Origin of the sequence: Methyloligella sp. GL2, assembly GCF_013341275.1 — a bacterium.
Lineage (GTDB): Bacteria > Pseudomonadota > Alphaproteobacteria > Rhizobiales > Methyloligellaceae > Methyloligella.
Window position 1 is genome coordinate 338,779 of record NZ_CP054476.1, and the last position, 110,738, is coordinate 449,516.

Below are 110,738 nucleotides of genomic sequence, written 5' to 3' on the forward strand. Positions count from 1 at the left end.
ATGGGCGGGTGGCTATCGGGTATTAGTCATGGCGTCACACACAGCACCCAACGATTACGATCAGCAGACCGCGTTTCCCGAGGCGTTCGATCAGGAGACCTTGGAACTGCTGCAAGAGGCCTTCGATTCCGCATGGTCCGAGCTGGTGCAATCCGGCTATGGCAGCGAAACCGGGATCGAAAGCGAGTTCCGCACCGCGCTCGGCGAAAAGATCATGGCACTGGCCAGTGCCGGCGAACGCGACCGGCAGGCCTTGATCGCCCGCGCGCTGCAGAGCTTTTCACCCCACGCCGACTGATCGCCGAAAACGATTGGGGGTTTTCTGTGTGCGGGCGGTGCGCGAGGCTGGCCTTGGGCACCGGTTCTAAGCTAGAGACAGGGCTCTTTTATCGGGCCGTCTCATGAAATTCCGTCTCGCCACCTGGAACATCAATTCGGTGCGTTTGCGCCTGCCGCTGATCGAGCGGTTCGTCGCCGCGGCGCAGCCGGACATTCTTTGCCTGCAAGAAATCAAATGCGCCGAGGATCTGTTTCCGCTGGCCGCGGTGCAGCAGCTCGGCTTTCCCCACGTCGCGGTCTCCGGCCAGAAGGGCTATAACGGCGTCGCCATCCTCTCCAAGCTGCCGCTGGGGACAAGCGAGAAGCGCGATATCTGCGGCCGGGGCCATGCGCGGCATGTCTCGGTGACGCTGGAGGCTTCCGGCGGGCCGGTCTCGCTGCACAATCTCTATATCCCGGCCGGCGGCGATATTCCCGACCCGGCGGTGAACGAGAAGTTCCAGCACAAGCTCGACTTCCTGGATGCGATGGAAGCCTGGTTCAAGGAGATCCCCGACCGGGACCAAAATCGGATGATCATCGTCGGCGATCTCAATATCGCGCCGCTTGAAACCGATGTTTGGTCGCATAAGCAGCTTCTGAAAGTGGTGAGCCATACGCCGATCGAGGTGGAGCGGCTGAACCGGGTGATCGCCGCGCATGATTTCATCGACGTGATGCGCGAGCACGTACCGGCGGAAGAGGCGCTGTTCACCTGGTGGAGCTACCGCAATCGCGACTGGCGGGTGTCCAACCGCGGGCGGCGGCTGGATCACATCTGGACCACCCCGGCGCTGGCCGGCACCTCGCGCTCCATGTCAGTGCTGGAAGATGCGCGGGATTGGGAGAAGCCGTCCGACCATGTTCCGGTGATCGCCGAGTTCGAGATCGACTGACCCTATCGGGAAGCGGTCTCTAGTCCTCCCGCTTCGCAGCGTAGGCTGCCGCCAAACGCTCGCGCGCTTCTCTCACCTTGCCCGTGCGCCGAAGCACGGAGGCCACGGTTTCCGCTGATGCGGTATCCGGCGAGCCGGCATCGAAAGGCGGGGCTGGTGCATATTCGAGGCCGAGCTGGATGGCTTCGGCGACCTCCTGCCCGGCAAGCTCCGCTGCCAGAGCGAGGCCGAAATCGATCCCCGCGGTGACACCGCCGCCGGTGATCAGATTGCCGTCCTGCACGGCCCGGGCTTTGACGGGGGTCGCGCCGTAAGCACTGAGAAGATCGAGAGCGGTCCAATGGGTGGTGGCGCGCTTGCCGTGCAGCAGCCCGGCGGCCCCCAGCACCAGAGCGCCGGTGCAGACCGAGGTGACATAGCGGGCACCGGCGGCTTGGCCGGCAACAAAGGCCAGCGTCTCCTCGTCCTGCAGCAGCGGATTGACGCCGCGTCCGCCGGGAATACAGAGGATATCGAATTGCGGGGCGGCCACGCAGCTCACCGTCGGCGTGAGCGTCAGCCCGCTGCTGCTTGCCACCGGCTGCTCGGTCTTGGCCGCAAGATGCAGCCGCGTCTCCGGCACTGCAGCGAGCACGTCGAACGGCCCGGCAAGGTCGAGCTGCTGGATGTCGGGAAAGAGCAGAAAGCCGATCTCAAGCGCCATTTTCTATGGCCTCACGGAACCAGCTTATAGCCGCCGGTCTCGGTGATCAGGATCTCGGCCTGGGACGGGTCGGTCTCGATCTTCTGGCGCAGCCGGTAGATATGGGTCTCCAGCGTATGGGTGGTGACGCCGGCATTGTAGCCCCAGACCTCGTGCAGCAGCACCTCGCGGGTGACCACCCGCTCGCCGGCACGGTAGAGATATTTCAGGATCGAGGTCTCTTTCTCGGTGAGCCGGATCTTCTTGCCCGCTTCGGTGACCAGCACCTTGGAGGCCGGACGGAAGGTGTAGGGCCCGATGGTGAAGACGGCATCCTCGCTCTGGTCGTGCTGGCGAAGCTGGGCGCGGATGCGGGCGAGCAGCACGGCGAGTTTGAACGGCTTAGTGACGTAATCGTTGGCGCCGGAATCCAGCCCGAGAATGGTGTCGGCGTCGGAGGTCTGGCCGGTGAGCATGATGATCGGCCCCTTGAAGCCGCCGCGGCGCAGCAGCTTGCAGGTCTCACGGCCGTCGAGATCGGGCAGGTTGACGTCGAGCAGGACCAGATCGACATGGCCTTCGCGGGCCTGCTTCAGACCTTCGGTGGCGTTCTCGGCGAGAGCGGTCTCGAATTCCTCGTGCAGGGCGAATTGCTCGCTCAAGGAATCGCGCAGCTCGTCGTCGTCGTCGATGATCAGGATTTTCCGCGCATTGCTCATGGGCCGGCCCGATTCCTCGCTTTCGCCAATGTCGCTCCCGGTTGTAAGCGGGCGGTCCCTTTGCGACAAGCTTTCGGTGCGAGGATTAAGGAGTCCGGGCAAGGATGGACGAGCGAAGGCGGCCCCGTATCGTGGTGACCCGGGCGCCGGGAAAACCGGCGCAAGGCTTGCTGCATCTGAAAAGCGGCGTGCGGCGGACGGCGCTAGGACCTGCCGGGATGAGCGCGCGCAAGCGCGAAGGCGATGGGGCGACGCCGGTCGGGATCTATCCGCTGCGGCGGCTGCTTTACCGGCCGGACCGGGGAAAGCGGCCACATGTGGCGCTCCCCATTCATGCCATCCGCCCTGGCGAGGGCTGGAGCGACGATCCGAAGGATCCGAACTACAATCGCATGATCCGGCTGCCCTCGGCTTACAGCGCCGAGACGCTCTGCCGGGGCGACCATCTCTACGATCTGGTTCTGGTGATCGGCCATAACGACCGGCCGCGGGTGCGCGGAAGAGGCAGTGCCGTCTTTATCCATCTCGCCAAGCCGGGCTACACGCCAACGGAAGGCTGTATCGCGCTGTCGCGGCCCGACTTCCTGGCGCTGTTGCGGGAAGTGACGCCCGACACGCTGATCGAGATCAGGGGGTAGGATAGTCCCGCGCGCCGAAGATGGCGGTGCCGACGCGGATGAAGGTGGCGCCGAACTGGATCGCCGTCTCGTAGTCGCCGCTCATGCCCATGCTGAGCTCGTTCAGCCCATGCTCTTCGGCCAGCTTGGCGAGCAGCGCGAAATGCAGCGACGGCTCCTCGTCCACCGGCGGGATACACATCAGCCCTTCGATCTTTAGCCCGAGCTCGCCGCGGCACATCTCCAGGAACGCGCCGAGCTCGCCGGGAACGACGCCGGCCTTTTGCGGCTCCTCGCCGGTATTGACCTGGATCAGCAGCTTCGGTGTGCGCTCCTGCTCCTTCATCTCCGCGGCGATGGCGCGGGCGATCTTCGGCCGGTCGACGCTGTGGATCCAATCGGCGATGGCGACGGCCTCCTTCACCTTGTTTGATTGCAGCGGGCCGATGATATGCAGCACGACATCGGGGTGAGATTCGCGCACCTCCTCGAACTTGGCCTTGGCCTCCTGCACCCGGTTTTCGCCGAACACGCGCTGACCGGCAGTGATGGCCTCTTCCACCGCTTCGGCCGGATGGGTCTTGGAGACCGCGATGAGATGGACGTTTGCCGGATCGCGGCCGGCTTGGCGCGCGGCGGTCTCGATCTCGGCGCGGACGGCTTCGAGACGCCCGGTGACGGTGTCTGTGTCGGTGTTGATCGTGGCTGTCATGGCTCGGAACATAAGGCGCGGGACGAATGGCGCAAGCGGCGTGGGGCCTCATGGTTCAAGACGCGCTTCGCGAAAGGCGAAGCGCCTTCACCATGAGGATCGAGAACCCCGGGCATGGCGTGCCATATCTGCTCTCGACCGCCTCATCCTGAGGGCGAGCGAAGCTCGCGTCTCGAAGGAGAGGCGCTCGACGTGCCCCGGGTCAAGCCCGGGGGTGACGATGTATTTGGATCGAGGTACGGCAAAACAGAAGCGTCAAAGCCTCTCAGACCCATCCCATCGCTTGACCGGCAGGCGCATTTGGGGTCGATTGCGCGGCAAATTCGGATTGCAAAGAAACGAGCGAAATTCATGGCAGCGGAGCGTTACGACGCGGCGGCGCGGGAAGGCTTTTGGCAGAAGAAATGGGACGAGGCCCGGGTGTTCGAGGCCGACGCCGATTCCGACCGGCCGAAATACTACGTGCTGGAGATGTTCCCCTACCCGTCGGGGCGCATCCATATGGGCCATGTGCGCAACTACACCATGGGCGACGTGGTGGCGCGGTTCATGCGGGCGCGCGGCCATAACGTGCTGCATCCGATGGGCTGGGACGCGTTTGGCATGCCGGCAGAGAACGCCGCCATCGAGCGCGGCATCCATCCGGGCAAATGGACCTACGACAATATCGCCACCATGCGCGGCCAGCTGAAATCCATGGGGCTGTCGCTGGATTGGGCGCGGGAATTCGCGACCTGTGACGTGGAGTATTACACCCAGCAGCAACATCTGTTCCTGGACTTCCTGAAGGCCGGGCTGGTGGAGCGGAAATCCCGCAAGGTGAACTGGGACCCGGTGGACAATACCGTGCTGGCCAACGAGCAAGTGATCGACGGCAAGGGCTGGCGCTCCGGCGCGCCCGTGGAACAGCGCGAGCTGGCGCAGTGGTTCTTCAAGATCACCGATTTCGCCGACGAGCTGCTCGAGGCGCTGAACGGTCTGGAGCGCTGGCCGGAGAAGGTGCGGCTGATGCAGGCGAACTGGATCGGCAAGTCGGAAGGTTTGCTGGTCTTGTTCGAGACGGAGCCGGAGACGGCGCCCGCCGATATGCCGACCATCCAGGTTTTCACCACGCGGCCCGATACGCTGTTCGGGGCGAGCTTCATCGGCATCGCGCCGGACCATCCGCTGGCCACCGCCATCGCTAAGAACAACGCCGAGGCGCAAGCCTTCATCGCCGAGTGCCAGCGCCACGGCACCTCCGCTGCCGAGCTGGAGACGCTGGAGAAGCAGGGCTTCGATACGGGCGTGCGGGTGAAGCATCCGGCCGTGGAGGAGGCGAGCCTGCCGGTCTATATCGCCAACTTCATCTTAAGCGAATACGGCACCGGCGCGATCTTCGGCTGCCCGGCGCACGATCAGCGCGATCTGGAATTCGCCCGCAAATACGATCTGCCGGTAACGCCGGTGGTTCTGCCGCCGGAGGCCGATCCGGCCGCTTTCGAAATCGGCGAGGAGGCCTATACCGGCGATGGCACGCTGTTCAATTCCGGCTTCCTGGACGGGATGGGCGTAGCGGCCGCCAAGGACGCGATGAGCAATTTTCTCGCCGAGAAATCGGTCGGCAATACGAGCCAGGGGGAACGGAAGATCCAGTTCCGCCTGCGCGATTGGGGCGTCTCGCGGCAGCGCTATTGGGGCTGCCCGATCCCGATGATCCATTGCGAAAAATGCGGCATCGTGCCGGTGCCGAAGGAGGATCTGCCGGTGAAGCTGCCGGAGGATGTCAGCTTCGACAAGCCGGGCAATCCGCTGGACCATCATCCGAGCTGGAAGAACGTCACCTGCCCTAGTTGCGGCGGAGAAGCGCGGCGCGAGACCGACACGATGGATACGTTCGTCGATTCGTCGTGGTATTTCGCCCGCTTCTGCTCGCCGCGCGCGGATGTCCCGACCGAACCGCAAGCGGTGAATCATTGGCTGCCGGTCGATCAGTATATCGGCGGCGTGGAGCATGCGATCCTGCATCTCCTCTATGCCCGTTTCTTCACCCGGGCGATGCACCGCACCGGCCATGTCGATCTCGACGAGCCGTTCGCGGGGCTGTTCACCCAGGGCATGGTGACCCACGAGACCTATAAGGACGAGGCGGGGAAATGGGTGATGCCGAAGGAGATCGTGTTCTCCGAAGGCACCGCACGGCACAAGGAGACGAACGAGCCGATCACCGTCGGCCCGGTCGAATCCATGTCGAAGTCGAAGAAGAACGTGGTCGATCCGGACGACATCATCGCCCATTACGGCGCCGATACGGCGCGCTTCTTCATGCTGTCGGACACGCCGCCGGAGCGCGATATCCAGTGGACCGAATCGGGCATCGAGGGCTCGCACCGCTTCCTGCAGCGGATGTGGCGCCTGACCGGCGATGTCGCCGCGCTGGGCCGGCCTTCGGCGGCGGTCGCGAATTACGGCGATGCGGCGATGGCCTTGCGCAAGGCCACCCACAAGACCATCGCATCGGTGACCGAGGCGATCGAGACCTTGCATTTCAACTCGGCGGTCGCCCAGCTCTACGAGCTGGCCAATACGCTGTCCTCGGCCCTGAATAAGGCGGGCGATGCGCCCGGCGACGACCTGCGCGCGGCGCTTTTCGAGTCGGCTGAGACCCTGGCGCGCCTCGCCGCCCCCATGGTGCCGCATTTGGCGGAAGAATGCTGGGCTACGCTGGGCCATGAAGATTTGCTGGCCGAGCAGCCCTGGCCGGAATTCGATCAATCTCTGGTTGTGGACGACACCATTACAATTGCGGTTCAGGTCAACGGCAAGCGGCGGGACGAATTGACGATTGCGCGCGGCGCCGCAAAAGAAGATATTGAGGCTGCCGCGCTAGAACTCGAGAATGTCGCGCGCGCCATTGGGGGACGGGAAATCAAGAAGATCGTTGTCGTACCGGAGAGGATCGTCAATGTCGTGGCGTAATCGCCAGACCATGCCGCGCCTTCACGGGCCGGAGCGCGCCGGATTTGCGCCCATGCGCCGGACGCTGATGGCGTTCGCGCTGCTCGCCGGCGCCGGGCTGATGCTTGCCGGCTGCGGCGGCGTGCGGCCGCTCTACGGCACCAGCACCGGCGGTCAGGACGTGAAGAACGCCATGGCCGCGGTCGACGTGCAGCCGATCCCTGGCCGCGTCGGCCAGCAGGTGCGCAACGAGTTGATCTTCACCAATACCGGCGGCGGCCAGGCGCCGCAGCCGCGCTACCGGCTGAATATCGTGCTGAAAGAATCGCTGCTGAAATCCCTGGTCCGGCGTTCGGGCGAGGCGACCAGCGAGACGGTGCAGCTGCAGGCTCAGTTCAAGCTGGTCGATATGTCCAACAACAAGGTGCTGAAAGAGGGCAACGCTCTGTCGCGCGCCGTGTATGACCGCTACGAGAAGACCTTCTCCAATGTGCGGGCCAAGGACAATGCGGAGAATCGCGCCGCCAAGCAGATCGCCGAGATGATCCGCACCCAGGTCGCCGCTTATCTTGCCACGCAGACGTAACTTAGCGTTCGCATCTGCGCTATGCTGACCGCATGGTTGCCTATAAATCCAACGACGTTCCGCGCTTTCTGAAGCAGCCCGATTCCGCCTGCCGTGCAGTGCTGGTCTATGGCCCCGATACCGGCCTGGTCAGCGAGCGGGCGGGCGCGATGCAGCGCTATTTTCTGAAAGGCGCGCCCGATGGCGAGACGGTGCGGCTGGACGAGCGCGACTTCGCCGAGAATAGCGGCGTGCTGGAAATCGAGCTCCGTACCAAATCCATGTTCGCCTCGGCCAATGTGGTACGGGTCACCGCCAATCCGCGGCTCGATGCCGTGGCGCTGAAGACCACCCTGGCCGAGCCGCCAGAAAATCCGCTGATTGTCGAGGCCGGCAATCTCAAACCGGATTCTGCCTTACGCAAGCTGTTCGAGAAGCTGCCTTTCGCGGCGGCGCTGCCTTGCTATGCCGATGAGCGCAATCTTGCCAGTCTGATCGACGAGGAGCTGTCGGCGGCGGGGCTCGGCATCGACCGGGAGACGCGGGATTATCTCACCGCGCGGCTTGGGGCCGATCAGGCCCTGTCCCGCGCCGAGCTCTCGAAGCTCACCCTCTATGCCGCCGGCAAGGAGACGGTCACGGTCGAGGACGTCGATGCGGTGGTCGGCGACAGCGCCGAAGTGGCGGTGGAGAATTTCGTCTTTCTGGTCAGCGGCGGACAAACGCAGGAAGCGATCCGCCAGCTCGGCCGGCTGGATGCGGCGGGCATCTCGGCGCAGGCAGTGCTGTCTTCGCTCACTCGCCACTTCATGCGCATGCATATGATCGCCTCGGCCGCAGCGAAAAACGATTCGGCGGAGACCGCCTTGCGGCGTCTGCGGCCGCCGCTTCATTTCAAGCGGCGCGGTCCGTTCTTGAAGGATTGCCAGCGCTGGGGGGCGGGGCGCCTGCTTGCCGCCTTGCCGCGCATTCAGGAAGCGACCTTACGGGCGCGGCTTGCGCCGGATCTGGCGCAAGCCCATGCCGAGCGGCTGGTTCTGGCCTTGCGCAGCCGCGCGTAAGACGTGTTTTCTCTTTTAAATCAGTAGCTTAGCCGCGCAGCAGCCGGGTGCGTAGCTCTTCGAGCTGATCGAAGTTGGTATACTGGATGCGCAGCTCGCCCTTCTCGCCCTTGCCGGGACGAAGATCGACCTTAAGGCCCAGAGCCTCTTTCAGCTCCACCTCGGCGGCACGGGTATCGACATCCTTGATCTTGGGCTGCTTGGCGGCTTTCGGCGCGACGGCACCCTTCTGCACCAGTGCCTCGACCTGGCGCACCGACAGCCCGTCCTTGACGATGCGGGCGGCGAGCAGCTCGGCATCCTGGCGGCCGATCAGCGCGCGGGCATGGCCGGCGGAGAGCTGGCCTTCCTGCACATAGCGGCGCACCGCGTCGGGCAGCTTCAACAGGCGCAGCGTGTTGGCGAGATGGCTGCGGCTCTTGCCGATCACCCGGGAGAGATCTTCCTGAGTGTAGCTATGGCCTTCCATGAGGAGCTGATAGCCCTCGGCCTCCTCGATAGCGTTGAGGTCCTCGCGCTGCACGTTCTCGATGATGGCGATCTCGGCGGCTTCCTTGTCGGAAAGGCTGCGGATCACCACCGGCGCTTCGTGCAGGCCGGCCCGCTGGGCGGCGCGCCAACGGCGCTCGCCGGCGACGATCTCGTAAGTGTCGCGCTTGTCGGCCACCGGGCGGACCACCAGAGGCTGGACCAGGCCGCGCTCGCGGATCGAGGCGGAAAGCTCTTCCAGCTGCTCCTCGGCGAATTGGCGGCGCGGGTTATAGCGGCTCGCCTGCAGCGCGCTCAAGGGCAGCATGCGCTGATCTTCCGGCGGCGCGAAGCTGGCATCGACCCCTTCGCCAAGAAGGGAGGTCAGTCCCCGGCCCAGACGCTTCTTTTGGGTGCTCGCTGTCATTTCGTTTCCGCCTTGCAGGCGCCTCCTCGATCCGCCCTTATTGGGCACCGCTTCTGTTTACGCAGCACAGATTATTTACGCCGCCCGCATCCGCTTTTCGCGTTCGATCACCTCGGAGGCGAGCTTGATATAGGCCTGGCTTCCGGCGCAGCGATAGTCGTAGAGCAGCACCGGCTTGCCGTGAGAGGGAGATTCGGCGACGCGCACATTGCGCGGAATGACGGTCGAATAGACCTTGTCGCCGAGCACGCGCCGCACATCGTCGACCACCTGGTCGGAAAGGGCGGTGCGCTGGTCGTACATGGTGAGCACCACGCCGTGGATATGCAGCTTCGGGTTCAGCCGGCCGCGGATCTCTTCCACCGTGCTGAGCAGCTGGGCGAGACCTTCCAGGGCGAAGAACTCGCATTGCAGCGGCACCAGCACGGCATCCGCCGCGGCAAGCGCGTTGACGGTGAGAAGATTGAGCGAGGGCGGACAATCGATCAGCACATAGTCGGTGCGGTCATCCGGATCCTCGGCGGCGATCATGGCAGAGATGGCGTCGCGCAGACGGTAATGGCGGCCGCTCTCCATGCCGGATTCGCGCTCGAACGCCATCAGGTCGATGGTGGCCGGCGCGATGGAAAGCCGCGGCACGTTGGTGACGAAGCGCGCATCGGCCAGAGAGGTGGTGCCGCTCATCACGTCGAAGGTGGAGGCGCTGCGGTCGTCGGCGCCGAGCCCGGTGGAGGCGTTGCCTTGCGGATCGAGATCGATGATCAACACCTTCTCGCCGACGGCGGCCAGCGCCGTGCCGAGATTGATGGCGGTGGTGGTCTTGCCGACGCCGCCTTTCTGATTGGCCAAGGCGATGACGCGGGTCTTGCCTTTTTGCGATGAGCCGAAGCGGGGAAAACTAATCATTTGCGCTTGGCCTTTCGCTGCCGCTTGGCGAGATGCGCAATCTCGACGATGGCGGAGTCGGCGGATGTGAGGCTTCGATGGCAGCGCGCGGTGAAATCCCAGTCGCGGCGTGCCGTCTCGATCTCGTGATTTGCGTCCCGGCCTTTCAGGAACAGCCCCCGTGTTTCCCGCCCGAAGAGCGGGGCGGCGAGCCCCAGAAGGCGGGGCAGCGGTGCGAGCGCGCGGGCGCTGATCACCTGTGGAGAAAGAGGTAGTTCGTTTGGCTTCATGTTTTCAATGCGAAGGTTATGGATCTCCACAGGCGCGTTGGTCGCCTCGGCCACTTCGGCCATGAAGCGGCACTTGCGCTGATTGCTCTCCACGACATGCATCCGAAAATCCGGCTCCGCCGCTTTCAGGATCGCAACGACCAGGCCGGGAAATCCGGCGCCCGAGCCCAAATCCAGCCAGAGTCGGGCCTCCGGCGCAAGCAAAGTTAACTGCGCAGAGTCGGCGAAATGCCGCGACCAGAGATCGGGGAGGGTCGAAGCGGCGACCAAATTGGTCCAGCTTTGCCACTCGGAAAGCAGCTCGGAATATATGCACAGGCTGTGGATAGTTTCACGTGAAACATCAAAGGCTTTGGAGAAGTCCTCCGGACCTTCGATCGCAAGGGGTGTTTTCGCGCCGTTTGCACCCTCTCCGGCGGCGGTTTCGCTCACGCCGATTTCCGCCGCGACGCGTCTTTCGCATCCCGTTTTGCGTCTCGCTTCACGTGGGCGAGAACCAGCATCAACGCCGCCGGCGTCATGCCTTCGAGGCGGGCGGCCTGGCCGAGATTGGCGGGATTGGCCCGGGTCAGCTTCTCGCGCAGCTCGTTGGAGAGACCGGAAATGGCGGCATAAGAGAACGCCGCCGGAATGGCGATAGCCTCGTCCTTGCGGAAGGCGGCGATGTCGTCGGCCTGGCGGGCGAGGTAGACGGCATAACGGGCATCGGTGGCGAGCTGATCGGCGATTCCCGGCTCGAGCTGTGCCAATTCCGGCCACAGCTTTTCCAGATCGGCATAAGCGATATCGGGATAGGAGAGAAGGTCGAAGGCGGAGCGCTTCTTGCCGTCGCGGTTCAGCCGAAGCCCCGATTTGGCGGCGGCATCCGGGCTGACCTGCAACGACTTCAGCAAGCGCTCGCCTTGGGCGAGGGATTTCGACTTTTCGGCGAAGGCCTTCGCGCGGGTCGCTCCCACACAGCCGATCTCAATGCCGATGGGGGTGAGGCGCTGATCGGCGTTATCGGCGCGGAGCGCCAGGCGATACTCGGCGCGGCTGGTGAACATGCGGTAGGGCTCGGCAACGCCGCGGGTGACGAGGTCGTCGATCATCACGCCGACATAGCCGTCGGCGCGGGTGACGATGAAGGGCGCCGTCTCGCCAGCGGCAAGACGGGCTGCATTGATGCCGGCGATCAGCCCTTGCGCGCCGGCCTCCTCATAGCCGGTGGTGCCGTTGATCTGGCCGGCCAGGAAGAGACCGGGAACCGCCTTCACCTCCAGCGTCGACCTGAGCTCGCGGGGATCGACATAATCGTATTCGATGGCATAGCCCGGCCGCTTCACCGCCACTTCCTCAAGCCCTGGAATGGTCTTCAGGAAGGCGTGCTGCACCTCCTCAGGCAACGAGGTCGAAATGCCATTAGGATAGATGGTGTCGTCGTCAAGGCCTTCCGGCTCCAGGAAGATCTGGTGGCTCGCCCGGTCCTTGAAGCGCACCACCTTGTCCTCGATGGAGGGGCAGTAGCGCGGACCGGCGCTTTCGATATTGCCGGAATAGACGGCTGAGCGGTCAAGATTGGCGGCGATGATACGGTGGGTCTCTTCCGTCGTATTCGTGATGTGGCAGACGGTCTGGGGCGTCACGATCTCCTGTGTCAGGAAGGAGAAGGGGACCGGCGGTTCATCGCCGGCCTGCGCGGCGAGGCGGTCCCAATCGATGCTGGTCTTATCGAGCCGGGCCGGGGTGCCGGTCTTCAGACGGCCCATGTTAAGCCCGAGCCCATAGAGCCGGTCGGCGAGACCGATCGCGGGGGCTTCGCCCATGCGCCCGGCAGGGGTGCGGCTCTCGCCGATATGAATCACGCCACGAAGGAAGGTGCCGGTGGTCAGCACCACGGCACCCGCTGCGATCTCGCGCCCATCGCCGGTGACGACACCGCAGATGCGCCCGCCTTCGACGATCACGTCCTCCACTGCCGCCTCGATCACGCTGAGATTCTCGGTAGCCTCGATGGCCGCCTGCATGGCGGCGCGGTAGAGCTTGCGGTCGGCCTGGGCGCGGGGGCCCTGAACGGCGGCACCTTTGCTGCGATTGAGCAAGCGGAACTGGATGCCGGCCTGGTCGGCGACACGGCCCATCAGCCCGTCCAGCGCATCGATCTCGCGCACCAGATGACCCTTGCCCAGACCGCCAATAGCGGGGTTGCAGGACATCTCGCCGATGGTTGCCTTCTTATGGGTGATCAGCGCGGTTTGCGCGCCCATGCGGGCGGCACTCGCAGCGGCTTCACAGCCGGCATGGCCGCCGCCGATCACGATCACGTCGAAGCTGTTTCGGGCATCCGTATTCATGCCCGTTAGGTACTCAGTTTCACGTGAAGCGTCAAAAGGAACAGCGCTGATCACATCATGGTTCGAGACGCATTCGCTTTGCGAATGCCCTCACCATGAGGTCCACTTGCAGGCACCGCTTCTCGCCTCACCCCGAGGAGGGCCGAAGGCCTATGTCGAAGGCATACGCGGTGAGCCATCGACAAACACAAAAAATGTTTGAAGCTTCCGACATGTGCTGCAGGGCAACGGCATGGACCCCCGGGTCAAGCCCGGGGGTGACGAAATCCAGTTTGGTCCGCGATCATCGGCCAATTGTTTCACGTGAATCAATCGGGTCCGGCGTTAACCCTTCATTGACCATGTTTCACGTGAATCATTCCGGCGTCGCCGACGCGTGGGTCCCGGAACGGACTGACGCTCGGACTGGTGCTATTTGCCGATGCAGAATTCGCCGAAAATAGCGCCGAGCACTTCCTCGACATCGATATGGCCGGTGAGGCGCCCGAGATGCCGGGCAGCAACACGCAGCTCCTCGGCCTTCAGCTCGGGCCGGTCGGACGGCGCCTCGGTGAAACGGCGCAACGCCGCTTCGGCGGCTTCGATCTCGATGCGGTGACGGGCGCGGGTGATCACCGGCGCGGCGGAGCCGGGGGACAGACGGTTCAGCGCCCGCTCGGAGAGCTGCTTCAGAAGCGCGTCGATACCCTCGCCGCTGACGGCGGAAATCCCCAGCCAGCCATCGGGAGCACGGAGCAGATCCACCTTGGTGGCGACGGGCAGGAATTCCTTGCCGGCAAGATCGTCCGGCGGCGCCTGCAAGGTGACGGTCGCGTCGTTCAGCCAGAGGATCAGATCGGCGTCGCGAACCCGCTCCAGCGCCCGGCGAATGCCTTCCGATTCCACCGCACCTTCGGCCTCGCGAAGCCCCGCCGTGTCGATCAGGATCACCGGCAAACCGCTAAGATCCAGATGCACTTCCAGCACGTCGCGAGTGGTGCCGGCTTCCTCCGAAACGATAGCGACATCGCGCCGGCTGAGCGCATTCAGCAGGCTCGACTTGCCGGCATTGGGCGGACCGGCGATGACGATGCGGAAGCCGCCGCGTAGCGCTTCGCCGCTGCGCCTGGAAAGTTCCGTCTTCAGCTCGCGGCGGAGGCGCACGGAAATTTCCGCTGCCTCATCCATGGCACCAGCGGCCACGTCGCTTTCGTCGGAGAAATCGATACTCGCCTCGGCCAGAGCCTGGGCCCGGAGCAGGGCGGTGCGCCAGCTCTCCGCCGTCTCGCGCAAGCGGCCTTCGGCCTGGTTCAACGCCTGACGTGCCTGCGCCGCGGTCTCGGCATTGATCAGATCGGCGAGGCCTTCCACCTCGCTGATATCCAGCTTGCCAGTCTCGAACGCCCGCCAGGCGAACTCGCCCGGATCGGCCAAGCGCACGCCCTCGATCTTGAGGATCGCGCCCAGCACCGCCTCGGTGACGGCACGGCCGCCATGGCATTGGATCTCGGCCATGTCCTCGCCGGTGAAGCTCGCCGGTCCCGGAAACCACAGCACGATGCCGCGGTCGATCAGGGAACCTGTCTTGGGGTCGATCACTTTCCGAAACGAGGCGTGGCGCGGCGGCGGGACCTCGCCGCAAAGCGCACGCAGCACAGCGGCCGTCTTGTCGCCGGAGATGCGGAAGACAGCGATGGCGGCGCGGCCCTGGCCGCTGGCAAGAGCGGCAATGGTGTCGGCGGTTTTCATCTGGAGACGATCAATCGGTGGCAACGCTATCGGCCGTCAAGGATCGAGGCTACCTTGAGGTGCAAATGAATAGGAGCGGCATGACAGACCTCGCAAGCCAAAACCGCCTGGGTTCGGAAACAAGCCCTTATCTGCTTCAACATCGTGACAATCCCGTCGATTGGTGGGCCTGGGGGCCGGACGCCTTGGCCCACGCACGCGAGACCGGAAAGCCAATCCTGCTCTCGGTCGGATACGCCGCCTGTCACTGGTGCCACGTCATGGCGCATGAAAGCTTCGAAGACGAGCAGGTCGCGGCGGTGATGAACGATCTCTTCGTCAACATCAAGGTCGATCGCGAAGAGCGGCCCGACGTCGACAGCGTCTATATGAGTGCGCTGCAGGAACTCGGCGAGCAGGGCGGCTGGCCGCTCACCATGTTCCTCACCTCCGATGGCGAGCCGTTCTGGGGCGGCACGTATTTTCCCAAGGAGCCGCGATACGGCCGGCCGGGCTTCGTCACCGTGCTGCAGGAGGTGGCGCGCATCTACGCCGGCGAACCCGCCCGCGTCCGCCAGAATGCCGATGCGATCAAGGGCCGGCTACAGCCGGCGCCGCCACGGCTCGGGGCCGAGCCGCCCAACGATGCCATCCTCGCCGAGCTCGCCCGACGCTTCGCCGAGGTGATCGATCCCGTCAATGGCGGCCTTCGCGGCGCACCGAAATTTCCGCAGACCAATCTGTTCGGATTCTTATGGCGGGCTGGGCTGCGCTACGGGGTCGACGAAGCGAAACAGCGCGTGATCCTGACCCTGACGCGAATCGCGCAAGGCGGCATCTACGATCATCTCGGCGGCGGCTTCGCCCGCTACGCTGTGGACGAGCGCTGGCTGGTGCCGCATTTCGAGAAGATGCTCTACGACAATGCGCTGCTGCTCGGGCTGATGAGTGAGGTGTGGCGCGAGACCAAGCTGCCGCTCTTCGCCCAGCGCGCCGAGGAGACGGTCGGCTGGCTCTTACGCGAGATGACCGTGGAGGGCGGCGGCTTCGCCTCTTCGCTCGACGCCGATAGCGAGGGCGAGGAGGGCAAGTTCTATGTCTGGAGCAAGGCCGAGATCGAGGCGGCGCTCGGAGCGGAGGATGCGGCGATCTTCGCGGCGGTCTACGACGTCAGCGAGGAAGGAAATTTCGAGGGCAAATGCATCCTCAACCGGCTCGATGCGCCGGAGCTCGGCGACGAGGCTTCCGAAGCCAAGCTCGCCGAAATGCGCGCCAAGCTCCTCGCCATTCGCGACGAGCGGGTGCGGCCGGGCTTCGACGACAAGGTGCTGGCCGATTGGAACGGGCTGATGATCGCAAGCCTCACCCGGGCCGGCGATGCATTCGCCAAACCCGAATGGACCGACGCTTCAAAGCGCGCCTTCGATTTCGTCTGTACACGGATGGAAATCGCGGGACGGCTAAACCATGCCTTCCGCGAGGGCGAGACCAAGGCGCCGGCCAGCGCGGCGGATTACGCGCATATGATCGGTGCGGCGCTGGCGCTGGCCGACGTCACCGGCGAGGCCGCCTACGTCGCCAAGGCGAAAGCCTGGGTCGATGTGCTGGATGCGCATTATTGGGCCGACGAGCTCGGCGGCTATTACTTCGCCGCCGACGATACCGACGATCTGATCGTGCGTCCGCTCAGCGCCCATGACGACGCCACACCGAACGCCAATCCGCGCATGACCTCGCATCTGATGGCGCTCTATATGCGGACCGGCGAGACGCGCTACCTGGAGCGGGCGGAGAAGATCCTCGCCTTCTTCTCCGGCGCGGCGGCAGAAAATCCGCTGGCCCATTCCGGGCTGCTCGATGCGTCGATCGATGTTCTGGCGCCCTCGCAAGTGGTGTTCATCGCGCCGGAGGGCAAAGACGCCGATTCGCTGCGTGGAGCCTTGCGCGACGTCTCGCTACCAGGCGCGGTGATCGAGCGCTTCACCGACGGCGAAGTTTTGCCCGAAGGCTCGCCCGCCGCCGGCAAGACCGCGCTTGACGGCAAGCCCACCGCCTATGTCTGCATCGGCCCGCAATGCGCTGCCCCGGTTACCGAGGGCACCGATCTCATCAAGACGATCAAGTCAGCCCGCAAGGTGGAGGCCTAGCCTGCCAGACGCAGCCGCTCTTCCTCGTGCAGAGAGAGCCACGGGCTCCACGGCATCGGATCGATCAGGGTCTCGCTGCGCCAGACCGGGGTGATGCGGGCATCGGCGGTGATGCGGCCGATGAAGGCCGGCTTGTGCAGGTGATGGTTCTCCCGATCCATCACGACATCGAACCCGCTCGGCGCGCGCACCGCCATGCCGGAGAGCGCATCGCGCACCGCGTCGGTCCCGGTCATGCCGGCCTTCTCCACGGCGGCCTTCCAAAGATGGAAGCCGATCCAGGTCGCCTCCATAGGATCGTCGGTGACGGCGTTCGGCGTGCCGGAGAATTGCCGCCAGTCGGCGACGAAGCGTTTATTCTCGGGCGCGTCGATCTCGTTCAGATAGTTCCAGGCGGCGAGATGGCCGGCGAGGCTCGGATCGGCGAGTGCCGGCAATTCCGCCTCGCCAATCGACAGCGTCATGGCCGGGATCGCGGCGGCGGTCACGCCTTGGGCGGCGAGCTCGCGGAACAGATAGATATTCGCATCGCCATTCACCGTGCTCACGATCGCCGTGTTGCCACCCGCGCCGAAGCGCTTGATCCAGTCGACGATGTCTTGCCAATCGCGATGGTCGAACGGCGTGTAGTATTCGGCGATGGCATCACCCTTGATGCCTTTCGAATAGAGATAGTGGGTCAGGATCGCATTGGTGGTGCGCGGATAGACCGTGTCCGTGCCGATCAAGAAGAAGCGCTTCTTGCCCTGCGCCAGTAGATAGTCGACCGCCGGGATCGCCTGCTGCTGCGGCGTGGCGCCGGTATAGAAGATATTTGAGGATTGCTCCTCGCCCTCATACTGGCTGGGATAGAATAGAAGGTTGTTCCGACTCTCCACCACCGGCAGCACCTCTTTGCGCGAGGCGCTGGTCCAGCAGCCGAAGATCGCCGCTACGCCGTCGTCCTCGATCAGCTCGCGGGCCTGCGCGGCATAGCGCTTCGGATCGGAGCCCGGATCCGTGATCACCGCTTCGACCGGCCGGCCGAGCACGCCGCCGGCCGCATTGCACTGCTCGATCATCATCACCAGCAACTCCTGCAGGGGCCGTTCGCTGGCGGTCATGGTGCCGGAGAGGGAATGCAGGATGCCGATCTTGATGGCACCGCTATCGAGGTCGGCGAAGTAGCGCCCCACCGTCGAGACCAGACCTTCGGAATGGCCGATCAGCTCGCGCGCCGTGCCGATCACCTGCTCGCCCGCGTGATCGACATGACCGACCGCCGCGCCGATACCGGGCAGGGCGCCGGCAATGCGCTCAGCAACGCCGCTGGCATGGCCGGCGATCTCGTCGAGCTCCTTGGTCTGCTCCTCGAGCACATGGCGCAGCGTGGTGTTGGCATCGTTGATGCGGCCGACGCTGGAGGTGACCTGCTGCAGCGCGGAGGCAGTCTGATCGACGGCGTCCTGAATGCCGCGCACCTGCGAGGAGATATCATCGGTGGCTTGCGCGGTCTGCTTGGCGAGGCGCTTCACGTCATTGGCGACGACCGCGAAGCCCTTGCCGGCTTCGCCCGAGCGCACCGCCTCGATGCTGGCATTCAGCGCCAGCAGCGATGTCTGCCGGGCAATGGTGTGGATTAGATCGACCACCTCGCCGATGCGGGTGGCGGCAAAGGCCAGGCTTCGCACGCTCTCGTCGGCGCGGGTGATATCGACCACCGCGTTTTCGCTGACGGCTTTCGATTCGGCGATGTCGCCGGCCGAGCGGCGGATATTGTTCAGGATCTCGCGGGCCGAAACGCCGAGCGCATTCACGTCGGCGCCGGCCGTCGCCGCATCCTGCGATGCGCGCTGCACCTGCTCGTGCATATAGCGGTTCCGCTCGGCAAGATCGCTCGCCGTATGGCCGATCTCCTTGCTGCCGGCAGTGAAGGCGCGGGTGACCTGATCGACCGTGTCGCGGAATTGGCTGGTGAAGAAGCTGCGGCCGGCATAGTGCAGCCGCGCCTCGGCCTCGCGGCGCCGCTGATCCACCACGCGGGTATCGGCATCGATGGCGGCTCGCTGCAGCGCCATGGCGGCGGTCGCAAGCTCGGCCAGCGGGCCGGCCGGCTGTTCCGGTATCGTGGCGTAGCGGTCGCCGCCCGACACTTTGGCGACGGCGCCTGCCAGCATCCGCAAGCGGCGATTGATTGCCCAGGCGGCGAGAGGCCCCACAAGGAGCGCGGCGCCCAGCCCGGCGAAATAGCCAACGAAATGCGCGGCCAGAATCGCGACCAGACACGCACCGAGAACCGGAAGCAGAATCCACCACCCCGGCAGCTCGGATTTCAAACTGCTCTTCATTACGTCTCCCCATAGCTTTAAGGAGACGTTAGCCATAATTTATTGAGAAGGTCTTGATGCGGGCGCGGGCCGCCCGCTCAAAACTTGAGCATTTTTCCGATTTTTCCGGACGACAGCCGCGCCGCGGCGCGAGTCTTCAAATCCTAGGTGTTCATGGATTCGAAGAATTCGTCGTTGCCCTTGGTCTGTTTCAGCTTGTCGAGCAAGAATTCGATCGCATCCTGCGTGCCCATCGGGTTCAGGATACGGCGCAGCACATACATCTTCTTGAGCTGTTGCGGCGGAACCAGAAGCTCTTCTTTACGCGTACCCGAACGGGCAATGTCGATCGCCGGGAAGACACGTTTGTCGGCCACCTTGCGGTCGAGCACGATTTCGGAGTTACCCGTGCCCTTGAACTCTTCGAAGATCACCTCATCCATGCGGCTGCCGGTATCGATCAGGGCGGTGGCAATGATGGTCAGCGAGCCGCCTTCCTCGATATTGCGGGCGGCACCGAAGAACCGCTTCGGGCGCTGCAGGGCATTGGCGTCGACACCGCCGGTCAGCACCTTGCCGGAGGACGGCACCACGGTGTTGTAGGCGCGGCCCAAGCGGGTGATGGAGTCCAGCAGGATCACCACGTCGCGCTTATGCTCCACCAGGCGCTTGGCCTTCTCGATCACCATCTCGGCGACCTGCACATGGCGCGATGCCGGCTCATCGAAGGTGGAGGAGACAACCTCGCCGTTCACCGAGCGCTGCATGTCGGTCACTTCCTCGGGCCGCTCGTCGATGAGCAGCACGATCATGTAGCATTCCGGATGGTTTGAGGTGATCGAATGGGCGATGTTCTGCAGGATCACCGTCTTACCGGTGCGCGGCTGAGCCACGATCAGGCCGCGCTGGCCCTTGCCCAGCGGCGCCACGATATCGATCACCCGGCCGGTCATGTCTTTCTTGGTCGGATCGTCCACCTCCATCTGCAGCCACTCATCGGGATAGAGCGGCGTCAGATTGTCGAAGTGGATCTTGTGGCGCTGCTTGTCCGGCTCCTCGAAATTGATCGTATTGACCTTGAGCAGGGCGAAATAGCGCTCGCCTTCCTTGGGGCTGCGAATCTGGCCTTCCACCGTATCGCCGGTGCGCAGGCCGAAGCGGCGGATTTGCGAGGGCGAGACATAGATGTCGTCGGGACCGGCCAGATAGTTCACATCCGGCGAGCGCAGGAAGCCAAAACCGTCCTGCAGGACCTCGACCACACCGGTACCGGTGATGTCGATATCGCGCGAGGCGAGCTGCTTCAGGATCGCGAACATCAACTCCTGCTTGCGCATGGAGCTAGCGTTTTCGACCTCGACCTCTTCGGCGAAGCTCAAGAGCTCCGTCGGCGATTTACTCTTCAAATCTTGCAGCTTCATTTCCTGCATGCGCTGCTTAACTCCAATGGAAAGCGAATAGTTGGGGGGATACTTCGAACGTCAGATGTGGAACCGGGCTGAACCGGATCTATCGGAAGGAATTTAGAAAAAATACCTCAACGGGTGAGGCAGGTCTTACGCCTGCTACGCACCGGGTGACCCGATTATTGAGGAAAAGACCGGGCCGAAGATGCGTTCCCGGATCGGATTCGAGTCGTCTTATAACAGAGTTTCTAAGCTTCGGGAACAGCTTTAGCGGCGCAAAGAGCAGGTGCATGCTGCTGAAAGGCGTTTTTCGCCTCTTCGGCTCAGAACGGCCGGACCTCCACCAGGATCACGATCAGGATCATCAGCACGGTCGGCACTTCATTGGCGATCCGGTAAAATTTCGCCGAATGGGTGTTGGCGTCGCGGGCGAAGCCTTTCATCCATTTGGCCAGGATGCCGGTATAGCCGGACAGCACGATCACTAGCAGCAGCTTGGCGTGAAACCAGAAATCGCTCGACCAGTCGATCAAGTAATGGATCAGCAGTAGGCCGAACAGCCATGAGGCCAGCATGGCCGGGGTGATGATGTAGCGGTAAAGCCGCTTTTCCATCACCTTGAAGGTCTCCGACTGCTCCGATCCCGGCTTCGATTCGGCGTGATAGACGAAGAGCCGCGGCAGATAGAGCAGTCCCGCCATCCAGGCGATGATCGCGATGATGTGGAACGCCTTGATATAGGCAATCAGCATGTGAATTTCCCAGCTCGCTTTTCGCTGCGGGGACCGTGCAGCCCTTGGCTAAGCGATCTCTAGCCTTACCGGCTTCGGAGCAGGCTCACAAGATGGGCGACATGCTCCGGTGGGGTTTGCGGCAAAATGCCGTGACCGAGATTGAACACGAACGGCCCGCCGGCCAGCGCATCCAAAATCGCATTCACCCGCCGGTCCAGCCGTTCGCCGCCTGCCATCAGCAGCACCGGATCGAGATTGCCCTGCACCGGCAGATGCGGCTGCAGTTCCTCGCGGATGAAGCTCAGCGGCATGGTGGTATCGCAGCCGACGGCGTCGATGCCGGTTTGCTTGGCGTAGCTCGGCGCGAGCATTCCGGCGCCGCGGGGAAAGCCGATGATCGGGATATCCGGCGCTTCCTGCCGGATGCGGGCAACCAGCGCGCGCGTCGGCTCAACGCACCAGCGGGCGAATTCGTCCTCCGGCAGGCTGCCGGCCCAGCTATCGAAAATCTGCAAGGCCTCGGCCCCGGCCTTTACCTGACCGAGGAGATATTTCGCCGACGTCTCCACCAGAAGATCGATCAGCGCGGCAAATCCTTCGCGATCCTCATAGGCGAAGGCGCGCGTCTTGGCGTGATCCTTACTGCCGCCGCCCTCGATCATGTAGGTCGCCACGGTCCAGGGCGCGCCGCAAAAGCCGATTAGCGCCGCCTTCTCCGGCAGCTCCGGCTTCACCCGCTGCAGCGCTTCGTAGACGGGTGCGAAATCGTCCGAGGGATCGGTGCGCTCCAGCTTGGCGATGGCCTGCGCATCTTCCAGCGCATCGAGCTTCGGACCTTCGCCTTCGACAAAGACCAGCCCCTGACCGAGCGCGAAGGGCACGATCAGGATGTCGGAGAAGATGATTGCCGCATCGAGATCGAACCGGCGAAGCGGCTGCAGCGTTACCTCTGCGGCGAGAGCCGGGTTCTGGCAGAGCTCGAGAAAGGATCCGACGCTTTGGCGGGTCTCCCGGTACTCCGGCAGATAGCGGCCGGCTTGGCGCATCAGCCAGACCGGGATGTGGCTTTGGGCTTCACCCTGAAGTGCCGCCAGGAGCGGTTTGTTCGACGGTTTTCCCACCGGTCCGGTTCTCCCCAAATAAGAAAGAAAGAAGATTCTCTTAAGATTTCTGTTTTTATTTATAGGGCTGGGGGAAGCGGCAATTCCGTTTCGTCCCAAGTCCGTCCACGGGTTTTGAGTCCGGGCCCTCGCGCTTCTGCGACACGCTTATGGCGCTTGTGGATAGGCTGCCTCGATCTGGAACTCAACGCTAGACTGTCAAACGAAGTTCGAACGCCTTCGGCATTGTTGATGAGCTGTGGTCCTACCTGTGCGGGATCGCTTGAAGGCATTGGGGGTGAGAATCCGTTTGGCGGCGTCCGGGACAAACGTCACATTCTCTCTACACAAGCGAATCTGTGAACAAGGCTGAGGGCAAAATTCGAAGAGATGGGGACGGATTGGCCGACCCGCTCATTGTCCGGAAAGCATTAGACAGTTATCCAGAGCCATGCCCACGGATATCCCGCGTAGTTTCCACCTGCATATGGTCTCCGATGCGACCGGGGAGACGCTGACCGCCATGGCCAAGGCTGCGCGGGTGCAATACGCCCAGTTCCGGGCGATGGAACATGTGCATCCGCTAGTGCGGACGCGGCGCGATCTCGACCGGGCGCTCGCCGAGATCGAGGCGGTGCCGGGCATCGTTCTCTATACGCTGGTGAATGCCGATCTGGTGGCGCAGCTTGAGGAGACCTGCCGGCGGCTGAACCTTCCTTGCGTGCCGGCACTGCAGCCGGTGCTGCAGGCGATGGAATCTTATCTCGGTTCGCCCTCGACACCGTCGGTTGGAGCGCAGCATGCGCTCGATGCGGATTACTTCCGGCGGATCGAAGCGCTGAATTTCTCGATGATGCACGATGATGGCCATCTGCCGCCGCATATCGAGGATGCCGACATTATCTTAGTGGGGATCAGCCGGACCTCGAAAACGCCGACCTCGATCTATCTGGCCAATCGCGGCTTCAAGACCGCCAATGTGCCGCTGGTTTCCGGCATCCCGATTCCGGTGCAGTTGGAATCGGCCAAGCATGTTCTGGTGGTGGGGCTGATCGCTAGCGCCGACCGTATTGCCCAGGTACGTCACAACCGCGTGCTTGAGCACTTCCAATCTCATGTCGACGACTATGTCGACCGCGACGCGATCGCAGCGGAGATCGCCGAGACGAAACAGCTTTGCGCCCGCCATGGCTGGCCGGTGATCGACGTGACGCGGCGCTCGATCGAAGAAACCGCAGCCGCCATCATCCGTCTTTATCACGACCGCGATTTTCCGGTGGAAAGCCAATGACCAATATTTTTCAGCATAACAAGCCGCCTTTGATCCTCGCTTCTTCCAGTCCGACCCGGGCCAAACTGCTCAACGAGGTGGGGCTGACCTTCATCACCGAATCGCCAGGGCTCGACGAGGGCGCGATGCGCCAGGCGGTCAGCGGCGAGAAGATGCTGTCGCCGCACGATATCGCCGAGGTGCTGGCACGGGCCAAGGCTGAGGCGGTCAGCGACGTGGCGCAGAACGCTTATGTGATCGGCGCCGATCAGGTGCTGGCGCTGGACGATCAGATCATCACCAAGAGCGCCAATATGGAAGAGGCGCGCAAAGTGCTGCTGGATCTTCGCGGCCGTGCCCATCAGCTCCATACCGCGGTGGCTCTGGCCAAGGACGGCGAGACCATCTGGTCGCATACCGATATCTCGACCCTAACCATGCGGCAGATGAGCCCCGAATATATTGGGCATTACCTGGCGGCGGCGGGCGATCAGGTGCTCGGTTCGGTCGGCGCCTACCAGGTGGAAGGTTTGGGTGCGCAGCTCTTCGACAAGATCGAAGGCAGCCATTTTTCCGTGCTCGGCTTGCCGCTTCTGCATCTGCTTGCGGCGCTGCGCGAGAACGGCGTGATCGAGAGCTAGCCGCGATTATTATGAAACACGCATCCGTCATCGGCTGGCCCATCGAACATTCGCGCTCTCCGATGATTCACGGCTATTGGCTGAAGCGATACGGGATCGACGGTGCCTACGACAAACGCGCCGTGCCGCCGGAGGAGATCGAGACCTTCCTCGGTGCGCTTGGCAAGCACGGGCTCGCCGGCGCCAATGTCACCATCCCGCATAAAGAAGCGGCGCTACGCGTCGCCGACGAGGCGGACGAAGCGGCAAAAGCCATCGGCGCGGCCAATACGCTTTGGCTCGACGCGGCCGGGAAGCTGCAGGCGGCGAATACCGACGCTTACGGCTTTATGACCGCGCTCGAAACCGCAGCGCCCGGTTTTTCCGTCAAAGGCAAGACGGCGGTGCTGCTCGGTGCGGGCGGTGCGGCGCGGGCGATTCTCTATGGGCTTTTGGAGGCCGGCGCTGGGAAGGCGATTATCGCCAATCGCAGCCGGGACCGGGCGGAGGCGCTGGCGCAAAGCTTCGGTCCGCGTGTTGCGGTGGTCGATTGGGATGCGCGGGAAGATGCGCTTTCCGGCGCGGCGCTTCTGGTCAACACCACTAGTCTCGGTATGACCGGCCAGCCGCCCTTGTCGATTTCGCTGGAGAAGCTGCCGGAAGATGCGGTGGTTGCCGACATTGTCTATAGCCCGCTGCAAACCGAGCTTCTGAAGACGGCTTCGGCGCGTGGGCTTCGCACTGTCGATGGGCTCGGCATGCTGATGCACCAGGCGGTGCCGGGTTTCGCGCGCTGGTTCGGCGTGCGGCCGGAGGTGACGGACGAGCTCCGCGCGCTGCTCGAGGCGGATCTCAAAAAAGAGGCGGCCTGATGCTGATCATCGGTCTCACCGGCTCCATCGGCATGGGCAAGACCACCACGGCCGCCTGCTTTGCAAAACGCGGCGTGCCGGTTCTCGATGCCGATGCCGAAGTGCACCGGCTTTATGAAGGGGCGGCGGTGCCGCTGATCGAGGCGGCGTTTCCCGGCACCACCGAAGAGGGCAAGGTCGATCGGGCGCGGCTGGCAGAAGCCATCTCGGGCGCGCCGGAGAAGCTGAAGGCGCTGGAAGAGATCGTGCATCCTCTGGTGCTAAGGGCCGAGTTCGCCTTCCTGGAAAAACAAGAGAAGGCGGGGACGGAAATCGCGCTTCTTGAAATTCCGCTGCTGTTCGAAGCCGGCGCCCAGACCCGCGTCGACGTTACCGTTGTGGTCAGCGCGCCGGCGGACGCCCAGCGTGAGCGGGTGCTGTCGCGGCCGGGCATGAGCGAGGAAAAATTCAACGCGCTGCTCGCCCGCCAGCTTCTCGATGCGGCGAAGCGGGAGCGCGCCGACTTCGTCATCGATACGGGCGGCAGCCTGGAGGCGGTGCAGGAGCAAGTCGATGCGATTCTTGAACAGGTAAAATCGCGCCAGGGCCTGGCCATGGAGTCCTTGCGCGCTATGCTTGCTTCACCCGACTAGACGATTCGCGGGAGCGGGCTTTGCGCGAAATTATCCTCGATACCGAAACCACAGGCTTCGATGCCAAGAACGGCGACCGCCTGGTCGAGATCGGCTGCATCGAGCTTCTCAACTGCATCCCCACCGGGCGGGAGTGGCACCGCTATATCAATCCGGAGCGGGACGTACCGCCGGGCGCTTTCGAGGTGCACGGGCTCTCCACGGAATTTCTGGCCGACAAGCCGCTCTTCGCCGAAGTCGCCGACGATTTTCTCGACTTCATCGAGGGCGGCCAGCTGGTGATCCACAACGCGCCGTTCGATGTCGGCTTCCTCAACGCAGAGCTGGAAAATATCGAACGGCGGCTGATCGCTTGGGAACAGGTGATCGATACGCTGGCTCTGGCGCGGCGGCGCCATCCCGGGTCACCTTGCAGCCTGGATGCGCTGTGCAAGCGCTACAGCATCGACCTTTCGGCGCGCGACAAGCATGGCGCCCTGCTCGATTGCCGGCTATTGGCTTCCGTCTATGTGGAGCTGACCGGCGGGCATCAGGCGCGGCTGGAGCTCGGCGCCCGGTCCGGCCAGGTGATTGCGTTCGATAGTGCCGGCGGCGGCGGTGCGATGGCGCGGCCTGCTCCGCTCGCTCCCCGCATCACCGAGGAGGAGCTCGCCGCCCATGAGCGCTTTCTGGAAGGGCTCGGCGCGCCGGCGCTGTGGTCCGGCGGCCCCGCCAAGGGCGAGGCCTAGCGCTTCTTCGATTTCTCGACGGGTTAGTTGGCCTGCGACGCGCTTGCCTGCGCCTGGGCGTTGGCCATGTTGCGCGCATAGAGCGAGCGGAAATCGATCGGATCCAGCATCAGCGGCGGGAAGCCGCCATCGCGGCTGACATCGGCGATCACCCGGCGGGCGAAGGGAAACAGGATCGCCGGGCAGTCGATCAGCAGAATTTGCTGCAGGATCTGCTGCGGGGCGTTCTCGATGCGGAACATGCCGCCATAGACCAGCTCGACATTATAGACGACGTCCTCGCCGCGTTTGGCGTGGGCGTGCACCGTCAGCACGGTCTCGTAGAGGCTCTCGCCATTGCCGCTGGCCTGCACGTTGACCGAAACTTCCAGCTTCGGCGCAGGCCCGTCGGATTGCAGGGAGTTGGGCGCGCCGGGGCTCTCGAAGGAGAGATCCTTGATATATTGCCCAATCACGTTGAGGCTGATCTGCGCGGCGCCTTCGGCTTCGCCGCCGGCATTGGTCTCTTTTTCGGTTTCGTCGGCCATTGATCTTCCGTTCCGTGCGGCTTTGTCGCCTGCCCTATTGCTGCCTGGCCGGCCCGTGCCGGCGTTTCGCTTGTCGCTAGCATGGCTGCATCGCCGCTGCAATTGACGTTCCGTGACGGCCCGAAGCCCGTTTCGCCCGTTTAGGGTTGGCGTGCGGGGCGCGAATGCCTTAGTCTGCAAGAAGCCTGTCAGCAGGGGCCGTCTGACTTTTCGATCCGGCCCGGCTGGCAAAACGATGGGCGAGCACCAATATCATTCTCTATATGTGTTTAGCTCAAAGCGGGCGGTATTCCGAATACCTACAGGTGACGACGACCGATGAGTGAAGTTTTCGATATCTATACGCTGCTCTTCCTCGTGTTGGCGGTCGTTATCTTCATCCGCCTGCGCAATGTTCTGGGCCGCCGCACCGGCAATGAGCGGCCGCCTTACGATCCCTATTCGGCCGGCGAGAACAGCGTGCCGCAGGGCAAGTCGAGCGACACGGTGGTGGATCTGCCGCGCCGGCGCGAGGGCGGTTCGCCTTCGGCCGAGCCGTCCGGTCCGTCGGCTGCCGATATCGAGGCGCGGATCGAGGATTTCGCGCCGAAAGGCAGCCCGCTGGCTAAATCGCTGACCAAGCTTTTGCGCACCGATCCGAATTTCGACCCCGCCACTTTCTTGGAAGGTGCCAAGGTCGCTTACGAGATGGTGATCGCCGGCTATGCCGAGGGCGACGAAACCGTGCTGAAACAGCTGCTGGACGAGGATGTGTTCGACAGCTTCAAGCGCAATATCGACGAGCGGCGCGAGCGCGGCGAGAAAGCCGAGACCACATTGGTCGGCATCCAGAAGGCCGACATCATCGAGGCCGAGGTGAAGGGTAGCGTTGCGCAGGTGACGGTGCGGTTCGGTTCCGAGCTGGTGACCGTGGTGCGCAATTCTAATGAGGAGGTGATCGAAGGCGATCCGGAGACGGTGCGCGACGTCACCGATATCTGGACCTTTGCCCGCGATACCGGCTCCAGCGATCCGAACTGGAAATTGGTTTCCACCCAGACCGCCAACTAATTTTCGTTTGACCGCGCCGGCCGGAAGCTTTGAGTTGCGCCGATGGCAAAAGGCGGAAACAGCGGCGGCGAAGACGATGACGATCTGTCTCTGTGGCAGCGCATCGCCGGCAGCGCCACGCCTCTAAAAAAACGCGACCGGGTGCGGCTGCCCGAGATCAAGCCGGCGAAGGCCGCGCCGAAGCCTTTGGTGCCGGCGAAACCGCCCGTTGCGCTGCCGCCGCGCAAATCCCCCTCCCCTTCTGCGAAACAGCTGCCGCAGCGGCGCCCCGAAGCGGTCTCCTTGGAGCGGCGCGAGATGCGTGCGCTGGAAAAGGGCCGCGTCGCCGTCGAAGCGCGGCTCGATCTGCACGGCATGCGCCAGCGCCAGGCCCACGCTGCTTTACGCCGTTTCTTGCGCGAGGCGCAGGCGCGCGGGCTTCGCCATGTGCTTGTGATCACCGGCAAGGGCACGCCGAAAACGTCATCGGAAAATTTCTATACGGAAGAGCCGCGGGGTGTTCTGAAGCAGTCGGTGCCGGGCTGGCTGGCCCAGCCGGATCTCGCCGATGTGGTGATCAGCTTCTCCGAAGCCCCCCGCCGGCTCGGCGGCGAAGGCGCGCTCTATGTGCGGCTTAAGCGGGGGCGGGGGTAACCTTCGTCACCCACAAGGTTGTTCTTGCGCGCATTGCGGTTGACCCGATGGACCAGCAACTGCATGTCTCTGCCGATGGCCAGTCCTGCCCGAAAGCGTCTTCTCTCTATCGAAGATATTTTGAGCCTACATGGCTTTGAGGGATATTTCGGCCCGCAGTTCGACGTTTCTCCTTGCGGTTCGGCACTCGCGATCTGTTGTCAGCGCGGCCTTCGAGATGCCCCGGTCTTCGGCGTGCCGTTTCTTGTCGGGGGCGAACGCGGCGAACTCTGGATTGTTGACCGTGATCGCGAAAAGCCTCGCAGGATCGAAGCGCCGGACGGAATCGGCGTTTTCTCGCCCCGCTGGTCGGCGGACGGAAACTGCATCGCTCTTGCCGCAACCGACGGAACACGCTTCGTGCGCCCCGCGATTGTCGATGTCGGGGCAGCAACGATGCGGATCTTGCCGACCGCCAATCTCGCGCTGCAACCGGCCAAGCCGCCGCTTGGTTGGCTGAGTTCGCAAAAAATTGCGTGCGAAGTGCTGCCTGACGGCGAATTGCCCTTTGTGCTTGAGACCGAATGGCACGGGGACGCGGAGCAGGCAGCGCATTGGCGGGCGGCACGGGATGGCAGCCGCTCGACGATCAGCCAGATTCAGTCCGGGGACGAGATGGCGGCCTATCCGGCGGGATCGCCTGCGGTCATCAATGTCGACACCGGCGAGGTGCAGTGCTTCTCCCACCAAAAAGACTTGCCCAAAGAGCTAGAGTGTTTTGCCGGGCGGGAAATTGTGCCTTATCCGCCTACCTTGGTTTCTGGGGTCGCGGGTGTCTCGGATGACAGCGCGTTGGCCTTGGATATCACCGACCGCGGAGACCAAATCTTCGTTTCACGCGACGACGATGCGACCCGCGTGATCTGGCTGCGGGACGGTTCCGCCGAGACCGCGTTCGAGACGGACCACCATCTTAGCGACGTCCAATCGGGTGCAATCCATCGGTTCGAGGTGACCCATCCGGAGCTGGGCACGGCCAAAACCTCGGTTATTCTGCCGCCTTGCGCGGGGCCAGATGAGCGGCTTCCGGCCCTCTTCTGGGTTTATCCGAACGCGCAGCTGCCGGCAGCGATGTACGACAAGCCGAATGGACTCGGACCGTTCAATCTGCACCGCTTCGCGGCAATGGGGTTTGCAGTCGTGCGGCCCGAGGTTCCGTTCGACGATCAGATCGTCGAGCAGCGGGGCGCTGCCGATGTCGTGGTCGAATGGATCACGGCTGCTGCCGATGCGGTTGCGGCTGCCGGGTGTATCGATCGCGAACGGATGCAGGTTGCCGGACACAGTTTCGGCGGATGGGCCACACTAACCCTGCTCGCCAAGACAGATCTATTCCGCTCCGGCATTGCGGTGGCGGGTGCTTATGATCTGATTTCGGCGCATGGCACGTTCGACGCGCGCAGCCGCCACCGAAGCGATCCGATTGATGGAGGCTCTCTGATCGAGAAAGTGTGGCACTTACCGGGTCCACCCTGGGACCATCTCGATGCTTATGCGCAGAACAGCCCACTTTCTGGTGTTGAGAGTATCAGCGCACCGGTGCTCCTGATGCATGGCGACCGGGACTACGTGCCCATGAGCCAAGCGGAGGAGATGTTCAGCGCGTTGCGGCGTCTGGGGCGGGACGTGAGCTTCGCGCGGCTTTGGGGCGAGGGTCACGTTGCCTGCAATCCGGAGACAATCCGCGAAATGGATCGTCTCATGGAAGACTGGCTACGCCGACACCGCGATGAGCCGAACGTCGCGTCCTAAAGGATAAACTTCGACAAGTCCGCGTTCTTGGCCAGGTCGCCGATATGGCTGCGGACGTAGTCGCCGTCGATCACCACCGTCTCGCCGGTCTTGTCGGAGGCGTCGAAGGAGATGTCGTCGAGGATCCGCTCCATCACGGTGGAGAGACGGCGGGCGCCGATATTCTCCACATTGGTGTTCACCTCCACCGCGATATCGGCGATGGCGTCGATGGCGTCCTCGGTGATTTCCAGCTCCAGCCCTTCGGTCTTCATCAGCGCCACATACTGCTTCACCAGCGAGGCCTTGGTCTCGGTGAGGATGCGGCGGAAATCTTCGCGCGTCAGCGCCCGCAGCTCGACGCGAATCGGCAGGCGCCCCTGCAGCTCCGGCAGGAGGTCGGAGGGCTTGGCGACGTGGAAGGCGCCCGAGGCGATGAACAGGATATGGTCGGTCTTCACCGGTCCGTATTTGGTGCCGACGGTGGTGCCCTCGATCAGCGGCAGCAGATCGCGCTGCACGCCTTCGCGGCTGACATCGGCGCCCATGCGCTCGGAGCGCGCGGCGATCTTGTCGATCTCGTCGAGGAAGACGATAGCGTCGTTCTCGACCAGCTTGATGGCTTCCTGAACGATGACGTCGTTGTCGATCAGCTTGTCGGATTCCTCCGCCATCAGGATGTCGAAGCTATCCTGAACAGTAACGCGGCGCGGCTTGGTGCGGCCGCCCAGCGCCTTGCCCAGCATGTCGTTCAGATTGATCATGCCGACCTGGCTGCCGGGCATGCCGGGGATCTCGAAGGAGGGCATGCCGCCGCCGGTATCGGCGACCTCGATATCGATTTCCTTGTCGTTCAGGTCGCCGGCGCGCAAGCGCTTACGGAAGGCGTCGCGGGTCGATTCGCTGGCGCCCTGGCCGACCAGCGCGTCGACGACGCGCTCCTCGGCATTGAGCTGGGCGCGGGCGGAGACCTCTTTGCGCTTGGCGTCCTTCACCAGGGCGATGCCGGCTTCCAGCAGATCGCGGACGATCTGATCGACGTCGCGGCCGACATAGCCGACCTCGGTGAACTTGGTCGCCTCCACCTTGATGAAGGGCGCGTTGGCGAGCTTGGCCAGGCGGCGGGAGATCTCGGTCTTGCCGACACCGGTCGGGCCGATCATCAGGATGTTCTTGGGCAGAACCTCCTCGCGCAGCTCCTCGTCGAGCTGCTGGCGGCGCCAGCGGTTGCGCAGCGCGATGGCGACGGCGCGCTTGGCATCCTTTTGGCCGACGATATGCCGGTCCAGCTCGGAAACGATTTCACGCGGGGAAAAATCACTCATTACTGCTTCATCCTACTTCGTCATGCCCGGGCTCGAGCCGGGCATCCAGGGCATCAAATGCCGATCGAGTGGCCCTGGATTGCCGGGTCAAGTTTATGCTCGGGCCGGCTAAGCCGGACCCGGGTGCCCGGCAATGACGTCAAAACAAACTCATTGCTTCGCGTCGAGGCTTTCAACCACCACCTCGTCATTGGTGTAAACGCAGATGCGGGCGGCGATGGCCATGGCCTTGCGGGCGATCTCTTCGGCGCTCTGGTCGGTATCGAGCAGGGCAAGGGCGGCGGCGTAGGCATAATTGCCACCCGAGCCGATGCCCATGACGGCATTATCGGGCTCCAGCACGTCGCCCGTGCCAGTCAGCACCAGCGATTCGTCGGCATCGGCGACGATCATCATCGCTTCCAGCCGGCGCAGATAACGGTCGGTGCGCCAATCCTTGGCGAGTTCGACGCAGGCGCGTTTCAGCTGGCCCGGAAACCGCTCAAGCTTGGTTTCCAGGCGCTCGAATAGGGTGAAGGCATCGGCGGTGGCGCCGGCGAACCCGCCAATGACATCGCCATTGCCGAGCCGGCGGACTTTCCGCGCATTGCCCTTGATGACGGTCTGGCCAAGGCTGACCTGACCGTCGCCGGCTACGACGACCTTGCCGTCCTTGCGGACTGTCAAAATGGTCGTGCCGTGCCAGATTTGGGGAGAGGAGTCAGTGGGACCCATGATTTCCGCGATATGGGATAGTTTCTTCGGGGTTCAAGGTTTATACGCTGCGGCGTAACGGCATTTTACGGCAGCAAATTGCTAACGCCCCTACTCTATGATGGCGAATATGCAGAAAAAGCTTAACACGGACGCGGGTTCCGGCGCGCCGCGCCGCGCCGAAATCGAGCGCAAGACCGCCGAGACCGAGATCTCCGCGGCGATCGATCTCGACGGCACCGGGTCTTACGACGTGAAGACCGGGGTGGGCTTCCTCGACCATATGATCGAGCAGCTGTCGCGCCATTCGCTGATCGACATCACCTTAGAGGCGAAGGGCGATCTGCATATCGATCAGCACCACACCACGGAAGATAGCGGCATCGTGTTGGGCCAGGCGTTCGCAAAGGCGCTGGGCGATAAGCGCGGCATCACCCGCTATGCCTCCTGCTATCTGCCGATGGACGAGACTTTGACTCGCGTCGCCGTCGACGTTTCGGGGCGGCCCTTTCTCGTCTGGGAGGTGGAGTTTTCCCGCGCCAAGGTGGGCGAGATGGACACCGAGCTGTTCCGCGAGTGGTTCCAGGCCTTCGCGCAGAACGCTGGCATCACGCTGCATGTGACAAATCTTTACGGCGAGAATAACCACCATATCGCCGAGACCTGCTATAAGGCGCTGGCGCGCGCGCTTCGCCAGGCGATCGCCATCGACGAGCGGCAAGCGGGCCGCGTGCCTTCGACCAAGGGCCAGCTCTAGAAGGGCCAGCTCTAGACTGGGCCCTTGAGCGGTTCGGTTTGGGCGGTTCGGCGAAGATCGAGACGGCGGGCCTGACAAGACCTGCCGGAGCTTAGGAGTTCTGAATTCCGTGGCGCTTTATTCGGTGTTTGAACCTGGCAACGCTCCCGAAGACGTCGTGGCGCGCGCCGAGACGCTCGCCTTCGTGAAGGAAGGCTTCTCCTGGCCGGCCTTCTTCTTCTCCTGGATCTGGCTGATCTATCACCGCATGTGGATCGAGCTGGCTTGTTTCATCGTGGTTTTCCTCGGTTTGGGCGAAATCCTGCCGGCGCTGAAGCTGAGCGAGGCGACGCAGAGCGTGGTTGTGTTCGGGGCGCTGGTGTTCTTTGCGCTGGAGGCAAACGGTTTGCGCCGTAATATGCTGCTCCGCCGGGGCTATGCGGTTGCCGGCATTACTCATGGGCGCAATCGCGAGGCGGCGGAGTTCGCCTTCTTCCGCGACTGGCTGCCGGGGCATGCCCGCGTGGCGCGGCCGGCGGGCGCTGGCGGCAAGGTCAGTGCGGCCAAAGCAGCTTCTGTTACGACGACGAGGCGCACGAGCGCCGCCCCTGCCCCGGAGCATAACGAAATCATCGGGTCTTTCCCGCGAGCTTAAGAGTTTCCCCCGTGCATCTCGCCATCATCGATTACGGCTCCGGCAATCTCCATTCCGCCGCCAAGGCTTTCGAGCGCGCAGCGTCGGAGAGCAGCAGCGGGCACCAGATAAAAGTCACTTCCGATCCGGAGGTGGTGCTGACGGCGGAGCGCGTCGTGCTGCCCGGCGTCGGGGCGTTCGCCGATTGCCGCGCCGGACTGATGGCGGTGCCGGGCATGGCGGATGCGCTGGACGAGGCGGTGCGCCAGAAGGGCAAGCCGTTCCTTGGCATTTGCGTCGGGATGCAGCTTCTGGCCACGCGCGGTCTGGAGCATGGCGAGGCGCCGGGGCTGAACTGGATTCCCGGCGAGGTGCGCGCCATCGAGCCCAGCGATCCGAGCCTCAAGATCCCGCATATGGGCTGGAACACGCTGGATCTGGTGCGCGAGCATGCGCTTCTCGACGGGATCCCGACCGGGCCGGACGGGCTGAATGCTTATTTCGTCCACTCCTATCACTTCGTGCCGGAGGACGGGCACGCGCTGGTCGCGACCACCGATTACGGCGGACCGCTGACCGCGCTGGTGGCAAAGGACAATATCGCCGGCAGCCAGTTTCACCCCGAGAAGAGCCAGACGCTCGGTCTTGCCCTGATCGCCAATTTCCTGAGGTGGCGCCCATGATCCTGTTTCCCGCGATCGATCTGAAAGACGGGCAATGCGTGCGGCTGATCCAGGGCGAGATGGATCAGGCCACGGTGTTCAACAAGGAGCCCATCGCCCAGGCCGAGACCTTCGCCCTGCAGGGGTTCCGCTTTCTGCATATCGTCGACCTCAACGGCGCCTTCGAGGGTAAGCCGGTGAATGGCGCGGCGGTGGACGGGATTTTGGAGGCGATCAAGATCCCGGCGCAGCTCGGCGGCGGCATCCGCGATCTCGCCACCATCGAGATGTGGCTGGAGAAGGGGATCACCCGGGTGATCTTGGGGACCGCCGCGGTGCGCGATCCGGATCTGGTGCGGGAGGCCTGCAAGCGGTTTCCGGGCAAGGTCGCGGTTGGGATCGACGCCAAGGACGGCAAGGTCGCCATCGAAGGCTGGGCCGAGGTGAGCGAGCTTTCGGCGCTCGAGCTGGCGCAGCGTTTCGAGGATGCCGGGGTCGCCGCCATCATCTACACCGATATTTCCCGCGATGGGGTGCTGAAGGGGCTCAACCTAGAGGCCTGCGCCGAGATGGCAAAAACCGTCTCGATCCCGGTCATCGCCTCGGGCGGGCTCGCCTCCATCGAGGATGTGAAGCGGCTGCTGCAGCCGGAATACGCCATGCTCGAGGGCGCGATTGCGGGCCGGGCGCTGTATGACGGGCGGCTCGATCCGGAAGAGGCGCTGTCGCTGATCGCCGCTGCCGCGCTGCCGCGCTGACACCGCGCCTCACGCCTTCTTCGGGATCACGTTGATGGTGCCGTTGGGCGCCAGGGTGATGAGCTGAGCCTCGTTCATGCTCTGGATGCCGCAGCGATGCAGCGCCTCGGCGATGTCGTAATCCGAAACGCCGTGGCGGGTGCGCTCCTTCTCGTTCACCTGTCCGTCCTGGACCAGGACGATGGGCCGGCCTTCGAGAAGATCGGCGGCCTGGCGGTTGCGGGAGACGATCTGGGCGAGCAGCCAGTGCAGCGCCATCAGCACGGCGACGGCGGCCATGGTGCCGAAAAGCGGCGAATTGCCGGTCAGCGCCCGGCTCAGGGCCGAGCCTGCCGTCACCGAGACGATCACATCCAGCGCCGACCAGGTGCCGAAGGTGCGCCGGCCGCTCAAGCGGATCAGCAAGAGGCCGTAGAGGAAGATGATCGCAGCGCGCGCGCATTCCTGGGCCAGCGAGACCTGACCCGTGACGCCGAAAATGGTGTTGAGCGTGTCCATCGATTCGCTGCCCTAAAAAGTATAGGTGCGGCGATTCGCCGAAGTCGATGGGCGACTGGATCAAATCGCCTGCGGGGTTTAGAAGGTTGGGGAAAACGGGCTCTGCCCGTCCCTCGTGTCATCAAGTCTGGCGAGCCATGTTAAAAGTCCGCGTCATACCCTGTCTCGATGTGAAGGACGGCCGCGTCGTCAAAGGCGTGAATTTCGTCGATTTGCGCGATGCCGGCGATCCGGTGGAGGCGGCGACCGCCTATGATGCCGCCGGGGCCGACGAGCTCTGCTTCCTCGACATCACCGCCAGCCACGAGGATCGCGACGTGATCTTCGACGTGGTGGAGCGGACGGCGGAGCGCTGCTTCATGCCGCTGACCGTCGGCGGCGGGGTGCGCACGCTGGAGGATATCCGCAAATTGCTGGAGGCCGGGGCGGATAAGGTGTCGATCAACACGGCTGCGGTGAAGAACCGGCCCTTCGTGAAGGAAGCGGCGGAGAAGTTCGGCTCGCAATGCATCGTCGTCGCCATCGACGCCAAGCGGGTTTCGGGCGAAGACGAGCCGCCGCGCTGGGAGATCTTCACCCATGGCGGGCGCGAGCCGACCGGGATCGATGCCATCGAATTCGCCAAGGAAGTCGTGGCGCTGGGCGCCGGCGAGATCCTGCTCACCTCCATGGACCGGGACGGCACTAAGGCCGGGTTCGACCTGGAGCTGACAAAAGCCATTGCCGATGCGGTTTCGGTGCCGGTGATCGCCTCCGGCGGCGTCGGTACGCTGGATCATCTGGTGGAAGGGGTGCGCGACGGCCATGCCAGCGCCGTGCTGGCCGCCTCGATCTTCCATTTCGGCGAATACTCGATCGGCGATGCCAAACGCCGTATGGCCGAGGCCGGTCTTGCCATGCGTCTGGACGGCTAATCGGCTATCCCATTCCCCTCACACGGCTTTTCGGTGTATGAGCCCCAAATGAGCACTATTCTCGAACAGCTTGCCGCGACCATCAAACAGCGGCGCGATGCCGATCCGGAGACCTCCTATACCAAGCGGCTGCTCGATGCCGGGCCGAAGAAGCCCTGCAAGAAGCTTGGCGAAGAGGCGGTCGAAGTGGTGATCGCGGCGCTTTCGGAGGACGATAAGGCGCTCACGGGCGAGGCGGCGGATCTCCTCTATCACCTGCTGGTGGTGCTGGAGTGCCGCAACATCCCGCTTTCCGACGTGCTGGCGGTGCTGGAGACCCGGGTCGGTGTCTCCGGGCTGGAGGAAAAGCGCCAGCGGAAGAGCGGGCGCTGAGCCTCGGGCCATGAATCCGCGTCCCAATATCGACTATTCGCCCTACTCCTTCTTCAACCGCGAAGAATGGGCGAGGCTGCGCGCCGACACGCCGATGCCGCTGAGCGATCCGGAGCTGGAAAGCCTCAGCGGTCTCACCGAGCGGGTCTCCTCGCAGGAGGTGGTCGAGGTCTATCTGCCGCTCAGCCGCCTGCTGAACCTCTATGTCGAGGGGGCGCAGTCGCTGCATCGGGCCTCGGCGGATTTCCTGCGCAAGGCCGACGAGAAGATGCCGTTCATCATCGGGCTTGCCGGCAGCGTGGCGGTGGGGAAGAGCACCACGGCGCGCGTGCTGCAGGCGCTGCTATCGCGCTGGCCGAGCCATCCGAAGGTCGATCTGGTGCCGACGGACGGATTTCTGTTCGCCAATGCGGTGCTGGAAGACAAGGGGCTGATGGATCGGAAGGGTTTTCCGGAAAGCTACGATCTGGCCGCCCTGCTCACCTTCCTCGCCGATGTGAAATCGGGCCGCTCCCACGTCAGAGCGCCGGTCTATTCGCATCTGATCTACGACAAGATGCCGGGCCAGTTCATCGAGATCGAACGTCCCGATATCGTCATCGTCGAAGGGCTGAACGTGCTGCAGCCGGCCAAGCGCCTGCCCGCCGACGGCAAGGCGATCCCCTTCGTCTCGGATTTCTTCGATTTTTCGATCTTCATCGATGCGGAGGAATCGCTGATCGAGCGCTGGTATATGGAGCGCTTCATGCGGCTTCGGCAGACCGCGTTCCGGGATCCCGCCTCCTATTTCCACCGCTATGCGGATATCTCCGACGAGGATGCGCAGGATATCGGCCTCGCCATCTGGCGGAGCATCAACCTGGCGAACTTGCGGGAGAATATCCTGCCCACACGGCAGCGCGCCGATCTGATCCTGACCAAGGCGCCGGATCACGCGGTGGAGCTGATCGCCTTGCGGAAGCTGTAGCGCCAAGCGCTACAGCCGCCGTTTTCCTGAGCTACTTGTAGTAGAGCGCGTCGGGGCCGAGGCCGATATTCAGCCGCAAGGTGGTGCGGTTGGAATAGGCGTCGCCATCGCCGATCACCGTCTTGCCGCGGCCGCCGCTCGGATCGAAATATTCCATATCCGGCACCCAGGAATAATATTCGTGGGTGGTGACCAGCGAGAGGCTGGTGCGCGGGGTGAACTCCTTGCGGGTCTCCAGCGTCAGGCCGGCGATCACCGACGTCTCGGTGGTGGAAAGCCCCAGCTTGCTGGCGGCGGCGCCGGAAAGCCTGCCGTTATAGTCGGCATCGGCCGAGTAGACGCCGACATAGCCCTTGAACGAGGATTCGAAGCCCAGCCCGCCGGTCATGTTGCTGATGATGGGCCAGGCATAGTCGCCGCCCAAGGCCACGTAGCCACCGTAATAGGTGGTGTCCAGGCTCTCGCCGTAGCGGGCGAACTGCCCGCCGGTGCCCGGCGTGAACTTGATCGAGGTATCCTGGTTGATGGCGCGGATATCGCCGCCGAGCGCCACATAGCTGGCGTTGAAGAAGGCGTTACCCGGCACGCCGGTGACGTAATAGCGCCCTTCGAGCTGGGTACCCCAGTGATCGACGTCGCGGGAGGCGCGCTCGGTCAGGGTGTTGCCGGTGAAGGCCGGGTTGGCCCCGCCGCCGCCGATGCGGCTGACCTGGCAGCTGCTGGCGCCGGTGGCCTGGCAGCGGGAGGTGTCGTCCTGATCGACGCCGACCCAGAATCCGCTGAAGGCGATGGCGCTGGTCTCGTTCCACGGCACCAGCACGTCGCCGATAATGGCGCCGCCGAATTCGCTGCGATAGTCGTTGCTGTTGGAGAACCGATGCACCGTGTTGCCGGCGCCGTTCACCTTGGTGCCGTATTTGACATCGGGCAGGTTCAGACGGCCAACGCCGCCGCCGATGGAGATTTCGGCCTGGCCGATCTCCGCGGTGGCGACGCCGGGCATAGAAATATCCTGGGCTACGGCGCTATGCGCCAGCAAAACCCCCGCCAATCCGGTGAAGACACCGGCCATTGGCCTCAACAATTCCCGCATGAATTGTCCCCTCAAACCGTCGCTCTTGCGAGCATAGCCCCTACGCGTTGATTAATCGTAACGATTAACCATGCGTGACAAGAGCGTCACCGATTTTTGGGTCCTTTGTCAATTGGTTAGCTGAGGACTCCGGGCAACAGTGTCTTCAATTCGATCTCCGGCCGGGCGCCGATATGGGAGATGATTTCGGCCGCCGCCAGGCTGCCGAGCTTGCCGCAGGTCTCCAGCGGTTCGCCAGTCGAGAGCCCGTAGAGAAAGCCCGCCGCATAGAGATCGCCGGCGCCGGTGACGTCGACCACCTCCTCGACCCAGGCGGCGGGAACGTCGACCCGGTAGCCGGAGGCGAGGATCATCGAGCCCTCTTCGGAGCGGGTCAGGATGGCGAGCTCGCAATCGGCGGCGAGATTTTGGGCCGCTTCGTCGACGCTGTTCACCTCGTAGAGCGCGGTCGCCTCCTTCTCGTTGGCGAAGACGATATCGGCGCCCTGCTTCACCAGCTTGAGGAAATCCTCGCGGTGGCGGTCGACGCAGAACGCATCCGACAAGGTCAGCGCCACTTTGGTACCAGCGGCCTGAGCGATCTCCGCCGCCTCGTGGAAGGCCTTCTTCGCCTCGGGCTGATCGTAGAGATAGCCTTCCAGGAAGATGATCTTGGCGGCCTCGATCATTTCCTTGTCGAGGTCGGAGGACTGGAAGCCGGTGCCGGCGCCGAGAAAGGTGCTCATGGTGCGCTCGCCATCGGGGGTGACCAGCACCAGGCAGCGGCCGGTGCCCATATCGCCGGGGAGCGGCGCGGTATCGAAGGCGACGCCGAGGGAGCGGACGTCGTGGCGGAAGATGTCGCCGAACTCGTCGCCGCCGACCTTGCCGATGAAGCCGGTCTTGGCCCCGAAGGAGGCGATGCCGGCGATGGTGTTGGCGGCGGAGCCTCCGGAGCGCTCGATGGCCGGGCCCATATCGTCATAGAGCTTGGCGATGGCGCCTTCCTCGATCAGCTGCATGAAGCCCTTTTGCAGGTCGTGCTTGGTGAGGAAGCTATCCTCGACGCGGGAAATGATATCGACCACGGCATTGCCAATGCCCACCACGTCATAGGTTCGATCGCCCATATTCGTCCTCTCAAACTTTTCTTGTTGATCGCTTATCTGTCTGTTCTGTCTGACGCCACGACCGACGCAACACTATAGTCGCGCTGCCTATAATTACGGAATTGCTCATGATCAACGCCGCCATTCAAGCCTTTCACGACCTGTTCACCCCGCCTTTCCGCTCGGTGGCGTTGCGGACCCTGTTCTTCACCATCGCGCTTTTGGCGTTGCTGATCGCCGGTCTGGAATGGAGCTTCGGCCATTTCGTCGCGCTGCCCGATTGGATCGAGAGCACCATCCAGTGGCTCGGCGGTCTGGTGCTGGTGGTGGCCTCGATGTTCCTGATCCCGGCGGTGTCGTCGCTGATCGCAGGGCTCTATCTCGACGATATCGCGCTCACCGTGGAGGAGACCCACTACCCGCAAGATGCGCCTGGGCACGAGATGCCGGTCGCCGAGTCGGTGTGGCTGGCGGTGCGGTTCTTCTTCGTGGTGATCGGGGTGAATATCCTAATCCTGTTTCTGCTGCTGGTGCCGGGGATCAACCTGATCGCCTTCTATCTCGGCAACGGCTATCTGCTGGGACGGGAATTCTTCGAGATGGTGGCGATGCGCTACATGCCGGCGAAGGACGCGAAGGCGCTGCGCCAGCAGAACGGGGTCTATGTGGTCCTGTGCGGGATGATCATCGCCGCTTTCGCCTCGGTGCCGATCCTGAATTTGGCGACGCCGCTGTTTGCCACCGCCTTCATGGTGCATGCCTATAAGCGGCTGGAACGCAAGAGGCTGGCAGCGGCGCCGGCCTGACTTAGCCGCCACCCCAAAGAGGGCGGAGTGCGGCTACAACCTTTCAAGAATCAGCGCAAGATCGGGAGCTGCAACAATCTTGCTCCCGAGTCAAGAGCGCGATAATGTGATTCTCTGGAGAGAATCACATGACAGTTTTCGAGAAGTACGATCAGCAAGCTTTGTATAAAGTCGATCTACCTGAAGGCCAGAGGAGGCTTAAGGAGGCAATACTCTATGTCTCGGAGCGTTGCGCCGAGTTCCGTTATTTCGGACTGATCAAACTCAATAAGACACTGTGGCGTGCTGATTTTCGCTCTTTCTATGAGCGTGGACAGCCCGTCACTGGTCGGCAGTATCAACGATTAGAAAATGGCCCTGCGCCTGTAGAAATGCCACCGTTGCTTCGGGAGTTAGCTTCGGAAGGCAATCTGATATTTATTGTGAATAAGATGGGTAGGTTTTCGGAAAAGCGTCCTGTAGCAAAGGGCCGACCAGTCTTAAACTTCTTTAGTCGGGAAGATCTCGATTATTTGGATGAATCAATCTCTCATTATCGAGATATGACAGGAACTGAGAGCAGCGACCAGTCGCACGGCATTGCTTGGAAGACTCGGAAAGATGGTGAGCCAATCCCTTACCAAGCCGCCTATTTCTCTGACGAACCATTATCGGAGAAGAAGCTTTCGAAGCTCTCCGAGATAGGCAGAACGTCAGAATGGTACTCTGAGTAGATAGTGCGTGAAATTAAAGAAGCAGATAGCTTTGAAGACGCTGTTTTAGCCCTTGGAGGCTATCGTGCTATCGACAAGGCGATGGAGCCAATAATAGAAGCGTTATATCGGAATCCATATGGATTTGAATACCATGAAAATGATTGGTGCAGCTTTCGGTATGCTCGGACGAGACGGATAGAGGGAGTTCCTCCGTTAATCGTGATCTTCACGATTCAAGAAAATGGTGATGTTCTTCTCCAGCATGTGGAAGAAGACGACAACCCCTATCTCTAGATTACCGGTTGCCACAAAAGAAGGGCCGCGCCTTGCCGGCACGGCCCTTCGGATTTTCTATCCTGGTCAGGCGACGCTTAGCTGCGCGGCATCTCCAGCTTGGGGATTTCGTAGCTCTGGTCGACCGGGATCGACACCATCTCCTTGGCGTCGAGATCGAAATCCTTCAGATCGACTTCCCGCAGGGCCTGATAATCCTCGGTCTTGAAGTAGTAGCGAAGACCGGTCATGTCGGCGACGGTCGACCACTCGGTGATCTCGTTGACGCCTTTGCCTTCCTGAACGAAGCCGGCCGGGATGTCGAAATTGTTGACGATATGCTCGGCCATGCGCACGCCGCTATCGGTGTCCGGCTGGACTTGCGCCGAGATGGCGTAGCCCAGAGCGCGGATGAAGCGCGAAGGCGGGGTCGGATCGCCGGGAACGCCCAGCATGCCGCTGCCCTGTCCGAAGGAGGCGATGCTCTCGCCGTCGATCTTCAGCGGCGGTACGTTCACCGGAGACAGCTTCACGTAATTCTTCAGATTGGTCAGGTGCCAATCGAAGCCGGGCGCGTTGGTCATCACGCCGAGCGGGTTGTCATAGACCTTGAGCTTGCCGTCGACCGGCTCGATCACGATGGAGTTCCCGTCCGTATCGTGCAGCGTGTAGTGCAGCGGGAGCGAGGTGACGGAGCCGATCTTGAAGGGGAGCGGGAAGTCGGCGAGCTGGATATTGGCGAGCGCCTTCTTGACCTCGTCGGTGGTGGCGAAATTGGTCAGCGCCCAGCTTAGGAACTGCCAGGGGCCCATGGCCTTCTCCGCGTCGGCCTTATCGGCCGGGACATAGCCGACATAGCCGGGAAAATAGAGCATGCCGCCGGTGAGGCCTTTCTCGTTCATGCCGTCGACGATGAACGGAGTGTCGACAGCATTCATGCCGGTGGCGGCGTATTTTGCCTTCCAGGTCCAGCCGCCCTTGCCGGATTCGGTCGCGGCCTCGTATTCGTAGCCGCGGGGCACGACAACGATCTCCGATTTCAGCGGAACGGCGTATTCCATGGTGCGGCCATAGATCGGGTCGCCGTTCTTGGTCTTGATCAGAAAGCTTGTGCAGGCATTGGCCGTCGGCGCAAAGGCCAGCGAGGCGGCGGCGGTAAGGCACGCAAAATTGCGCAGAGTTCGTAACATTCGAAGTCGCTCCGGTCTGAATTCCAAAACTGGGCGACATCTAACCCCCTGACTCTAAAGAACTTGGCTTATCCGATAGGGACAATTGTTCCTATCTCGCGTTTTTCTCGGCGAGATCTGTCTGTCTGGCCTCGCCGGCGAGAACGGTGGGCGATGGGCCGCAAGGGGGAGCCGGACCGGATACACCGGAAACGAAAAAGGGCCGTGCAATCGGCACGGCCCTCGTCCTGTCGCTACGGCTCTTGTCTTGCCGCTACTGCTGAAGGCTTGCGGAGTCTTTACCCTTCGGCGCTTTGACCTTGGGGATCTCATTGGTCTGAGCGATCGGGATTTCGATCAGCTTCTTGCCGTCGAGATCGAAATCGTTGAGATCGACTTGCCGCAAGGTCTGGTCCTCGTAGGTCTTGAAGAGGTAGCGCTTGCCCTTCAGGTCGGCGATGCCGCTCCACTGGGTGATGTCGTCGGGGGCGGCGGTGCCGGGCCGGGAATAGCCTTCCATCAGGTCGAAATTGTTCAGGATATGCTCGGCGGTATTGATGGCTTTGTCGGTGTCCGGCTGCACAGCGGCGGAGATCGAGTAGCCGAGCACGCGGATAAAGCGCGAGGGCGGGGTCGAATCGCCGGGCACGCCCAGCATGCCGCTGCCCTGGCCGAAGGAGGTGATGCTTTCACCGTCGATCTTCAGCGGCTCTGCCGGATAGGGCGAAAGCTTCACGTAGTTCTTCAGATTGGTCAGGTGCCAATCGAAGGTCGGCGCGTTGGTGAGGACGCCGAGCGGATTGTCGTAGACCTTCAGCTCACCGTCGATCGGCTCGATGACGATGGAGTTCCCGGTCGCATCATGCAGCGTGTAGTGCAGCGGGATCGATTTCTGGCCGCCGAAATTGAAGGGCGGTGCGAAATTGCCGATCTGAATCTCGCCGAGCGCAGTCTTCACCTCGTCGACGGTGGCGAAATTGGTCAGCGCCCAGGTGAGGAACTGCCAAGGGCCCATGGCCTTGTCCAGGTCGGCCTTTGCCGGATCGACATAGCCGGCATAACCGGGGAAGTAGAGCATGCCCCCGGCCAGGCCCTTCTCGTTGACGCCATCGACGAGATTGGGCGTGCCGAGGAAGTTCATGCCAGTGGCGGCGTATTTGCCGGTCCAGCTCCAGCTCTTCTTTCCGGGCAGGGTGTTCGCTTCGAAGGTGATGCCGCGCGGAACGACGGCGATGTTCGAGTTCAGCGGCATGCCGAACTCCATGGTGCGGCCGTAGACCGGGTCGCCGTTCTTGGTCTTGATCAGGAAGCTGGTGCAGGCATTGGCCGCCGGCGCGAAGGCGAGACAGCCTGCGGCGGTGAGACAGATCAGATTCCGTAGAGAGGTTCGCATCGGGAACTCCGGGCAAGGAATGGTCCAGCGCCCGCGAGCTAACCCGTAAACCCTAAAAATCTCATCGGCAGGATCGCTACAACTGTCTGTATTGGCGGCAGTTTTTAGCCCGGCGGCGGGGTTTTCGGCTCATATAGGCAAAGATCTGAGACGATGCAGCGATAGCATTCGGCTTTGCGCGCCTTGCAGATATAGCGCCCGTGCAGGATCAGCCAGTGATGGGCGTGGAGCTTGTATTTGTCGGGCACTACCTTTACCAGGCAGCGCTCCACATCGAGGGGTGTCTTGCCGGGGGCAAGGCCGGTGCGGTTGGAAACCCGGAAGATATGGGTGTCGACGGCGATGGTGGGCTCGCCAAAGGCGACATTCATCACCACATTCGCAGTCTTGCGGCCGACGCCGGGCAGCGATTCCAGCGCCTCGCGATTGTCGGGGACTTCGCCGCCATACTCGTCGGTCAGCCGCTTGGCGAGCTGGATCAGATGTTTGGCCTTGGAACGGAACAGGCCGATGGTCTTGATCTTCTCGATCAGCGCCTCTTCGCCCAGGGCATAGAGCTTCTCGGGCGTGTCGGCGACGCGGAACAGATCGGGGGTGGCACGGTTCACCCCTGCATCGGTGGCCTGCGCGGAGAGCACCACGGCGACCAGCAAAGTGAACGGGCTGGAATAGTGGAGCTCGCTTCTGGGGTCCGGATTGGCTTTCTGGAAGCGGGCGAACATCTCGTCGATCTGATGTTCGCTGAGCAAAGAGCCGCAGGGTTTTGCCCTGGAACTGCCTGATTTTGCCGATTTTTTCGCAGCCGGTTTACGGCTTTTCGGCTTGGATTTCGGGGTTTTGGGTTGAACCGCCACGGCGTTGTTCTTACCAATGCTAGAATCTCACGGTATCGAGCTATGACAGAACATTCGCGCGCGCCTCAAGCAGAATCCCGGTTCCGGGCCCTTTTGACGCCGCATCGTTCCCTCGGCCCCAAAGGGTTCTTGGTGCTGATGGGCGCGATCTCGGCGATCAGCTTCGGCACTGGGTTGATGTTCTACATGATGGGCGCCTGGCCGATCATGGGCTTTTTTGGCCTCGATGTGGCGCTGATCTATTTCGCGTTCAAAGCCAGCTACAAGGCGGGCCGCCTGTTCGAGCAGGTGGAGCTGACCGACGATGCGCTGACCGTGACACGGATCGCACCCTCGGGGCGCCGCACCGCCTGGCAGTTCAATCCCTATTGGGTGCGGATCCATGTCGAGCCGCGGGTCGGACGCTGCAGCGAGCTGTCCTTCATCTCGCATGGGCAGCGGGTCGTGGTTGGGGAGTTTCTCACCGACGATGAGCGCGAGGATTTCGCCGGCGCGCTGCGCCGGGCTCTGGCCGACGCCAAGGCTCCTATTGTCGCGTAGGGCGGCAAATCTCTTTTCATCGCAAGAATCGGGTCGCCGAGGGTCGCCGCTCTGGCTTAGGGTTTTGCCATAGAGGCAGACCCGATGAATGTTTTGATCGACAGCGCAGAGCACGAGACAGCACCGCTCGCATCTCCGGCGGGCGATAGCGACTATGCGCGGGTCAGCGCGGCGGTGAAGTTCGTCACCGAGCATCGCGACGAGCAGCCCGATCTTGCCGTTATCGCCGCCCATGTCGGTTTGAGCTCGGCGCATTTTCAGCGGCTGTTCACCCGCTGGGCCGGGGTTAGTCCGAAACTGTTCCTGCAGGCTTTGACCTTGGATCGTGCCAAGCGGCTGTTGCGCGAAGAGGAGAGCGTGATGGGGGCGGCGCATGCGCTTGGGCTTTCGGGCCAGTCGCGGCTGCACGATCTGTTCTTGGCGCAAGAGGCGATGACGCCGGGCAGCTACAAGACCGGCGGGGCGGGGCTGGAGATCGCCTACGGCTTCCACGAAACCCCGTTCGGCGACGCTCTTCTGATGCAAAGCCAGCATGGGCTGGTCGGGGTTGCCTTCGCCGATCACGAAGAGGACCGGCCGCGTGTGCTGGCCGATATGTGCGGGCGCTGGCCCAAGGCGCATTACCATCTCGAGCCTGAGAAGACCCAGCCGGTGGCTCTGTCGCTGTTCGGGCCTCCGAACGGGACGCCGCGGGACATCCGGATCTCGCTGATCGGCACCGATTTCGAAATCCGGGTGTGGCGGCGCCTGCTGGATATTCCCTTCGGCGAGGTCACCAGCTACGGGAAAATCGCGGCGGATCTCGGCTGCCCGAAGGCCTCGCGCGCAGTGGGGCGCGCGGTGGGGCGCAATCCGCTGTCCTTCGTGGTGCCGTGCCACCGGGTGCTCGGAAAGAGCGGATCGCTCACCGGGTATCATTGGGGGCTGACGCGAAAGCGCGTGCTGCTGGGCTGGGAAGCGGCGCTGCTGCAGCGCTAACGGTCCTCGCTATTTGGCGAGGTCGCGAACTTCCGCCTTGGTGCCGTTCTCGTTCAGCCGGTAGATGCGCGGCACGCCGGTGGGCAGCGAGAATTTCTCGATCTCGTCCGGGGCGAAGCCGTCGAGATACATGATCAGAGCGCGCAAGGAATTGCCGTGGGCCGAAACCAGCACGGTTTCCCCGGCGAGGATCTCAGGCAGGATCTTCTCTTTGAAATAGGGAAGCACGCGGGCGGCGGTGTCTTTCAGGCTCTCGCCGCCGGGCGGGTTCAGCTCGTAGGAGCGGCGCCAAAGCCGCACCTGCTCCTCGCCCCATTTGGCTTGCGCATCGGCCTTGTTGAGGCCGGTGAGATCGCCGTAATTGCGCTCGTTCAGCGCCTCATCCTGGATCACCGGGATGTCGCTCTGGCCGAGCTCGGCGAGGATCAGGGTCAAGGTATCCTGCGCACGGCGGAGCTTGCTGGTGAAGGCGATATCGAATTTGAAGCCTTCTTCCTTCAGCTTACGGCCGGCATCGCGCGCCTCGTCGATGCCGCGCGGGGTCAGGGCAACGTCATGCCAGCCGGTGAACAGATTCTGCTCGTTCCATTCGCTCTGGCCGTGGCGCACGAGGACAAGCGTTCTTTCGGCACCTTTGGTCATCGTCCCTACAGTCCGAGTACGTCGGCCATGGAGTAGATGCCCGGCGCCTTGCCTTGGCCCCAGAGGGCGGCGCGCACGGCGCCCCGGGCATAGATGTTGCGGTCGGTGGCGATATGCGCGAGTTCGATCCGCTCGCCGGGTCCGGCGAAGACCACCTTGTGCTCGCCGACCACGTCGCCGCCGCGCATGCAGGAGAAGCCGATATCGCCTTCGCGGCGCGGGCCGGTCTGGCCTTCGCGGGCGGTGACGGCCTTGTCCTTCAGCGAGACGCCCCGCCCCTTGGCGGCGGCGTCGCCCAGCATCAGCGCGGTGCCGGAAGGCGCGTCCTTCTTATGGCGGTGATGCAGCTCAACAATCTCGATATCGAAGGAGTCGTCCAGGGCCGCTGCGACCTTGGCGGTGAGGCTGGCGAGGAGATTGACGCCCATGCTCATATTGCCGGCGCGAATAATGGTGGCGTGGCGCGCGGCGGTTTCCAGCGCAGCCAGCTGATCGTCGGTGAAGCCGGTGGTGCCGATCACGTGGACGATGCGGGCCTGGGCGGCGAGGCCGGCGAATTCGACGCTGGCCTGCGGCGAGGTGAAGTCGAGCACCGCCTGAACCTCGGCAAAGAGCGGCACCGGATTGTCGGTGATGGTGACGCCGAGAGGCTCAATCCCTGCGACCTCGCCGATATCCTTACCGACAAGCGGCGAGCCCTCGGTTTCGGTGCCGCCGGCGACGACGCAGCCGGGGGTCTCGGCCACCGCGCGCGTCAAAGCCTGACCCATGCGGCCGCCCGCGCCGAGCACCGCTATTCTGATTTCGTGTTCGTCAGTCATTCGGCCGGTTCTAGCGAACGGGTGTCGAGAGAGCAACGCACCGATCGGCGCGCCGCTTGGGGCACTTCTACGGCGTGCGTTGCCGCATCACAAGCCTGCTACGCATCGATCGCGGCGGGTTTGAGGCGCATTGCGGTATTTGCGACATGGAAATGGCGGATCGCGCCGCCGGATCAAGCGACCAGAGAGTGTTCCTCGGCCCGGTCGCGCTGCCTTTGACGGTCGGCAAGGACGGGCTGGTTGGCATGCACCTGCTGCTCGTCATCGGCCTGCCGGTCCTGCTGCTCGCTGTGGACCTGACGGTCGACCTCGACCTGATCCTCCGGGCCGCCGAAGAAGTAGCCCTGCACCTCGTTGCATCCCCAGCGCTTGAGGAGTTCGGCCTGGTTCTGGGTCTCCACGCCTTCTGCGGTGATGGTGACGTCGAGGGATTTGCCGAGGCCGACAATGCTGTTGACGATGGCGCTCGACTGCTTGTCCTCGCCGAGGGTCTCGATAAAGGAGCGGTCGATCTTGATCTTCCGCACCGGGAAGCGGGTCAGATAGCTGAGGCTGGAATAGCCGGTGCCGAAATCGTCCATGGCGATGGAGACGCCCAGCCGATCGAGGGCCTCAAGGGTGCCAACGACGGTCTCGCTGTTCTGCAGAAGCAGGCTCTCGGTGATCTCCAGCTCCAGACGCCGAGGCTCAAATCCGGTCTCGTCGAGGATCCGGCGTACCATCTCGGTGACGTTCTGCACCTTGAATTGCGCCGGCGAGAGATTGACCGCCAGCTTGGTGTCCTTGGGCCAGGTGGTGGCGTAGGCGGCGGCGGTGCGCAGCACCCATTCGCCGATCGGGCCGATCAGCCCGGTTTCCTCGGCCAGGGGCAGGAACACCGAGGGTGGGATATCGCCATCGGTCGGATGGTGCCAGCGGGCCAGCGCCTCGTAGCCGGTCAAGGTGCCGGTCTTCAGATCGAATTGCGGCTGATACTCGACATGCAGCTGATTTTTACGGATGGCGACGCGCAGGTCGTTCTCCAGCCGGCGCCGCTTCTGCAGAGCCGCATCCATGGAGGGCTCGAAGAAGCGATAGGTGTTCCGCCCGTCCTGCTTGGCGCGATAAAGCGCGAGGTCCGCATTCTTCAGAAGCTGGTCGCCGGTCTCGCCGTCGATCGGCGCAATGGCGATGCCAATGCTGGTGGAGCTGATCACGTCATGGCCGTCGATACGGTAAGTCTCGCCGAGCGCGGTACAGATGCGGCGGGCCAGGGGCAGGACGTCCTCCGGCGAATCCAACTGCTCGGCAACGATGGTGAATTCGTCGCCGCCGAGACGGCCGACGAGATCGACCTCGCGGACATTGGCGCGCAGCCGCGTCGCGACCTCCTGCAGCAGTGCATCGCCCGCCGGGTGGCCCAGCGTGTCGTTGATGTCCTTGAAACGGTCGAGATCGAGGGCCAGCACCGCCATGGGCTTTTCGTTGCGCTTGCAGCGCAGTATGGCAAGGTCGAGGGTCTGGCGAAGCTGCAGGCGGTTGGGCAGGCCGGTGAGCGAATCGTGCAGGGCGAGGAAGCGGATCTGATCCTCGGCGCGCCAGCGCTCGCGGATGCGGCGGGAGGCGATCACGGCCGGCACCGAGAAGCCCATGACGATCAGCAGGCTGGTGGCGAGGCTGACGACGGTCAGGGCGACGTCGGTCATCGCCGCGGCGGCCTTCTGGTCCACCTCGAAGGCGTAAACGCGGTCGAGCTTGCCGTCGGAGACGATCGGCACGAAAGCGATTGGCTTGCCTTCGTTTCCGTCGAAATAATCGGAGGATTGGGTCTTGCCGGTGGCAATGGCCGTGTCGAGCGCGTCGCGCACGGTCTCGTCGCTTAGGGCACCTTTCAAAACATCGCCGTTGAAGCTGCCGCCGGTGGCGAGGATGCTGTGGTCGGGTGCCAGCACGGCGAAGCCGCCGAGCTTGCTGACATAGCCTTCATCCCCTTGCGTCCGGCTTTTGCTCACCCATTGCAGGGCGAAGTTTTCCAGACCGTTGACGGAACGCTGGTGTTCGCCGACGAGGCCGCCGTTTCGAGAGAAAGGCGCGGTGTCATTCCCTGGGGAGGTGTGCCCGGCCAAGATTTTCGGGGCGATGATCTCCACGTTCTCGCCCAAGACCTGCCCCGGCAGGGTGCCGGTTGCGGTCAGGTTCTCGTCGATCAGGTTGGTCCAGTTCTCGACGGCCTGGCCAGCATCGGATTCCAGGACATATTGCAGCGTCGAGCGGCCGGACATGATGCCAGCAACGACGGTAAGAAGGCCCAGGATAATAAGACCGGCCATGACCAGGCGGTCGCGTGCTCCCACCTCCGACATGTGCGTTAGCTCCCATAGCAAGCGTGACGAACGCCAAGTCCTAGCAAAGGGATGTTAAGAGCTGCCGAATGGTTGCGGTTAGCAAATGCTTAACGCGTCAGCGCCAGGCGAATGCAACCTTGCGCAAATTGGCCTCGCCGAAGCGCTCGGCGCCCTCGGCCACGGGCTTGCCGCCAAGGCCGAGATAGAAGGAGCAGGCCGCGTCGTTATCGGCCAGGGCCCAGATCATCAGCCCCTTCAATTTCACTTCCATCAGGCGCTGTCGGGCGGCGGAGAAAAGCCGGCTGCCGAAGCCGAGGCCCTGATAGACCGGATCGAGATAAATCTCGTAAATCTCGCCCCGGAAGGGCGAACGGCGCTGGCGGCTTTGGCCGTAAGTCGCGTAGCCGAAAGCCTCGCCGTTCAGCTCCACCACAAGCGGCGGATTCTGGCGCCCGGCGGCATCCTCCCACCAGGCGGGACCGCGCAAGGAAATCAGACGTTCGAGCTGAAGATGGGGAATAATGCCCTGATAGGCGTTGCGCCAGGCATCCTCGTAAACCTCGGCAAGCCGCATCGCGTCTTCACGCTTGCATCTGCGGATCCGGGTTAACTTGGTCTCCATAACTTTGAGCCTAGTCACCCGAGACCCGATTCGCAAAGGGAATGCGCGGCAAATTCCGAATCAACCCTTGATCGCCGCAGGCTTGGGCGATTGCCCGCACGGTTTGAATAAAAAATGGGCCGGGTTTGGCGCCCGGCCCATTCGAGTTCGGATCTTTCGATCTCTTTTATTTTGATTGTTCCGCTTAGTCGCGGGACATCATCAGGATGTTGAAATCCTCATCCAGCTTGATGTCGTAGGGCCCGATCTCGCACTCGGCATCGTCGATCTCGTAGATGCCGGACTTCTCGTGATCGTAGTCGCCGCCCTTGCAGCCGACCTTGGCCAGGGTCTCTTTGATCTTCGCCACGGCCTCATCGGAAGGCGGGATATCCTCATCGGCGAGGGCGATGCCGGAAAACGAAACGGCGCCGGCGAGAGCGAGAGCAAAAGTCATCGTCTTGAGCATGCAGAAATCCTCATTCGTTCGTGGTCGCAACGAGCCGCGCGGGGAAGCGGCCAATGGCAACGCCTGGTAGAATGCGTTGCACACTAATGAGGATTCTAACCCAAAGCTGCGGGGTCAGATGGCAATGATCGCCGGGAAGATTTGGCAAAAACGCATGCGTCAGGCGGTCGCAGCAGCCCCCTCTTTGGCCCGTTCGGCGCGCTTGCGCTCATTGGGATCGAGATGGCGCTTGCGCAGGCGGATGGCCTTCGGGGTCACCTCGACCAGCTCGTCATCGGCGATCCAGGCCAGCGAACGCTCCAGGGTCATCTTGATCGGCGGGGTGAGCCGCACGGCCTCGTCCTTGGAGGTGGTGCGGATATTGCTGAGCTTCTTGCCCTTCAGCACATTCACCTCCAGGTCGTTCTCGCGGGTATGCTCGCCGACGATCATGCCCTGATAGACCTTCCAGCCCGGCTCGATCATCATCGGGCCGCGATCTTCCAGATTCCAAAGGGCGTAGGCGACGGCTTCGCCGTTATCGGTGGAGATCAGAACGCCGGTGCGCCGGCCGGGAATCTCGCCGCGATAGGTGTCGTAGCCGTGGAACAGTCGGTTCATGATGGCGGTGCCGCGGGTATCGGTCAGCAGCTCGCCCTGATAGCCGATCAGGCCCCGGGTCGGGGCGTAGAACACCAGGCGCAAACGCCCGCCGCCGGAGGGCTTCATCTCCACCATCTCGGCCTTGCGCTCCGACATCTTCTGCACCACGGCGCCGGAGAATTCCTCGTCGACGTCGATGATGACCTCCTCGATGGGCTCTTCCAGCTCGCCGGCATCGTTCTTGTGCAGCACGACGCGGGGGCGGGAAACGCCGAGCTCATAGCCTTCGCGGCGCATATTCTCGATCAGGATGGCCAGTTGAAGCTCGCCGCGGCCGGAGACGACGAAGGAGTCCTTGTCGTCGGATTCGTCGATGCGCAGGGCGACATTGCCCTCCGCTTCGCGCAGGAGCCGGTCGCGGATCACGCGGCTGGTCACCTTGTCGCCCTCGGTGCCGGCGAGCGGGCTGTCATTGACCATGAAGGTCATGGAGACGGTGGGCGGATCGATCGGCTGAGCGGTGATCGGCTCGGTGACGGCGGGGTCGCAGAACGTGTCGGCGACGGTCCCTTTGGTCAGGCCGGCAATGGCGACGATGTCGCCGGCGACGCCCTCTTCCACCGGCTGACGCTCGATGCCGCGGAAGGCGAGGATCTTGGAAACGCGGCCCTGATCGACGATTTCGCCGGCGCCATTCAGCACTTTGATGTTCTGGTTCGGCTTCAGCGTGCCGGAGGCGATGCGGCCGGTGATGATGCGTCCGAGATAGGGGTTCGCCTCCAGCAGCGTTCCAAGCATGCGGAACGGGCCTTCCTCGATCTGCGGCTCGCCGACATGGCGCAGCACCAGATCGAAGAGCGGGCCCATGCCCTCCTCATGGGAGGCATCGAGGTTTTCGGCCATCCAGCCTTCCTTGGCCGAGCCGTAGAGGATCGGGAAGTCGAGCTGCTCGTTGGTCGCATCGAGGGCGGCAAACAGGTCGAACACCTCGTCGATGACGGCGTCAGGCCGGGCATCGGGCTTGTCCACCTTGTTGATGGCGACGATGGGCTTCAGCCCGATCTGAAGCGCCTTGCCGACCACGAACTTGGTCTGCGGCATCGGTCCCTCGGCGGCGTCGACCAGCACAATGGCGCCGTCCACCATGGAGAGGATGCGCTCCACCTCGCCGCCGAAATCGGCATGGCCCGGCGTGTCGACGATGTTGACGCGGGTATCCTTCCAGACGACGGAGGTCGCCTTGGCGAGGATGGTGATGCCGCGCTCTTTCTCCAGGTCGTTGGAGTCCATCACTCGCTCGGCGACGCGCTGGTTGTCGCGGAAGGAGCCGGATTGCTGCAGCAGCTTGTCGACCAGGGTGGTTTTGCCGTGGTCGACATGGGCGATGATGGCGATATTTCTCAATTTCATCGGAAGCGTCTCTTATCCGGGCGTTTTGGGCCTTAAATGCGAAAACGCGGGCCCGAACCGTCGAGCCCGCGATTGCTGTTGCACTGCGATATATAGACCGGCGGTTGCGCACGCAATGGCATGAAAGGAAGCAGGGTGCGGGAAGCGCGCCGGTGCTTTCGCCTAGGGCTCCTCGCGGCGCTCGCCCCAGGGCCCCTGATTGCCGGTCCGCCGGGTGATCGGCAGGGCGGCGTTCAGCATCATCATCTCGCTCAGGTTTTCCAAGGTGAGCATGCCGATCAAGCGCCCCTCGCCATCCACCACGCCGACCATGGGCTGACGCTTGGCGGTCAAGGCCTGGAAGGCCGGCTCCAGATCGTCGGATGCGGTGACGGTGGGCACGCCGTCCTGCATGGCGTCCAGCACCGAGGCATGCGGGCCCGACTGCTTCAGCGCCTTCACCATGCCGTCGCGGGTGACCACGCCGCGCAAATGACCGCCCCCGTCGAGCACCGGAAACTCCTTCTGCGAGGTGCGGATCAGGGCATCGGCAGCATCGTTCACCGAGGACTGGGTATCCAGGGTGTGGAACTCGGTGATCATAGCGTCGGAAACCCGGGCGCCCTGGGCCACGGCCTTCATCTGGGCCTGGGAGGCCTCGCCGGAGGCGGCGAGAAACACGAACACGGCGATGATCAGCAGCATCGGGTTATAGAGAATGCCCAGTATGCCGAAGAGCACGGCGAAGCCCTGGCCGATACTGGCGGCCATCTGGGTGGCGCGGGCTTGGTCCATGCGCATGGCAAGCAGTGCCCGCAGCACGCGGCCGCCATCCATCGGGAAGGCCGGGATCAGGTTGAACAGCACCAGGATGATATTGGCGCCGGCCACCTTGGCGGCCATGGAGACGGCGGGGTTCTCCAGCGCGGTCAAATTCTCCGGATCAATCTGCGGGCCGACCCAGAGCAGCAGTAGCGCGGCGATGACCACGTTCACCGCCGGGCCGGCCAAGGCCACGATCAGCTCCTGGCCGGGCTTTTCCGGCATTTTCTCCATGCTGGCGATGCCGCCGAAGGGCCACAGCGTCACGTTTTTGGTCGGCACGCCGAAGCGGCGCGCGGCAAACACATGGCCGAGCTCGTGCAGCAGCACGCAGAAGAACACCAGCGCGATGAAGATGGTGCCTTGCCAGGCCGCAGCGCTGCCGCCTTGGCTGTAAAACAGCATCCACAGCCAGGCGAGCAGGATCAGGAAGCTGACATGGATATAGAGGGCTGTGCCGCCAACAGAGCCGATGGGCAGGGACCAACGCATGAAAACTCGCTAACTCTCGCTCGAAATCGCGGGGAAACGCCTCTTTCATATGGGAAAGAGATTACGAGGTTGCGATAGGCGGATTTGGTTTGCAATGGCAGGCGCTGCCGACCAGCGCGCCTTGTTTTTTAGAATCGCCACAGAAATGTCGTTCTGATCGGGTTTTGCTGCCGCTGGCCGATTTTTGGGCAAGTTTTAGAGCCATGTTTTGACCTGCCCTCAAATGACGGCCACAATACTCGCGACTGCGCGTATCGCCGGAGTGGCACTCCCGATACGCAATTTTTTTGCGCGGTTAGAGATTTGGGCGGACGAAATTCAACGGGAAATCTATGTGCGGAATTGCGGGCGTAATCGACCTTAAAGGTCAGCGTGACATCGAGGGGATGCAGCTTGAGCGGATGGCGCAGACCCTGGTTCATCGCGGGCCGGACGATTCCGGCTATTGGCGCGCGCCCGGCATCGGTTTCGCGCATCGGCGCTTAAGCATCGTCGGCCTCAATGACGGCCATCAGCCGATCTTCAACGAGGACGGCAGCGTGGTCGCCGTCTGCAACGGCGAGTTCTTCGACTTCCCGGAGGTGCGGGCCCGGCTGCAGGAGAAGGGTCATATCTTCCGCACCCATAGCGACAGCGAGATCGTCGTCCATCTCTATGAAGAGTACGGCGAGGGGATGTTCGAGCATCTCAAAGGCCAATTCGCCTTCGCCCTGTTCGATCAAAAGCGCCGCCTGGTGCTGATGGCGCGCGACCGGGTCGGCATTTGCCCGCTATTTTGGGCGAAAGTCGGCGATTTCTTCTATTTCGGATCGGAGATCAAGGCGATCCTCGCCTCGGGCGGGGTGGAGGCGGCGCCGGATCTGCGTGGGCTCGATCATCTCTTCACCTTTTTCGCCATGGGCGGCGCGCGCACCTGCTTCAAAGGCGTGAATGCGCTGCTGCCGGGGCATTACCTGCGCATCGATCTTGCCCGCGAGGGCGGATTGTCGGAGCCGGAAGTCCGCCGCTATTGGGATTTCGACTTCCCCGATTGGGGCGAGGAGGAAAATCCCACCCATCAGGATGCGGTGGATGGGTTCGAGGAAGCCTTCGCACGCGCGGTGAATTTGCGGCTGCGCGCCGATGTGCCGGTGGCCGGTTACCTCAGCGGCGGGGTGGATTCGGCTTATGTGATGGCGATGGCGGCCAAGGTCAGCGGCAAGCCGCTGGCCAGCTTCACCGTGCAGGTGCCCGATCCCTCGCTCGACGAGGCTTCGGAGGCCTCGGAGGCTGCCAATTCCATCGGCGAGACCAAGCAGACGGTGATCCGGGCCGGCGCCGATCTGATTTCGGAGAATTACGCCGGGCTGGTTTCGGCAGCGGAAAGCCCGGTGCTCGACACCTCCTCCGCCGCGCTGCTGGCGCTGTCGCGCGGGGTCCATGCGCAAGGTTATAAGACGGTGCTGGCGGGCGAAGGCGCCGATGAGGGTTTCGCCGGCTATCTCTGGTTCAAGATCCGAAAGGCGGCGCTCAACCTCGATATTGGCGATGCATTCCGCCCGAGCGTCGCGATCGGCCGGTTCGCCCGCAAGATCCAGTCGCCGGAGACAAGTTTTTCGGAGCTGGCGCGGATCGATAGGATGATCGACGGGCCGCATGCCCAGTCGCTGCTTTACAATCTCGTGGCCACGGCGCGGCAGCGTTATTACGGCGATGGGATGTGGCAGGGGCTTCAGGGCCATGTCGCCTATGAGGATCTCAACCTCGATCTTGAGCGCATGAAGCGCTGGCATCCGCTGAACCGCTCGCTCTATCTCGGCTATAAGCTGCATCTGCCGGGGCTGCTGCTCAGCCATAAGGGCGACCGGGTGGGCATGGCCAACAGCGTGGAGCTGCGCTACCCGTTCCTCGACGAAGGGGTGATCGCCTATGGCGAGCGCATCCATCCGAACTGGAAGCTGAAGGGGTTCAAGCGGGACAAATATCTGATCCGCCAGGCCGCTCACCGGCTATTGCCGCCGCAGGTCGCAGAGCGGCCCAAGGCGATGTTCCGCGCGCCCCTGGCGGAGAGCTTCCTGGCCACGCCGCCAGATTTCGTGCGCGATCTGCTGAGCCCGGAGAGCCTCCGCCGCAGCGGCTATTTCGATGTCGAGGCGGTGCGCCGCGATTGCGAGCTGATCGCCAAGGGCGAGGAGAGTCTCAATCAATTCGCCAGCCTCGGGCTTGGCGGCGTGGTCGCCACCCAGCTTTGGCACCATCTTTATATGGGCGGTAATCTCTGCGAACTGCCCGAGGTGGATCTCAACCCGATGCCGGCTCAAGCCGCCACACTGAAGCGGTCCTCGGCCGCGCCTTCAATGGCGGCGCGGCCCGCGGTGGCGTAAGCCTTATCGTCTTCGAAGACGACGAGGCCTGAAGTCCCGGCAGAGTGTCTATGCGTGTGCTCCGTCGCTTGGTCCCCAGACCTTGCCCGAACGCTCGGAGTCGATCCGATAGTCGCTCGTGTGAGCGGAGAAGAAGCGTTCTCCGAATTCCTCCGCCCGCTTCAGGGGTTGGCTGGGATCGCGCGCCACTTCGGCTCGAGAATTACCGATCCCGTGAACGTGCCCGACGAAGGTCGAGTTCGTATATCGGCTGTGCTCCTGAATCTGGTGGATAATGCCCGCCCCGACATCTGGGTAGGTTTCCTCGGAGCTGAGAAGCAGACCGATCCGCTTGCCCATGAGCGCATTCACCACCCTGTCTGCTTCCGGGTAAGAGGCGGAGACGTAGCAGAAAGCGCGGTCGAAGAAGGCCTTCAACTGAGCGGACATGCCGTACCAATAGATCGGCGTCGCGGCGATGAACCCTTCCGCCGGGAGGTAGTGGTCGAGAAAGACATCGCCGAAACCATCGGCGATGCCGCAGGTGCCGTCTTCGCGGCGGCATTGCCGGCAGTCGCGCAGGAAACCTTCGAGAAATTCGTCGGCGTAGAGAAGCTCCGCTTCATGTCCGGACTGCCGGATGCCTCTGGCGGCTGCTTGGGCGAGCGCGGCAGAATTTCCGTCGCGGCGGGGGCTTGCGCTCAAAATCATCGCTTTCATGGTTCGTCCTTCACTCGATAGGCGGTGTTCTTGGGGACGATATTGAGTTATAGGCACCCATAGGCAAGTACGCACCTTTTGGTAACCAGTCGTCCGGCCTGGGATGCTAAGGAATGGAAGCAGAGAAGAAGCCGAAGCCGAGCGTTTTCGATGCCGATTGTTCGGCTCGGGATGCGCTGGAGCTGATCGCCAGCAAATGGGCGATCCTGATTCTCGGCGCCCTCGGCGAGCAGCCGATGCGAAACGGCGCGATGCTTCGGAAGATCGGCGGTATCTCGCAGAAGATGCTGACGCAAACGTTGCGCCAGCTGGAATGCAACGGTCTGGTGCTGCGAGAGGATCACGGCACTGTGCCGCCGCAGGTGGTCTATCGGTTGACCCCCTTGGGCGGCACGCTCAATGAGGCGCTTGCCGGGCTAGACCGGTGGGCCGAGGCGAATTTTCCGGCCCTCGATGCGGCACGGGAGAAATATCTCGCCGCGCAATGCGAATCGACACGCCGCTAAACGGAACCCTGCTCGCGGATGACGTCGGCTAGTTGCCGCGCAGCTTGCCGAGCGTCCTGAGGCGCAGCGCGTTCAGCTTGATGAAGCCGGCTGCGTCGACCTGGTCGTAGGCGCCTTCGTCGTCCTCGAAGGTGACGAGCTCGTCGGCATAGAGCGATTTCGGGCTCGAGCGGCCGGTGACGATGACATTGCCCTTATAGAGCTTGAGGCGAACCTCGCCTTCCACCTGCTCCTGGCTCTTGTCGATCAGGGCCTGCAGCATCTCCCGCTCCGGCGAGAACCAGAAGCCGTAATAGATCAGCTCCGCATAGCGCGGCATGAGCTGGTCTTTCAGATGCGCCGCCTCGCGGTCCAGGGTCAGGCTCTCGATGGCGCGGTGGGCGGGAAGCAGAATGCTGCCGCCCGGCGTCTCATAGATGCCGCGGGACTTCATGCCGACGAAGCGGTTCTCCACCAGATCGACGCGGCCGATGCCGTTATCGCGGCCGAGCTCGTTGAGCTTCGTCAAAATCTCGGCGGCGCTCATGCGCTTGCCGTCGATGGAGACGGCATCGCCCTTCTCGAAGCCGATGGTGATCTCGGTTGCCTGGTCGGGGGCCTCCTCCGGCGAGACGGTGCGCTGGAAGACATATTCGGGTGGCGCCTCGTTTGGGTCCTCCAGCACTTTTCCTTCGGAGGAGGAGTGCAGCAGGTTGGCATCGACCGAGAACGGCGCCTCGCCGCGCTTATCCTTGGAGACCGGGATCTGATGCTTCTCGGCGAACTCGATCAGGTCGGTGCGGGATTTGAATTCCCATTCCCGCCAGGGGGCGATCACCTTGATGTCGGGATCGAGGGCGTAATAGGAGAGCTCGAACCGCACCTGGTCGTTGCCCTTGCCCGTGGCGCCATGGGCGACGGCATCGGCGCCGGTCTCATGGGCGATCTCGATCTGGCGCTTGGCGATCAGCGGCCGGGCGATGGAGGTGCCCAGCAGATAAATGCCTTCATACAGCGCGTTGGCCCGGAACATGGGAAAGACGTATTCGGAGACGAATTCCTCGCGGAGATCGTCGATGAAGATCTCCTTGATGCCGAACATCTCGGCCTTCTTGCGTGCCGGCTCCAGCTCCTCGCCCTGGCCGAGATCGGCGGTGAAGGTGACGACTTCGCAGCCATAGGTCTCCTGCAGCCATTTCAGGATGATGGAGGTGTCGAGGCCGCCGGAATAGGCGAGAACCACCTTGTTGATCTTGTCGTGTGCGGCCATGGGCGCGAATTCCAATCTGGGCAAAAAACAAATGAGAGCCCGCATCTATAGGAAGAACGGGGTTTGGGGCAAGCTATGCGGTGACGCGGGAGCCTCCGTCATGCTGAGGAGCCCGCTTTAGCGGGCCTTAAAGCTGCGGGCCGGGGCCGCGTCTCCTTCGAGGCGTGCCTTGCGGCATGCGCCTCAGGATGACGTGGCGTGGGGCTTCGTCTTGCCGAGGTTTCAGCGCGGCCGGCCGGACAGCAGCCAATAGGCGAGGCCGCCGGCGAAGCCTGCAGTGGCGAAAATTGCGGTGATCTGCATCGGCGGCAAGGTGGAGAGCTCGTCCGGCGGGGCGACCATCAGCGGCACGGCGATGAGAGAAAGTCCGCCGGCGGCGACGTAGTAGATCCAGCTGCGGATCTTGAACAGCTCGCCGGAAAGCGCGGCGACCAGGGCCGGCAGCACGGTGAGGCTCGGCGCCACGGTGCCGGCAAAGAGCACGAGACCGATGAAGTTGCCGCCCTCGGCAATCATCGGATCCGTCGGAGCGGCGCTGCGCAGCTCCTCGCCCACCCAAAGCGCGCCGAGGAAGAACAGCACGGCCATGGCCAGGCAGGAGGCGATGGCGAAGGTCACCGCAAGCCAGATGAAACGACCGATGGTGCGGAGGATCATGTCTCGGGTCTCCTCGGGGCGAATGTGCGGGGTCATTGCATATCGAGCCGTATAAGAGCCGGTCCCGTGCTGCAAGGGAGGGACGAGGTCTTTGGCTCGCCCGAATGCGGGCCGTTCCCCACCGACATCTCCCACTGACATGCGCTGGTAACTTTGGCCGCGTTAGCGTTCTTGCGACCCCGCGACGCAAATTCCCACCGAAGAGCCTGGCCTTATGACAGCGAATAGTTTCGACACGAGCGACCCACGCGATCTCGATCCGGCGGCCCTGGCGGCCGATCTGGCGAAGGAGCATCCCGCCGACATCGCCGAGCGGCTGAACGGCATGCCGTGGAAGATGGCGGCTTCGGTGCTGCGCGCGCTGCCGGTGGAGCGGGCTGCGGAGGTGCTCGACGAGCCATGGCTCGACAATGCGGTGAAGCTGGTCAATGCGCAGCCCGATCGCGCCGCGGCGCTGCTGCAGGATATGGCGGCGGACCGGCGGGCCGATGTGTTCCGGGAGCTCGATGCGGCGACGCGCAAGCGCTTGCTGGCGGCGGTCGATACGGAGACGCGGGACTCGCTGCAGCAGCTCCTCTCCTATCCGGAGGAAACCGCCGGCAGTCTGATGACCACCGAATTCGTCAGCGTGCCGGCGGATTGGACGGTGGCGGAGACTCTGGAGCATATCCGCAAGGTGGAGCGGGCGCAGGAGACGATCTACGCCATCTACGTGCTCGATCCGGTGACCAAGGCGCTGGTGAAATCGGTGCCGTTGCGGCGGCTGATCTCGGGGGCGCCGGATGCGCCGGTGGCCTCGGTAATGCCGCGGCGACCGATCAGCGTGGCGCCGCTGGCCGACCGCGAGGATGTGGCGCGGCTGATCTCGAAATACGATCTCCTCGCCGTACCGGTGCTGGATGCGGCCGGCCATGTGCTCGGCATCGTCACGGTGGACGACATCATCGATGCGATGGTCGAGGAGACCACCGAGGACGTGCAGAAATTCGGTGGCGTGGAGGCTTTCGACGAGCCCTATATGGCGCTGCCCTTCCTCGGCATGCTGAAGAAGCGCGCCGGCTGGCTGTGCGCGCTGTTCATCGGTGAAATGCTGACAGCAAGCGCGATGCAGAATTTCGAGATGGAGCTGGAGCAGGCGGTGGTGCTGACCTTGTTCATCCCGCTGATCATGAGCTCCGGCGGCAATTCCGGCTCGCAAGCCACCTCGCTGATCATCCGTGCTCTGGCCTTGCAAGAGGTGCGGATCCGCGATTGGTGGCGGGTGGCGCTGCGCGAGCTGCCGACCGGTCTTGCGTTGGGGTCAATTCTCGGCGCGCTCGGCATCGCCCGGATCGCGCTTTGGCAGGTCACCGGCATCTTCGATTACGGCCCGTATTGGGTGCTGGTGGCGGCGACGGTCGGCGCGACGCTGGTGGCAATCGTCACCTTCGGCTCGCTGACGGGATCGATGCTGCCCTTCATTCTGAAGCGGATCGGCTTCGATCCGGCCAGCGCCTCGGCGCCGTTCGTGGCGACCTTGGTCGATGTCACCGGGCTGGTGATCTATTTCACCATCGCGCTGGTCATTCTGAGCGGGACGCTGCTTTAGCGGAAATCGCGCGAAGGCAGCCTCACGACCGGCTTACCACCGATGTCATGGCCGGGCGTGTCCCGGCCATCCACGATTGTGCTGGCACGGTGTTGTTCGTGGATACCCGGCACAAGGCCGGGCATGACGATCTCTGATGGCTTGTTGGACTAAGCGCCAGCAGCGGCGCGCTGGCTGGCGCGGAGCTTAACGCTCGCGCTTTTGAGCTGGCCGCAGGCGGCCATGATATCCCGGCCGCGCGGGGTGCGGACCGGCGAGGCATAGCCGGCGCGGTTCACCACTTCGGCGAACTTTTCGATCTGGTCCCAGTCGGAGCAGGCGTAAGACGAGCCGGGCCAGGGATTGAACGGGATCAGATTGATCTTGGCCGGGATCTTGGCGAGCAGGCGCACCAGCTCCTTAGCATCGGCGACGGAATCGTTGATGCCGTCCAGCATCACATACTCGAAGGTGATGCGCTTGGCGTTGGAGAGGCCGGGATAGTTGCGGCAGGCCTCCAACAGCTCGGCGATCGGCCATTTCTTGTTGATCGGCACCAGCTCGTTGCGGAGGTCGTCGCGCACCGCATGCAGCGAGATGGCGAGCATGGTGCCGGCCTCCTCGCCCCAGCGCGGGATCGAGGGCACAACACCGGAGGTGGACAGGGTGATGCGGCGTTTGGACAGGGAAATCCCCTCGCCGTCGCCGACCACGGCCATGGCGTCGCGCACATTATCGAAATTATACAGCGGCTCGCCCATGCCCATGAGCACCACATTGGTGATCTTGCGCTCGGTATCGGGGATGCCGTGGGGATTGTCGGGGACGGCGCCGGGCCAATCGCCGAGCCGGTCGCGGGCGAGCAGCACCTGGCCGACGATCTCGCCGGGTTCCAGATTGCGCACCAGGCGCTGGGTGCCGGTATGGCAGAAGCTGCAGGTCAGGGTGCAGCCGATCTGGCTGGAGACGCAGAGCGTGCCGCGGTCGTCTTCCGGGATATAGACGGTCTCGACCTCGCGGCCATCGGCCAGGCGCAGCAGCCATTTGCGGGTGCCGTCCTGCGAGACCTGCTCGGTGACGATCTCGGGCCGCGCGGCGCTGGCCTTCTCGGCGAGGGTCAGGCGCAAGGGCTTGGCCATGTTGCTCATGGCCTCGAAATCGGTGGCGCCGCGCACATAGAGCCAGTTCCACAGCTGGCTGGCGCGCATGCGCAGCTGCTTCTCCGGCACGTCGAGCGTGCGGAGCGCCTCAGCCAGCTGTTCGCGGCTCAGTCCGATCAGGCTTTGCGGCTTGTCGGCGGGCTTTGCAGCCTCCGGCGCGATGGCAAGATTGGTCGACATGGACATGACATAGGACGAGTTGCGCGCAATGTGGAGCCCTAAGCGCGCCGATTGCTTTATTTGCAGTCCTTGTCGAGCCGTGCGACGGCGGCGGTCACGCCGTTCAAGGAGTAGCGGTCGGTGGTCAATGTGCCGCGGGCGGAGGTGCCCTGAATTACCATGGTGGTGCCGGCCTTCATGGCGGCGATCACCTGGTCCTCGCCGGCACGGGTATCGACGAAGGCGCCTTCATTCTTGGTGAAGAAGGTGAATTTCTTGCCGTCGATATCCACAGTGACCTTGGCGCCGGGCCCGAACGGATAGCCCATCTTCACGCTGATCTCGTTCTTGATGCCTTCGGCCGGGTAGCGCGTGGCGTAGAAATAGACCGGCCCGCGCCGCACCCCGCTCGGCGCCTTGGAGACAGGCTGGCCGACGATGAAGCAGGCGGTCGGACTGCCACTGGATTTGTAGACGGCCCAATAATCGTATTTTTCCAGCAGCGTTGCGTCTTGGGCGAACGCGGGCACGCAAATGAAAGCCAAGAGCAGGCAAGCGGCTCGGACGGCTCGGTGCATGTGTTGAATCCCCGACTCGTGAGCAGTTTGAAAAACAAACGGTTTCGGTTGGGATTAAGACCATATAGATTCGCTTTGGCTTTGGCCAGAAGCCGAATGGTTGACGGCTGTTAACAAAGCACATTTCGTCTCCTGCTCGTCGAAGAATCCGGTTCCCGAATGTCGCGCCGACGGGTCAGGTGTCACGGGCCAAGTGTATCGGGCCAAGTGTATCTTCACCATCGGTCGGGCGTTCCGATTTGCCGAAGCTGCGGCAGATATCAGGCGCGCCCCGGATAGCGCCGCGAGGCGGCGGGAAGCTGGGAGGGGAATTGATGCGGGCGGCACAATTCAGCGAATTCGGCGGCATCGATGCGCTGCGTGTTGATGAGGTTCCGGTGCCGGAGCCGCATGCCGGCGATGCGTTGATCGATGTCAGCGCGGTGAGCCTGAACTTTTTCGACACGCTGCTGCTGCGCGACAAATACCAGATCACCCCGCCGCTGCCCTATTCGCCGGGGGCGGAGATTGCCGGGACCGTCGAGACGGTGGGCGCCGATGTCACAGGCGTTTCGGCGGGCGACCGGGTGCTCGCCTTTATCGGCGGCAATGGCTGCCGAGAGAAAATCGTCACCAAAGCAGCGAACTTGGTCCCGATTCCGGCGGAGGTCGGCGATGCGGTGGCGGCGAGCCTGCCGGTGACCTATGGCACCGCGCTACATGGTTTGCAGGATCGCGCCAAGCTGCAGCCCAGCGAGACGGTGGCCATTCTCGGCGCCTCCGGCGGGGCGGGTCTGGCGGCGATCGAGATCGCCAAGCTGATGGGCGCGCGGGTGATCGCGGTCGCCTCGTCGGGCGAGAAGCTGGCGCTATGCCGCGAGCACGGCGCCGATGAGGGGCTGAACTACCAAGACACCGACCTGAAGAAGGGTCTGAAGCAGATGACCGACGGGCGCGGCGCCGACGTGATCTACGACTGCGTCGGCGGGCCCCATGCGGAGCCGGCCCTGCGCGCCACCGCATGGGAAGGCCGCTATCTGGTGATCGGCTTTGCCGCCGGAGAGATCCCGCGGCTTCCGATGAATCTCGTCCTGCTCAAGGGGTGCTCGATCATCGGTGTGTTCTGGACCGCTTTCGTGGAGCGCAATCCGGCGCGCCACCGCGCCAATACAACGCAGCTGCTGCAATGGGTGGCGGAGGGAAAGATCGTGCCGCATATCCACGGCATCTACCCGCTGGTGGAGACCGGCAAGGCGCTGTCGCTGATCGAAGGCCGCCGCGTTTCCGGCAAGGTGATCGTCAACCCGCAGCAATAGCGACGCGATGCAGAAAGGGTCTAGGTCGCGGACCCGTCCTTGCCGTTTTTGGGAAGCTCTTTTTCCAGCGCGCGCGCCGCGGCGATCCGATGGGCGGGAGTGATATGGCTGGAGACCATGGCCAGCACGCCGGTCAGCAGCGCCGCATCGTCGGCGAAGCCCAGGCCGAACAGCATGTCGGGCACGAAATCCGTCGGCACGATGAAATAGGCGATCGCAGCGAACAGCATGGCGCGGACGCGGAACGGCGTCTCGGTATCGAGGGCGCAGTAATAGCCGGCGACCAGATCCTCGGCGAAGGGCACACGGCCGGCAAAGCGCCGCAGCTTGGTCCACAGATCGCGGCGGACCTTGTCTTGGCGTCTTGCCATGGTTTCGGACGATACCAGTTTGCCGCGCGCTTCATCGCGCAAGTTTGCCGCGTCCTCGAACACCGTCATGCGAGTATGCTCCAAAAATCACCCCTAACTCGAGTTAAGCATGTAGGAATGATGCTGCTATCCGACAAGACGGCGCGGAATTCCGCCCTTTTTCGGCGCCGTTTTGGTGGGTTCCTTCATCCTTTCTTATAGCCGTATAAGTACCGCATCAGGTGCGGCTGAGTCGTCTGCTTGCGGCGGCACGCAAGCCAGTTGAGCTGGAGTTGGGTTTATCGTGACGAGCATCGATCGAGGCCAAGGGGGAGGAGGCCGGCTTTCCGCCCTTGCCTTGGTGGCGTTCTTCGGTGTCTTGCTCGTTGGCGCGGCGGCGGCCGTCGGGCAGTCGCGAAACGGGACGAACGGAGATGCCTATGGGCTCGCCCTACGGCAGCAGCAGCTCTCTCAGCTTCAGGCCCAGATCCGGAAGACCGGCTGCGACCAGCGCCGCTATGCCAATAGCGTTTCCGAATGCCGGCGGCTGAATTCCCAGGCACGGGCGATTCAGAACGAGATCGCCTCCATGCAGGGGCAGCACCGCGAGCGGCGCTCGGGCGGTCTGTTCGGCGGGCTGTTCAGCGGCCGCAATTGGGGGCGCCGGGACAAAGCGCCGGATTACAGCCCCTACGGCCAGTTCCGCACCCGCTGCGTGCGGCTCTGCGATGGTTATTATTTCCCATTGCGCTACGGCGTCAGCCCGCGGAATTTCGGAGCTGAGAATGCCCGCTGTCAGGCGAGCTGCGACCGGCCAGCCAAGCTGTTCTACCAATCGACCAGTGACGACGATGCCGCCAATATGGTTTCGCTCAACGGACAGCGCTATGGCGATCTGCCGAACGCCTTCAAATACCGCAGCACCTACAATCCGAGATGCAGCTGCAAGCCGCTGCCTTGGAGCGTCGAGGCGACGCGCGAGTTTCACCGCCGGGAGGTGGTCGCCGAGCTGACCGGCAAGCAGAAGAGAATGGCGAACGGCGTTGCGGCCGTTGCGGCGCTCCTCGCCGGCAGCGATGCCAGGATGGCGGCGCGGCAAGGCGGCGGGGGCATGATCCAAGGTCCGCAGAGCGATTGGTTTGGGGCGCAAGGCGGTGCTTTCAACGATCCGCGAAACGCCTATATAGATCCGGGGTTCGAAAGACCGGCCCCAAGCGTCGAACAGAGGCGCAAGCTGCGCCGGGAACGCCGGGCAAAACGCCGGAGAGACCGTTAGACCAGCGCCGCTGTGCGCGTTGCCCTGCCGATACAAGCCGAGATATCCAGTTCCATGACCGATCGTTCGATGTCCGATTCTCCGACCCACAAGCTTCTGTTCGTCTGCCTCGGCAATATCTGCCGTTCGCCCATGGCCGAGGGGGTGTTCCGCGCCGTGGTGCAGCGCGAAGGTCTGATCGACCGGTTCGAGCTGGATTCGGCCGGGATGGGCAGCTGGCATGTCGGGCAGGCGCCGGATACCCGCGCACAGGCTGCGGCGGCCGGACGGGGGCTGGATATCTCCGGCCAGGCGGCACGGCAGGTGGCGCTCGGCGATTTCGATTATTTCGACATGCTGCTTGCCATGGACGAGAGCAATTTCGAGGAGCTGACGCAGCTCGCCCCGGCCGCCCAGCAGCACAAGGTGCGGCAGTTCCTGGATTTTGCGCCGCATGCGGGGACGCGGGACGTGCCCGATCCGTTCTTCGGCGAAGCGGAAGGGTTCGATCACGCGCTGGATCTGATCGAGCAGGCGAGCGAAGGGCTGCTTACCAGCCTGCTGCGCAATCAGCCGGTGTCGCGCTAGTCTTGCTCGAACGCCTCTTGCCGAGGCGGCGGATTTTCCGCACAGTGGCGGCGTCCGGAGCACCGCCTCCATATTTTGTTTTCAGGCCCGCCAGGCTTTCCGTATGGCACCGCCCATCGCCCTGGTGCGCCCAACTCCGGATCTTTACCCTATGACCGACGCATTGGATCACGGCATTCGCTTCGGGCGGATCGCCGCCACCCTTCCCGTCACGGATATCGTCCGAGCTGAAGGTTTCTATGTGGGCCTGCTCGGTTTCCGCAAAACGTTCCAGAACGGCGATCCCGTCGGCTTCATGATCTTGAAGCGCGACGATGCGGAGCTGCACCTCACCCTGCAGAAGCACCATCGCGCGGCCGCGTTTCCGGTGGCGCATCTCATGGTGTTCGACGTAAACGCGCTCTATGCGCTTTGCGAGGCGGAGGGGGTGCGCATCGTGAAGGGATTGCGCGACAAAGACTTTGGGCTTCGCGCCTTCGTGATGGAGGATCCGGACGGCAACCGGATCGACGTTGCTCAGCCCATATAGTGATGGGCGAAGCTATGGCTCAACGGGTATTCGGCCTCGATCACGTAAGGCCCGCCGCCGACCGAGGCGCGTGACGAATAGAGCACGAAGCGGTCCACGGTGAAGCTTTCGGAGAAGAAGGCGCCTTGGTTCTCCAGATAGGCGGCGACGGCTTGTGGCCTGGTGCCGCGCAGCCGGGCGATGGTGACGTGGGGGGTGAAGTTGCGCGGCTCAGGCGGCAGGCCGGCCTTGCGGGCGGCCCATTCATGGGCGCGCTGCAGAGCGGACAAGGCCTCTGTAGGCGCGATCGCGGCCCAGATGGCGCGCGGCTTCTTGCCGCCGAAACTGCCGAGCCCGTCGAAGCGGAGCTGGAACGGGCCGAAGCCGTCGATATCGACGCTCGCAAGATTGGCGGCGAAGTCGTTGGCGGTGCGTCCGTCCACGTCGCCGACAAAGCGCAATGTGAGGTGATAGTTGGCCGGGTCGATCCAGCGTGCGCCGCTGAGGCCGGTACGCAGCATATGCAGCCTATGGCCAATCGCCTCCGGGATTTCGATGCCAGAAAACAATCTCGGCATGGGCGCGCCTCCCTAATCCGGCGGATCGCCAATCGGCGGCGATAAGGCTGATTCTCAACCTATAGCCATCCTCAGCCAGTCGTGAGCGGAGATCAAGACCCGACGATTGCCTGGGGATTTCTCGCCCGATCTGGGACGAAAACGGCGATCTAGAGCGCTGGAAAACCACATTATTCTTTTCCGTTAAGAAGTTCTAATTCCGAAGCTGCCATACAGTCTTCCATAGGGTAGGGGTTCCAGTGGAGGGGCCCTGGGATCAAGGCGTATGGACGGCGAGGCGGCAGCTTGGCCGAAAGCCCCACATGACCAATCTCGATCAGGAACTGGTGGATGCCCCCGAAGTTCCGCAGCGGCAGATGCGGCGCTTCACGGAAAGCGCGCGCGCGCGGCTCCGCCGCTGGGTGTTGGGCGTCGGCTATGCGCTAAAACCGCAGCGGATCGGGCTTCTGCCACGTATCGCGGCGATGACTGTGGCGCAGCTTTTCGTGCCAGAGACGCAATGGAGCAAGCTGCCGGAGAAGCCCGTCTATTACGGCTGGCGCGGCCTGGTGGGGATCAGCGACGATCTCTCCGTTGATACGCTGGTCGCCAATTACAAGCGCGGCTTCTTCCCGTTCTGCCATATCGGGCCGATGAAATGGTGGTGTCCGGAGGTCCGCGCGGTGATCGACCCGGCCGATACCCATCTTTCCAAGAATTTGAAGCGTTTGCTGCGCAAAGAGACGTTCACCGTCACGATGGATCGGGACTTTGCCGGCGTGATCGAGGCGTGCGCCCGGCCGCGCGACGGCAAGGTGCCGCTGACCTGGATCACGCCGCGCATCATGCAGGCCTATTACGATGCCCATCTTGCCGGCTATGCCCATTCGGTCGAGGTGTGGGACGAAGCGGGCAATCTGGTCGGCGGTCTCTACGGTCTTGCCATCGGCAAGGCGTTTTTCGGCGAATCGCAATTCTCCCGGGTCAATCATGCTTCGAAGGTGGCGATGGCGGCGCTGCACCGGCATTTGGCGGCCTGGGGCTTCACCTTGCGCGACGGCAAGTGGATGACGTCTCACCTCAAGAGCTTCGGCTTTCACGCCATGCCGCGGGACGAATTCCAGGCGACGCTCGATGTGGTCGCCAACGAGCCGGCGCCGGTCGGGCCCTGGCAGGTCGATCCGAGCCTCGATCTGGATGGCTTGCCGCTGAAGAGAGATTTGCCGCTGAAGGAAGATCCGCCCCTCAAAAGAGAAGCCGATGCCGGGACGACACCGGGCAACGCATGAGCGCGGTGGCTCCCGAGATGCCGCGGCGCTCTAGCCTTACCGCCCAGCTCGCCCGCCTGCGTAAGCTGTTCACGATCTCGTCGTTTCTGGCGATGGCGCGGGTTGCCGGCGCGGTGGCGGGATTCATCACCCAGCTCCTCTTGGCGCGCACGCTGCATGCCAGCTCGCTCGGCATTTTCTATTCGGTGGTCAGCCTGTCCGCCGTGGTGGGGCTGATCGCCTCGCACGGTTATCCGGCGATCGCGCCGCGCTTCGTCTCCCGCTACCGGGAGCAGGGGCGGCCGGGGCTGATTCTCGCCTTTCTGCATCACGCGCGGGTGGAATCCCGGCTCTATGTCAGCCTCGCCGGTTTCGCGGTGCTGATCTTTGCCGCGCTGTGGCCGGGGCTCGATAACGTCACGCGGGTCGCCCTCTTCGCCGGTGTGGCGGCGATCCCGGCCCATGCGGCTCTGCGGGTGAACGGCTCGGTGGCGCTGGCGCTCCGGCATTTCGCCCTCGCCTATCTGCCCGATACCGCGATCCGCCCCTTCGTGCTTCTGGCCGGGGTGGCGCTGCTGATCCTGATCGGCGTTCCGTTCGATACCGCCGACGTCACTTGGCTGCTCACCGGTATTCTCGCGGTGCTGGCGCTGAGCCAATATCTGCTGCTGCAGCGCAATCTGCCAACGGCGGAGATGGCGCCGGCGCCGAAGCGGCTGACGCGGCAATGGCAGCGCGAGGCGGTGCCGGCCATCGTGGTGGTGCTGTTCATCGCCTTCTTCGCCGATGTCGATATCCTGATGCTGACCCCGCTGATGAGCAGCGCGGAGATCGGCATGTTCGGGCTTTGCCTGAAGCTGGCCATGCTGGTGGGTTTCGCGGTGCAGGTGGCCCAGCAGGTGGTGGTGCCGGATCTGGCCGATGCCCATGCGCGCAAGAGCTATGCGCCGATTCGCGACGTGATGCTGAAGGCCCTGGCCTTCCCGCTGGTCGTCACGGTGGGCAGCCTGATCGCGGTGGCGTTCTGGGGTTCGTGGATGCTGTCGCTGTTCGGGCCGGAATTCGCCGGCGCCAAGCTCACCTTGCTGATCCTGCTGGTCAGCCAGCTGGTGCGGGTGCTGTTCGGACCGAATATCGGGCTGATCACGGTGATCGGCGCGCAGAAGGAGAATTCCTGGATCGCGCTGACGTCCCTGGCCGTGCTGCTGGGCGGCAATCTGGTGCTGGCGCCGCTTTACGGGCCGGAAGGCGCGGCCTTCGCGGTGCTTGCGGCGATCACCTTCTGGATGATCGCCTGCTCGGTGATGCTGTATCGCATCACCGGTCTACGCACCGATGCGCTGTACCTTCTGTCCAAAGGCCGGGCCGCTGGCGAGCAGGGATGAGCCGGCCGCCGGCAGCGCGCCGATATCCTCTTCCTCCGCGGTCTCGCCGGTCAGCAGCGAACCGATCATCAGCCAGACGACAAACGCGCCGATCGTCAAAAGCGCAATAATCGAAGCGATCTTGCCCATATGCAGCGGCATGCCGGGCTCCTCCCTTGGTGATTTGGTGGCGCGGAGGATACACGAGGTTTCCCGTAACGCCAGAGGCGGCTTACACGCCGTAATACGTGCGGTACCAGGCGACGAAGTTGCCGATTCCCTCTTCGATGGGGGTGGAGGGCTCAAAGCCGGTATCGGCGGTGAGGGCTTCCACATCGGCGAAGGTCGCTTCCATATCGCCGGGCTGTAGGGGTAGCAGGTTCTTGGTGGCGGTCTTTCCGCAGGCCTTCTCGATGGCGGCGACGAAGTCGAGCAGCTGAACCGGCGAATGGTTGCCGATATTGTAGACCCGATAGGGCGCGTGCGAGGTGGCGGGATCGGGATCCTTGCCCGACCACGCCGGATTGGGCGCGGCGACCTTGTCGACGCAGGCGACGATACCGGCCACGATATCGTCGATATAGGTGAAGTCGCGGGCGTGATGGCCCTGGTTGAAGATGTCGATCGGCTCGCCGGCGAGGATCTTCTTGGTGAAGCTGAACAGCGCCATGTCCGGTCGGCCCCACGGGCCGTAGACGGTGAAGAAGCGCAAGCCTGTCACCGGCAGCCCGTAGAGATGGGCGTAGGAATGGGCCATCAGCTCGTTGGATTTTTTCGTTGCGCCGTAGAGGCTTAGCGGGTGGTCGACATTGTCGTGCACCGAGAAGGGAAGCCGTTCATTGGCGCCGTAGACGGAGCTGGAAGAAGCATAGACGAGATGGTCCACCGCGTTGTGGCGGCAGCCCTCCAGCACGTTGAGGAAGCCGACCAGGTTGGACTGCACATAGGCATCCGGGTTTTCCAGCGAGTAGCGCACCCCGGGCTGGGCGGCGAGATGGATCACCCGGTCGAATTTCTCCGCGGCGAACAGCGCATCCATCGCCGGCTTGTCGGCGAGGTCGATACGGTGGAAGGAGAAGCCGTCGCGCTTCTCAAGCCGCGCGAGCCGCGCTTCTTTCAGCGCCGGATCGTAATAGTCGTTGAGATTGTCGAGGCCGACGACGGTATCGCCCCGGTCGAGCAGGGCGTTCGCCGTATGGAAGCCGATGAACCCGGCGGCTCCGGTCACCAAAATTTTCATCTGCCGTCCTGCTCGTCCCGTTTGGCTTTCCGGCCTTTATCCGCGGCGCCTTGATGGCATGGCGCGCCCGCGGCAACAACTTTTCTCTTGAACAGCGGCCCCGCGTCTTGCCGTGTATGCGCTTCGGGACCAAGCTTTGCGGGGCTCATGGTCCGCAAGACAGAGGAGGCGTTTCTTGCTGCAACATTTCCCCCAATCGCTGCGCCGCCGGCTACCTGCCTTCGAGGGGCTGACCCTCACCTTGATCGCGGTCTGCGCGCTGGGGCTTTGGGTGTTCTTCGCCATCGCCGAGGAGGTGATGGAGAAGGATGTCTTCGACTTCGACAGCTGGCTGATCCTTGCCTTGCGTGAGCCCGGTGACACGGCGCAGGCGATCGGCCCCGTCTGGCTGCCGGCGATGATGCGGGACATCACCAGCTTCGGCTCGACCTTCGCGCTGATCTTCATCTCGCTGACCGTGGTGGGCTGGCTGCTGCTCAGCCGGCGCCCGCATGGGGCGATCCTGCTCGCCGTGGCGCTGATCGGCGGCACGGTGCTGGCCAACGGTCTGAAGCTGTTCTTCGACCGGCCGCGCCCGGATCTCGTCGCCCATGGCACCGATGTGTTCACCGCCAGCTTTCCCTCCAGCCATGCCATGCTGGCGACCACGGTCTATCTCACCCTCGGGGTGATGGTGATGCGCTTTACGCCTGCGCTTCACCTGAAGATCTACGCGATCTCGGTAGCACTGCTGTTGTCGGTGCTGATCGGGATGAGCCGGGTCTATCTCGGCGTGCACTGGCCGACCGACGTGATCGCCGGCTGGGCGGTGGGCGCGGCCTGGGCCTCGCTGACCTGGCTGGTGGCGATCTGGCTGCAGCGCCGGGGCGAGGTGGAGACGGTGCTGCCGGGATAAATGGCGCAAAACGGCGGAGAGCGCTTGCCGGCTTTATCGCGCGTCGGTTTCTAGCGGTCGCCTTCGGGCTACTCTAGCGTTGCACCATGTTCGATGTTCCCCCCTCTGAGCCTGTTCCTTTCTCCGAGACCGTTATCGAGGCACCAGGGCCGGAAGGGGTTTTGCAGGGTACGCTGGTTCTGCCGCAGAACCGGACCAAGCCTCCGGTGGTGCTGATCGTGCCGGGGTCGGGTCTGATCGACCGGGACGGCAATATGCCCGGGATACAGGCGGCGACCTATCGGCGCTTGGCGCATGGACTGGCCGCCGAAGGGATCGGCTCGCTGCGGATCGACAAGCGGGGCCTGTTCGGCAGCGCTCGCGCGATTCGCGATCCGAATGCGGTGACCGTCAAAGATTATGCCGCCGATGTCGTGACTTGGATCGGTCGCATCGAAGAAGTGGCGGACCCGAGCTGCGTGTTTCTCGCTGGCCATAGCGAAGGCGGTCTGGTGGCGCTGGCTGCGGCCGGCAAGCTGCCATCGCTCAGTGGCATCATTCTGTTGGCCGCGCCGGGCCGTCCCATGGCCGAGGTGCTGGAGGCGCAGTTGAAGGCCAATCCCGCCAATGCCCCGTTTCTGGATGAGGCAATGGCGGCGCTTGCCAGGCTGAAGACGGCAGAGCGCTTCGCCGTCGACACCATGCCGCCTCCGCTGCAACTGATGTTCCGCAACGCAATCCAAGATTATTGGACCGACCTGTTTTCCTACGACCCTGCGGTGCTCGCAGGCCGTGTGTCTCAGCCGCTTCTGGTTGTGCAGGGGATGGAAGATCTTCAGATCGGCGAGACGGATGCGCGGGCACTTGCCGGCGCGTCCGATCGCGCCGAGCTGGTGCTGCTGCCCGGGGTCAATCATATGCTGAAGCCGGTGGCAAAGAGCGGTTTTGCGGAGAACCTCGCCGCCTATGGCGATCCGGAGCTGCCGCTTGCGCCCGGCGTGGTGGGCTCGATCGCGGCGTTTGTCGCCGCGTCTTGCGACGGCTGATCTCGTTACGAATTGTGGGGTGGTTTTGAGCGCCGGCCGGTGGCTCGGGGCGCTTGCTTTGCTGTGCGCCGCCAAGGAGGCGGGCCGGCGCCCGGCCGCGCGCGGCGGCCGGGCGTAAGTCGCCTTATGCCGTTAGAACATCCACGGCATCATGTTGTTGTTCAGCTCGTACATCACCCAGAGCGTGCCGCCGATGACGATCGACACGATGAGGATGGTCAGCAGCAGGGACGAGATGTTCCAGGTGCCGTCCGGGCCGAGCAGGTGCAGGAAGTATTTCAGATGCACCAGCATCTGCGCTGCACCGATGATCAGGATGGTCGGCAGCAGCACGGAGGGCGCCGCAGCCTCGCTCATCACCAGCCAGAACGGGATCGCGGTCAGGATGACGGCGAGAACGAAGCCGATGACGTAATCGCGAAGATTGGCGCCGTGATGCTCGTGGGTTTCGGATGCTTGGCTCATCCCATCGCTCCTCTCAAATAGACGACGGTGAAGACGCCGATCCAGATAATGTCCAGGAAGTGCCAGAACAGGCTCAGGCACATCAGCCGGGTGCGGGTCACCTCATTCAGACCCCACTGGGTGACCTGGGCCATCAGCACGATCATCCAGATCAGCCCGGCGGTGACGTGGGCGCCATGGGTGCCGACCAGGGTGAAGAAGGAGGAGAGAAATGCATTCTCGCCCGGGCCCATGCCTTCGGCGATCATGTGATGGAACTCGTTGACCTCCATGGCGATGAAGGTGAGGCCGAGCAGGAAGGTGACGCCGAGCCAGCGCATCACCAGATCGCTGCGGCCTTTCTGCATGGCCAGGATCGCCAACCCGTAGGTGAAGCTGGAGACCAGCAGGCAGCCGGTCTCCATGGCGACGTAGGGGAGATCGAACATCTCCGCATTGCCCGGGTTGCCGCTCATGGAACCGCTCAAGGTCACATAGGCGGCGAACAGGGACGCGAACACGATGCAGTCGCTCATCAGATAGATCCAGAAGCCAAGAACCGTCATGGCTCCCGAATCGTGCTCGTGTTCGTGATGTGCGCCGGAGGCGCCGGTTGAAGCTTCAAGCATTGCTGATACCCGTTATGCCGCTTGCGCGATCTGCTCGCCTTCGATGCGTTCGACCTCGTCGGTCGGCACGAAGTAGTCGCGGTTGGTGTCGTAGGAGTGGATGATGCTCGCGGCGACCATGGCGACGGCCATGAAGATGGCCAGCCACCAGATGTGCCAGACCATGGCGAAGCCGAAGACCACCGAGAGCGCGCCGATGATGACGCCGGTGCCGGTGTTGCGCGGCATGTGGATCGGCTGCAGGCCGTCCTCCAGCTTCCGCGTCCAGCCCTTCCTCTTCATGATCCAGAACTCGTCGCGGCCCTCCACGACGGGGGTTACGGCGAAGTTGTAGAAGGGCGGCGGCGAGGCGGTCGCCCATTCTAGGGTGCGGCCGTTCCACGGATCGCCGGTGACATCGGCCAGCACGGCGCGCTTGCGGATGCTGACATAGAGCTGGGCGATCTGCACCGCGATGCCGACGGCGATGATCGCCGCGCCGCAAGCGGCCGCGATCAGCCAGGGATGCCAAGCCGCGACGTCGTAGTGGGACAGGCGGCGGGTCATGCCCATCAGGCCGAGCACGTAGAGCGGTGCGAAGGCTAGGGTGAAGCCGGTCACCCAGAGCACCACCGACCAGCGGCCGAGAGTTTCGTCCAGCTTGAAGCCGAACACTTTCGGGAACCAGTAGGTGTAGCCGGCGAAGCAGCCGAACAGCACGCCGCCGATGATCACGTTGTGGAAGTGAGCCACCAGGAACAGGCTGTTATGCAGCACGAAGTCGGCCGGCGGCACCGCCAGCAGCACGCCGGTCATGCCGCCGATGGTGAAGGTCACCATGAAGGCCAGGGACCACAGCATCGGCGTCTCGAAGCGGATGCGGCCGCGATACATGGTGAACAGCCAGTTGAACAGCTTCACGCCGGTGGGGATGGAGATCAGCATGGTGGTGATGCCGAAGAAGGCATTCACGTCGCCGCCCGCACCCATGGTGAAGAAGTGATGCACCCAGACCAGGAACGACATCACGGTGATTGCCGCGGTGGCGTAGACCATCGACTTGTAGCCGAAGAGCGGCTTGCCGGAGAAGGTGGCGATCACCTCCGAGAACACGCCGAACACCGGCAGGATCAGGATGTAGACCTCTGGGTGACCCCAGGTCCAAATCAGGTTCACGTAAAGCATGGCGTTGCCGCCTGCCTCATTGGTGAAGAAGTGCATGTCCAGATAGCGGTCGAGGGTCAGCATGCCCAAGGTCGCGGTCAGGACCGGGAAGGAGATCACGATCAGGATGTTGGTGCAGAGCGAGGCCCAGGTGAAGATCGGCATGCGCATCAGCTCCATGCCGGGGGCCCGCATCTTCAAGATCGTGACGATGAAATTGACGCCGGCTAACAATGTGCCGAGGCCGGCGATATTCAACGCCCACAGATAGTAATCCATGCCGACATCGGGACTGAACTCGAGGCCGGAAAGCGGCGGATAGGCGAGCCAGCCGACGCGGGCGAACATGCCGATGAACAGCGAGATGTTGATCAGCACGGCACCGGCCGCGGTCAGCCAGAAGCTCAAGGAGTTCAGATAGGGGAAGGCGACGTCGCGGGCGCCGATCTGCAGCGGCACGACGAAGTTCATCAGCCCGACGATGAACGGCATGGCCATGAAGAAGATCATGATCACGCCATGGGCGGTGAAGACCTGGTCGTAATGCTCCGGCGGCAGATAGCCGGTGGAATCGCCGTAAGACAGCGCCAGCTGGCTGCGCATCATGATGGCGTCGGCGAAGCCGCGCAGCAGCATGATCACGGCGAGGATGATGTACATCACGCCGATCCGCTTGTGGTCGACGGAGGTCAGCCATTCATCCCAGAGATAGCGCCATTTGCCGAAATAGCTGATGGCGGCGAGGAGGGCCAATCCGCCGAGCACCACGACGGAGCCGGTGACCACGAGGATGGGCTCGTGAAGAGGAATGGCATCGAGAGTTAGCTTGCCGAACATTTCTTATTGCTCCTTGGCCGCGGTGCGCAGGGATGAATCTGGCGGGAGACAGGCGTAGCCGTCGCTGACGAACAGCTTGTGCAGGATGCTGTCGAACAGGTTCGGTGCGACGGAGGCGTAATAGACAACGGCGTGATCCTCGCTCGGCTTGGCCAGCTCCGCATAGGCGGTGAGGTTGAGCGCGTTGGACGAGGACTTGGCCTTTTCGATCCAGGCCTCGAAGCCCTGACGCGTCAGCGAGTGGGCCTTGAAATTCATGTGCGAGAAGCCGTTGCCGCTGTAATTGGCCGAGATGCCGCCGAAGGTGCCGGTCTCGTTGGCCACCAGGCTCAGCTGCGTCTCCATGCCGGCCATGGTGTAGATCTGGCCGCCGAGGCGCGGGATGAAGAAGGAGTTCATCACGCTTCCGGAGGTGAGGTGGAACTTCACCGGCACGTTCTCGGGGATGGCCAGCTCATTGACGCTGGCGACGCCGAAATCCGGATAGATGAACAGCCATTTCCAATCTAGCGACACCACGTCCACCTGAAGCGGCGGCTGATCGCTGGCGATGGGCTTGTAGGGGTCGAGCTCGTGGGACGAGATCCAGGTGACGACCGCCAGAGCGGCGATGATCAGGCACGGCACCAGCCAGATGACCGCCTCGATACGGTTGGAATGGGACCATTCCGGCGCATAAGGCGCCTCGGTGTTGGTCTCCCGGTATTTCCAGGCGAAAAAGAACACCATGCCGATCACAGGGACGACCACGATCAGCATCAGGCAGGTCGCGATCAGAATGATCCAGCGTTCCTCGACGCCGATCTGCCCTGCCGGGTTCATCACCGACATGCCGTCGCAGCCGGCCAGGAACAAGGTCGCGGCGAGCGGAAGAAGCCGCCAGGACCGGGGCGCCGAAGCGCCTATAGATGAGGTTTGCTTGATAAGTTTAGTAAAAATCCCACTCATGCCCATCTGCCGATTTGTTTCAAAGCTTCTCTTCCCGTCTGCAGGTCGCGATATGCGGATTTTTCTGCTGGCAGGTGGTCGGAAGCTTCGGAGTTGTTTTGCAGGAGGCGTTCGCTAGATCACATGTTGCTCGTTTGATTGCCGCGCAGCTCATGATCGTTTTTCTTTTTCGCGCCCTATTTGCCTCATCCTCCGTTATTCAGGCCATGTCGCCTGGATGCAATTGGCCATCCTGTCGCTGTGTAGTTGCGCCGCAGGGCCGAAAATCGTTGCTGTGCGCTGGATAGGGGGTGCTCAATCGCCGCTCGGAGCGGTGCCGCCGATGGGGTAGGCTCGGCGCCGATTCGATAGTTCGGATGCGAGGAGAACGGCGATGGCTTGGGGCGAGAAAACCTGGGACGAAGAGCGTTTCGAGGGCGTGAAGGATCTCGCGATCCGGGCATCGGCCCTGTCGATGGGCTTCGTGTTCGTCTCCGCAGGGTGGCGGCGCTTCGTCAATGCGCCGGCCAAGCTCGACATCGAGAGCGCCAAGAGCGTTGCCAACAAGCTGGTGGAAGCGGCGCCCGGCTCGCCGCTGGAAGGCGTGATCCATTGGCTGCTTGCCAGCCCGTCTTTGGCCGGGCCGGCGGTCTATCTGATGACCACCGGCGAGGTGCTGGCGGGGCTGGGCCTGATCTTCGGTGCCTTCACCCGTCTCGCCGCGGCCGGCGCGGCGGCGCTCAACATCGCGCTAATGCTGATCTTCGGCTGGCAGGGTTATGAGTGTCTGGACGAGTGGACCATGTCGGCGCTGGGCTTCGCCATCTCGGTCAGCGTCATGCTGTACGGGCCGGGCAGCTTCTCCTTCGACAGCGCCGTCGGCATCGATCCGTTCCGGCGCCTGTTCACCCGCAAGGTGGCGGTCGGGCTCACGGTGTTCTCAATCGTCTTCACCGTCGCCTTCTACGCCTATTTCTTCGGCATCGCGGAGCTGAAGCGGCGCACCTCGGTCTCGACCTATTCGATCGTCGCCGAAAAGGTCGAAGGCGAGACAGGCGCGGCGACGCTTTATGTCAATGCCGGCGGCTCGCCGACCTCCAGCTATGTGAAATCGATCACCTTCACGCTGGAGGATGGCAGCGAGGTCACCCAAGAGGCGGGCGACATCGACGTTCTGAAGAGCCATTTCGAGCCCTGGTCGCAATCCGGCAAGGTGGTCGACGGGGTGCTGAAGCTGCGGCTCGGCTCCAAGACCGATATCCGCCTGCCTGAGGGTGCGGTCTCCGCCACCATCGACCTGATCGACAATCCCGACCAAACGGTCTCGTTCCGTTAGGATCTGCGAGAGTCTCAATTTTTTGCTCGCATAAGTGGCGTTGGTTTCGATAGGCTCGACTGGGCTCCGTGTTCTCCGGTCGATCCATCATGCCGTTCTACTTCCGCAAATCGGTTGCCGCAGGCCCCTTCCGATTCAATTTCTCCCAAAGCGGCGTTGGCATTTCGGTCGGCGTAAAGGGCTTTCGCATCGGGACCGGCCCGCGGGGCCATTACGTGCGTGCAGGCCTTGGCGGCATCTACTATCGCGGATCGTTGGGCGGTGCTGGAGAGAGGTCCAAACGGCGACGTGAAGCTGCCGCGCGGAGGCGAGAGCTACGCACGGTTCCTTCCTCCGTGGAGATGACCGAAATCGAGTCCGGTGATGTTTTAGAGATGCGGGACGAAAAAGTCGGCGACCTGATCGACGAGCTGAATGCCAAGCAGCAGCAAATCAGTTTCGCAAAAGTCTTTGGCTATGGCTTTGCGCTTCTCGGGCTCGCCGCTGGATTGTTATCGGGCGGTGCTGGCTGGATCATCGTTGCCTTTGCATTACCAGCTTGGGTGTTCGGAAGTTGGCTTGATTCTTATCGGCGCAAAGTGGTCGTTTTGTATGATCTCGATACGACAATAGAGGCACGCTATCGCGCTCTAACAGAGGGTATCGATACCCTGGCTAACTGCGGCGCCAAATGGCACATCGAATCGCACGGCCAAATCTCGAATCTGACGGCGTGGAAACAACACGCTGGAGCCGATCGGCTGGTCAGTCGGAAAAGCACTTCGTTGTCCTATGCCAAGCCCAAGGTACTAGAGAGCAATATCACGCCGCCTGCGCTCGGTGTCGGCCGGCAGGTGATCTACCTGTTGCCGGATGTCGTGTTGATGGAAGATTCAAGCCGATTTGGTGCGATCGCCTATCGCGACCTCGATCTTCGTATCGATCAAACGAACTTTATCGAAGATGGTTCGGTCCCCAAGGATGCCGAGGTGGTCGGCTATACCTGGAAGCATCCGAATAAGCGCGGCGGACCGGATCGGCGGTTCAAGGACAATTATCAAATTCCGGTCTGCCGCTACGAGCAACTTCATCTTACGAGCGAGAGCGGCGTAAACGAGCTGCTTATCTTCTCGCAGTTAGGGCTTTTGGAGAGTGTGATCAGATCATTCGAAGCTCTCTCCAAAACGCCTTTGGTGGACGACGCCCGGCAGTCGCTCGCCGAAAGAATAAACGCGCTAGAGCCGCGTGCAGCTTCGGCTATCAGCTAGTTGCTGCGGCGCGATCAAGCGGTCGATCACCATTCCACTAGGGCGGATCAAGGCATTCACAGCTTTCGATTGTTTGGCCGGGTGCATCCCCCTGCGTCGGTTCGTCTCTTTTCGCGGCGGGCGGCGGGTTTATATGAAGTGGAGATAACTTAAGCTTGCTTATAATAGATAGGGCTCAGATATGGCGCATGACGATCTGCAGCGTCCGAGCTTGGGCTTTCTGCTCCACGATGTGGCGCGCTTGCTCCGCAAGCAGTTCGAGCAGAATGCCCGCGTGCTCGGAATGACACGCGCACAATGGCAGGTGCTGGCCTATTTGCGCTTCTACGAAGGGATTCGCCAGGGCGCGCTCGCGGAGATTCTCGAGCTGGAACCGATCAGCTTGTCCCGCGTCGTCGACAAGCTGGAGGCCGCCGAGCTGGTGGAGCGCCGGCCCGACCCGAAGGACCGCCGTAGCAAGCGGCTGTTCCTGCTCCCCGGAGCCGAGACGGTCCTGAAGCAGCTGAAATCGATCAGCGAGACGCTGAAACGGGACGCGCTGACCGGCGTCACGCCGGAAGAGGAAGAGACCATGCTCCGGGTGCTTCAGATCATGCGCGCCAATGTGACCTGCGGAAGTTCCGAGGAGCGGGCAGACGAAAAGTCCAAGGAGACGGTGAAGGCCGGGTGATGCGATGAGCAAGATCGACAAGCAAGACAGCTTCACCGAAGCCGAGCCGATCAGCGCGCAAAAGACTGAGCGCGAAACGGCCGCTGAGGCACCGGAAGCGAAGGTGGCCGAAAAGACGGCGGACGTGTCCGTGGAGGATGAGGCGGAGCGTGATGCCGAGACTGGCGGCGAGGGGGCAGGCCAAACGGAAAGCCCGTCGCGCCGGCGCCGTATGCGGCATCTACTGTTCGCACTGTTGCCGCTTGCGCTCGTGGTCGGCGGCTATTTCTACGTCACCGGCGGCGCGGTGATGGATTCCGACAATGCCTATGTGCGGGCCGACACGGTCTCCGTCTCCACCGATGTCTCCGGCATCGTCGAAAGCGTTGCGGTGCACGATAACGAGCAGGTGAAGAAGGGCCAGGTGCTGTTCCGGCTCGATCCGCTGCCGTTCCAACTGGCGCTGGAGAAGGCGAACGGCCAGCTCGGCATCGCCAAGGCGCAGCTCGCAGCCCAGAAGGGTGCCTATGCGCAGATCCAGACCGAGCTCAAACAGGCCGAGCTGGATGTCGCTTTCTACGAGCGCGATTTCGAGCGCAAGAAGACGCTGCAGGCGCAGGATTTCGCCAGCCGCGCCCAATTCGACGAATCCCAGCACAATCTGCAGGACGCGGAGCAGAACCTCGCTTCGCTGAAGACCCAGCTCGCCCAGGCCGCAGCGAAGCTGGACGGACATCCCGATTATCCGGTGGAGAAGCTCTCCGGCTACAAATACGCCCTCGCGGAGCGGGACGAGGCGGCGCGGCAGCTCCGCCACGCCACGGTGCGGGCGCCGTTCGACGGGGTGGTGACCAACGTTCCAAAGCTTCAGGTGGGACAGTCGCTCGGCGCCGGCGCGGCGGCGTTCAGCCTGGTGGCCACGCATCACGTCTGGGTGGAATCGAACCCGAAAGAAACCCAGCTCACCTGGGTCAAACCGGGCCAGCCGGTCAGCGTTACCGTCGATACCTATCCGGGCGTCACCTGGCACGGCACGGTGGATAGTATCAGCCCGGCCTCGGCCTCCAGCTTCTCGATCCTGCCGGCGCAGAATACCTCCGGCAACTGGGTCAAGGTGGTGCAGCGTATTCCTCTGCGGGTGAAGATCGAGACGCCGGATGACCTGCCGACGCTGCGTGCCGGGATGAGCGCCGAGATCGCCGTGGATACCGGCCATGTGCGCGGGCTTCCTACTTTCCTGACCGATTGGTTCGGCGGCGCCACGGCGCATGCCAAATCCGGCAAGGCGTCCTCCGGCAAGGCGTCCCATGGCTAGCAGCGCCGCCATGGCGGGGGAGGCATCCGGCTTTCAGGTGGTGCCGGGCCGCGCGATGATCACCTTTTGCATCGTGCTGGCGGTGGTCATGCAGGCGCTGGATACCACCATCGCCAATGTCGCGCTGCCCTATATCCAGGGCTCGGTGGCGGCGAGCCAGGATCAGGTCAACTGGGTGCTGACCTCCTATATCGTCGCCGCGGCGATCATGACGCCGCCCTCCGGCTGGCTCGCCGGCCGGTTCGGGCGCAAGCGCGTGCTGATGGTGGCGATCGTCGGCTTCGTCGTTGCTTCGATGCTGTGCGGCATGGCCCAGTCGCTGACCCAGATCGTCGGCTTCCGGCTGATGCAGGGCGCGTTCGGCGCGGCGCTGGTTCCCATCGCGCAATCCTTCCTGCTGGATCTCTACCCGCCGGAGCAGCACGGCCGGGCCATGGGGCTGTTCGGCATGTCGGTGATGATCGGCCCGGTTCTGGGGCCGGTGCTTGGCGGCTGGCTGACGGAGAATTTCACCTGGCGCTGGGTGTTCTACATCAACCTGCCCATTGGCCTCGTCGCGCTGATCGGGGTTCTGATCTTCGTGCACGAAACGGCGAAGAGCCGGCAGCAGGGGCTGGACTGGACCGGCTTCATCAGCCTCTCCATCGCCATCGGCGCGCTGCAGCTTCTGCTCGACCGGGGCGAGCAGCTCAACTGGTTCGGCTCCGGCGAGATCGTGCTGGAGGCGCTGGTCTCGGTCTCGGCCTTTTACGTCTTCCTGGTGCATGTCTTCACCACGGATAATCCGTTCGTGCCGCCGGCCCTGTTCCGCGACCGCAACTTCGCCATTGGCACCTGCTTCATCTTTATCATCTTCGCCACCTATCTCGCCTCCATGGCGCTGCTGACGCCGTTTCTGCAGACGCTGATGGACTATCCGGTGACGACGGCGGGGCTGGTGATGGGGCCGCGCGGGCTCGGCACCATGATCTCGATGCTGATCGTCGGGCGGCTGACGGGCCGCATCGATACCCGCCTACTGATTGCCAGCGGGCTTTTAATGACTGCCTACGCCATGTGGGTGATGACCGGCTGGACTGCGGATATCGGGCCGTGGGACGTGGTGATCACCGGCTTCGTGCAAGGAGCCGGTCTCGGCTTCCTGTTCGTGCCGCTGACCACGGTGACCTTCGCCACCTTGCCGCCGGAGCAGCGCACCCATGCCACCGGTTTCTTCAACCTGTCGCGCAATATCGGCGGCAGCGTCGGCATATCGGCGGTCTCGGCGCTTCTGGTGGAGAACACGCAAGTCAATCACGCCGAGATCGGCGCCTATGCGACGCCGTTCAATCACGCACTCGGCGCGGCGCCTCTGTTCGATCCGTCCAGTGCGCAAGGCCTCGCGCTCCTCAACCAGGAGATAACGCGGCAGGCGACGATCATCGCCTTCATCGACGATTTCTGGCTGATGATGGCCGCTTCGCTCGTTGCCGTCGCGCTGGTGCTGTTCATCCGCAAAGGCAAGGGTGGCGGCAATGCCGAGCCCGTAGCGATGGAGTAGGGCTGGAATGCAAAAAATTCATCGTGCCGCCGCAGAAGGCTTCGAAGCCGGTGCGGAGGTCTATGCCGCCGCCCGCCCCGATTACCCGGAAGCCTTGGAGCCTTGGCTCACGACCAAGCTTAAGCTCGGCCCCGGACGGCGCGTTCTCGATCTCGGTGCAGGGACGGGCAAGTTTCTGCCGAGACTCCTAGCGACTGGCGCGGAGACGGTTGCGGTGGAGCCGGTCGCGGCCATGCGCGCGGCGCTTTCCGCCCGATTTCCTGAGATTCGCGCTTTGGAGGGGACGGCGGAAGCCATTCCGCTCGAAGACAATTCGGTCGACGCGGTGACCTGCGCTCAATGCTTTCACTGGTTCGCCAGCGCCGAGGCGCTGCAGGAGATCCGGCGCGTCTTGAAGCCCGGCGGCGTTCTCGGGCTGATCTGGAATATGCGCGATGAGAGCGTGCCGTTCGTCGCCGCTGTGCAGGCGGTCATCGCGCCCTATGCGAAGGATGCGCCGAGCTATGGGAGCGGTGCTTGGCGGCGCCTGTTCCCGGCGGACGGCTTCGGGCCGCTTGAGGAGAGCCGCTTCTCCAATGTGCAATCCGGTCCGCCGGAGCAGGTGATCCTCGGCCGGCTCTTGTCGACGAGCTATATCGCGGCCCTGCCCGAGGCGGAGCGGCGAGAGGTCGCCGCCAGGATCGAGGCAGTGATTGCGGGCGATCCGACGCTTGCCGGCAAGGCCGTCGTGCAGATGCCCTACGAAACCTTGGCCGCTTGCTGCACCAAGAGCGGCTAGCGCTCGTCCTGCTCTTGCCAGATGCGGTGCGGTGGCGAAGTATGGCGCCGCCGTCAGCTGGGCCGCCTGGATGCGGCCCGTTCGTTTCGCCGGGGGAGCATGGCTACCGATCGACCGCTGGATTTTCTGATTGCCGGGGTGCAGAAGGGCGGCACGACGGCGCTTTGGCATTTCCTCTCCCAGCATCCGGCTGTGTGCTTCGGCTCCAAGAAGGAGCTGCATTTCTTCGACGATGAGAGGCTGGATTGGTCTGCGCCGCCCTACGATGCGCTGCATGCCGAATTCGCCGATGCGCCGCCCGGCAGCGTGTGCGGAGATGCTACGCCGATCTACAGCTATTGGGTGCCGAGCATGGCGCGTATTGCCGCCTATAATCCCGATATCAAATTGATCTTCAGCTTTCGCGATCCGGTTGCCCGCGCCTATTCCCATTGGCGCATGGAGGTCTCGCGCGGGGCGGAGCAGCTCTCCTTTTCCGAAGCGATCCGGGAAGGGCGCGCGCGTGTGGCCCGCGAAGCCCAGATCAGCGGCTGTCACCGGGTGTATAGCTATGTGGAGCGGGGGTTTTATGCCGAGCAGCTCGACCGGGTGTTCGAACATTTTCCGAAAGAGCAGGTGCTGCTTCTGCGCCAGGCCGATCTGGACCGCGACCAGGCGCAGGTCTTGGATGAGACGTTCGGGTTTTTGGGCGTCGCGCCGCTGGCCGAGCCGCCGGAGAAGGAATGGGTGTTTTCCTACGACAAACCCGAATTCGCCGGAATTTCCGACGAGGATCGGAGCTTTCTTGAGGAGCTCTACGCGCCCGATCGGCAACGGCTGAAATCGGAATACGGGCTCGATCTTTCGGGGTAGAAATGATGCCACAGCCGAAAGGCTTGTCTGTGCGCGGCTGCGGCGGCATGGTCGCGTTCTTCCCTCGCCGACGCGAAATCGCGAGCCGATACATGAAGCTGACGTCTCTTCTTTTGACCCTCGCCGTGCTCGTTTCCGGCCTTGCGCTGTTCCCAAGCGAGAGCCGGGCGGCGGATAAGCGACCACCCAATATCATCCTGATCATGGCCGACGATCTCGGCTATGGCGATATCGAGCCATTCGGGCAGAGCAAGTTCGAGACGCCATCGCTGCAGAAGCTGGCCGATGAAGGCGTGATGCTGACCGATTTCTACTCCGGCTCGGCGGTGTGTCAGCCTTCGCGCGAATCCCTCATGCGCGGCATGCATACCGGCCGGACTCAGCGGCAGTTCAACACGGAGCGCCCGCTTCGTCCCGACGACGTCACCATCGCCGAAAAGCTGAAACAGGCCGGCTATGTGACGGCGATTGCCGGTAAATGGTCGCTTGGCACCGGCGGCACCACCGGCGCGGCTGAGGCGCAAGGCTTCGACCATGTGTTCGGTTTTCGCAGCATGCGCGGCGGGGTCGACCGCTATTTCCCGGAGGCCATGGTCTGGGACGGGAAGAAGAAGCCCTATCCCGGCAATGTCGACGGCGGCCGGACCAACTTCTCCAGCTACGAGCTGCGCGAGGCGGTGCTCGGGGTGATCGAGGAGAATAAGGACAAGCCGTTCTTCATCTATTTTCCGATGATCCTGCCTCATGCCGATATCAGCCCGCCGCAGGATATGGTCGACGCGTTCAGCGGCAGGTATCCCGAGACGCCGTTCGAGGGCGGGCATTTCAAGGCGCAGAATGCGCCCAATGCCGCCTTCGCCGCCATGGTCACGATCCTCGACGATACGGTGGGCGCGGTGATGGAGAAGCTCCAGGCGGAGGGCCTCGACCGCGAGACGCTGGTGATCTTCACCTCCGATAACGGCCCGGTCTCCGTGGGCGGGCGCGACCATCTCTTCTTCAACTCGGCGAAGGGGCTGCGCGGCACCAAGGATACGCTCTACGAGGGCGGTATCCGCGTGCCTTTCATCGCGCGCTGGCCGGGGCATATTCCGGAAGGGGCGAGCTCCTCCGTGCCGGGCGCGTTCCAGGATATCTTCCCGACCTTGGCCGATGCCGCAGGGCTGAAGCCTGGGCCGACGCCGACGGGCCGCTCGCTTCTGCCGGCGCTGCTCGATCCGGATGCTGCGATGCCGGAGCGGCCGCTCTATTGGGCGCTGGACGACCGGAAGGCGAAATGCGCACCGGCGGCCGAGAAGGGCGTTCCGCGCAAGGCGCATTCGGAGGCGGTGCGGCTGGGGAACTGGAAGGCGATTCGCCCCGACTGCAACGCGGGCATCGCGCTCTACGATCTATCTAAAGATCCCGGCGAGCAGCACGATGTGGCCGCCGAGCATCCGGAGGTGATGGAGACGATCACCGCGATCATGGCCGAGGAATACGCGCCGGACTGGCGATAGCCGAAGCGCCCCGTCTGCTTCTTGAGGGGCGCGCGGCCAGGCCGGCTATCCCCGCGCGCGTTCGGGTGTGCGGGGCTCGGCTGAGGCGGCTTCCCGCTGCTTGATCTGCTCGGCGATGGCGACGGTGCGCTGGGCCATGGTGAAATGCAGCCGCTCGACCATCTGGCCTTCCACGACGATCACACCCTTGTCCTTGTTCCCCGGCTCGCCGAAGGCATCGATGATCTTGCGGGCCCATTCGACCTCCTCCTCGGTGGGGGAGAAGACCGCGTTGCAGGGGGCCACCTGGCTCGGATGGATCAGCGTCTTGCCGTCCATGCCGAGGCTGCGGCCCTTCTCGCATTCCTCGCGCAAGCCCGCCTCGTCATGGAAGTCGTTATAGACGCCGTCGAGAATGTCGAGCTTGTAGGCGCGGGCGGCCACCAGCGTCATCGCCAGCCAGGGCACCACGGCGAAGCGCTCGTAATGGGCATGGGCGCGGGATTCGCGGATCAGATCGTTGGTGCCCATCACCAAGCAGCAGAGCCGGTTCTCCTTATAGACGGCGGTGGCGGCGATGGTGCGGGCATTGAGGATGGCCATCGGGGTTTCCATCATGGCCCAGAGCCGCACTTTTTCCGGCGCGTTGCAGCTTTGCAGGATCTTGGCGGCGGAGATGATGTCGCCGGAATGGATCACCTTGGGCACCAGGATCGCATCGGGTGCGGCATCGCAGGCGGCGACCAGATCGTCGGCGCCCCAGGGCGTCTCGAGCGCATTCACCCGGATCACCACCTCGCGGCCGCCATAGCCGCCTTGCTTCACCGCGGCGCAGACCTGTTCCCGGGCATGGATTTTGGCGTCGGGTGCCACCGAATCTTCGAGATCGAGAATCAAGGCGTCGGCCGGAATGGTCTTGGCCTTCTGAAGCGCCCGCTCGTTGGAGCCTGGCATATAGAGAGCGCTGCGCCGCGGGCGGCCTTGCATGGCGGATTTCCTTTTCTGCAACGGTGTTTCGCGGCAGCATAAATAATGTGCACCGCTTGGGAAATATCGCGCCTCTAAAGTTTCCCGATCGCAGGCTCCGGTGCGCTTGCGGGCCAAGCCCTAGCCCTAAACGGAAGTGCGGGGGCTCAGCTTCTCGGCCAGGAAGTCGACGAAGACGCGTACCCGCGCCGGCGTTGCAGCACCGCCGATGAAGACGGCATGGATGCTCTCGCGGTCCTGCGGGTTGAACGCTTCCAGCAGCGGAACCAGCTCGCCGCGCGTCAGGGCGTCCTCGATATGGAAATTACCGACCCGGGTGATGCCGACCCCTTGCGCGGCCAGCTGCACCAGCGTCTCGCCGTTATTGGCGGTGATGTTGCCGCTGACCGGCAGGAGGTAATCCTTGCCGTTCTCGCGGAACGGCCAGCCCGGCTCGATGCGGCGGAAGCTGAAATCCAGGCAGTTATGGCGGGCGAGATCCGCCGGGGTTTGCGGGGTTCCGGCGCGGGCGAGATAGCTTGGCGCGGCCACCACGGTACGGCCGGTCTCGCCGAGACGGCGAGCCGTGAGCGGGCTGTCGGGCAGCGGGCCGAAGCGGATGCCGATATCGGTGCGGCCGCCGAGAATATCGGATACCTCGTCGCTGGCCTCCAGCTCTACGGAAATGTCCGGATAGCGATCCACGAACTCGGCCAGGAGCGGCACGATGGTGAGCCGGCCATGGGCGGTGGCGGCGCTGACGCGGATATGGCCGCGCGGGCTGGCCCGGTCGGCGATGGTGCTCTCAAGCTCCTCCAGATCGGCAAGGACGCGGCGCGCCAGCCGTGCATAGGCTTCGCCTTCGGCGGTCAGGCGCAGGCTTCGCGTGGTGCGCACCACGAGCCGCACGCCGAGCCGCTGCTCCATGCGGGTGACGATGCGGCTGACGGCGGAGGGGGTGAGGCCGCGCTCGCGCGCCGCCGCCGAAAGACTGCCGGCGCAGGCGACCGCCAGAAAGATCGCCAGCTCCCCGGTCCGGTCGGTTTTTGGATGAGTGTTGGAATGCTCCATTTGTGAATCTAATGCACAAGTGATTGACCGAAACGCAATCTACTCCGGGATTTTCGAGTCGATCATATTCCGTCAAAGCATAACTCACGGAATGGCTCTCATGAAAATCAACCCTCCCTTGCTGGCGCTCGCCGTCGGCGCCTTCGGCATCGGCGTCACCGAATTCTCGCCCATGGGCATGCTGCCGTTGATCGCCTCCGATCTTCAGGTCTCGATCCCCATGGCCGGGCTTTTGGTCAGCGCCTATGCCTTCGGCGTGCTGGTCGGCGCGCCGGTGATGACGCTGACCTTCGCCGGCATGGTGCGGCGGCATCTGCTGCTTCTGGCGATGGCGATCTTCACCGCCGGCAATCTGATCTCGGCCATGGCGGACAGCTATACGATGCTGCTGGTGGGGCGCATCGTCACCTCGTTCAATCACGGCGCGTTCTTCGGCGTCGGCGCGGTGGTGGCGGCAAGCGTGGTTGCGCCGGACAAGCGCGCCGGTGCCGTGGCGGCGATGTTCTCCGGGCTGACCGTCGCCACGATCGGCGGCGTTCCGCTCGCCGCCTGGGTGGCCGAGACGGTGGGCTGGCGTGCCTCGTTCTTCGGCATCGCGGCGATCGGCATTCTCACCATGGCGGCGCTGATCGTCTCGCTGCCGCCGATGAAGGTGGAGCGCAAGGCGGACATGCGCGCCGAGCTGAAAGTGCTGTTCCGCGCTCCGGTGCTCACCGCGCTGCTGCTCACCGTGGTCGGGGCCAGCGCGATGTTCACCGTGTTCACCTATATCGCACCGATCCTGCGGGTGGAGACTCAGGCCGGGACCGGCTTCGTCACCGCGATGCTGATCCTCTACGGGCTGGGTCTTGCCGTCGGCAACTGGCTGGGCGGGCGCTTTGCCGACCGTTCGCTCGATGCGACGCTGATCGGCTCTCTGGCCGCGGCGGCGGTCCTGCTGCTGCTATTCGCGCCGGGCATGGCTTCGGCCTTCGCGGCCGCGCCGCTGATCTTCGCATGGGGGATCGCCAGCTTCGCGATGGTGCCGCCGCTGCAGACCCGCGTGGTGATGGAGGCGGCGGATGCCCCCAATCTCGCCTCGGCGATGAATATCGGTGCCTTCAATCTCGGCAATGCGGTGGGCGCGGCCCTCGGCGGCGGGGTGATCGATGCCGGGCTCGGCTATCCCGCCGTGGCGCTGGCGGGCGCCGGCGCGGCGACGGCCGGGCTTCTCCTGGCGCTGCGCTTCCGGCGGGGCGGAAGATCGCTTGCCCCTGCGCCGGTGGGCTGCTGATCGGCGCCGGGCGGCAAGCGGCCTATGCCCGATCGAACGTGGCGACAGCCTCCGCCGCCGGTACCGATCCGGAGATCAGCTCGAGAATGGTTCGCGCAGTTCCCGGCGCGTGCACGATCTCGGCCAGGGTTTCGGCAACGTCGTCCCGGGGAACGTCGCCATAGGGAAGCGCCAGCGAAAGCGAGACACGTCCCGAGCCGGTATCGTCCGTCAGGGTGCCGGGACGCAAAATCATCCAGTCGAGATCGGAATCGACCAGTTCGACTTCGGAGCGGCGCTTGACCGTCATGTAGTGCTCGAACCGATCGGAGGTCTCGCGCTCCCGCAAGGCGTTGGGGAAAGCGGAGACCAGAATGAGGCGCGCAATGCCCGCCTGTTGCACCGCTTCGATGGTCTTCGTCATCCCATCGCCGTCGATCGCCGTGGTCATCTCGGGCCCGCCCTCGCCGCCGGCGCCGGCCGAAAACACCACCACATCGCTGCCGCGTATCGCCTCGGCGAGTTCGGCTGCCGACATCTTCACCAGATCGCCTTCCGTCGCCTGGATGCCGACCGCCGCCAGCGCCTCTTTTTGTTGCGGCCGTCGGTACAGCCCATCGACCTCGTCGCCCCGCGCCACCAGGCGCTCCGCCAGACGGATGCCGACCTTTCCCGCAATACCCACGATAAAGACTTTCATTTCTCCTCCTTTCTCACCCTGCGCCGCGACGCTTTCCGCTTCGTCTGCGATGACGATCTGCGCGGGGTTATGCCTTGCATGCAATTCGGCTGCCTAAGCGACGCTGTTACGCCTGCGGCATGGCTCCTTCAAGCCGTCGCTTCCGTGGAGACCGCCAAGATGGGGCGGGAGACGGGACAGGAGACGAAGCTCGTCTCCTTGCTGAAGCTCTTGGCGCCTTGGATCGGAACGCCAATGTTGAGCGGTGCGGTCAGGCGAAGGCGGTGCTAAGGATCGCATCGAGATTTTCGACCAAAGGATCGGCCGAAGCGGCGGGGAACACCTTCGGGGTGAAGGTCCCGGTATAGAAGGCTTCGCAGACCGGCAGCAGCGCGGTCTCGCCGCTGGTCTTCAGCTCCCAGGCGGCGTGCTCGCAGAGCAGGGCATAGGAGAGGGTATCGGCCATCTTGTGCAGGAAGCTCCCGGCGGAGGCTTCCTTCGCCGCATCGTCCGCCGCTTCTAGCTGGCTCAGCGCTTCGTGCATCCCCTGCCGCAGGAATTGCAGCTGCTCCCGCTCGCGTCGCATGGTCTCTTCCGGCAGCTTCCCGTGAATCTCGTCGAGCTTGGCGATGAAGACCGCCGACCCCGGCACCTTGCCGGCGATCAGGCGTAACAGCTCCAGAGCCTGGATCTGCTCCGGCCCCTCCCAGACGGTGAGCACCACGGAATCGCGATAGAGCCGGGCGGTGGGATAATCCTCCGTGTAGCCATTGCCGCCGACGAGGCCGAGCGCCTTCTGCGCGCACCAGACCGCCTGTTCGGCGGTCTTGTATTTGGCGAGCGCCGTGGCGATGCGGGCCCAGAGCCGGGCCGCCGGGGCCTCGCTGGCCCAAGCGATATCGAAGCTTCTCGCCGCCTCGAAAGCGAGGAGGCTGCCGGCCATCCATGCCACCGCGATCTCAGCCACACGCTGGCGGATCAGAGGGCGCTCGATCAGCGGCTTGCCGAAGGTCTCGCGCGTGGCGATCCAGCCAAAAGCCTCGACCAGCGCGCGGCGCATCACCCCGGCGGCGGCCATGGCATTGTGCACGCGTGAGCAGGCCAGCGCCTCCATCATCACCCGGAGGCCATCGGGCGGGGGCGCGATCTCGAAGGCATGCGCCCCGTCGAGCTTGGCTTCGCCGGTGGCGAGGCCGCGCGTGCCGATCTTCTCCTTTAGATGGGTGATCTCGTAAGCGTTGGGGGTTTGCCAGTCGGCGTCGACATGGCTGGGGACGAGATAGAGGCCGAGCCCCTTGGCGCCCTCGGCTGCGCCTCGTTCCGCGCCTTCGGGCCGGGCCGTGGCCAGCGCTAGGCCGGAGCCAGCATTGGAGGTGAACCATTTCTGGCCGTAGAGCTTCGCGGTGCCGTCGCCTTGGGGCACGGCGCGGGTCTCGGTCTGGCCCACGTCGCTGCCGCTATGCTTCTCCGTCGCCCAGGTGCCGCCGCTCTTGGTCTGGCGGTCAGTGCGGATCAGCTCGGGCAGAAATTTCTCTCTGACCTTCTCCGGCGCATAGCGGGAGACGATCAACGCCACGGGATGGGTCATGGCGAAGGGGCAGCCGATGGAGATATCGGCTTGCGAGATCAGATACTGCGCCAGCGGCGCGTAGAGCTGCGTCGGCGCCTCGCCGAACCCGGCGGCGATGAAGCCGCGGGCATAGACCTCTTGATGGCAGGTATCGTAGCGCGGGTTGAGGAAGATCGCCCCGCGCCGCGTTCCCGGATGGGCCGGATCGACCGGCACCGCCTTCCAGACGGGGGGATGAATCCGGTCGCTATAGGCAGCCTGTGCGTCCAGCTCGCCGCCGCAGAATGCGCCGAAGGAGGCGAGCTCAGCGGCGCGCGCCTCAAGCAGCGCCGGCGCGATGCGCTTGAGGATGGATTGGGCGAAGGGGTCTGTGGTGAAGGAGTTTGGGGCTTGGGTGGTTTGAGGCGGTGGTTTTGCGCGCTCCATCCTGCTGGCTCCTTCATCGATGCGTCGCTTTCTTAACCGCGCTAAGAAGTCATATGGGATTCGGGGTCTTCATTCATCGCTCAGATTCGATTTACGAAGATAGTCCAGCTGAGCAGTACCAATTTCCAAGACAGTACCTGGGAAGGGTAGAGCCCTGTATCGGGGATTGGATCATCTATTATGAGCCCCGAAAAGTCGCTGAGACTCGTGGCTATTTTGCCGTGGCGAAAGTCGAACGCGTGGTTCCTGATCCAACGCAGGCTGGGATGTACCTCGCACTCATCGAGCCTGGCAGCTATTTGGATTTTGTGAAACCGGTACCGTTTAGCGATGAGCATGGTGTGATCGAACGCGGTGTTTTGAATCCTGACGGCCGTATTTCTGGTCGCGCCCAGTCAGCGGTTCGACCACTGTCGTCCGCTGACTTCAGTCGTATCGTCACTCGAGGGCTGAATGACGACGAATTGCTTCTCCCGCGAATTGGGGATGATAAAGCACCCTTTGGTTTCGACGAAGATCAAGCCCCCTTTGAATTTGAGGAAGCTCGAGAACGGGTGAACTATCTCTCTTCGAGGATCGTTCGCGATCGCGCTTTCCGACGCGTTGTTCTACGCGCTTATGAGGAGCGTTGCGCCATAAGTGGATTGAAGCTGATCAACGGCCGAGGACGTGCTGAAGTCGAAGCGGCGCATATTCGACCCGTCGAAGCGGATGGACCTGACATTGTTAGCAATGGACTTGCCCTATCAGGGACGGCGCATTGGATGTTCGATCGTGGGCTAATTAGCCTTTCCGACGATCATGAGATTCTCATCTCACGTCAGGTGAACGATTTCGACGGCATTCGATCCTTCATTAATCGGGGTGGGTATGCGCTAGTGCCGGCGAAACCCCATCAGAGACCGCATCCGCACTTTCTAGCCTGGCATCGAGAGCAATGCTTTAAGCATTGACTATCGTTCAATCTCGGGAACTCCCCAGCACCCTCAAAAATTCCTCCTCCTCCCCCAAGGAGATAACAGGAGGAACCCGCCATGCATCACGATACCAATGCAGCCTCAGGAAAAGCCCAGCCGTCGTTTCTGATGACCTGGCGCTATCGCCAGAGCCATCCCGCCCGCGTGCCGCAGATGGCCGGGCCGCGCTGTGAGCCAGAGCGGGAGCCGGCTTTGCGCCGCCGCCGTTGGAGCCGCCAGGCGGCGGAGAAGGCCAAGGCGCCGATCAAGGACGTGGTCGCGCATCTGAGCACGCTGGGCTAAGCCGCGCCGGCGGCTCGTGGCGCGGCGGGGCATGCTGATGTGGCCGATGGCGAACCTGCCGATGGCGACGATCCGGGCCACCACCACCGCCCTTGCGATCTACTCAGGTGCTTCCGTGAGGAAAAATCTCGCGATATGGTCTACCCGGAAGGGTTGTCCAAATGCTCCAATCGCTACTGAGTGTGTTCGGGGAGCGGAAGGCGACGCCGCCTACCGGATTTAGGATCGGCGGCGCGTCGTTCGATACCGCCGACATGGAAGTTGAGCCAAGTTCGGATGAGGTTGGCAGACTTGTCGGCGTGCGTCTGGCACTCACCTATGAAGACTCTAAAGGTGATCGCACCCGGCGATTGATCGTGGTCGAAAAGGTCTCTCGCACTGCTGCGGGAGAATACTGTCTGCAAGCGTTTTGCGAGCTCAGGCAGGCAAGACGGTCGTTTCGCGTAGACCGCATCGTCGAGATAATCGACACTCGTACCGGCGAAGTGCACGAGGAGCCTGAAGCTTTCCTCTCCGACCTACTTCTTGTGGCGAAGATGCAGCGCACCAAGAAAAGGACGCCAAGCGAGGATCCGACCTCAGTCCTGCTCCGAGAAAGCACGGAGGGGCTAACGGTTTTGCTCTATTTCGGGCATGCGGATCAGCACCTCAAGCGGCAGGAACGCAGAATTCTCTGGAGTTATCTGGATTGGCAGCAGGATAGATGCTCAATCCGCGGGCGTGTACCGAGACGATCGGTAAACTCTTGGATGGATGCCATGTTGCCGGACACATATCAGTTCTCCGACGCATTAGAGAAAGTTCTGAATAGCGAGAGGGTCCACCGCAATCATGTGCTTAGCCGCATTCCCGAAATCGTGCTGGCCGACGGCGTGGTCGACAGCGAAGAGCGAAATCGATTGCAGAGCTTGCTGGAGTTGCTTGAACAACAATTCTAAGCCATAGGCCTCGCGCCCGCGAGCAGGTGACGTCGATCACCGCCACGGCCCCATCCCCGCTTCGCCCCCACAGCCGCCTCGATCTGCTCGGCGATGTCTACGGTGCGCTCGACAATAGCGAGATGCTGTCGCTCGACCATCTGGCCTTCGATCACGACCACCCGCCTATGGCGGCTGGAGACGCAAATTCCGGCCGAGCAATGCCAAGAGCGGTCAAGCAGAGCCATGAATATCGGTGCTTTCGCAGAGCAAACCCCTTGTTTCGCAGTTGCACAATGCGGCAAGCTTCGCCTGGGGATTGGCGTTGAAACGTATCGGGGGACTTTCGGGGGATCATGGACAAGGTCAATATGCTGGTGATCGGCAGCGGGCCTGCCGGCCGGCGCGCCGCTGTGCAATCGGCAAAATTCGGCAAATCGGTTCTGGTGGTGGATCGCGGGCGCAGGCTCGGCGGGGTCTCGGTACATACCGGCACGATCCCCTCGAAAACCTTGCGCGAGACGGTGCTGAACCTCTCCGGCTGGCGCGAGCGCGGGTTCTACGGGCGTGCCTACCGGGTGAAGCAGGACATCACCGCGGTCGATCTCACCGAGCGGCTGCATAAGACCCTCGATCACGAGGTGGAGGTGCTGGAGCACCAGTTCATGCGCAACATGGTGGGCTTCGCGCTGGCCGAGGCGCGCTTCATCGATGCGCATACCGTGGAGCTGACCTCCGATGCGGACGAGGTGACCCGCGTGGCGTTCGACAAGGCGGTGATCGCGGCGGGCACCAAGCCCTATCGGCCGAGCCATGTGCCCTTCGACGGGGTCCGCGTCTTCGACAGCGACGAGATCCTGGAGATCGAGCATCTGCCGCGCTCGCTGACGGTGATCGGCGGCGGGGTGATCGGGGTGGAATACGCCACCATCTTCTCCGCCCTCGATGTGCCGGTGACGCTGGTGGAGGGGCGCGAGACCATCCTCGATTTCATCGACAAGGAGGTGGTGGCCGATTTCGTGCACCAGATGCGCGACCGCGGCATGGTGGTGCGGCTCGGCGCGGCGGTGAAGGAGATCGCGACGAGCGACCGGGGCGTCTCCGTCACGCTGGAGGACGGGCGCAAGGTCTCCACCGAATATCTGCTGTTCGCGGCCGGGCGGGCGGGCAGCGTCGGCAGCCTCAATCTGGAGGCGGTGGGCTTGCAGGCCGATAAGCGCGGGCGGCTGAAGGTCGATGCGGAGACCTTCCAGACCGAGGTGCCGAATATCTATGCCGCCGGCGACATCATCGGCTTTCCGAGCCTTGCCTCCACCTCCATGGAGCAGGGGCGCCTAGCGGCCTGCCACGCGTTCGATATGCCGGCCCCGCCGCCGCCGGAGGCCTTCCCTTACGGCATCTATGCGGTGCCGGAGATCTCCACCGTCGGTCAGTCGGAGGAAGAGGTGCGCGAGAGCGGCGTGGCCTACGAATGCGGCGTCGCCCGCTTCCGGGAGACCTCGCGCGGCCACATCATGGGGGTGAATTCCGGCTTCCTGAAGCTGATCTTCGCGCTGGATAGCCGCCGGCTGCTCGGCGCGCATATCATCGGCGAGGGGGCGACCGAGCTGATCCATATCGGCCAGGCGGTGATCAACCTAAAAGGCACGGTGGATTTCTTCGTTGAGAACACCTTCAACTACCCAACTCTCGCCGAGGCCTACAAGATTGCCGGGCTCGATGCCTGGAACCGCATGGGCCAGCCGGAGACGGTTCCGGCGGAGGCTTGAGTCTTAGCTGAAGCGTTGGAGACAATTGCGCGGAATATCAGAACTACCTTCGGGCGGTCCCGGGGGCCTATCTATCCTCTCCAAGTGGCAATGTTTCATAGGCGTCGAGATGCCAATCGCCTTGGTAGTTTTTCACAAGACCGTCCTGCGGAAGGTCCATGTCACCTATTGCGGCTACCTGTCCTAAGCATCGGCTAAGGTGCCCCCTCAATAGTTCCAGCGCGTCAAAATACGCCTGTCGTATATCGGGCGGTCGGTGGAATTCACCGAAGCGACGGTGCGCTGGCGCTTCGTCGGGCCTGTTCAACAGTTCTTCGTAGGTGAGAAATTGGCGGATGCCCAAAGTCATGGCGTCAACAAGCAGGTAGAGCGAACCGTTCTGCAAATCCGATAATTCAACCTGCGTATCTACCAAGATTGCGCGTATTTCACGTAGGGACGCCAGGGAATTGTCAATGCAGTCATCGCAGCATTCCCAAGCGGAGAGCACGCGCCTGTCAGCAAGCCGGATCACAAGTTTACGGGCGGCTTGCCGTTCTTTGTCCTTCGGGCTAACGGCAATACTCACAAACGGCAGGTTTAGCGTGACGTCGCCAACATGCCTAGCGCACTGCTGACGCGCGCGGTTCAGCAGGTCAATCATGTCAAAACGAAATGGGATTTTGCCGGTTCTCATAGAATACATTTACAGCAGATTGCGCCCTCCAACAGCTGACGAAGTTCTTTAGTAGATTGGCACCATCACAGGAGGCAGGTAGGCAGTCTATTCGACAAAGCGCTATTCTCTTCGCGGGCTGCACTCTAGAGACGCGCTCCCTCCGAAAACAAATTCTCTGCCATGAAGTCGACGAAGACGCGGAGCTTGGGCGAGAGGTGGCGGCTCGAGGGCCAGAGGATGCGGAACGTGCCGCCATGGCGCACGAATTTTTCCAGCACGCTGACCAGCGCGCCTTGGGAGATCGCGTCGCGCACGGCGAAGTCCGGCAGGCAGGCGATGCCGAGCCCGGCTTTGGCCATGTCGAGCAAAGGCTCGATGGTGTTGGAGATGGCGGCGGCGGGAATCTCGGCGGTGTGTGCTCCGCTTGTCTCGCCAAGTTCGTCGCCAAGCGGCCAGTCCTCCAGCTTGCCGGTGCTGGGATAGCGGTGGCGCAGGCAGCGATGGGTGGCGAGATCGGCTGGAGTTTTCGGCGTGCCATGCTCGGCGAAATAGGCGGGCGCGCCGACGAGCTTGTAGCGGAATGCGCCGAGCTTGCGCGTCATCAGCCGTGAATCGCTGACCTCGCCGGTGCGGATCACCGCGTCGAAACCTTCCTCGATCACGTCGGTCAGCCGGTCGGTGAAGTCGAGGTCGAGCTGGATCGCCGGCCATTCCCGCATGAAGGCGATGAGGGTCGGCATCAGCAGCATGCCGACCAGCGGCAGGCTCACCCGCAGCACACCGCGCGGCTCGGCGCGGGTCTTTGAGAGTTCCAGCTCGGCCGCCTCGATCTCGCAGAAGATGCGGCGGCAGCGTTCCAGAAACAGGCTGCCTTCGGGGGTGAGGGTGACGGCGCGGGTCGAGCGGTGAAACAGCCGCACGCCGAGGCGCTGCTCCAGCCGCGCGATCGCCTTGCCGACGGCCGAGGAGGAGATACCGAGCTGCCGCCCCGCAGCGGTGAAGCTGCGGGTTTCCGCCGCCTGGACGAAGACATTGAGGGCGCCGAGGTTCTCCATCGTTAAGCGCCATGATAACGGACAGTTATGTCCGAAGTCACCGGAATTAAAGCCTATTTCTCTCAGGCAGCCGGGATGGCAGGTCTGGGGCCGGAGCAATGCCGAAACGAGGAATCTTATGTCTTCAGCTTCCCAAGCCGCATTTTCCGCGGCTCCTACACCCTGCGCGTCCGACCGGCTACCCTGGCTCAGCCTGGCGGCGTTGGCCTTGGCGGCCTTCATCACGATTTTGACCGAGGCGCTGCCGGCGGGCCTCCTGCCGCAGATCGCCGGTGGCTTGGGCGTCTCGGAAGCGGCGGCCGGGCAGCTGGTGACGCTCTACGCGGTGGGCTCGCTGCTGGCGGCGATCCCGCTGACCACCCTGACCCAAGGGGTGCGCCGCCGCCCGCTGCTTCTGACGGCGATTGTCGGCTTCCTCTTCGCCAATACGGTCACCGCCGTCTCGGGCAGCTACGGGCTGACCCTGGTCGCGCGCTTCTTTGCCGGCGTTTCCGCCGGGCTGCTCTGGGCGCTGGTCGCCGGCTATGCGGCGCGCATGGCGCCGGAGCATCTCAAGGGGCGAGCAATCGCGGTGGCCATGGTCGGAACGCCGCTGGCGCTATCCTTCGGCGTGCCGGCGGGCACGTTTCTCGGCGCCGCCATCGGCTGGCGTGCCTGCTTCGGTTTGATGAGCGGGCTGACGGTCATTCTGATCGCCTGGGTGCTGGCGGCGGTGCCGGATTTTGCCGGGCAATCCGTGGGCGAGCGGAGGTCGCTGAAAAGCGTCTTCACCCGGCCCGGCATCCGGCCGGTGCTGTTCGTCACGCTCGGCTTCGTCCTCGCCCACAACATTCTCTACACCTATATCGCGCCGTTTCTGGCCGCGGCGGGCATGGCGGCGCGGACCGATCTGGTGCTGCTCGTGTTCGGTGTCGCCTCGCTGTTCAGCATTTGGATCGTCGGGGTGCTGATCGACCGGCGGCTGCGCGAGCTGACCCTAATCAGCACCGTGCTGTTCGGCCTTTCGGCGGCTGCGTTATGGATCTGGGGCGATGTGCCGGCGGTGGTCTATGGGGCTGTCGGCGTCTGGGGGCTCGCCTTCGGCGGCTGTGCGACGCTGTTTCAGACCGCGAGCGCCAAGACGGCGGGTCCGGCGGCGGATCTTGCCCAGGCCATGCTGGTGACGGTCTGGAACACGGCGATCGCCGTCGCCGGCGTCATCGGCGGAGTGCTGCTTGCGCGATTCGGTGTCGGCGCCTTTGCGCCCAGCCTTCTGATCCTGCTCGTCGCGACCTTGGTGATGACGCTGATCTCACACCAGCACGGCTTTCCGCGTCAGCATCCGGGCTGATCGAGGCTGCGGACGGGACGCTCAAGGTCACCAAGACGCCGAACGGCTCGAACCCGCTCGCGACCGCCCGCGCGCCTAGCGCCGCCGTCCGGACTTCGCCCCAGATCGCTCCGGATGGCGGTGCAAGCGGGTGAGGCGCTGCGTTGCGTTCGCGGGTCGCCAAGCTGCGCCACGGCTCACGGCCGGCGCCCAACCCGAACACCCCCTCATGACCTAAGTCGTCACCGAAGATTGCATTGCTTGCAAGCATATGGACTGCGTGGAAGTCTGCCCCGTGGACTGCTTCTACGAAGGCGAGAACATGCTCGTCATCCATCCGGATGAATGTATCAGCTGCGGCGTTTGCGTGTATGAATGCCCCGTCTCGGCCATCCTTCTTGCAAGCGATCCGAAAGCGGCAGGCTGGGACGATTTCAACCTGAAATACGCGGAAATGTGGCCGAACATCACCCAGCAGGGAACGCCGCCGGCCAATGCCAAGGAGATGCAAGGCGTGCCTGACAAGTTACGGACGTCGTTCTCGGAGAAACCCGGGGCCGGATCATGACGGAGACGTCCAAGAGCAAGACTGGATCTGACACCAAGTCCCCGGCGGATTTCCGCCTGGATTCGGAATTCCAGACCCACGCCGATCCCAACGATTTCAAAGATGCTATGGCCTCGCTGGCGGCGACGGCCTGCATCGTCACGGCCAAAGCCTCAGATGTCCGGCTGGGGCGGACGGTGACGGCGGTGTTTTCGCTCGCCGCATCGCCGCCCTCGATCCTGGTTTCGGTCAAGGCGGGGAGCCATCTGGCCGATGCGATTCGACAGGTGGGCGGCTTCTCCATCGCCACCCTGTCGGAAGCACAGCACGACCTCGCCGATGCTTTCGCCGGTGGGCTTCCGGCCGAAAAGCGGTTCGATATGGGGGAGTGGGAGGAATGGCCCTCCGGCCATCCGCGTCTTCGCGGCGCGGTTTCGGCAATGGATTGCGCGCTTATCGGTACGGCGGATACCGGCGATCACCTGCTGTTTGCCGGCGGCGTCGTTGCGATCGATTCGGCGCATCACCGCAAACCGCTGATCTGGCACCAACGGGCTTATAGCCGCGTGTCGCCGCATGGCGCACCGGATGCGGCGTCTAGGTAGAGACGCAGACGGCCCTATGGTCGACGATCCGAACGCTCAGTTCCAAACCCTTGTTCTTGCGCCTGCCGCCCGGAGCGGCCGGCCCGTTGTGGAGGCTTGTTAAGCCATGGTGCACTTCGTCTATTGGGCCTTCGCCTTCTTCTTCCTGGTCGGCAGCGTCGTCAATTTGCGGCCCAACGAACCGATCCGGACCAACTATGCCCGCTGGGGCTATCCGACCTGGTTCCCGAGCCTCACCGGCTGCCTCGAGCTGCTCACAGCCTGTCTTCTGGTTTTCCCGCAGACCCGCTTCGAGGGTACGGTGCTGGGCGCCGCCATCATGCTTGCCGCGGCTGCCACGGTGATCTGGAACAAGGAGTATTGGCACGCCTTGCCGCCGGTCGGCGTGCTGGCCGGTCTGGCGCTGGTCACCGGCTTCGCGGCGATGGCTTAAGCGCTGGCGTAAATCGCCAGGCTTGCTTTGCGCCTTCACGCGGCGACCGTTTGCGGCACGGGCGGGGCGAAGCGAAGTCCGATGGCGATGCGGTTCCAGGCGTTGATGGTGCCGACCGTCACCGTCAGCAAGGTCGCGTCGCCCTCGCCGAATTGTTCGCGCAGGTGCGCCCATTCGGCCTCGGGAGTACCCTCGCCGTTCAGCCGAGTCAGCAGCTCCGCCCAGCGCAAGGCGGCCCGTTCGCGAGCCGAGAAGGTGCCGGCGTCGCGCCAAGCCGGGAGCAGGCCGAGCTTGGTCTCTTCGAGCCCCAGCCTGCGTGCGATGTTCAGGTGAAGCTGGATGCAGAAGGCGCAAGCGTTCATCTGCGACACGCGCAGCTTGACGAGTTCGGTCAGCTCCTTCTCCAGCCCGCCGTTATCGACGGTCTTGCCGAGGGCGATCAGCGCATCGTGAGCGTCCGGCTGGGATGTTCTGAAAGCCTCATAGCTCAGTCGGCTGGCTTCGTCGGGCATGGGATGGTCTCTCCGTGTCGTACGCGATAATATAAGAATACGAACAACATATAAGAGTTCTTATATTATGGGCAAGGCTCGTTCCGCAAGCCGCCGCTCCCTTCCCGCTGCGGGGACGGGAAAGCGCGGCGAAGACGGCTATATCGGCTATCTGCTCCGGCAGGCGGCGAATGCGTATGAGACGCATCTTGCGCGCACGCTGGCCGATCTCGATGTGACGCCGCCGCAATTTTCGGTGATGACGATGATCGCCGCCTATCCGGGACTTTCCAATGCCGACATCGCCCGGCTGACATTTCTGACCCCCCAGACGGTGGGCGTCATCGTCGGCAATCTCATCAAATCCGGCGCTGTCCAGAAGCAACCGCATGCGGTGCACGGCCGCATTCAGCAGCTTACGCTGACCGAGAGCGGACGAAGCCTCCTATCGACGGCCAAGAGGCGGGTCGGCGCCGTCGAGAAGGAGCTCGTCGACGGGGTTTCCGCCGACGAGGAGCGGGGGCTGAGACGATGGCTCGCGGGGCTCTCAGTGAAGCTGTCGGAGCGATAGGCTTCGGCGGTTGCGGGTTCAGCGAATGCCGGCGACGGGCAGCGATAACGGCTTTGCAGGTCCGCCGGACCACGGGCCGCCGGCCGAACACATCTTGTTGCCCGAAGGCCGACAATTGCTCGCGTCTTTCGGGGCAGGGTGTTGCGGGAAATTGCGCCGCTATCGCCGAGCCCGGCCCGCCGGGCGAACGCGCCCTTCAATGCCAACTGACGATCCGGCTATGGCGGAAAATAGTCCGTTTCGCACTTGCCTCACTCTTACGCGAAAAATGGAGGGTTCGAGCGCTAAGGTGTGCGGGGCGGGGGGCTGAGACTGCCCGACCGAGAACGACGAAACAGAGAATTGCGCCTACGCTATAGCGCTCCTGCTGGGCTTTTCTTCATTCACTAGTTGGCAAGAGTATTCCCATTTCGGCGAGCTTCAGCACCAGCGCTTCCCGAGATATGATTGTATCATACCGCCATTCCAGTAGGCGTACCTTGTTCGCGCCCAAGAGTAGTCGCTTTCGTTCATCGCGAAGCTGAACGTTTTTGAGGCCTTCCTCGCCACCGAACATTGCAACCGGTTCATAGTGCTGCTGCCCCTGATACTCGACTGCCAAGTCTATCTCAGGGACGTATATGTCTATTGACTGGCGGCCAAGGAACCATGGACGCCATTGGTGCTTGGCGTTTGGCCAAACTGCCCGGATAAGGTCGAGGAGGGCGAGTTCGGAAACCCAGCCGCTCGCACCAATCTCCGGTATAGATCGATCACGCCGGAATGCATCCTCCGCCAGCACCATATGCCCGGCGAGCATTCTCTCAATGTTGTTAAAGCCGACATCAATATTAACGGCGAATATGCGACCGCGAGGCGCAGAAGAGTTGGTGAACTGAGCCTGATACGCTCGGTATGCCTGCCAGTCTGACGCTGGAGGTTGCACCGGGATCATTTCTTGACCGTAGCCCGGGTCGTATCGAGTGAGTTTTGAGAGATCGGGTGGATCGTCTTGGAGTTCCTGATCCAAGTAGCCTATGAACGTGTCGAACTCCTCAAGCAGGCGGCCGGAGATCAGCGACGCCGCTGCATGCTTGCGAGCGATCAACCTGACATCGTCGGCGCGAACCTCCCGATCCGTCAAGAATTTCAGATATATGACCTCGTCCAAAAGCGCTTCACGATCACCCCCCGGGATGGCGTCAACGAGATCCATCGCATCGAAGAGCCGGTTCGTTTCGGTCAAGTCTAGAACTTGTTGCCACTTGGAATCCGGGTCCCATGGGCCCCCGCTTTCTAGGTCCGGAAGGTCTTCCGGAAGCCCCTCGCCATCGACGCTCCGGAACTGATCGCCCAAAGCACGTGCCTGCCAGCTATATCCGCGCGCCCGGCTATTATCCCGCCAGACCCTTTCAAGAGGAGTTGCCGTATTGCTGGGCGGCTGGTCGCTTTTGCGCTCCGCATCGAAGCCGGACTTTGCCGGATCACCGAACAGGCCTTCTCCAATAGTCTCTACCAGCCGCTCGAATAGTCTGACATCATCTTGCGAAGTTCCAACCGAAACGAGAACACGGCCGGTTCCGGAGGTCTGGCGCGAAAGGAAGGCGGAGTACGCGGCTAACTCAATAGCGCGCTTCCGCCTAGCCCCGGGGCCTTCAAGAAAATGAAGCCTGTGAGTGACGCTATCCGGAAACATGGGATACACAAGCCGGACTGAGGCAAATGCTTTCTGGGCTCGTTTCTTTGGCGGCGGCTCGGGGCCATATTGATCCAGCAGATCTCTGCACAGCGAAGAGAAGGAAGCGAAGTGGATTGCAGCGCTACTTCCCGGCTTTCGTTTGGCTGCCAAGGTCGTGTAGAGCTTCTGCCACTTCGATAGGCGCGCCCGATAGAACTCTCGGCTCATTCGGTTCGTGAGCGAAAGCTCGTGGAGTTTAGCTTTCCTGCGGAATTCGTTGAGGCCTACTTGACCTTTGTTGACTGGCGGAGGCTCTAGGTGCATGCGTTTTCAGGGATCAGTTCAGGAACGAAGTCTGCATTACCTCCTCAGAGATGTCGATTAGATAAGGGCTGGGAGCGCCAGCTGTACAAGCGCGGTTAGCGCGCCCCATCGGAGCCATGAGCGAAGCGAATTGGCGTGAGATCGACGATGGCGGAGAGGGTGCGAACGCGGAACCAGTCGGGTGACTGCCCACCGGCCGGTCAGGCCGCCCCGCGGAGCCGTCGAACGAAGTGAGATTGGCGTGAGCGAAATAATGGCGGAGAGGGAGGGATTCGAACCCTCGGTACGCTTGCGCGCACAACGGTTTTCGAGACCGCCCCGTTCGACCACTCCGGCACCTCTCCGCGGGGCCTTGATTTGCAGGCCGTATCCCGGTCGCTCGTGGGAGCCGCCTTGTAGCGCCCCTTATGGCGTCCGGCAAGGTGGGCTTTGCCGCTTGGACGCGGAATTTCCGCCGTCATGCCGAAGGTGCACGAAAAGCAAATGGTCTAAGTGGGTTCTATTCCGCTTTGGAGGCGGTTAGATCTTTCGGAAGAAGTTGCCATTTGCCTCGCTTCGTCGGAATAAGCCTCTGTATGGAAACTTCGTGCGGATCCCTTAGCTCAGAGGGCTCGAAGGTTTCTCTGACCCCACTTTTAGCTCCTTCTTCAAGTTTACGAACTCGGTCTAATAAGTATGCTGATAGCGGGCCCTCTGGGGGTGACGCTCTTGGTGGCTCGACAGGATGCCCCAACGTCTTCCACAAACGAGTGGTCAGAAACAGGTCATCGTTCGGAGGCCGTGCGGCGACATGAAAAAGCCCTTGTGCTAGTTCGTTACCCGGCAACTTACTGTAGTAAGCGTCAAGAGCCTTGAGATCGTCCTTCAGCTCCTGGCCGCCAATGAATAATTGCTCAGGCTGAAGAAACAGGGGACTGACGCGTCGATGGAGCTTGTCGTTTGAAACAAATATTTGCGCGAACGGGAGATAGTATAAATATGACAAATCAATTTTGTTGCTCGCGCGCGAAGGTGAGATAAGCTTTTTATCTACGGTAATGTGAAAGAATACATCAACGAGCAGGCAATGCGCCATGTAGGGGGCATATTCTTCTACCGGTTGATATTGTCGCTTCCAACGCTCCTGAATTTGAGCGAAATATTCATGCGGCAATCCCAAGAGCGCGTATGCCGTCTTAAGGGTGAGAGCCTGCTGCCCCTTTCCGTGCACGACTTCTTTTGCGAGAGCATATGCGTCTTCAAGATTTTTTGGCTCGGCGTTAATTCTCAGCGCCGATTTTGCCAGTTTGGCTAGAGCTGCATGATCAGTGGACTTGAGCTGGGCGCGCCACTGGCTAGCAAATTCGTGTTCAAGTTGCAGAAACTCGCGCCTCTGCCAGCGGCCAAATGCCTTGGCTTCCGCGCTCTCTTGGTAGAATACCCCGACCCTACCTTCTCTGCGTACCGGAGTGCCTTGAGCCAAGACAGGGGCACCACGCATTTCAATGGGACTTCCAAAGAGCTCAAGTAGGCAAAGTGATGTATGGATGACGTTGGGGTAGGCCCGCATCACCGGAGTCTTTGCCGCGAGATCGGAAACGACCTTCTCGCAAGTCCTTTTGCCGGGGTTCTCTAGTTTTAGGTCCGCCAGCACCTCCACGTAATACATGGGGCAAATGTTCGCCGTGAACAGCGCGTCAAAGAGCGCCGACTCATCAACGTTGAGCATCTCTATGAACGATTTGTCGAAGAGAGTAATTGGTCCCATTGGCTCTTGGAGCGGAAATTACCATTCGCGGTGTCATCAATATAGGTAGACCAGAAGTTGCATTCTAGGCTCCGAGCCCACCTTTAGAAAGAAGAGCGCGTTTGAGAACGTTGACTTCTGGCGCTTCCCCTCTATATTGCGCGCAAATCCGGCCGCCGGCGTGTCCGCCGGGCGGTCTTTTTGCGCTCCGAAGCGATGCGCGGAAGGCTTAAGCCGGAATTGGCACTCAATCGCTAGATCGAAGCGAGATAAAGACATGTTCGCGGTCATTCGCACAGGCGGCAAGCAATATCGTGTTGCGCCGAACGACATTATCGAGATCGAGCGCATTGCCGGCGAGCCCGGCGATACGGTCGAGCTGGGCGAGGTTCTGATGCTGGGCGGGGATAAGCCGGAAGTCGGCAGTCCGCTGGTCTCCGGCGTCACTGTTGCGGCCGAGCTGGTCGAGCATACCCGCGCCGACAAGGTTCGCATCTTCAAGAAGAAGCGGCGCTCCAATTATCGCCGCACCGGCGGCCATCGCCAGCTTCTGACGGCGCTCAAGATCACCGAGATCCTGATCGGCGGCAAGAAGCCGTCGAAGACCGCGGCCAAGAAGGCCGATACGGCGGCGACCAAGACCGAGGCCAAGAAGACCGAGGCTGAGGCCAAGCCCGCGGCAAAGCCGGCCGCCAAGAAGGCCGAGGCCGAAGCGAAGCCTGCAGCGGAGAAAAAGGCTCCGGCGAAAAAAGCGCCGGCCAAAGAGGCCAAGCCCGCTGCCGCGAAGACCGAGACCAAGACCGCCGCCGCAAAGAAGCCGGCTGCGAAGAAGCCCGCCGCGAAAAAGTCGGAAGACTAGAAGCGCGCATCCGAATAGAGGATCTGAACCATGGCACATAAGAAAGCAGGCGGTTCGTCCCGTAACGGCCGCGATTCGGAAGGCAAGCGCCTCGGCCTGAAGAAGGCCGGCGGCCAGCATGTGATTCCGGGCAACATCATCATCCGCCAGCGCGGCACCAAGTGGCACCCGGGCGACGGTGTCGGCATGGGCAAGGACTACACGATCTTCGCCAAGGTCGAAGGCGTGGTGGAATTTCAGCGCAAGGCGCAGGACCGCGTCTTCGTTTCGGTGAAGCCGAGCTAGACGCCGGCCCGCCCATATGGCGCGGCCGTCTGACGGGCCGCGCCGAGACGTCTTGCCCCGGCCAGCGGCCTTTTCCTTGGGGTCGAGACGAGATGATCATCCAGACAAAACGATTGAGCTTGCGGCCGCTCCGTATGGAGGATGCGCCGCGCTTGCGCATGCTGGCCGGCGACTATCGCGTCGCCCGGATGACCGGCACGATCCCCTATCCCTATAGCGAGGAGCAGGCCGGGCGCTGGATCGGCGATGTGCTGGCCGGCGAGGAAGGCGTGGTCTTTGCCATCGAGGAGCAGGGCCGGCTGATCGGCTGTGCCGGCTACCGTCCCCACGATGTCCATCACGGCGAAATCGGCTATTGGATCGGCAAGCCATTCTGGGGCTTGGGCTATGCCACCGAGGCGGTCGGTGCGCTGATCGCTCACGGGTTCGAACAGGACGGCTTCGACTATTTCCTCGGCGGCCATTACGACGACAATCCCGCCTCGGGGCGCGTGCTGGAGAAGCTCGGCTTCGTGCGCAATGGCGAGGAGGTGCGCTATTGCGAGGCGCGGGGTCTGGAGCAACGCACGCTACTTTACCGGCTCACCCGGGAAAGCGTTTTTAAGCAAGCGGTGTGATAAGCCTGTTCGCAACAGCCACCGCTTAGGTCAAAACCGATGAAATTTCTCGATCAAGCCAAGGTCTATATCCTGTCCGGTGCGGGCGGGAATGGCTGCGTTTCGTTCCGGCGCGAGAAGTTCATCGAGTTCGGCGGACCCGATGGCGGCGATGGCGGGCGCGGCGGCGATGTGATCGCCGAATGCGTGGCCAATCTCAACACGCTGATCGACTTCCGCTACCAGCAGCATTTCAAGGCCAAGCGCGGCGGTCACGGCATGGGCAAGCAGCGCACCGGGGCGAAAGGCGCCGATAAGGTGCTGAAAGTGCCGCCGGGCACGCAGATCTTGGCCGAAGACAAAGAGACGCTGATCGCCGACCTGACCGAGCCGGGCGAGCGGGTGGTGCTGGCCCGCGGCGGTAATGGCGGCTTCGGCAATCTGCATTTTAAATCTTCCACCAACCAGGCGCCGCGGCGGGCCAATGAAGGCCAGCCGGGGGAGGAGATGACGATCTGGCTGCGGCTGAAGCTGATCGCCAATGCCGGGCTGGTGGGGCTGCCCAATGCGGGCAAGTCGACCTTCCTTGCCGCGGTCTCCGCCGCCAAGCCGAAGATCGCTGCCTATCCCTTCACCACGCTCTATCCCAATCTCGGCGTGGTGCGCCGGGGCGGGAGGGATTTCGTGTTGGCCGATATTCCCGGGCTGATCGAAGGCGCCCATGAGGGCGCCGGGATCGGCGACCGGTTCCTCGGCCATATCGAGCGCTGTGCGGTGCTGTTGCATCTGGTCGACGGCACGCAGGAGGATCCGGCCGCGGCCTACGAGACGGTGCGCGAAGAGCTTCTGGCCTATGAGGAGGCGCTCTCCGAAAAGCAGGAGATCGTGGCGCTTTCCAAGATCGACGCCGTGCCGGAGGAGGAGCGGGCCGAGAAGGCGGCAGCGCTTCGGAAAGTGTGCGGCAAGCAGCCGATGCTGCTCTCCGCCGTGACCGGCGAAGGGGTGGACGCGGCGCTGCATGCGGTGATGGATGCGATCGGCACTTATGAAGCGGAAGAGGCGGAGGAGATGCCGTCGGAAGGCTGGCGGCCGTGAGTGAGCTGAAGCAAATGAGCGCGGTCCGGGCCGAATGGCGCGATGCCCGCCGCATCGTGGTGAAGATCGGCTCCTCGCTGCTGGTGGACCGGGAGCGGGGCCAGCTGAAAGCCGAATGGCTGGAATCGCTTTGCGACGATATCGCCGCGCTGCATCGCCATGGCCGCGAGGTGATCTTGGTGTCCTCCGGCGCCATCGGGCTCGGCCGGCACGTGCTGAAGCTGCCCAAGGGCCCCTTGAAGCTGGAAGAGAGCCAGGCCTGCGCCGCCGTGGGGCAGATCGGTCTGGCGCATGCCTACGAGTCGAAATTCGCCGCCCGGGGGCTGGTCGCGGCGCAGGTGTTGTTGACCCTGGACGATACGGAGCTCCGCCGCCGCTATCTCAATGCACGCAACACCATGGATACGCTTCTGAAGCTTCGGGCCGTTCCGGTGGTGAACGAGAACGACACGGTGGCGACCAGCGAGATCCGTTATGGCGACAACGACCGGCTGGCGGCGCGGGTCGCCTCGATGATGAGCGCCGATTGCCTGGTGCTGCTGTCCGATATCGACGGGTTCTATACCGCGCCGCCCGGCAGCGATGCGTCCGCCAAGCGGCTGGACGAGGTGCGCGATATCACGCCGGAAATCGAGGCGATGGCCGGCGATGTCGGCTCGGAGCTCTCCAAGGGCGGCATGGTGACCAAGATCGTTGCCGGCAAGATCGCCACCGCCGCCGGCACCCATATGGCGATTGCCTCAGGCAAGCGGCTGAACCCTCTGCGCGCTCTGGCGGAAGGGGTGGGCGGCACCTGGTTCGTCGCCCATGGCGATCCGGTGACGGCGCGCAAGCGCTGGATCTCCGGTTCGCTGGAGCCGAAAGGCGCGCTGATCGTGGATGAGGGCGCCGAACTTGCGCTCGGCTCGGGCAAGAGCCTGTTGCCGGCCGGCGTGGTCAAGGTGGAAGGCCGGTTCGAGCGGGGCGATGCGGTGGCGATCAAGAGCAGCGCCGGCGTCGAGCTTGGGCGGGGGCTGGCGGCCTATGACCGGGTGCATGCGGCGCAAATAGCGGGTCGCAAGAGCAGTGAAATCGAGGGCATTCTCGGCTACCGTGGCCGCTCCGAGCTGGTGCACCGGGACGACATGGCGTTGAAGCGTAAGGGCGAGTGAGCAATGG

General features: G+C 63.1%; 111 protein-coding genes and 1 tRNA gene. 61 read left to right on the plus strand and 51 right to left on the minus strand.

From position 1 onward, the window contains the following. Window positions 1-28: 28 nt before the first annotated feature. Together HT051_RS01595 and xth are read left to right on the plus strand one after the other, a co-directional pair. Entirely contained in the window at window positions 29-298 is a 270-nt protein-coding gene (locus HT051_RS01595) for a hypothetical protein (protein WP_174540408.1), read from the plus strand. 103 nt (window positions 299-401) lie between these two features. Beyond that, complete coding sequence (xth, locus tag HT051_RS01600) at window positions 402-1,214, plus strand: exodeoxyribonuclease III (protein WP_174540409.1); 813 nt, start codon at window positions 402-404, stop codon at window positions 1,212-1,214. A gap of 19 nt (window positions 1,215-1,233) precedes the next feature. On the opposite strand, the gene HT051_RS01605 is transcribed toward xth, so the two are convergent. Together HT051_RS01605 and HT051_RS01610 are read right to left on the minus strand one after the other, a co-directional pair. Further along, on the minus strand, window positions 1,234-1,917 hold the full coding sequence (locus HT051_RS01605; RefSeq protein ID WP_174540410.1) for a DJ-1/PfpI family protein: 684 nt from the start codon (window positions 1,915-1,917) through the stop codon (window positions 1,234-1,236). An 11-nt stretch (window positions 1,918-1,928) separates the two neighbouring features. Beyond that, window positions 1,929-2,615 (minus strand): response regulator transcription factor, encoded by a 687-nt coding sequence (locus HT051_RS01610; RefSeq protein WP_174540411.1) that lies wholly within the window; start codon window positions 2,613-2,615, stop codon window positions 1,929-1,931. Between the two features lie 104 nt (window positions 2,616-2,719). On the opposite strand from HT051_RS01610, the gene HT051_RS01615 reads away from it, so the two are divergent. Beyond that, window positions 2,720-3,253 carry a L,D-transpeptidase gene (locus tag HT051_RS01615; RefSeq protein WP_174540412.1) on the plus strand — a complete coding sequence of 178 codons (534 nt, stop codon included), beginning with the start codon at window positions 2,720-2,722 and terminating at the stop codon, window positions 3,251-3,253. On the opposite strand, the gene HT051_RS01620 is transcribed toward HT051_RS01615, so the two are convergent. Beyond that, entirely contained in the window at window positions 3,243-3,944 is a 702-nt protein-coding gene (locus HT051_RS01620) for a YggS family pyridoxal phosphate-dependent enzyme (protein WP_174540413.1), read from the minus strand. The genes HT051_RS01615 and HT051_RS01620 overlap by 11 nt on opposite strands. 351 nt (window positions 3,945-4,295) lie before the next feature. Between HT051_RS01620 and leuS the strand changes: the two genes are divergently transcribed. Genes leuS through holA form a run of 3 tightly spaced genes read left to right on the plus strand, consistent with a single transcriptional unit; the run spans window position 4,296 to window position 8,507 of the window. Further along, a complete protein-coding gene (leuS, locus tag HT051_RS01625) occupies window positions 4,296-6,902 on the plus strand; it encodes a leucine--tRNA ligase (protein ID WP_174540414.1) in 2,607 nt (868 codons plus the stop codon). Then, entirely contained in the window at window positions 6,889-7,467 is a 579-nt protein-coding gene (lptE, locus tag HT051_RS01630; protein ID WP_174540415.1) for an LPS assembly lipoprotein LptE, read from the plus strand. The genes leuS and lptE overlap by 14 nt, the downstream gene beginning before the upstream one ends. Before the next feature lie 32 nt (window positions 7,468-7,499). Then, the gene (gene holA, locus HT051_RS01635) at window positions 7,500-8,507 is read left to right on the plus strand and encodes a DNA polymerase III subunit delta (RefSeq protein ID WP_174540416.1); all 1,008 of its coding nucleotides are present in this window, start codon (window positions 7,500-7,502) and stop codon (window positions 8,505-8,507) included. A 28-nt stretch (window positions 8,508-8,535) separates the two neighbouring features. On the opposite strand, the gene HT051_RS01640 is transcribed toward holA, so the two are convergent. From HT051_RS01640 to mnmE, 5 genes are all read right to left on the minus strand, one after another. Next, window positions 8,536-9,402: a ParB/RepB/Spo0J family partition protein gene (locus tag HT051_RS01640; protein ID WP_174540417.1), complete on the minus strand. Its 867-nt coding sequence runs from the start codon at window positions 9,400-9,402 to the stop codon at window positions 8,536-8,538. A gap of 75 nt (window positions 9,403-9,477) precedes the next feature. After that, a complete protein-coding gene (locus HT051_RS01645) occupies window positions 9,478-10,308 on the minus strand; it encodes a ParA family protein (RefSeq protein WP_174540418.1) in 831 nt (276 codons plus the stop codon). Next, on the minus strand, window positions 10,305-11,009 hold the full coding sequence (gene rsmG / locus HT051_RS01650) for a 16S rRNA (guanine(527)-N(7))-methyltransferase RsmG (RefSeq protein ID WP_174540419.1): 705 nt from the start codon (window positions 11,007-11,009) through the stop codon (window positions 10,305-10,307). Before rsmG ends, HT051_RS01645 begins: the two co-directional genes overlap by 4 nt. After that, complete coding sequence (gene mnmG / locus HT051_RS01655; protein WP_174540420.1) at window positions 11,006-12,910, minus strand: tRNA uridine-5-carboxymethylaminomethyl(34) synthesis enzyme MnmG; 1,905 nt, start codon at window positions 12,908-12,910, stop codon at window positions 11,006-11,008. Before mnmG ends, rsmG begins: the two co-directional genes overlap by 4 nt. 411 nt (window positions 12,911-13,321) lie before the next feature. Next, window positions 13,322-14,638 (minus strand): tRNA uridine-5-carboxymethylaminomethyl(34) synthesis GTPase MnmE, encoded by a 1,317-nt coding sequence (gene mnmE / locus HT051_RS01660; RefSeq protein WP_174540421.1) that lies wholly within the window; start codon window positions 14,636-14,638, stop codon window positions 13,322-13,324. Window positions 14,639-14,718: 80 nt separating this feature from the next. Here mnmE and HT051_RS01665 point away from each other — a divergent pair, with 80 nt between their 5' ends. Continuing rightward, window positions 14,719-16,764: a thioredoxin domain-containing protein gene (locus HT051_RS01665; protein WP_174540422.1), complete on the plus strand. Its 2,046-nt coding sequence runs from the start codon at window positions 14,719-14,721 to the stop codon at window positions 16,762-16,764. Here the strand turns inward: HT051_RS01665 and HT051_RS01670 are convergent. The 4 genes from HT051_RS01670 to hemE all read right to left on the minus strand — a co-directional run bounded on the left by HT051_RS01670 (window position 16,761) and on the right by hemE (window position 22,331). Then, window positions 16,761-19,127, minus strand: coding sequence for a transporter substrate-binding protein (locus HT051_RS01670; protein WP_371740595.1), 2,367 nt, complete (start codon window positions 19,125-19,127; stop codon window positions 16,761-16,763). The two genes, HT051_RS01665 and HT051_RS01670, sit on opposite strands and share 4 nt — an antisense overlap. A gap of 107 nt (window positions 19,128-19,234) precedes the next feature. After that, window positions 19,235-20,500 carry a transcription termination factor Rho gene (rho, locus tag HT051_RS01675; protein WP_174540424.1) on the minus strand — a complete coding sequence of 422 codons (1,266 nt, stop codon included), beginning with the start codon at window positions 20,498-20,500 and terminating at the stop codon, window positions 19,235-19,237. 299 nt (window positions 20,501-20,799) lie between these two features. Continuing rightward, complete coding sequence (hemJ, locus tag HT051_RS01680) at window positions 20,800-21,225, minus strand: protoporphyrinogen oxidase HemJ (RefSeq protein WP_246810278.1); 426 nt, start codon at window positions 21,223-21,225, stop codon at window positions 20,800-20,802. Between the two features lie 68 nt (window positions 21,226-21,293). Then, the gene (hemE, locus tag HT051_RS01685) at window positions 21,294-22,331 is read right to left on the minus strand and encodes a uroporphyrinogen decarboxylase (RefSeq protein ID WP_174540426.1); all 1,038 of its coding nucleotides are present in this window, start codon (window positions 22,329-22,331) and stop codon (window positions 21,294-21,296) included. A 430-nt stretch (window positions 22,332-22,761) separates the two neighbouring features. Between hemE and HT051_RS01690 the strand changes: the two genes are divergently transcribed. From HT051_RS01690 to dnaQ, 5 genes are read left to right on the plus strand one after another with little or no spacing between them, the layout of a single operon-like run. Then, window positions 22,762-23,601 carry a pyruvate, water dikinase regulatory protein gene (locus tag HT051_RS01690; protein WP_174540427.1) on the plus strand — a complete coding sequence of 280 codons (840 nt, stop codon included), beginning with the start codon at window positions 22,762-22,764 and terminating at the stop codon, window positions 23,599-23,601. Next, window positions 23,598-24,221, plus strand: a complete 624-nt coding sequence (locus HT051_RS01695) for a nucleoside triphosphate pyrophosphatase (protein ID WP_174540428.1) — start codon at window positions 23,598-23,600, stop codon at window positions 24,219-24,221. The genes HT051_RS01690 and HT051_RS01695 overlap by 4 nt, the downstream gene beginning before the upstream one ends. Before the next feature lie 11 nt (window positions 24,222-24,232). After that, window positions 24,233-25,072 carry a shikimate dehydrogenase gene (locus HT051_RS01700; RefSeq protein ID WP_174540429.1) on the plus strand — a complete coding sequence of 280 codons (840 nt, stop codon included), beginning with the start codon at window positions 24,233-24,235 and terminating at the stop codon, window positions 25,070-25,072. Next, window positions 25,072-25,704 (plus strand): dephospho-CoA kinase, encoded by a 633-nt coding sequence (gene coaE, locus HT051_RS01705; protein ID WP_174540430.1) that lies wholly within the window; start codon window positions 25,072-25,074, stop codon window positions 25,702-25,704. The genes HT051_RS01700 and coaE overlap by 1 nt, the downstream gene beginning before the upstream one ends. 20 nt (window positions 25,705-25,724) lie before the next feature. Beyond that, a complete protein-coding gene (dnaQ, locus tag HT051_RS01710; protein WP_174540431.1) occupies window positions 25,725-26,432 on the plus strand; it encodes a DNA polymerase III subunit epsilon in 708 nt (235 codons plus the stop codon). A gap of 23 nt (window positions 26,433-26,455) precedes the next feature. Here the strand turns inward: dnaQ and secB are convergent, their stop codons facing one another. Further along, window positions 26,456-26,959 (minus strand): protein-export chaperone SecB, encoded by a 504-nt coding sequence (secB, locus tag HT051_RS01715; protein WP_174540432.1) that lies wholly within the window; start codon window positions 26,957-26,959, stop codon window positions 26,456-26,458. A gap of 318 nt (window positions 26,960-27,277) precedes the next feature. On the opposite strand from secB, the gene HT051_RS01720 reads away from it, so the two are divergent. The 3 genes from HT051_RS01720 (at window position 27,278) to HT051_RS01730 (ending at window position 30,433) form a co-directional block, all read left to right on the plus strand. After that, window positions 27,278-28,009 (plus strand): Tim44/TimA family putative adaptor protein, encoded by a 732-nt coding sequence (locus tag HT051_RS01720; protein WP_174540433.1) that lies wholly within the window; start codon window positions 27,278-27,280, stop codon window positions 28,007-28,009. 42 nt (window positions 28,010-28,051) lie between these two features. Continuing rightward, a complete protein-coding gene (locus tag HT051_RS01725; protein WP_174540434.1) occupies window positions 28,052-28,642 on the plus strand; it encodes a Smr/MutS family protein in 591 nt (196 codons plus the stop codon). A gap of 63 nt (window positions 28,643-28,705) precedes the next feature. Next, window positions 28,706-30,433 carry a prolyl oligopeptidase family serine peptidase gene (locus HT051_RS01730; RefSeq protein WP_174540435.1) on the plus strand — a complete coding sequence of 576 codons (1,728 nt, stop codon included), beginning with the start codon at window positions 28,706-28,708 and terminating at the stop codon, window positions 30,431-30,433. Here HT051_RS01730 and hslU read toward each other — a convergent pair. Both hslU and hslV read right to left on the minus strand, forming a co-directional pair. After that, entirely contained in the window at window positions 30,430-31,737 is a 1,308-nt protein-coding gene (gene hslU / locus HT051_RS01735) for an ATP-dependent protease ATPase subunit HslU (protein WP_174540436.1), read from the minus strand. The genes HT051_RS01730 and hslU overlap by 4 nt on opposite strands. 150 nt (window positions 31,738-31,887) lie before the next feature. Further along, window positions 31,888-32,451 (minus strand): ATP-dependent protease subunit HslV, encoded by a 564-nt coding sequence (hslV, locus tag HT051_RS01740; RefSeq protein WP_174540437.1) that lies wholly within the window; start codon window positions 32,449-32,451, stop codon window positions 31,888-31,890. A gap of 109 nt (window positions 32,452-32,560) precedes the next feature. Here hslV and hisB point away from each other — a divergent pair, with 109 nt between their 5' ends. From hisB to hisA, 4 genes are all read left to right on the plus strand, one after another. After that, the gene (gene hisB / locus HT051_RS01745) at window positions 32,561-33,187 is read left to right on the plus strand and encodes an imidazoleglycerol-phosphate dehydratase HisB (RefSeq protein WP_174540438.1); all 627 of its coding nucleotides are present in this window, start codon (window positions 32,561-32,563) and stop codon (window positions 33,185-33,187) included. A 124-nt stretch (window positions 33,188-33,311) separates the two neighbouring features. Next, entirely contained in the window at window positions 33,312-33,821 is a 510-nt protein-coding gene (locus HT051_RS01750) for a DUF2628 domain-containing protein (protein WP_174540439.1), read from the plus strand. Window positions 33,822-33,832: 11 nt separating this feature from the next. Beyond that, on the plus strand, window positions 33,833-34,483 hold the full coding sequence (hisH, locus tag HT051_RS01755) for an imidazole glycerol phosphate synthase subunit HisH (RefSeq protein WP_174540440.1): 651 nt from the start codon (window positions 33,833-33,835) through the stop codon (window positions 34,481-34,483). Next, a complete protein-coding gene (gene hisA, locus HT051_RS01760) occupies window positions 34,480-35,220 on the plus strand; it encodes a 1-(5-phosphoribosyl)-5-[(5-phosphoribosylamino)methylideneamino]imidazole-4-carboxamide isomerase (protein ID WP_174540441.1) in 741 nt (246 codons plus the stop codon). Before hisH ends, hisA begins: the two co-directional genes overlap by 4 nt. Window positions 35,221-35,229: 9 nt before the next feature. Here hisA and HT051_RS01765 read toward each other — a convergent pair whose 3' ends face one another. Further along, a complete protein-coding gene (locus HT051_RS01765) occupies window positions 35,230-35,718 on the minus strand; it encodes a DUF421 domain-containing protein (protein ID WP_174540442.1) in 489 nt (162 codons plus the stop codon). Between the two features lie 137 nt (window positions 35,719-35,855). Here HT051_RS01765 and hisF point away from each other — a divergent pair, with 137 nt between their 5' ends. From hisF to coaA, 3 genes are read left to right on the plus strand one after another with little or no spacing between them, the layout of a single operon-like run. After that, window positions 35,856-36,632 carry an imidazole glycerol phosphate synthase subunit HisF gene (gene hisF / locus HT051_RS01770; protein ID WP_174540443.1) on the plus strand — a complete coding sequence of 259 codons (777 nt, stop codon included), beginning with the start codon at window positions 35,856-35,858 and terminating at the stop codon, window positions 36,630-36,632. Window positions 36,633-36,680: 48 nt separating this feature from the next. After that, window positions 36,681-37,004, plus strand: coding sequence for a phosphoribosyl-ATP diphosphatase (locus HT051_RS01775; RefSeq protein ID WP_174540444.1), 324 nt, complete (start codon window positions 36,681-36,683; stop codon window positions 37,002-37,004). A gap of 10 nt (window positions 37,005-37,014) precedes the next feature. Continuing rightward, a complete protein-coding gene (gene coaA / locus HT051_RS01780; RefSeq protein WP_174540445.1) occupies window positions 37,015-37,971 on the plus strand; it encodes a type I pantothenate kinase in 957 nt (318 codons plus the stop codon). A 31-nt stretch (window positions 37,972-38,002) separates the two neighbouring features. On the opposite strand, the gene HT051_RS01785 is transcribed toward coaA, so the two are convergent. Further along, window positions 38,003-39,043 (minus strand): hypothetical protein, encoded by a 1,041-nt coding sequence (locus HT051_RS01785; protein ID WP_174540446.1) that lies wholly within the window; start codon window positions 39,041-39,043, stop codon window positions 38,003-38,005. Between the two features lie 137 nt (window positions 39,044-39,180). After that, on the minus strand, window positions 39,181-40,173 hold the full coding sequence (locus HT051_RS01790) for an adenosine kinase (protein ID WP_174540447.1): 993 nt from the start codon (window positions 40,171-40,173) through the stop codon (window positions 39,181-39,183). Window positions 40,174-40,280: 107 nt separating this feature from the next. Here HT051_RS01790 and HT051_RS01795 point away from each other — a divergent pair, with 107 nt between their 5' ends. From HT051_RS01795 to HT051_RS01805, 3 genes are all read left to right on the plus strand, one after another. Then, window positions 40,281-40,958: a sulfate transporter family protein gene (locus tag HT051_RS01795; protein ID WP_174540448.1), complete on the plus strand. Its 678-nt coding sequence runs from the start codon at window positions 40,281-40,283 to the stop codon at window positions 40,956-40,958. Between the two features lie 128 nt (window positions 40,959-41,086). Then, window positions 41,087-41,671 (plus strand): Panacea domain-containing protein, encoded by a 585-nt coding sequence (locus tag HT051_RS01800; protein ID WP_174540449.1) that lies wholly within the window; start codon window positions 41,087-41,089, stop codon window positions 41,669-41,671. A gap of 3 nt (window positions 41,672-41,674) precedes the next feature. Continuing rightward, on the plus strand, window positions 41,675-41,947 hold the full coding sequence (locus HT051_RS01805) for a hypothetical protein (RefSeq protein ID WP_174540450.1): 273 nt from the start codon (window positions 41,675-41,677) through the stop codon (window positions 41,945-41,947). A gap of 77 nt (window positions 41,948-42,024) precedes the next feature. Here HT051_RS01805 and HT051_RS01810 read toward each other — a convergent pair whose 3' ends face one another. The 3 genes from HT051_RS01810 to nth all read right to left on the minus strand — a co-directional run bounded on the left by HT051_RS01810 (window position 42,025) and on the right by nth (window position 45,342). Continuing rightward, complete coding sequence (locus HT051_RS01810) at window positions 42,025-43,116, minus strand: linear amide C-N hydrolase (protein WP_174540451.1); 1,092 nt, start codon at window positions 43,114-43,116, stop codon at window positions 42,025-42,027. A gap of 253 nt (window positions 43,117-43,369) precedes the next feature. Beyond that, window positions 43,370-44,488, minus strand: a complete 1,119-nt coding sequence (locus tag HT051_RS01815; RefSeq protein ID WP_174540452.1) for a linear amide C-N hydrolase — start codon at window positions 44,486-44,488, stop codon at window positions 43,370-43,372. Window positions 44,489-44,592: 104 nt separating this feature from the next. Beyond that, entirely contained in the window at window positions 44,593-45,342 is a 750-nt protein-coding gene (gene nth, locus HT051_RS01820; RefSeq protein WP_246810140.1) for an endonuclease III, read from the minus strand. A gap of 138 nt (window positions 45,343-45,480) precedes the next feature. Here nth and HT051_RS01825 point away from each other — a divergent pair, with 138 nt between their 5' ends. Both HT051_RS01825 and HT051_RS01830 read left to right on the plus strand, forming a co-directional pair. Continuing rightward, window positions 45,481-45,882 (plus strand): DUF2244 domain-containing protein, encoded by a 402-nt coding sequence (locus HT051_RS01825; RefSeq protein WP_246810279.1) that lies wholly within the window; start codon window positions 45,481-45,483, stop codon window positions 45,880-45,882. An 84-nt stretch (window positions 45,883-45,966) separates the two neighbouring features. Then, window positions 45,967-46,860 (plus strand): bifunctional helix-turn-helix domain-containing protein/methylated-DNA--[protein]-cysteine S-methyltransferase, encoded by an 894-nt coding sequence (locus HT051_RS01830; RefSeq protein WP_174540454.1) that lies wholly within the window; start codon window positions 45,967-45,969, stop codon window positions 46,858-46,860. A 9-nt stretch (window positions 46,861-46,869) separates the two neighbouring features. Here HT051_RS01830 and HT051_RS01835 read toward each other — a convergent pair whose 3' ends face one another. The 7 genes from HT051_RS01835 to HT051_RS01865 all read right to left on the minus strand — a co-directional run bounded on the left by HT051_RS01835 (window position 46,870) and on the right by HT051_RS01865 (window position 55,002). After that, entirely contained in the window at window positions 46,870-47,502 is a 633-nt protein-coding gene (locus HT051_RS01835) for a 2,3-bisphosphoglycerate-dependent phosphoglycerate mutase (RefSeq protein ID WP_174540455.1), read from the minus strand. Between the two features lie 5 nt (window positions 47,503-47,507). Further along, window positions 47,508-48,323, minus strand: a complete 816-nt coding sequence (gene dapB / locus HT051_RS01840) for a 4-hydroxy-tetrahydrodipicolinate reductase (RefSeq protein WP_174540456.1) — start codon at window positions 48,321-48,323, stop codon at window positions 47,508-47,510. 173 nt (window positions 48,324-48,496) lie between these two features. Beyond that, entirely contained in the window at window positions 48,497-50,665 is a 2,169-nt protein-coding gene (locus HT051_RS01845) for a bifunctional diguanylate cyclase/phosphodiesterase (protein WP_174540457.1), read from the minus strand. Window positions 50,666-50,762: 97 nt separating this feature from the next. Continuing rightward, entirely contained in the window at window positions 50,763-51,269 is a 507-nt protein-coding gene (locus HT051_RS01850; protein ID WP_174540458.1) for a GNAT family N-acetyltransferase, read from the minus strand. 184 nt (window positions 51,270-51,453) lie between these two features. Further along, the gene (locus tag HT051_RS01855; protein WP_174540459.1) at window positions 51,454-51,717 is read right to left on the minus strand and encodes a hypothetical protein; all 264 of its coding nucleotides are present in this window, start codon (window positions 51,715-51,717) and stop codon (window positions 51,454-51,456) included. Between the two features lie 159 nt (window positions 51,718-51,876). After that, window positions 51,877-53,709 (minus strand): translational GTPase TypA, encoded by a 1,833-nt coding sequence (gene typA / locus HT051_RS01860; protein WP_174540460.1) that lies wholly within the window; start codon window positions 53,707-53,709, stop codon window positions 51,877-51,879. A gap of 162 nt (window positions 53,710-53,871) precedes the next feature. Next, the gene (locus HT051_RS01865) at window positions 53,872-55,002 is read right to left on the minus strand and encodes a site-2 protease family protein (RefSeq protein WP_174540461.1); all 1,131 of its coding nucleotides are present in this window, start codon (window positions 55,000-55,002) and stop codon (window positions 53,872-53,874) included. A gap of 386 nt (window positions 55,003-55,388) precedes the next feature. Here HT051_RS01865 and asnB point away from each other — a divergent pair, with 386 nt between their 5' ends. Beyond that, a complete protein-coding gene (asnB, locus tag HT051_RS01870; RefSeq protein ID WP_246810142.1) occupies window positions 55,389-57,365 on the plus strand; it encodes an asparagine synthase (glutamine-hydrolyzing) in 1,977 nt (658 codons plus the stop codon). Between the two features lie 48 nt (window positions 57,366-57,413). On the opposite strand, the gene HT051_RS01875 is transcribed toward asnB, so the two are convergent. Then, a complete protein-coding gene (locus tag HT051_RS01875) occupies window positions 57,414-58,064 on the minus strand; it encodes a flavodoxin family protein (RefSeq protein ID WP_174540463.1) in 651 nt (216 codons plus the stop codon). A 113-nt stretch (window positions 58,065-58,177) separates the two neighbouring features. Between HT051_RS01875 and HT051_RS01880 the strand changes: the two genes are divergently transcribed. Next, on the plus strand, window positions 58,178-58,570 hold the full coding sequence (locus HT051_RS01880; protein ID WP_174540464.1) for a helix-turn-helix domain-containing protein: 393 nt from the start codon (window positions 58,178-58,180) through the stop codon (window positions 58,568-58,570). A 28-nt stretch (window positions 58,571-58,598) separates the two neighbouring features. Here the strand turns inward: HT051_RS01880 and HT051_RS01885 are convergent, their stop codons facing one another. Then, complete coding sequence (locus HT051_RS01885; protein WP_174540465.1) at window positions 58,599-59,819, minus strand: argininosuccinate synthase; 1,221 nt, start codon at window positions 59,817-59,819, stop codon at window positions 58,599-58,601. A gap of 222 nt (window positions 59,820-60,041) precedes the next feature. After that, window positions 60,042-60,476, minus strand: coding sequence for a hypothetical protein (locus HT051_RS01890; protein ID WP_174540466.1), 435 nt, complete (start codon window positions 60,474-60,476; stop codon window positions 60,042-60,044). Between the two features lie 214 nt (window positions 60,477-60,690). Here HT051_RS01890 and mgtE point away from each other — a divergent pair, with 214 nt between their 5' ends. Next, complete coding sequence (gene mgtE, locus HT051_RS01895) at window positions 60,691-62,064, plus strand: magnesium transporter (RefSeq protein ID WP_174540467.1); 1,374 nt, start codon at window positions 60,691-60,693, stop codon at window positions 62,062-62,064. Between the two features lie 149 nt (window positions 62,065-62,213). On the opposite strand, the gene rlmN is transcribed toward mgtE, so the two are convergent. Next, window positions 62,214-63,383, minus strand: coding sequence for a 23S rRNA (adenine(2503)-C(2))-methyltransferase RlmN (rlmN, locus tag HT051_RS01900; protein WP_246810280.1), 1,170 nt, complete (start codon window positions 63,381-63,383; stop codon window positions 62,214-62,216). A 56-nt stretch (window positions 63,384-63,439) separates the two neighbouring features. Next, window positions 63,440-63,892 carry an invasion associated locus B family protein gene (locus HT051_RS01905; RefSeq protein WP_174540469.1) on the minus strand — a complete coding sequence of 151 codons (453 nt, stop codon included), beginning with the start codon at window positions 63,890-63,892 and terminating at the stop codon, window positions 63,440-63,442. A 362-nt stretch (window positions 63,893-64,254) separates the two neighbouring features. On the opposite strand from HT051_RS01905, the gene HT051_RS01910 reads away from it, so the two are divergent. Further along, window positions 64,255-65,235 (plus strand): NADPH:quinone oxidoreductase family protein, encoded by a 981-nt coding sequence (locus HT051_RS01910; RefSeq protein ID WP_174540470.1) that lies wholly within the window; start codon window positions 64,255-64,257, stop codon window positions 65,233-65,235. 20 nt (window positions 65,236-65,255) lie between these two features. On the opposite strand, the gene HT051_RS01915 is transcribed toward HT051_RS01910, so the two are convergent. Then, window positions 65,256-65,675, minus strand: coding sequence for a YkvA family protein (locus HT051_RS01915; protein WP_174540471.1), 420 nt, complete (start codon window positions 65,673-65,675; stop codon window positions 65,256-65,258). A gap of 214 nt (window positions 65,676-65,889) precedes the next feature. Here HT051_RS01915 and HT051_RS01920 point away from each other — a divergent pair, with 214 nt between their 5' ends. From HT051_RS01920 to HT051_RS01930, 3 genes are all read left to right on the plus strand, one after another. Further along, the gene (locus tag HT051_RS01920) at window positions 65,890-66,861 is read left to right on the plus strand and encodes a DUF2865 domain-containing protein (protein ID WP_174540472.1); all 972 of its coding nucleotides are present in this window, start codon (window positions 65,890-65,892) and stop codon (window positions 66,859-66,861) included. Between the two features lie 54 nt (window positions 66,862-66,915). Next, entirely contained in the window at window positions 66,916-67,428 is a 513-nt protein-coding gene (locus HT051_RS01925) for a low molecular weight protein-tyrosine-phosphatase (protein ID WP_246810143.1), read from the plus strand. A gap of 151 nt (window positions 67,429-67,579) precedes the next feature. Next, complete coding sequence (locus HT051_RS01930) at window positions 67,580-67,957, plus strand: VOC family protein (RefSeq protein ID WP_174540473.1); 378 nt, start codon at window positions 67,580-67,582, stop codon at window positions 67,955-67,957. Here the strand turns inward: HT051_RS01930 and thpR are convergent. Continuing rightward, the gene (thpR, locus tag HT051_RS01935) at window positions 67,945-68,514 is read right to left on the minus strand and encodes an RNA 2',3'-cyclic phosphodiesterase (RefSeq protein ID WP_174540474.1); all 570 of its coding nucleotides are present in this window, start codon (window positions 68,512-68,514) and stop codon (window positions 67,945-67,947) included. The two genes, HT051_RS01930 and thpR, sit on opposite strands and share 13 nt — an antisense overlap. Window positions 68,515-68,816: 302 nt before the next feature. On the opposite strand from thpR, the gene aat reads away from it, so the two are divergent. After that, complete coding sequence (aat, locus tag HT051_RS01940) at window positions 68,817-69,782, plus strand: leucyl/phenylalanyl-tRNA--protein transferase (protein ID WP_174540475.1); 966 nt, start codon at window positions 68,817-68,819, stop codon at window positions 69,780-69,782. Then, window positions 69,779-71,146, plus strand: coding sequence for an oligosaccharide flippase family protein (locus HT051_RS01945; protein ID WP_174540476.1), 1,368 nt, complete (start codon window positions 69,779-69,781; stop codon window positions 71,144-71,146). Before aat ends, HT051_RS01945 begins: the two co-directional genes overlap by 4 nt. On the opposite strand, the gene HT051_RS01950 is transcribed toward HT051_RS01945, so the two are convergent. Together HT051_RS01950 and HT051_RS01955 are read right to left on the minus strand one after the other, a co-directional pair. Continuing rightward, window positions 71,087-71,287 (minus strand): hypothetical protein, encoded by a 201-nt coding sequence (locus HT051_RS01950; protein WP_174540477.1) that lies wholly within the window; start codon window positions 71,285-71,287, stop codon window positions 71,087-71,089. The genes HT051_RS01945 and HT051_RS01950 overlap by 60 nt on opposite strands. Window positions 71,288-71,357: 70 nt before the next feature. Beyond that, entirely contained in the window at window positions 71,358-72,365 is a 1,008-nt protein-coding gene (locus HT051_RS01955; protein ID WP_174540478.1) for an NAD-dependent epimerase, read from the minus strand. A gap of 175 nt (window positions 72,366-72,540) precedes the next feature. On the opposite strand from HT051_RS01955, the gene HT051_RS01960 reads away from it, so the two are divergent. Further along, entirely contained in the window at window positions 72,541-73,260 is a 720-nt protein-coding gene (locus HT051_RS01960; RefSeq protein ID WP_208454356.1) for a phosphatase PAP2 family protein, read from the plus strand. 161 nt (window positions 73,261-73,421) lie between these two features. Beyond that, the gene (locus HT051_RS01965; RefSeq protein WP_246810144.1) at window positions 73,422-74,285 is read left to right on the plus strand and encodes a S9 family peptidase; all 864 of its coding nucleotides are present in this window, start codon (window positions 73,422-73,424) and stop codon (window positions 74,283-74,285) included. Window positions 74,286-74,417: 132 nt separating this feature from the next. Here the strand turns inward: HT051_RS01965 and cyoD are convergent, their stop codons facing one another. From cyoD to cyoA, 4 genes are read right to left on the minus strand one after another with little or no spacing between them, the layout of a single operon-like run. Continuing rightward, entirely contained in the window at window positions 74,418-74,750 is a 333-nt protein-coding gene (cyoD, locus tag HT051_RS01970; protein WP_174540480.1) for a cytochrome o ubiquinol oxidase subunit IV, read from the minus strand. Then, window positions 74,747-75,358: a cytochrome o ubiquinol oxidase subunit III gene (cyoC, locus tag HT051_RS01975; protein ID WP_174540481.1), complete on the minus strand. Its 612-nt coding sequence runs from the start codon at window positions 75,356-75,358 to the stop codon at window positions 74,747-74,749. Before cyoC ends, cyoD begins: the two co-directional genes overlap by 4 nt. A 12-nt stretch (window positions 75,359-75,370) precedes the next feature. After that, the gene (cyoB, locus tag HT051_RS01980) at window positions 75,371-77,338 is read right to left on the minus strand and encodes a cytochrome o ubiquinol oxidase subunit I (protein WP_174540482.1); all 1,968 of its coding nucleotides are present in this window, start codon (window positions 77,336-77,338) and stop codon (window positions 75,371-75,373) included. 3 nt (window positions 77,339-77,341) lie between these two features. Then, window positions 77,342-78,286: a ubiquinol oxidase subunit II gene (gene cyoA, locus HT051_RS01985; RefSeq protein WP_174540483.1), complete on the minus strand. Its 945-nt coding sequence runs from the start codon at window positions 78,284-78,286 to the stop codon at window positions 77,342-77,344. Between the two features lie 373 nt (window positions 78,287-78,659). On the opposite strand from cyoA, the gene HT051_RS01990 reads away from it, so the two are divergent. The 8 genes from HT051_RS01990 to HT051_RS02025 all read left to right on the plus strand — a co-directional run bounded on the left by HT051_RS01990 (window position 78,660) and on the right by HT051_RS02025 (window position 87,481). Further along, entirely contained in the window at window positions 78,660-79,601 is a 942-nt protein-coding gene (locus HT051_RS01990; protein WP_174540484.1) for a TQO small subunit DoxD, read from the plus strand. Between the two features lie 89 nt (window positions 79,602-79,690). Then, window positions 79,691-80,848 (plus strand): DUF4236 domain-containing protein, encoded by a 1,158-nt coding sequence (locus HT051_RS01995; RefSeq protein ID WP_174540485.1) that lies wholly within the window; start codon window positions 79,691-79,693, stop codon window positions 80,846-80,848. Between the two features lie 181 nt (window positions 80,849-81,029). Then, window positions 81,030-81,518 (plus strand): MarR family winged helix-turn-helix transcriptional regulator, encoded by a 489-nt coding sequence (locus HT051_RS02000; RefSeq protein ID WP_174540486.1) that lies wholly within the window; start codon window positions 81,030-81,032, stop codon window positions 81,516-81,518. Between the two features lie 4 nt (window positions 81,519-81,522). Beyond that, window positions 81,523-82,812 (plus strand): HlyD family secretion protein, encoded by a 1,290-nt coding sequence (locus tag HT051_RS02005; protein ID WP_174540487.1) that lies wholly within the window; start codon window positions 81,523-81,525, stop codon window positions 82,810-82,812. 10 nt (window positions 82,813-82,822) lie between these two features. Then, the gene (locus HT051_RS02010; protein ID WP_246810281.1) at window positions 82,823-84,352 is read left to right on the plus strand and encodes a DHA2 family efflux MFS transporter permease subunit; all 1,530 of its coding nucleotides are present in this window, start codon (window positions 82,823-82,825) and stop codon (window positions 84,350-84,352) included. Between the two features lie 7 nt (window positions 84,353-84,359). Next, window positions 84,360-85,130, plus strand: a complete 771-nt coding sequence (locus HT051_RS02015) for a class I SAM-dependent methyltransferase (RefSeq protein ID WP_174540489.1) — start codon at window positions 84,360-84,362, stop codon at window positions 85,128-85,130. A gap of 99 nt (window positions 85,131-85,229) precedes the next feature. Further along, window positions 85,230-85,982: a sulfotransferase domain-containing protein gene (locus tag HT051_RS02020; protein ID WP_174540490.1), complete on the plus strand. Its 753-nt coding sequence runs from the start codon at window positions 85,230-85,232 to the stop codon at window positions 85,980-85,982. A gap of 92 nt (window positions 85,983-86,074) precedes the next feature. Then, window positions 86,075-87,481, plus strand: a complete 1,407-nt coding sequence (locus HT051_RS02025; protein ID WP_174540491.1) for a sulfatase-like hydrolase/transferase — start codon at window positions 86,075-86,077, stop codon at window positions 87,479-87,481. Between the two features lie 45 nt (window positions 87,482-87,526). Here the strand turns inward: HT051_RS02025 and HT051_RS02030 are convergent, their stop codons facing one another. Further along, on the minus strand, window positions 87,527-88,447 hold the full coding sequence (locus HT051_RS02030; protein ID WP_174540492.1) for a CoA ester lyase: 921 nt from the start codon (window positions 88,445-88,447) through the stop codon (window positions 87,527-87,529). Window positions 88,448-88,573: 126 nt separating this feature from the next. Further along, entirely contained in the window at window positions 88,574-89,497 is a 924-nt protein-coding gene (locus HT051_RS02035) for a LysR family transcriptional regulator (protein WP_174540493.1), read from the minus strand. A 100-nt stretch (window positions 89,498-89,597) separates the two neighbouring features. On the opposite strand from HT051_RS02035, the gene HT051_RS02040 reads away from it, so the two are divergent. Continuing rightward, window positions 89,598-90,770 (plus strand): MFS transporter, encoded by a 1,173-nt coding sequence (locus HT051_RS02040; RefSeq protein WP_174540494.1) that lies wholly within the window; start codon window positions 89,598-89,600, stop codon window positions 90,768-90,770. 22 nt (window positions 90,771-90,792) lie between these two features. On the opposite strand, the gene HT051_RS02045 is transcribed toward HT051_RS02040, so the two are convergent. After that, the gene (locus HT051_RS02045; protein WP_208454357.1) at window positions 90,793-91,434 is read right to left on the minus strand and encodes an NAD(P)H-binding protein; all 642 of its coding nucleotides are present in this window, start codon (window positions 91,432-91,434) and stop codon (window positions 90,793-90,795) included. Window positions 91,435-91,699: 265 nt separating this feature from the next. Further along, a complete protein-coding gene (locus HT051_RS02050) occupies window positions 91,700-93,424 on the minus strand; it encodes an acyl-CoA dehydrogenase family protein (protein WP_174540496.1) in 1,725 nt (574 codons plus the stop codon). A 53-nt stretch (window positions 93,425-93,477) separates the two neighbouring features. On the opposite strand from HT051_RS02050, the gene HT051_RS02055 reads away from it, so the two are divergent. The 4 genes from HT051_RS02055 (at window position 93,478) to sthA (ending at window position 97,369) form a co-directional block, all read left to right on the plus strand. After that, the gene (locus tag HT051_RS02055) at window positions 93,478-94,377 is read left to right on the plus strand and encodes an HNH endonuclease (RefSeq protein WP_174540497.1); all 900 of its coding nucleotides are present in this window, start codon (window positions 93,478-93,480) and stop codon (window positions 94,375-94,377) included. An 81-nt stretch (window positions 94,378-94,458) separates the two neighbouring features. Beyond that, window positions 94,459-94,683, plus strand: coding sequence for a hypothetical protein (locus tag HT051_RS02060; protein ID WP_174540498.1), 225 nt, complete (start codon window positions 94,459-94,461; stop codon window positions 94,681-94,683). A 161-nt stretch (window positions 94,684-94,844) separates the two neighbouring features. Beyond that, window positions 94,845-95,621: a WYL domain-containing protein gene (locus HT051_RS02065; protein WP_174540499.1), complete on the plus strand. Its 777-nt coding sequence runs from the start codon at window positions 94,845-94,847 to the stop codon at window positions 95,619-95,621. A 335-nt stretch (window positions 95,622-95,956) separates the two neighbouring features. Next, window positions 95,957-97,369 (plus strand): Si-specific NAD(P)(+) transhydrogenase, encoded by a 1,413-nt coding sequence (sthA, locus tag HT051_RS02070; RefSeq protein ID WP_174540500.1) that lies wholly within the window; start codon window positions 95,957-95,959, stop codon window positions 97,367-97,369. A gap of 67 nt (window positions 97,370-97,436) precedes the next feature. Here the strand turns inward: sthA and HT051_RS02075 are convergent, their stop codons facing one another. Beyond that, complete coding sequence (locus HT051_RS02075; protein ID WP_174540501.1) at window positions 97,437-98,045, minus strand: hypothetical protein; 609 nt, start codon at window positions 98,043-98,045, stop codon at window positions 97,437-97,439. A 125-nt stretch (window positions 98,046-98,170) separates the two neighbouring features. Further along, entirely contained in the window at window positions 98,171-99,082 is a 912-nt protein-coding gene (locus HT051_RS02080) for a LysR family transcriptional regulator (protein WP_174540502.1), read from the minus strand. A gap of 208 nt (window positions 99,083-99,290) precedes the next feature. Here HT051_RS02080 and HT051_RS02085 point away from each other — a divergent pair, with 208 nt between their 5' ends. From HT051_RS02085 to HT051_RS02100, 4 genes are all read left to right on the plus strand, one after another. Then, on the plus strand, window positions 99,291-100,412 hold the full coding sequence (locus HT051_RS02085; RefSeq protein ID WP_256396013.1) for an MFS transporter: 1,122 nt from the start codon (window positions 99,291-99,293) through the stop codon (window positions 100,410-100,412). Window positions 100,413-100,662: 250 nt separating this feature from the next. Next, complete coding sequence (locus tag HT051_RS02090) at window positions 100,663-100,959, plus strand: ferredoxin family protein (RefSeq protein WP_246810145.1); 297 nt, start codon at window positions 100,663-100,665, stop codon at window positions 100,957-100,959. Continuing rightward, entirely contained in the window at window positions 100,956-101,543 is a 588-nt protein-coding gene (locus HT051_RS02095) for a flavin reductase family protein (protein WP_174540504.1), read from the plus strand. The genes HT051_RS02090 and HT051_RS02095 overlap by 4 nt, the downstream gene beginning before the upstream one ends. Window positions 101,544-101,649: 106 nt before the next feature. Beyond that, window positions 101,650-101,976, plus strand: coding sequence for a DoxX family protein (locus HT051_RS02100; protein WP_174540505.1), 327 nt, complete (start codon window positions 101,650-101,652; stop codon window positions 101,974-101,976). A gap of 35 nt (window positions 101,977-102,011) precedes the next feature. On the opposite strand, the gene HT051_RS02105 is transcribed toward HT051_RS02100, so the two are convergent. Beyond that, window positions 102,012-102,488: a carboxymuconolactone decarboxylase family protein gene (locus HT051_RS02105; protein ID WP_174540506.1), complete on the minus strand. Its 477-nt coding sequence runs from the start codon at window positions 102,486-102,488 to the stop codon at window positions 102,012-102,014. Between the two features lie 67 nt (window positions 102,489-102,555). On the opposite strand from HT051_RS02105, the gene HT051_RS02110 reads away from it, so the two are divergent. Then, window positions 102,556-103,038: a MarR family winged helix-turn-helix transcriptional regulator gene (locus tag HT051_RS02110; protein ID WP_174540507.1), complete on the plus strand. Its 483-nt coding sequence runs from the start codon at window positions 102,556-102,558 to the stop codon at window positions 103,036-103,038. A gap of 379 nt (window positions 103,039-103,417) precedes the next feature. Here the strand turns inward: HT051_RS02110 and HT051_RS02115 are convergent, their stop codons facing one another. The 3 genes from HT051_RS02115 to HT051_RS02125 all read right to left on the minus strand — a co-directional run bounded on the left by HT051_RS02115 (window position 103,418) and on the right by HT051_RS02125 (window position 106,727). Further along, window positions 103,418-104,923 carry a hypothetical protein gene (locus tag HT051_RS02115; RefSeq protein ID WP_174540508.1) on the minus strand — a complete coding sequence of 502 codons (1,506 nt, stop codon included), beginning with the start codon at window positions 104,921-104,923 and terminating at the stop codon, window positions 103,418-103,420. Between the two features lie 350 nt (window positions 104,924-105,273). Next, a tRNA-Ser gene (locus HT051_RS02120) sits at window positions 105,274-105,363 on the minus strand. Between the two features lie 155 nt (window positions 105,364-105,518). Beyond that, window positions 105,519-106,727 (minus strand): hypothetical protein, encoded by a 1,209-nt coding sequence (locus tag HT051_RS02125; protein WP_208454358.1) that lies wholly within the window; start codon window positions 106,725-106,727, stop codon window positions 105,519-105,521. Between the two features lie 295 nt (window positions 106,728-107,022). Here HT051_RS02125 and rplU point away from each other — a divergent pair, with 295 nt between their 5' ends. The 5 genes from rplU (at window position 107,023) to proB (ending at window position 110,731) form a co-directional block, all read left to right on the plus strand. Beyond that, window positions 107,023-107,604 (plus strand): 50S ribosomal protein L21, encoded by a 582-nt coding sequence (rplU, locus tag HT051_RS02130; protein ID WP_174540510.1) that lies wholly within the window; start codon window positions 107,023-107,025, stop codon window positions 107,602-107,604. Between the two features lie 30 nt (window positions 107,605-107,634). Continuing rightward, window positions 107,635-107,889, plus strand: a complete 255-nt coding sequence (rpmA, locus tag HT051_RS02135; protein WP_174540511.1) for a 50S ribosomal protein L27 — start codon at window positions 107,635-107,637, stop codon at window positions 107,887-107,889. A 92-nt stretch (window positions 107,890-107,981) separates the two neighbouring features. Continuing rightward, on the plus strand, window positions 107,982-108,506 hold the full coding sequence (locus HT051_RS02140) for a GNAT family N-acetyltransferase (RefSeq protein WP_174540512.1): 525 nt from the start codon (window positions 107,982-107,984) through the stop codon (window positions 108,504-108,506). A 39-nt stretch (window positions 108,507-108,545) separates the two neighbouring features. Further along, window positions 108,546-109,580: a GTPase ObgE gene (obgE, locus tag HT051_RS02145; RefSeq protein ID WP_174540513.1), complete on the plus strand. Its 1,035-nt coding sequence runs from the start codon at window positions 108,546-108,548 to the stop codon at window positions 109,578-109,580. Between the two features lie 14 nt (window positions 109,581-109,594). Next, entirely contained in the window at window positions 109,595-110,731 is a 1,137-nt protein-coding gene (gene proB, locus HT051_RS02150) for a glutamate 5-kinase (RefSeq protein WP_174542818.1), read from the plus strand. Window positions 110,732-110,738: the final 7 nt, after the last annotated feature.

Excerpts from the sequence above, each read along its gene's own strand:
- HT051_RS02080 (WP_174540502.1), bottom strand. The coding sequence starts at position 99,082 with ATGGAGAACCTCGGCGCCCTCAATGTCTTCGTCCAGGCGGCGGAAACC.
- HT051_RS01815 (WP_174540452.1), bottom strand. The coding sequence starts at position 44,488 with ATGCGAACCTCTCTACGGAATCTGATCTGTCTCACCGCCGCAGGCTGT.
- HT051_RS01620 (WP_174540413.1), bottom strand. The coding sequence starts at position 3,944 with ATGACAGCCACGATCAACACCGACACAGACACCGTCACCGGGCGTCTC.
- HT051_RS01945 (WP_174540476.1), top strand. The coding sequence starts at position 69,779 with ATGAGCGCGGTGGCTCCCGAGATGCCGCGGCGCTCTAGCCTTACCGCC.
- HT051_RS01995 (WP_174540485.1), top strand. The coding sequence starts at position 79,691 with ATGCCGTTCTACTTCCGCAAATCGGTTGCCGCAGGCCCCTTCCGATTC.
- HT051_RS02030 (WP_174540492.1), bottom strand. The coding sequence starts at position 88,447 with ATGCAAGGCCGCCCGCGGCGCAGCGCTCTCTATATGCCAGGCTCCAAC.
- HT051_RS01615 (WP_174540412.1), top strand. The coding sequence starts at position 2,720 with ATGGACGAGCGAAGGCGGCCCCGTATCGTGGTGACCCGGGCGCCGGGA.
- HT051_RS01845 (WP_174540457.1), bottom strand. The coding sequence starts at position 50,665 with ATGTCGGAGGTGGGAGCACGCGACCGCCTGGTCATGGCCGGTCTTATT.
- obgE (WP_174540513.1), top strand. The coding sequence starts at position 108,546 with ATGAAATTTCTCGATCAAGCCAAGGTCTATATCCTGTCCGGTGCGGGC.
- HT051_RS02050 (WP_174540496.1), bottom strand. The coding sequence starts at position 93,424 with ATGGAGCGCGCAAAACCACCGCCTCAAACCACCCAAGCCCCAAACTCC.
- HT051_RS01800 (WP_174540449.1), top strand. The coding sequence starts at position 41,087 with ATGACAGTTTTCGAGAAGTACGATCAGCAAGCTTTGTATAAAGTCGAT.
- HT051_RS02005 (WP_174540487.1), top strand. The coding sequence starts at position 81,523 with ATGAGCAAGATCGACAAGCAAGACAGCTTCACCGAAGCCGAGCCGATC.
- HT051_RS01910 (WP_174540470.1), top strand. The coding sequence starts at position 64,255 with ATGCGGGCGGCACAATTCAGCGAATTCGGCGGCATCGATGCGCTGCGT.
- hslV (WP_174540437.1), bottom strand. The coding sequence starts at position 32,451 with ATGGGTCCCACTGACTCCTCTCCCCAAATCTGGCACGGCACGACCATT.
- coaA (WP_174540445.1), top strand. The coding sequence starts at position 37,015 with ATGAATCCGCGTCCCAATATCGACTATTCGCCCTACTCCTTCTTCAAC.
- HT051_RS01725 (WP_174540434.1), top strand. The coding sequence starts at position 28,052 with ATGGCAAAAGGCGGAAACAGCGGCGGCGAAGACGATGACGATCTGTCT.
- rpmA (WP_174540511.1), top strand. The coding sequence starts at position 107,635 with ATGGCACATAAGAAAGCAGGCGGTTCGTCCCGTAACGGCCGCGATTCG.
- typA (WP_174540460.1), bottom strand. The coding sequence starts at position 53,709 with ATGAAATTGAGAAATATCGCCATCATCGCCCATGTCGACCACGGCAAA.
- HT051_RS01810 (WP_174540451.1), bottom strand. The coding sequence starts at position 43,116 with ATGTTACGAACTCTGCGCAATTTTGCGTGCCTTACCGCCGCCGCCTCG.
- rho (WP_174540424.1), bottom strand. The coding sequence starts at position 20,500 with ATGCAGGAAATGAAGCTGCAAGATTTGAAGAGTAAATCGCCGACGGAG.
- holA (WP_174540416.1), top strand. The coding sequence starts at position 7,500 with ATGGTTGCCTATAAATCCAACGACGTTCCGCGCTTTCTGAAGCAGCCC.
- HT051_RS01720 (WP_174540433.1), top strand. The coding sequence starts at position 27,278 with ATGAGTGAAGTTTTCGATATCTATACGCTGCTCTTCCTCGTGTTGGCG.
- HT051_RS01700 (WP_174540429.1), top strand. The coding sequence starts at position 24,233 with ATGAAACACGCATCCGTCATCGGCTGGCCCATCGAACATTCGCGCTCT.
- HT051_RS01825 (WP_246810279.1), top strand. The coding sequence starts at position 45,481 with ATGGGCGCGATCTCGGCGATCAGCTTCGGCACTGGGTTGATGTTCTAC.
- HT051_RS01690 (WP_174540427.1), top strand. The coding sequence starts at position 22,762 with ATGCCCACGGATATCCCGCGTAGTTTCCACCTGCATATGGTCTCCGAT.
- HT051_RS02125 (WP_208454358.1), bottom strand. The coding sequence starts at position 106,727 with ATGCTCAACGTTGATGAGTCGGCGCTCTTTGACGCGCTGTTCACGGCG.
- proB (WP_174542818.1), top strand. The coding sequence starts at position 109,595 with ATGAGCGCGGTCCGGGCCGAATGGCGCGATGCCCGCCGCATCGTGGTG.
- HT051_RS02105 (WP_174540506.1), bottom strand. The coding sequence starts at position 102,488 with ATGCCCGACGAAGCCAGCCGACTGAGCTATGAGGCTTTCAGAACATCC.
- HT051_RS01850 (WP_174540458.1), bottom strand. The coding sequence starts at position 51,269 with ATGGAGACCAAGTTAACCCGGATCCGCAGATGCAAGCGTGAAGACGCG.
- HT051_RS01835 (WP_174540455.1), bottom strand. The coding sequence starts at position 47,502 with ATGACCAAAGGTGCCGAAAGAACGCTTGTCCTCGTGCGCCACGGCCAG.
- cyoC (WP_174540481.1), bottom strand. The coding sequence starts at position 75,358 with ATGCTTGAAGCTTCAACCGGCGCCTCCGGCGCACATCACGAACACGAG.
- HT051_RS01890 (WP_174540466.1), bottom strand. The coding sequence starts at position 60,476 with ATGATCCTCCGCACCATCGGTCGTTTCATCTGGCTTGCGGTGACCTTC.
- HT051_RS01915 (WP_174540471.1), bottom strand. The coding sequence starts at position 65,675 with ATGACGGTGTTCGAGGACGCGGCAAACTTGCGCGATGAAGCGCGCGGC.
- HT051_RS01930 (WP_174540473.1), top strand. The coding sequence starts at position 67,580 with ATGACCGACGCATTGGATCACGGCATTCGCTTCGGGCGGATCGCCGCC.
- HT051_RS02025 (WP_174540491.1), top strand. The coding sequence starts at position 86,075 with ATGAAGCTGACGTCTCTTCTTTTGACCCTCGCCGTGCTCGTTTCCGGC.
- HT051_RS01610 (WP_174540411.1), bottom strand. The coding sequence starts at position 2,615 with ATGAGCAATGCGCGGAAAATCCTGATCATCGACGACGACGACGAGCTG.
- HT051_RS01950 (WP_174540477.1), bottom strand. The coding sequence starts at position 71,287 with ATGCCGCTGCATATGGGCAAGATCGCTTCGATTATTGCGCTTTTGACG.
- HT051_RS01790 (WP_174540447.1), bottom strand. The coding sequence starts at position 40,173 with ATGGGCGATCGAACCTATGACGTGGTGGGCATTGGCAATGCCGTGGTC.
- HT051_RS02010 (WP_246810281.1), top strand. The coding sequence starts at position 82,823 with ATGGCGGGGGAGGCATCCGGCTTTCAGGTGGTGCCGGGCCGCGCGATG.
- HT051_RS01855 (WP_174540459.1), bottom strand. The coding sequence starts at position 51,717 with ATGCTCAAGACGATGACTTTTGCTCTCGCTCTCGCCGGCGCCGTTTCG.
- HT051_RS02115 (WP_174540508.1), bottom strand. The coding sequence starts at position 104,923 with ATGAGCCGAGAGTTCTATCGGGCGCGCCTATCGAAGTGGCAGAAGCTC.
- HT051_RS02065 (WP_174540499.1), top strand. The coding sequence starts at position 94,845 with ATGCTCCAATCGCTACTGAGTGTGTTCGGGGAGCGGAAGGCGACGCCG.
- leuS (WP_174540414.1), top strand. The coding sequence starts at position 4,296 with ATGGCAGCGGAGCGTTACGACGCGGCGGCGCGGGAAGGCTTTTGGCAG.
- HT051_RS01765 (WP_174540442.1), bottom strand. The coding sequence starts at position 35,718 with ATGGACACGCTCAACACCATTTTCGGCGTCACGGGTCAGGTCTCGCTG.
- HT051_RS01925 (WP_246810143.1), top strand. The coding sequence starts at position 66,916 with ATGACCGATCGTTCGATGTCCGATTCTCCGACCCACAAGCTTCTGTTC.
- HT051_RS01665 (WP_174540422.1), top strand. The coding sequence starts at position 14,719 with ATGACAGACCTCGCAAGCCAAAACCGCCTGGGTTCGGAAACAAGCCCT.
- HT051_RS01595 (WP_174540408.1), top strand. The coding sequence starts at position 29 with ATGGCGTCACACACAGCACCCAACGATTACGATCAGCAGACCGCGTTT.
- HT051_RS01785 (WP_174540446.1), bottom strand. The coding sequence starts at position 39,043 with ATGGCCGGTGTCTTCACCGGATTGGCGGGGGTTTTGCTGGCGCATAGC.
- HT051_RS02095 (WP_174540504.1), top strand. The coding sequence starts at position 100,956 with ATGACGGAGACGTCCAAGAGCAAGACTGGATCTGACACCAAGTCCCCG.
- xth (WP_174540409.1), top strand. The coding sequence starts at position 402 with ATGAAATTCCGTCTCGCCACCTGGAACATCAATTCGGTGCGTTTGCGC.
- HT051_RS02060 (WP_174540498.1), top strand. The coding sequence starts at position 94,459 with ATGCATCACGATACCAATGCAGCCTCAGGAAAAGCCCAGCCGTCGTTT.
- secB (WP_174540432.1), bottom strand. The coding sequence starts at position 26,959 with ATGGCCGACGAAACCGAAAAAGAGACCAATGCCGGCGGCGAAGCCGAA.
- HT051_RS01795 (WP_174540448.1), top strand. The coding sequence starts at position 40,281 with ATGATCAACGCCGCCATTCAAGCCTTTCACGACCTGTTCACCCCGCCT.
- HT051_RS01670 (WP_371740595.1), bottom strand. The coding sequence starts at position 19,127 with ATGGCTAACGTCTCCTTAAAGCTATGGGGAGACGTAATGAAGAGCAGT.
- hslU (WP_174540436.1), bottom strand. The coding sequence starts at position 31,737 with ATGAGTGATTTTTCCCCGCGTGAAATCGTTTCCGAGCTGGACCGGCAT.
- sthA (WP_174540500.1), top strand. The coding sequence starts at position 95,957 with ATGGACAAGGTCAATATGCTGGTGATCGGCAGCGGGCCTGCCGGCCGG.
- HT051_RS02055 (WP_174540497.1), top strand. The coding sequence starts at position 93,478 with ATGGGATTCGGGGTCTTCATTCATCGCTCAGATTCGATTTACGAAGAT.
- hisF (WP_174540443.1), top strand. The coding sequence starts at position 35,856 with ATGTTAAAAGTCCGCGTCATACCCTGTCTCGATGTGAAGGACGGCCGC.
- coaE (WP_174540430.1), top strand. The coding sequence starts at position 25,072 with ATGCTGATCATCGGTCTCACCGGCTCCATCGGCATGGGCAAGACCACC.
- cyoB (WP_174540482.1), bottom strand. The coding sequence starts at position 77,338 with ATGTTCGGCAAGCTAACTCTCGATGCCATTCCTCTTCACGAGCCCATC.
- HT051_RS01605 (WP_174540410.1), bottom strand. The coding sequence starts at position 1,917 with ATGGCGCTTGAGATCGGCTTTCTGCTCTTTCCCGACATCCAGCAGCTC.
- rlmN (WP_246810280.1), bottom strand. The coding sequence starts at position 63,383 with ATGTCGACCAATCTTGCCATCGCGCCGGAGGCTGCAAAGCCCGCCGAC.
- HT051_RS01955 (WP_174540478.1), bottom strand. The coding sequence starts at position 72,365 with ATGAAAATTTTGGTGACCGGAGCCGCCGGGTTCATCGGCTTCCATACG.
- hisB (WP_174540438.1), top strand. The coding sequence starts at position 32,561 with ATGCAGAAAAAGCTTAACACGGACGCGGGTTCCGGCGCGCCGCGCCGC.
- HT051_RS02110 (WP_174540507.1), top strand. The coding sequence starts at position 102,556 with ATGGGCAAGGCTCGTTCCGCAAGCCGCCGCTCCCTTCCCGCTGCGGGG.
- mgtE (WP_174540467.1), top strand. The coding sequence starts at position 60,691 with ATGACAGCGAATAGTTTCGACACGAGCGACCCACGCGATCTCGATCCG.
- dapB (WP_174540456.1), bottom strand. The coding sequence starts at position 48,323 with ATGACTGACGAACACGAAATCAGAATAGCGGTGCTCGGCGCGGGCGGC.
- asnB (WP_246810142.1), top strand. The coding sequence starts at position 55,389 with ATGCAGCTTGAGCGGATGGCGCAGACCCTGGTTCATCGCGGGCCGGAC.
- HT051_RS02090 (WP_246810145.1), top strand. The coding sequence starts at position 100,663 with ATGGACTGCGTGGAAGTCTGCCCCGTGGACTGCTTCTACGAAGGCGAG.
- cyoA (WP_174540483.1), bottom strand. The coding sequence starts at position 78,286 with ATGAGTGGGATTTTTACTAAACTTATCAAGCAAACCTCATCTATAGGC.
- HT051_RS01730 (WP_174540435.1), top strand. The coding sequence starts at position 28,706 with ATGTCTCTGCCGATGGCCAGTCCTGCCCGAAAGCGTCTTCTCTCTATC.
- HT051_RS02035 (WP_174540493.1), bottom strand. The coding sequence starts at position 89,497 with ATGGAGCATTCCAACACTCATCCAAAAACCGACCGGACCGGGGAGCTG.
- HT051_RS02020 (WP_174540490.1), top strand. The coding sequence starts at position 85,230 with ATGGCTACCGATCGACCGCTGGATTTTCTGATTGCCGGGGTGCAGAAG.
- HT051_RS01830 (WP_174540454.1), top strand. The coding sequence starts at position 45,967 with ATGAATGTTTTGATCGACAGCGCAGAGCACGAGACAGCACCGCTCGCA.
- HT051_RS01875 (WP_174540463.1), bottom strand. The coding sequence starts at position 58,064 with ATGAAAGCGATGATTTTGAGCGCAAGCCCCCGCCGCGACGGAAATTCT.
- rplU (WP_174540510.1), top strand. The coding sequence starts at position 107,023 with ATGTTCGCGGTCATTCGCACAGGCGGCAAGCAATATCGTGTTGCGCCG.
- mnmE (WP_174540421.1), bottom strand. The coding sequence starts at position 14,638 with ATGAAAACCGCCGACACCATTGCCGCTCTTGCCAGCGGCCAGGGCCGC.
- HT051_RS01640 (WP_174540417.1), bottom strand. The coding sequence starts at position 9,402 with ATGACAGCGAGCACCCAAAAGAAGCGTCTGGGCCGGGGACTGACCTCC.
- HT051_RS01775 (WP_174540444.1), top strand. The coding sequence starts at position 36,681 with ATGAGCACTATTCTCGAACAGCTTGCCGCGACCATCAAACAGCGGCGC.
- HT051_RS02075 (WP_174540501.1), bottom strand. The coding sequence starts at position 98,045 with ATGAGAACCGGCAAAATCCCATTTCGTTTTGACATGATTGACCTGCTG.
- HT051_RS02015 (WP_174540489.1), top strand. The coding sequence starts at position 84,360 with ATGCAAAAAATTCATCGTGCCGCCGCAGAAGGCTTCGAAGCCGGTGCG.
- HT051_RS02100 (WP_174540505.1), top strand. The coding sequence starts at position 101,650 with ATGGTGCACTTCGTCTATTGGGCCTTCGCCTTCTTCTTCCTGGTCGGC.
- aat (WP_174540475.1), top strand. The coding sequence starts at position 68,817 with ATGACCAATCTCGATCAGGAACTGGTGGATGCCCCCGAAGTTCCGCAG.
- lptE (WP_174540415.1), top strand. The coding sequence starts at position 6,889 with ATGTCGTGGCGTAATCGCCAGACCATGCCGCGCCTTCACGGGCCGGAG.
- HT051_RS01695 (WP_174540428.1), top strand. The coding sequence starts at position 23,598 with ATGACCAATATTTTTCAGCATAACAAGCCGCCTTTGATCCTCGCTTCT.
- HT051_RS01990 (WP_174540484.1), top strand. The coding sequence starts at position 78,660 with ATGGCTTGGGGCGAGAAAACCTGGGACGAAGAGCGTTTCGAGGGCGTG.
- HT051_RS02140 (WP_174540512.1), top strand. The coding sequence starts at position 107,982 with ATGATCATCCAGACAAAACGATTGAGCTTGCGGCCGCTCCGTATGGAG.
- HT051_RS01645 (WP_174540418.1), bottom strand. The coding sequence starts at position 10,308 with ATGATTAGTTTTCCCCGCTTCGGCTCATCGCAAAAAGGCAAGACCCGC.
- HT051_RS01865 (WP_174540461.1), bottom strand. The coding sequence starts at position 55,002 with ATGCGTTGGTCCCTGCCCATCGGCTCTGTTGGCGGCACAGCCCTCTAT.
- thpR (WP_174540474.1), bottom strand. The coding sequence starts at position 68,514 with ATGCCGAGATTGTTTTCTGGCATCGAAATCCCGGAGGCGATTGGCCAT.
- HT051_RS01885 (WP_174540465.1), bottom strand. The coding sequence starts at position 59,819 with ATGGCCGCACACGACAAGATCAACAAGGTGGTTCTCGCCTATTCCGGC.
- cyoD (WP_174540480.1), bottom strand. The coding sequence starts at position 74,750 with ATGAGCCAAGCATCCGAAACCCACGAGCATCACGGCGCCAATCTTCGC.
- HT051_RS02040 (WP_174540494.1), top strand. The coding sequence starts at position 89,598 with ATGAAAATCAACCCTCCCTTGCTGGCGCTCGCCGTCGGCGCCTTCGGC.
- HT051_RS02000 (WP_174540486.1), top strand. The coding sequence starts at position 81,030 with ATGGCGCATGACGATCTGCAGCGTCCGAGCTTGGGCTTTCTGCTCCAC.
- HT051_RS01880 (WP_174540464.1), top strand. The coding sequence starts at position 58,178 with ATGGAAGCAGAGAAGAAGCCGAAGCCGAGCGTTTTCGATGCCGATTGT.
- mnmG (WP_174540420.1), bottom strand. The coding sequence starts at position 12,910 with ATGAATACGGATGCCCGAAACAGCTTCGACGTGATCGTGATCGGCGGC.
- hisA (WP_174540441.1), top strand. The coding sequence starts at position 34,480 with ATGATCCTGTTTCCCGCGATCGATCTGAAAGACGGGCAATGCGTGCGG.